We start from the raw sequence: 115,343 nt of genomic DNA, 5'->3' as shown, positions 1-115,343 counted from the left end.
AGCGACAGCGTCTCCGCCTGTACCTTGCCCATGTGAATGCGGTTGACGAACAGTGAAAACGCCAGTTTTCCCGCCAGACCGTGCACGTGTTCCATCCAAGGCGGCAGCCACCTCGGCGGCGCGATCGCACCGGATTCGAAATGTGACTGCAAGCTGATTACGTCATGCAGCGCCAGCTTGCCCGCGAACAGGTGCCGCAGCATATCCATGCGCCGCTGCTTGAGTGCCCAGCGAAAGAACGTGTGCACGGTGAGCAGGCCTGACAGGTACACGTTGTCCTTGGCGAACGCCGCGCCGCCGGTCAGTGGCACGCCACGAAACACGCGCTGCGCGGAATGGAAACTGTCGGCCGGACTCTGCCCGCAATTGCTGAAGAACTGGTAGACCTCGACGAAGTCCGCGCCATTGAGCGCCATGTCGATGGCCAGGATACGCAAGCTGATGCGTTTCAAACGCGAAATGTCGATAGCACCGGACATCAGCTCCGCAAACACGGCCAGGCCTTCCTGCGTGGCTGTAACGCGCGGCGAGGTGCGCCCCAGCGAAGCGAGCAGCGGCTGTGCGCGGCCATTGAGTGCGGTAAGCGAATGCACCAGCGCTTCGTGCGCCAGCAGCTGGTGGCGGTCGTATTCGCTGAAGCTGGTGCCGCCGCGCAGGCGGATGCGTGTGGCGCCGGCGGCAGCCTTGGCGGTCAGTTCCGGATCCACTTCTACCGAGATGAGCTCTTCGCCAAAGAAGGCGTGCAGCGTCTTGCTCAGATCAGCGCGCAAGTCGTCGGCGGAAATGTTCACGCTGATGTCATCGGCGATAAGGTCCGAGCCCAGCTCGTCGGAAAGCTCCACGAAATAGCGCGCTGCGTCGAGATTGCTGCGGTCGCTACCGGGAATTACGTCGCCAGGCCGACCGTAGAGCACGATCGACGGAGCGGTGACGTTTTTGGTACCCACCGCTTCCAGCATTTCGGCCGCGATACGCCAGGACTCCGCCGTGCGGCACAAATACTCACCCAGCGGATCGTCGTAACCGGCTTCCCGTTCAATCGCCGCAAGTTCCGCCCGCTCGTCGGAAAAGTCCGGCGTCTGATAGCTCACCTCCGGCAGCGTGAACTGCCCCTTGGCGTAGGCGGTGATCATGCGATCTTCCAGCGACGCCGGCCACGCCACCGTGGAAAGAATTCGAATGCCCCTCACCGCCGCCAGCAGGCGCTGGTCGAGATCTGCGTAACGCTGCAGTTCGGGACTGAGGCTGGCGCTGACGACGCTCATGCCGGCCTCCGGCGCAGCGTATCGATGCGCTCAATCAGGTCGGTAGCGATGGGATTGGGCTTGAACGCGCTAAGAAAGCCCCGCGGACGGGCTGGCATGAAGCTTATGGTCTTGCCCAGGCGAGAGGATTCGGTACGCAGCATCAAAGTGATGCGCGGCGGGTTGGTCATGGTGGAAGCGTTGACGTTGATGACGTTGGCCAGATCAATGCGCGACTGCTCGCCGCGGTTCTTCACCACAAGCTGGTCGCCGTCCAGCCAGACCTCGTCGACCAGGTCGAAGAGCAGGCGCTTGAACAGCACGAAGCCGATCACGGCCATGAGCACCGGCGTCACCATGGAAGGCCACAGCGCCGGCCGATGTGCGGTGGTCGCGCCAATGCCGATCCACATGACGAGGAAGATCGCCAGGAGGCCAAACCAGAACACGGGAAAAACCCGCTTGTAGATAAACGTGGAAGGCGACGAAAGCCGCTGCATGCCTGCACCCCGGGCCATGGTGCCCCGATAGTAGTGCTTTCCGGCCGCTCCGCCGCAAAACTGCGGCGGTCAATTATTCGCGATCGCGCGAATTGCGATGTCCATGCGGCCGGACCACGGGGCGGCCGCCGCGCTGCCGGCGCAATTTCGCCTCAAGCGTGGTGGCCTGCTCCTCGCGCTCGTCGCGCAGCTTCAAGTAATTGCGCCAGCGCTCGGCGGACAAATCACCGCTATCGAGTGCAGCCTGCACCGCGCAACCCGGCTCGCTGCCATGGCCGCAGTCAGCGAAGCGACATTGCGCGGCAAGCTCGTCGATATCGGCGAACAGGTCGAGGTTCTCTTCCCCGGTGAGCTTGAGCTCACGCATACCCGGCGTGTCGATCAGGCAGCCGCCGCTGGGCAACTGCAACAGGGCGCGGTGTGTCGTGGTGTGGCGGCCGCGACTATCGTGGTCGCGCACCTCCCTGGTAGCCATTCTCTCAGTGCCCAGCAGCGTGTTGGTGAGCGTGGACTTGCCCGCACCGGACGAACCCACCAGCACCGCGCTGTCGCCGAGCTGCAGGTAGGGCAGCAGCATCGCGATGCTGCCTGGATCCTTGCCGTTGATCGCATGAATCGGGGTGCCCTGTGGCAATCGCTCGCGCAACGCAGCCAGCAGTTCTTGCGCATCCTGGCGAGTGTCGAGCTTGCTCAGCAACACCACCGGCTGCGCGCCAGAGCCTTCGGTCAGCGAGAGATAGCGCTCGATGCGGGCCGGATTGAAGTCACCGTCCAGGCCGGTGAGCACCAGCACATAGTCGATGTTGGTGGCGATGATCTGACGCTCGTAGCGCTCGCCGGCCGCCGCACGCGACAGCACCGTGCGGCGCGACTGCACCGCCACGATATGCGGCGGCTTGCCGTCCTCGATCTCCACGAAATCGCCCACTGAGGGCCGGTCCGCGGGATCCAGGCTGCGCTTGAGGAAATGGCCCGCCGGCTGGGCACCGAACAGGTGTTCGCCATCGTGCAGTTCATAGCCCGCACGATGCTGCGCCACCACGCGGGCCAGCTGCCGGCCTTCTGGGGGTAACGTGTCGCCGCGCCAACCGATTCTGCGCAGTCGTTCGATGATCTGGGCATTCGTCATGCGCGGATTATGCCCTGCCCGCAAGAAGGCCGTCAGAGCGCCCTTTTTCAGCCCTTTTTTGGGCCCCACTGGCATCCCTACGCTGTTAGCATGCAGTCACACCCCGGCGGCATACGCCGGCGACAACGAAGAATCAAAGGACGCTCGCGTTGGCCTCGATCAAACCCAGTGCGCACCTGGCGGATGTGCGCTACGAAATTCGTGGCGCACTCACTCGGCGATCGCGCGAGCTGGAGGCTGCTGGCCTGCCGATCATCAAGCTCAACATCGGCAACCCGGGCCGCTACGGCTTCGAAACCCCGGCGCACCTGCGCGAGGCCATTGGGCGACACTTGCAGGACAGCGAAGCCTACGGTCACGAGCAGGGTCTGGAAGAAGCTCGCGAGGCCATCGTCGCGCAACAGCGTCATCGTGACGCGAAGGGCGTGGAAGTTGAGCGCATCTTTGTCGGCAATGGCGTCAGCGAACTGATCGATCTCAGCCTGCGCGCCTTGCTGCAGCCGGGCGACGAGGTGCTGCTGCCTAGCCCCGACTACCCGCTCTGGAGCGCGGCCACCATCCTCAACGACGGCAAGCCTCGCTACTACCGCTGCCTGGCCGAACATGGCCATCTGCCCGATCCGGACGAAATCGAGTCGCTGGTGACGGCGCGCACGCGTGCGCTGGTGCTGATCAACCCGAACAATCCGACAGGCGCCGTGTATCCGCGCGAGTTGCTGGAGCGCATCGTCGCCATTGCGGCGAAGCATCGCCTGCTGCTTCTCAGCGACGAGATCTACGACGAGATTCTCTACGACGACACGCCGTTCCAGCCGCTGGCCGCGGTGGCCGGCGACCTGCCTTGCGTGACCTTCGGCGGCCTGAGCAAGGTGCATCGTGCCTGCGGCTACCGCGTGGGCTGGATGAGCCTTTCCGGCGACCCGTCGCGCACCGCCGACTACCGCGATGCGCTGCAATTGCTGGCTGCGTTGCGACTGTGCGCGAATGTCACCGCACAGTGGGCGGTGCGCCCCGCGCTGCAGAGTGCGCCGACCATCAGCGCACTGACCGCGCCCGGCGGCCGCCTGCACGAAGCCCGTCGCGCCGTGCTGGAAGGCGTTGCCGCCAGCCAGTTCCTTGACATCGTGTCGCCTTCCGGCGCGCTGTACGCGTTTCCGCGCGTGCGCGCCGACCGCGTGGCCGAATTCGACGACAACGCCTTCGCCTTGCGGCTGCTGGAAGAAGAGTCGGTGCTGGTGGTGCCGGGCAGCAGCTTCAACGTGCCGCATAGTCGCCACCTGCGCCTGACCTTGCTGCCGCAGCCGGATCAGATCCGCGAGGTGTTCGAGCGTATCGAGCGCGTGCTGGCTGGCATGGCTGCGGCGCAGAAACCTCGCGTCGCCGTCGCCTGAGTGCGGCGCGTGCGTTATCTCGCACTGGGCGATTCGTATTCGATCGGTGAGGGCGTGCCCGAAGCCGGGCGCTGGCCCATGCAGCTGGCTGATCGGTTGCGCCGCGAAGGCGTGGCGCTGGACGATCCGACCATCGTCGCCACCACCGGCTGGACGACCGACGAGCTATCCGCCGCCATGGATAGTACGGTGTTCGATCCACCCTACGACCTGGTCAGCCTGTTGATTGGCGTGAACAACCAGTATCGCGGACGCGGTGCCGAGGACTATCGCGATGAGTTCCGGCGCATGCTGGAACGCTCCGTCGCGCTGGCTGGACAACGCTCCGCGCACGTCGTGGTGCTGTCGATACCCGACTGGAGCACCACCCCGTTCGCGCTGAACAGTGGCCGCGACAGGACGCACATCGCCAACGAGTTGGACATCTATAACGCCATCGCCAGTGACGAATCCCGGCGGGTTGGTGCGTACTGGGTGGATATCACCGGCATCTCGCGCCAGCACCCTGAGCTGCTGGCCGATGACGGCCTGCATCCATCGGCAGCGCAATACGCGATGTGGATGCAAGCAACCCTGCCCGCCGCACGGGCCGCCCTTTTGTAGGAGCGCACCCAGTGCGCGACCATCCGGCAGGATGGCCGGTTTGCACAGCGCCAGCTGCTCGAAGGGCGAGGGCCAAGGATGGACCGCGAGACAGCCAGCGGAGCGGTGACGACGAAACACTGCGGTCGCGCACTGGGTGCGCTCCTACAAGGGATTCGCCGGCCCACGGACCGCAACCGCATTGCAACCATTCCGCCATCGTGCGGTGACGTAGCGCGGGCATTCTGGCATCCCGGTGACCACCGGGAGAGACTGCTCATGGCGACCTTTCACTGCCGCAGTGCCTTTATTTCCGACGTGCATCTGGGTACGCCGGATTGCAAGGCCAGCTATCTGCTCGACTTCCTGCGCAAACTGCGTTGCGAGAAGTTGTACCTGGTTGGCGACATCATCGACATGGAGGCGCTCGCGCGTCGCACCTGGTGGCATGCCGACCACGGTGCGGTGATCGCCGAGGTGCTGGATATGGCACGTCGTGGCGTGGAGGTTACCTACATCCCCGGCAACCACGACGCCCCAGTGCGCGGGTTGTCCGGTCAGAGTTTTGGTGGCGTGAAGATCGCGCTGGACGCCGTGCACGAAGGCGCGGACGGGCGTCGCTACCGCGTCAGCCATGGCGACGAATTTGATCCGGAGCACGTCGGGCGCACATGGATGGTGCACCTGGGGGAAGTGATGCATCGCTTCATCTGCTGGACCAACCGCCGGGTCCACGCGATGCGCCGCCGCCTGGAACTGCCCTACCTGCCGCTGTCGATCATCGTGAAATCGCATATCGGCAAGGCGCTGGCCTATATCCGTGCCTACGAAGAGCGCGTGGCCAACGACGCCCGCGAACGCGGCTTCGATGGCCACATTTGCGGCCATATCCATTTCGGCCACGTGCGCGAGATGGGCGGCGTGCTCTATCTCAATGACGGCGACTGGGTGGAGCACTGCACGGCGCTGGTGGAGGACCACACCGGCGCGATGGAGCTGGTCCACTGGAGCGAACAACACGCCCCGCTGGGTCGCGCCAGCCGCGAGCTGGTGCTGCCCTCACCGGCCGCCGCCCTGGCGCTGGCACCGCTCACGCGCAGTCGGCTGGATCTGGGCGAGCTACGGCCGGCCGCGTGATCCGCCTGGCACCCACCGCCGCACCTTGAAGCTTCGGCGGGCGGCGGCATATCAAGGGGGCTACAATTTGCCCTCTTTGCCGGAGTTTTCCATGTCCCTCGACAGCCCCACCCGCGAACGTATCGAATCCCTGCTGCAGAGCCACCGCGTGGTGCTGTTCATGAAGGGCACCCGGAACCAGCCGATGTGCGGCTTCTCCGCTGCCGCCACCAACACGCTGAACGAGCTGCTGCCGGACTACCACACGGTGAACGTGCTGGAAGATCCGGAAATTCGCGAGGGCATCAAGGCCTACGGCGACTGGCCGACCATTCCGCAGCTTTATGTGGGCGGTGAGCTGGTTGGCGGTGCCGACATCATTCGCCAGATGTACGCCAGCGGTGAGTTGCACCAGCTGTTTGGCGCGGCAGCGCCGGATCGCACGCCGCCTGAGATCACCATCACCGACAGGGCCGCCGAGGCAATCCGCCAGGGCATCACGAATACGCAGGGTCTGGCGTTGCATCTGGAAATCGGCCCGGACCATAGCGCCGGTTTCCAGCTGGCGCAGCCAAGCGACCACGACATCGTGGTGACCGCCAACGGCATCGAAGTGCATTTCGACCCGGGCAGCGCCCAGCGCGCCAAGGGCATCGTGATCGACTGGGTTTCCACCGTGCAGGGCGAAGGCCTGAGCCTGAAGTTTCCGGGCGCGCAGGAGATCGGCTCGCTCACCGTGCACGAACTGAAGGCCCGCCTGGCCGCCGGCGACATCACCTTGGTGGACGTGCGCCCAGCACACGGTCGTGCCCAGGCTGCCCCGCTGCCACAGGCTCGTATACTGGAAGAAGAGGGATACGACACCCTCGCCGCCTTGCCCAAGGACGCGCCAATCGCCTTCATCTGCCACCACGGCGTCTCCAGCCGCGGCGTGGCAGAGCGCTTCGCCGCGCACGGCTTCACCAAGGTCTACAACGTCGAGGGCGGCATGGATGCATGGGCCAGCGAGATCGATACGTCCGTGCCGCGTTACTGAAAAAAAAGCATTCGTTTTTTTAATCGATCTCAAGAGCGCCCACCCTGTGGGCGCTTTTTCGTTTACGTCAACGCCGCGTGAAATTCAGCATTCATTCATAAAAATGATCGTCATGACGATATATGCCGCGTATTCATGACGGATGCGTCGCATGTTCATGCGAATAAGACGACAAGATGCCGTAAGCATTCTTTTGCGATGGCTCAATTCTCTGTAACGGCTAGGATTTTTTCCTAGCAATAACCGTACTGAATGCGAAGCCGTAGTTCGCATGGAACTGCAAGTTTTTACGAGTCCAAAAGACCGTTTCATCACCGTTGTGTAACGTTTCCGCTACACGTAACGTCGATGACGCGACGCGATACGACGCCTTGAGCGCGATCTCGTGACGCTGGGGAGCAATACGAAGGCTGACATCACCACTACCTGCGCGAAAGCGCGGTGGTGCGGGATTTTTTGGCCAAAAAAACGCTTGCAGCCTTTCACGCTGCACTTTCAGGGGAGCCGCGGCGATCAGCCGTGCTTGCCGCTCAACGGAGGGTGGGTAATGCAGTTGAAGAAACATATGCGAGTCCCGAATCACCGCAAGATCGCGTTCGCGATCGGACTGGCGCTCAGCGTCGGCAGCGGCGCCGCACTGGCCCAGAGCAACGCCACCGGCGTGATCTTCGGTAGTGCGGAACCGGGCAGCACGGTACAGATCGAAAACACCGGCACTGGCCTCAAGCGCGAAATGACCGTCGATGCCAGCGGCCGCTATCGCGCCAGCTCGCTGCCCATCGGCGAGTACAAGGTGTCGCTGCAGAAGAACGGTGCGACGGTCAGCTCGCGCGATCACGTGCAGACGCAGATCAGCCAGGGCACCGAGGTGTCCTTCGCTGCCGCAGCCGCACAGAACGCGCAGAACCTCGCCGCGGTGCAGGTGGTAGGCAATGCCCTGCCCGCCATCGACGTGTCCTCCGTCGACTCGCGCACGGTGATCAACGCCGACCAGCTGTCCAAGCTGCCGATCGATCGCACGTCGATCAGTTCGGTTGCACTGCTTGCGCCGGGCACGATTCAGGCCGCTCGCGGCTACGGCAACGCGCTTTCCTTCGGTGGCTCGTCGGCATCGGAGAACGCGTACTACATCAACGGTTTCTCGGTTACCAATCCGCTCACCGGCGTGAGCTCGCGCCAGCTGCCGTATGACGCTATCGACCAGGAGCAGGTGCTGATCGGCGGCTATGGCGCCGAGTACGGCCGCTCCACCGGTGGCGTGATCAACGTGGTGACCAAGCACGGCACCAACGAATGGAAGGGTGACGTGCAGGTGCTGTACACGCCCAGCGACCTCGCTCAGGACCCGCGCAACGTCTATCGCACGAACGGCTCGCTCTACCAGATCGGTAACGCCTACAGCCTGCGTGACAGCCAGGGCATCCAGTACTCCGGCTCGATCGGCGGCGCGCTGGTGAAGGACAAAGTGTTCTTCTTTGCTGCAGCCGATGCCATCTTCCACAACGGCTACTACACCGGCCCGATCGGCAGCAACGACGACGAGCACGATCACAACAAGACCACCCGCTGGCTGACCAAGGTCGACTGGAACATCACCGACAACCACATCCTTGAGTTCACCGGTATCGGCGACACCGAGCAGACCAACTCGACGATCTACGGTTACACCTACGGCGTGGGCCGCACCGACTTCCTCGGCACGCAGTACACGAAAAATTACAACGGCACCCAGACCAACGGCACGCCGGGCGGCAACGTCTACATCGGCCATTACACCGGCTATATCACCGACAATTTCACCGTGAACGCCATGTACGGCAGGAGCGATTCGCCGCACGTGCAGACGGTGAACGGTGCGGGCGGCGTGGCCTGCCCGCCGATCACCGACAACCGCACCGAGTTCGCCAACAACCCGCAGTCGGGCTGCACGGTGGGCTCCACCACGGTGCTCGCACCCGGCTCCAAGGACAGCACCACCGGCTGGAGCCTCAATCTCGAATATCGCCTGGGCGACCACGACATTCGCGCCGGCATGGACAACTACCAGCTGCGCGCCACCTGGGGTAGCGCGCCCGTGGGTGGGGCTTCCTACTTTTATAACGACGTGGGCAATGGCCAGGTGATTCAGCAGCGCCTGATCAACCTCGGCCTCGACCCGGCGCAGTTCAACCCGGCGCAGTACCCGAACGGCTATTACGTCGAACAAACGGGCCTGAGCACCGGCACGTCCGCTCGCACCGCCCAGCGTTCGGAGTTCGTCGAAGACAACTGGCAGATCAGCGATCGGTGGCACGCCTCCATCGGCCTGCGCAACGAGCAGTTCACCAACTACAACGGTATCGGCGTGTCTTACGCCAAGTCGCGCCATCAGCTTGATCCACGCCTCGGCGCCACCTGGGACGTGTATGGCGACAGCACGCTGAAGGTCTATGCCAACGCCGGCCGCTATCACCTGGGCCTGCCCACCTCGGTCGCCGTGCGCGGTGCGGGTCCGTCCACCTATCCGTCGCAGTACTTTGCCTTCTCCGGCATCGACCCGACCACCGGCCTGCCGACGGGCCTCACCAACACCCCGGCCTCGGGCGTGTACTACCTCAACGGTGCCAATGGCGTCCCGCCGGATGGCAAGACCGTATCCGCCCAGCAGCTGCACTCGTACTACCAGGACGAATACATCCTGGGCTTCGACAAGCAGCTGACCGAAGACTGGACCGTGGGCGCCAAGGCGATGTATCGCAGCCTGCGCAGCCTGATCGACGACGATTGCGATTCACGGCCGCTGCAAGCATGGGGTGATGCCAATGGCCTGAGCGATCAGGTCGCCGCAGGTATCGCGCACAGTACGGGTTGCTGGCTGTTCAACCCGGGCCGCGCCAACACTTTCCTGTTGTCGCCGACGTCGGGCCAGTACCTGAGCGTGCCCCTTACGGCCGCGGAAATGGGCTTCCAGAAGCCCAAGCGCGACTACTACATGTTTGATATGTACGCCGAACACCAGTTCAACGAGAAGTGGTACGGCCGCGTCGAGTACACCTTCTCGCGCAGCTACGGCAACTCGGAGGGGCAGCTGGATTCGGACATCGTGCAGGCGGACGTGTCCACCACCGAGAGCTGGGACTTCCCGGAAATCATGGAGAACACCAACGGTCCGCTGGCAAACGACCAGACGCACCAGCTGCGCCTGCTCGGTACGTACAAGCCGACGGAGGAATGGAGCTTCTCCACGGTGACCCGCATCGCCTCCGGCACGCCGATCAGCTGCCTCGGCACGCGTCCGCTGTCGGCCGGTGGCGATCCGTATGGCTATGGCGCCAACTACTTCTGGTGCAACGGCCAGCCGGCGCCGCGCGGTTCGGAGGGTCGCACACCGTGGACCTACACGATTAACGTCAGCACCGCCTGGCGCCCGGCACTCTTCAATCACCAGGTCACGCTGACGGCAGACATCTTCAACCTGCTCGGTTCTCAGCATGTAACGCAGTACTACGAAACCGGCGAGACGTCCGCGGGCGCCCCCAACGTGAACTTCCTGCGGGCCCGTTCGTTCCAGGATCCGCGCTACGTTCGCCTCGGCGCGCGCTACGACTTCTCGCTGTAACTGAGACAAAGCTCCAGGTGGCTGCCCGACGAGTCTGGGCAGAATGCTTGGGGTGTCTTCCCGAACTTTGGCCGCCGGTGCTCCCGGCGGCCCTCTTTTTTGGGGCAATAGGTCGCTGGAAAGGTTGGCGACGGCAAACGGGCATGGCCCCCTGTTAGCATGTCGGGATCGTCCAAACCGTGTCTCCTATGCGTATCCTGCTTGTCGAAGACGATTCCCTCGTATCGGACGCCATCAGCCGTGGGCTGGTCGGTTCAGGCTATGTCGTGGACGCGGTGCCCGACGCCGAATCGGTGTCGGCACGGCTGGGCGATAGTCATTACGACCTGGCGATCGTCGATCTCGGCCTGCCTGGCGAGGACGGGCTCTCCCTGGTGCGCCGCCTGCGCCGCAGTGGCAGCTCGCTGCCCTTGCTGATCGTCACCGCACGGGACGGGTTGGACGACCGCATCAACGCGCTCGACCTCGGCGCGGACGATTACCTGGTGAAACCGTTCGCGCTGCCAGAACTGGCTGCACGATGCCGCGCACTGATCCGCCGCGCCACGGCAGCCGCAGCCAACGAGATTGTGATCGGCGGGTTGCGCATCGACCTGGCCGGCCGCCGTGCACTCAACGCGGCCGGCGAGGTGCTGGAACTGACTCGTCGCGAATGGTCCATCCTGGAGTGCCTGGCGCACCACAGCGGACGCGTGGTGAGCAAGGAACGTCTCACGCAGGCCATTACCGGCTGGAGCGAAGACATTTCGGGCAATGCCATCGAAGTTCATGTCTCGCGCCTGCGCAGCAAGCTGGGTGGCTCGGCTACCGTGCGCGGCATCCGCGGCCTGGGCTACCGCCTCGAAGATGGCTAGGAGCATGGGATGCACTGACCCATTCAATAGGGGTCGCATGATGTCCAGAAAGCTCGCAGATTGTGGGGCGTGGCGCAGCGCAGGCTGGCTGCCTGGGCAAGCCGCGCACCGCGGCATGCGGGCTTTCTGGACATCACCCGGAGGGCCGATTCTGTCTGCTCGCAGCTGCGCGCCGCGCCGCCTTGACAGGCAGCCAGCCTGCCTTCGCCGTCGCAACACACAGCTGCGGGCAGACAGGATCGGTGACACCCCTATTGAATAGGTCAGCGCGTCCCAAGCGCCCCGGCAGCGTCCATGGACGACTGCTGAGCTACCTGCTGGTGCCGCTGTTGCTTCTGTTGATTGCGGGCGTCGCGGTCGACCATCACGTCATCGTCAGCCCGATCCATAACGCGTTCGACCATTCGCTATCGCGTTCGACGCTGGCGATCGTGGCGCGCATCCACCCCGGACCGGATGGCCTGCCGCAAGTGGCGTTGCCGCAACATCCGCCGCCGCCCTTGCGCGCGATGGCCGACGAGCACTTCTACTATCGCGTCAGCCTGCCTGATGGACGCACCGTGGCCGGCACGCCCGACTTGCCGCTGGCTCCCGACAGCCAATCAGACGACGGCTTCAGCTACACCAACGTCACCTATCGCGACGAGGCCTTCCGCCTCGCCAGCTACCGCACGACCGAAACGGGCGAGCCCATCATCGTCACCGTGGCAGAGACACCAGTGCGGCGTGACCGGGCGGTGCATCGCCTGGACGTGGCCTTTCTCATCAACGACACGATTCAGATGCTGGCGGTGTTCATCATTGCCCTCGTCGGCATCCGCGTCGCCCTGCGCCCGTTGCAGCGTCTGAGCCGGCAGATCGCGCGTCGACCACCGCAGGCGCTGGCGAAGCTTCCCACCGAGCAGGTGCCCACCGAAGTGTTGCCACTGGTGGAATCGCTCAACACCTTGCTCGGCCGGGTGCGCGACTCGGTACTTTCACAGCAACATTTCATGGCCAACGCCGCCCACCAGCTGCGCACGCCGCTGACCGGCCTCAAGGCGCAGCTCGAAGTGCTCAGCCGCGAAACCACTGGCGGACCGCTACAGGAACGCATTGCCCTGCTGCACGGCGGCGTGGATCGGCTGGCTCACACTGCCAACCAGCTGTTGACGCTGGCCCGCGCCGAACCTTCCGCCCATCGCGCCAGCCATTTCGCCTCGATCGAATTGCCCAGGCTGATTGGCGAAGTGATCGACAGTTCGCTGGATCGCGCCATCGCCCGCGGCATCGATCTCGGTGCGGACAGCCAACCCGCGCAGGTCACTGGCGTGTACTGGCTGCTGCACGAACTGCTCGTCAACCTGATCGACAATGCCATCCGCCATACGCCAGCCGGTGGCAACGTCACCATCCGTTGCGGCGTCGAAGGCGGACATACCTACCTCGAAGTGGACGACAGCGGCAGCGGCATTCCGCCCGAGGAGCGCAGCAAGGTGCGCGAACGCTTCTACCGTGGCACCGGTGGCAAGGTGGATGGTTGCGGCCTGGGGCTGGCGATCGTCGATGAGGTGGCACGGGTCCATAATGCCCAACTGAGCATTCTCGACGGGAGTACCGGCCGGGGTACCCGCATGCGCATCGACTTCCCCCCATCTGCCTGAAATCACAAGTGCCACTGGACGGCACTTTGAATTTGCCCCCTCCACCCCCAATGTGGAGGCAGCCTATGTCAGGAGTCCCCCGTGTCCATACCCAGTGCCGTCAAGAGCACGCCGATCGGCAGCCGCCAGCAGCTCACCGATTACCTTGCGGCTGGGGAGAAGCCGCGCGATGCCTGGCGCATCGGCACCGAGCACGAGAAATTCGGCTTCCTCACCGACACCCTGCGCCCACCCACCTTCGAGGGTGAGCGCGGCATCCGCGTGTTGTTGGAAAGCCTGGCCACGCGCTACGGCTGGGAGGTCGCGCGCGAAGGCGACAACCCGGTGGCACTGTCGCGCGACAAGGCCTCCATCACGCTGGAGCCGGCCGGCCAGCTGGAGCTGTCGGGTGCGCCACTGGAGTCGATCCACCAGACCTGCGGCGAGGTCAATGAGCACCTGACCGAGGTGCGCTCGATCGCAGACGATATGGGCATCGGCTTCCTCGGCATGGGCTTCCAGCCCAAGTGGCGCCGGGACGAAATGCCCTGGATGCCCAAGGGCCGCTACAAGATCATGCGCGAGTACATGCCCAAGGTCGGCAACCTCGGCCTGGACATGATGACGCGCACCTGCACCGTGCAGGTGAATCTCGACTTCGCCAGCGAAGCGGACATGGTGCGCAAGTTCCGTACCAGCCTCGCGCTGCAGCCGATCGCCACTGCGCTATTCGCCGATTCGCCGTTTACGGATGGCCGTCCAAACGGCTATCTGTCGTATCGCTCGCACGTATGGGAAGACACCGACCCCAACCGCACCGGCATGCTCGACTTCGTGTTTGAAGACGGCTTCAGTTACGAGCGCTATGTCGACTACATGCTCGACGTGCCGATGTACTTCAGCTACCAGAACGGCCATTACGTCGACCTGTCTGGCCAGGACTTCAAGCGCTTCATGGCCGGCGAACTGCCGGCAGTGCCTGGTGTGCGGGCCACCATGAAGGATTGGGCCGACCACCTCACCACGGCCTTCCCGGAAGTACGCCTCAAGCAATACCTGGAAATGCGCGGCGCCGACGGCGGCCCGTGGAACCGCCTGTGTGCCCTGCCGGCCCTATGGGTGGGGTTGCTCTACGACGACGATGCGCTGCAGGCGGCCTGGGATCTGGTGAAGGACTTCACCCGCACCGAGCGCCACGCCCTGCGTGACGGCGTACCGCGGCAGGCGCTGAAGCTCCCCTTCCGCAAGCACAGCGTGCGCGAACTGGCCGCCGAAACCTTGAAGATCGCCGCGCACGGCCTCAAGCGCCGTGCCCGGCTCAATCACAACGGCGCAGATGAAAGCATCTTCCTCGAACCGATGATCGAAATCGTCGAGAGCAACCAGACACCGGCCGAGCGAAAGCTGGAGTTGTTCAACGGACCGTGGAACGGCAGCGTCGATCCGGTGTTCCGCGAGTTTGCTTATTGAGCCGCGACCGGATGCGCAACTAAAAAACAAACCCCGCCTTTGTGCGGGGTTTGTTTTTACGTACTGGCGAAACCACATTCATCCGCAGTCGCCAAAAAAAACCGGAGCCCCTTGCGGAGCCCCGGCAACGTGTTGCAGGGAGGGTGTTGCTCGTTGACGTGTTGCTTAGAACTGCTGGTTGTACTGCACGTAGAAGTAACGGCCGAGGTCTAGCGTGGGATCGATCGAGCCCGACGAGTTGTAGCCCAGCACGTAGGCATTGATCGTGTTCGGCGGGTGCTTGTCGAACATGTTGCGCATGCCCACCGCGATCTGGCCCTTCCACGGCAGCTGGTAACGCACTTGTGCATCGTTGAACACGGTGGCGCCCATGCGATTGGCACCCGTGCCGTAGCCCCAGTTCGCGCTGCTGTAGTTGGGCATGTTGCAGTGGGTGGTCGCATCCCAGCACTGGTCGAGGAACGCGCCGTAGTAGCGCATGCTCCAAGTAGCGCCCCAGTTGCCCAGGTTCCAGTCCACGCCCAGGTTGGCGCGCCAGTGGTTGTAACCGTACTGACCGGCGTAGTTGATGGCCGGGGCATCGTTGGTGCTCGCCTGATTCCAGTCGTCGAGGTAGTTCACGTTCATGTTGAACACGAACTTGCCGAACGAGAACTGCGGCAGGCGGTAGTTCACACCGAGGTTGTAGCCGCTGGTTTCGATCCAGCCCAGGTTGGCGTTGCCGCGGTGCAGATTGATCACCTGGCCATTGGCGTCACGCTGGAACGCCGAGCAGAACTCCTGTACCGAGTACTGGTAGCACTGGTCCAGCACATAGTTGGCATCGATCGCCGTAATGACGTTGGTGATCTTGATGTCGTAGTAGTCCAGCGTCATGTCCAGACCGTCCACGTAGTGGGGGCTGTACACGAGGCCGAGCGTACGGGTCGTGCTGTGCTCCGGCTGAAGGAACGAATTACCGGCGCCGGTGACGAACGGCGTGGTGCCCTGCTGGTTCGGGCCCTTGACCGCGTTGCCGGCGGTATCCAACTGGTGGAAGTTGGTCGGAGACAGGCCGGCTGCCGCGCAGTTCTTGGCCACGGCCCCGTTGCTGAGAGAGCCGTACGAGACGTCGCAGGGATCGGTGTACTGATCGAAGGTCTGCGAACCGCCGCCGAACAGGTCACCCAGCGTCGGCGCACGGAAGCCCTTGGCGAACGTACCGCGTACCAGCAGGTCGTCGAACGGCGACCACGTGAAGCTGTATTTGTTGTTGGTGGTGCTGCCGAAGTTGCTGTAGTGCGAATAGCGGCTGGCCACGTCCACCGCCAGCGACTTGGCGCCCGGCAGATCCTTCAGCAGCGGCGCGTTGAGCTCGATGTAGGCTTCGTTGGTGGTGTACGAACCCGAGGTCGGGCCGGCGGCGAGGTCGGTGGTGTAGCCGGCGCTGGCCAGCTCATCCGGCGTTTCATAGCCGTTGTTGTTGCGATGCTCGATACCCGCGGCGAAGCTGAAGGTACCGCCCGGCAATTCGAACAGGCCGCCGGTGATGTTGGCGGTGAAGTCCTTGCTGATGCTCTGCGCCGTGGACTGCTCGCGCGCCATGATGTAGTTGAGCACTTCCTTGTTCGACGCGCTCGGGCCGCCAAGGATGTTGAACGGCGTGCACTGGTTCAGCGCGATCGGGGTGGCGGCGGTACCGCACTGCACGACACCCGATGCGTTGAGGAACGACGGACCCAGTGCCTGCTGCAGGTTGAGCAGGTTGATGTTGCCCGTGCCCGTGGTGTCCACGTCGTACTTGTTGTAGCCGAAGCCAGCGTCCCAGTTCCACGGATGGTCGAGGAACTCGAAGCTGCCTTCAAAGCCAGCGTCGAAGTGCAGCGACTTGGCGCTTTCGCTGGTCACGCGCGGTATTTCGACGGTGCGGCGCGCGAAGGACAGGTCTTGGCCCGGGATCGGGTTGTAATAGCTGTCGCCGCTCAGATAGACGGGGAAATTCGGCTGGCTGGTGCTGGTGAGCGGATAACCGGCAACCTGCGTCGACGAGTTGCGCTCGGCGTACATGCCGTTGGCTTTGAACGTCACGTTGTCGGTGAAGTTGTAGCTGCCTTCGGTGAAGATGGATTTCAGCTCGGTCGGGAGCTGCTCCATCATCTGGTTCGTGGCGTTGAAGTAGTCGTTGTCCTGGACGCCGACGTGATAGTTGTTGATGTCGCGCGAGTCCGCGCCGACGCCGATGTGGTTCGGATCGCCGGTGTGGTTGAGCACATAGCTGTCGCCGTTGTACGTGAAGCGGCCCCACGGACCCGTGCCGCTGTAACCGGCAGTCCGATCAAAGTCACCGTAGGTGTACTTGGTGAAATCACGATCCTTCGCCCACACCGGGTCGGTCTTGTTGTAGGTGGCGGCGAATACGATGGAAGACTTCGGACCTGTGCTGCCCAAGGTGAACGAGTACGCCTGCTGGGTACCGTCGCCACCCTGGTTCTGGCCGATCGAACCGCTCACGGCGGCGCCGTTGAAGCGATCCTTGAGGATGATGTTCACCACGCCGGCAATGGCGTCCGAACCGTAGATCGACGAGGCACCGTCCTTCAGGATTTCGATGCGATCGATCAGGGTTGCCGGGATGGTGGAAACGTCGGTGTAGCCGTTGAGGCTGGTCATCCAGCGCTTGCCGTTCACCAGCACCAGCGTGCGGTTCTCGCCGAGGTTGTACAGGTTGACGTATTGGCCGCCTTCCTCGGTGTTGCTGGTCAGCACCGCCGCCTTGCTGAAGGTCGGTTGGCCGGTGATGGTGAGGTTCTGCAGGATGTCACCGACGTTGGTCAGGCCGGTCTTCTGGATGTCGGCCTGCGACAGGGTGATGACGGGCTGGGCCGTTTCCACGTCCACGCTGCGGATGCGCGAACCGGTGACGGTGATGGTTTCGAGCTTCTTGGCCGAATCCGGATTGGCGCCGCTGTTACCGGCATCCTGCGCAAAAGCCATACCTGTGGCGGCCAGGGCGCCCACAGCAAGGCCGAAGCGGACAGCCGTCGCCAGCTTGCTATTTCTAAAGTGCTTCACGTTTTACTCCCCTAAAACGACATAGACGTCATCGACTGAGTGGCAAGCCAGGCGTCGTGCTGGCTTTCCTTAGGCGCACAGGTCCCCGCGGCGCTGTCTCGCTAGACAGCTCCGTAACCCTTTGAAATGAGCAGGAAATTACGCTTCCCCCCTGCCGCCGTCACCGAACTTAGAAGGCGTCGTCACAAAAAGTCAACGATTTTTGTCAGCTACGCGTAAGTTTCAAAAGAAACAGGCGCTTAGACATCCGCTGCCCTGTCCAGCAAAAGGTTTTGTGAACGGGATCTGGTTTTATGACGGTATCGACGCGTCCGTCAGGGCGGAAGAATTTGCGGCACGCCGTGTCCGGTGGCACTCAGGAACTGCTGCTCCGCCGGCCAGCCGCTGTCGGGCCGTTCGCACTCGATCCGAATAGGTTCGACCACCCGGGAAGGAATCGCGGCAGGCGCTATCCGGTAGATTGGATGTCTGGACGGCCATATATGCGCGAAAGCACATGCTGCGTTCGCGCTCGACGTTGCGTACCGTCAATGGCATACCGCTGACCGGTCTATGCGTCAGCCGCCGCTGGATCAGCCACTCGTCTTGCGGCGTCTGGCCGACGGACTCGAAACCCACACTGGCAAGCAACTGCTATCCGCCCCGACGCTCAATCTCCCGATGATCGATTGTGGCCACCAGGCGCTATTGGCGAAGAGATGGGCGCCGCCCTGGGCGAAAATGCTGTCGGCACTGGACCACTGGACGTCGTGTTGGCGAACGTGTCCGTCAATGCATTGGCCTGCACCAGCGTGTGTCGCACTGATATAAGCGGCTGGCCATAGATCAGGCTCAGCGTGCCGCTCAGCGTTGCATTGCCATGCACCAGCAACTGCGGTGCTTCCGTCGGCGCCATGTCGATCTGGAGGGTGGCATCAAGCGTCGATTTGTGATTGTCACGCGAGGTCATCTTGCGTCCCCGACTGACACGATGCATCGGAACGCATATCGCAACGTCCTGCCCTAGTCAGGGTCAACACCAATGCCTCCCTAACCTGCAATATCGAGCAGGAGGCATTGAAAGGCATGGCAGCGTCCCTCCATGCGATACGGGGACCCGTGTCGCACCCCAATCATGAGCATCACTTTCCTTGGCATTCCATACGCAAAAAAAAGGCCGGCAATGCCGGCCTTTTTTTGTCTTTCATGGCAGAAGCATCACTTCTTCTTCGGCGCTTCCTTCAAGCCACGATTGAGCAGCATCGGCTCGATGCTCGGATCCTTGCCACGCCAATCCTTGTACAGCTTGCCAAGTTCCATCGTATTGCCCTGCGAGAGGATCATCGCGCGGAAGCGGTCGCCGTTTTCACGGGTCATGCCGCCGTGCTCGACGAAGCCCTGGAACGCATCGTCCGCGAGCATCTCGGTCCACAGGTAGGCGTAGTATCCGGCCGCGTAACCGTTGCCCCAGATGTGCTGGAAGTAGCTGGAGCGATAACGCGGCGGCGCGTAGCTCAGGTTGATCTTGGCCTTGGTCAGGGCATCCATCTCGAACTTGTCCGGGTCCTGCTTCGGAGCATCGGCACCGAGGCTGTGCCAGCTCATGTCGAGCAGGGCGGCACCGACCAGCTCGGTCATGTCGTAGCCCTTGTTGAAGGTCTTGGACTTCTTGATCTTTTCGACCAATTCCTGCGGCATCGGCTCGCCAGTCTTATAGTTCTTCGCGTAGTTGGCGAAGATCTTCGGATCGGTCGCCCAGTGCTCGTTGAACTGCGACGGGAACTCCACGAAGTCGCGCGCCGTCGCCGTGCCCGACAGCGTCGGATACTCGGAGTTGGCGAACATGCCGTGCAGGCCATGGCCGAACTCGTGGAACATGGTGATGACGTCATCGAACGACAGCAGCGCCGGCTGGCCCGGTGCGGGCTTGGTGAAGTTGGTGACGTTGAAGATCACCGGCTTGGTACCCAGCAACTTGGACTGGTCGACCAGGTTGCTCATCCACGCGCCGCCGCCCTTGTTGTCGCGCTTGAAGTAATCGCAATAGAACAGCGCCATCGAGGTGCCGTCCTTGTCGAACACTTCGAACACGCGCACGTCTGGCTGCCAGACGGGAATGTCCTTGCGCTCCTTGAAGGTCAGGCCGTAGAGCTGGTTGGCGGCGTAGAACACGCCGTTCTGCAGCACGTTGTCCAGTTCGAAATAAGGCTTGATCTGCGATTCGTCGAGATCGTATTTGGCCTTGCGTACCTGCTCGGAATAGTGGTTCCAGTCCCAGGCCTCGACTTTGAAGCCGCCCTTCTGCTGGTCGATCACCGCCTGGATGTCCTTGGCCTCGGACTCGGCGCGCGCGGTGGCCGCAGGTGCGAGGTTGTCCATGAACTTGAGCGCCGTCTCCGGCGTCTTGGCCATCTGGTCTTCCAGCTTCCATGCCGCGTAGTTCGGGTAGCCCAGCAGCTTGGCCTGCTGCGCGCGGATCTGCGCGATGCGGGCGATCAGGTCACGCGTGTCGTTGGCGTCGCCCTTTTCCGCACGATCCCACGAGGCCTTGAACAGCGTTTCGCGCGTGGCGCGATCGTTGAGGTTCTGCAATGCCGGCTGCTGCGTGGTGTTCTGCAGCGGGATCACCCACTTGCCTTCGAGTTTGCGGCCTGCGGCAGCCTGTGCGGCAGCGGCGATGTCGCCCTCGGACATGCCATCAAGCTTGGCCTTGTCGTCCACTACCAGCGCGCCGCCCTTGGTGTCGGCGAGCAGCTTGTTGGTGAACTGCGCGCTTAGGCCCGACTCTTCCTTGTTGAGATCCTTCAGCTTCGACTTGTCGGCTTCCGACAGCTTGGCGCCGCCGTGCACGAAGTTCTTGTAGACCACTTCGACGAGGCGCTTGGATTCCGGATCGAGCTTGAGCGAGTCACGCTGGTCGTAGATCGTCTCGATGCGCTTGAACAGCTTGTCGTTCAACACGATAGCGTCCTGGTGCGCGGCGAGCTTGGGCGCTTCTTCTTCCTGCACTTTCTGCAACGTGTCGTTGGTGTTTGCGCTGCTGACGGCATTGAACGCCTGCATCACGCGCTTCATCAGCGCACCGGATTTCTCCATCGGGATGAAGGTGTTCTCGAAGGTCGGCGGTTCCGGGTTGTCGGCGACCTTGGCCATCTCGACCAGCTGCTGCTTCATGCCTTCTTCGAAGGCCGGCTGGTAATCGCCGTCCTTGATCTTGTCGAAGGGCGGTGCCTGGAACGGCAGCGTGCTGGGTTCAAGGAATGGATTCACGGCGCTGACCTCGGCGGTTGGCGCGGCGCTGCTGGCCTTGGCCGGCGCGGTGCTGGCGGGCGCCGGCTGCTGGACCTGTTCGTTCGACTGCTGCGAGCAGGCGCCAAGCGCGATGGAGGTGGCAATCACTAGTGTGCGGAGACGGAGCATCGGGGTTCCCCATTTGGACGGTACAAAACCCCGAGCCTAACCACACCCCGGCATGGGTGCCAAGGGCTGGAAGTCAGGCCAGGGCATGCTCATACCGGCCAAACGGCCGCACCGGGAACTGTTTGCGTGCAGGCCAAGGAAGAGCGAGGAAGTGTACGTCGGTACACGACCGAGCGATGACGCAGACATGCGGGCAAGCAGACCCGGTGCGGATCGCTTGGCCGGCATGAACATGCCCTCGTGTTACGCCTTGCGCATATCGCGCAGCTGCCAGCTCGGCCCGACCAACAGGTTCAGGCGATGCCGCACAATGCTCATCGGCAGTTCGGTGACGAGATCCACGTCGATGCGCAGGTCGTACACGTGCGCGCTTACCGTCGCGGCGGGGTCAGTCGACGCCAGCGCCGGGTCGACATCGTCGGGCTCGTCCTGCATCGCGCGCCAGCGTTCGAACAGGGTGGGTGTGCGCAGGGCATCTTGCAGTGCAGCAGCGAGATCATCCGGGCCGGCGCCGTCGTAGCTCAGCGAAGGCACCGGCCCGTGTGCATGCGCAAGGTCGGCGATCGAAAAGTAATAGTGGCTGCGTATCGACATGGAAGGCCTCCGGCTTGACCGGCACATGCAAGCACGCGCGGCGTGAAATTCACTCCAAGATCGAGCCCAGATTCAGCTGGGCCGCCGCGGCCTGCGGTGACACGCCATACGGCAACACACCCAGGCACGGCGCGGGCAGCAGCTGGCGAAGCGTGGCGAGGTTTTCGTCCACGGCGGCCATATCCGGATCGATGCGGTTGCCGATCCAGCCGACCAACCTGCAACCGTCCGTGGCGATGGCACGCGCGCTGAGCAGCGCGTGGTTAAGGCAGCCAAGCCGCATGCCAACCACCAGGATCACCGGCAATTGCCATTGCCGCGCGATGTCCGAAGCCAGCAGTCCACGTGACAGCGGCACCAGCCAGCCACCAACGCCTTCCACCAGCAGCATGTCGTGCATGTCACGCAATCGCAGGAATGCTTCATGAAGCGGCGCGAGGCGGATCTCCACGCCTTCGTGTGCGGCCGCCAGATGCGGTGACAGTGGTTCACGCAGCGCGATGGGATTGATCCACTCATACGGCATCGGCGCGCTGCTCGCCGCCTGCAGCGCCAGCGCGTCGTCGTTACGCAGGCCTTCGGCCGTCTGCGTGCAGCCGCTGGCCACCGGTTTCATGCCACAGACATCGTGACCGGCAGCGCGCAACGCGTAGAGCAGTGCACAGGTGGCGTGGGTCTTGCCTACGCCGGTATCGGTACCGGCGATGAAGAACGTCGACATACGCCTGTCCCCTGATGGCGGCAAAAGAGCGGCGCGTGGCCCCGCTGTGCCGGTACGCGCCGTGCCGGCGCATAATACGTTCTTTGCCTCCGAGGCTGATGCCCATGTTCGAAGTATCCACGCAGGCGTATGCCAGCAAGCGCGAGCACTACGAAGATCTGTGCAGTCAGGCGCGCGGCCTGCTCGAGGGTGAACCGGATGTCATCGCCAATGCGGCGAATTTTTCTGCACTCATCTTCAACAGCCTGCCCGACCTCAACTGGAGCGGCTTTTACCTGTACGACGGCACCGAGCTCGTGGTCGGCCCGTTCCAGGGCAAACCGGCCTGCATTCGCATCGCGCTGGGGCGCGGCGTATGCGGCACGGCCGCGCAGACGCGCCAGACGCAAGTGGTGCGTGACGTGAACGACTTCGACGGCCACATCGCCTGCGACGCGGCGTCACAATCGGAAATCGTGGTGCCGCTGGTTCGCGCCGATGGTCGCCTGTTCGGCGTGTGGGACGTGGACAGCCCGTCTGTCGCACGCTTCGACGACGAAGATCGCGCTGGCATGGAGGCGTTGTGCGCGGTGTTCATGGACAGCGTGAATCGCTGATCGTCTCTGTTCCATACCCCGGGGCCAGCTTGCTCGCCTGTCGCGACGATCAGGTGTGGTCGCCAGCGTGCCGCTTACGCAGCGGGCGTTTCGACTGCCTGCCGGCGGCCGAGCCACCTTTCTTTGCTGGCTCAAAGAAACGTGGCCCAAAGAAAGCGCCTTCTAGAGCTCGTAGCAATGCGTGGGATACGAGCCTGGCAGGCTTGGCCAGTCGGATGGTTTGCGACCCAAGGTTAGACACCGCGGCTACACCGCGGGGCGGCGACGCGGTGAGGTTCCGGCAGCATGCCGAGGGATACAAGCCGGAAGGGCTTCGCACATCGGGCGGCTTGCGGCCTAGGGCGATACACCGCGGCTACACCGCGGGGCGTCGGCGCGGTGAGGGCTAAAAGCGGGTCGCCACGCTAGCGCCTTAAGTCCTCTGCCAATTGACGCCCCGCGGTGTAGCCGCTGGCTGTAGGCAGCGCGACATCGCTCGTGGCTTGCCTCCCGCCTCCAGAGCTTTTATCCAGCGTTTCGCTGCCAGCTCTTGAAGGCCATTTTCTTTGGGTTACTTTTCTTTTGGGCCAGCAAAAGAAAAGTGACTCGGCCGCCGGCAGGTGGTCGAAACGCCCGCTGCGTAAGCGGCACCCTGGCGACCACGCCTGATCATCGCGACAGGCGAGCAAGCTGGCCGCCCGCGACAATCCTCACGACAAACCCTAAACCACGCCACCTACGGCAATCCAAAACAACCCCAGAGACTCATTCACGCGGCGTGTTGAGCAACGTCATCACCGCCGCGCGCGCCTCATCCACGCCGGTAGGCGTTTGCGAAGAGAACATCTGCGCGGTGGCCTGAGTTCCCCCTGCCACCAGTTCCTTGCGCAACGCAGCCAGCGCTTGAGCGGCCTGGTTGCGCGACAGCTTGTCGGCCTTGGTCAGCAACACGTGGCACGGTAGGTGCGTCACGAAGCAGAACTCCAGCATCATCCGGTCGAATTCCTTCATCGGATGACGAATGTCCGTGATCAGCACGATGCCGCGCAGGCTGCGGCGATGATGCAGATAGGCGTCGATCTCCTGCTTCCAGTGGTCGCGTAGTTCCGGCGGCACCTTGGCGTAGCCGTAGCCAGGCAAGTCGATGAGGCGCGTCGGCAACGGCGGCTCGCCATCGCCCTGGATCTGCGTCGGCAGCGAAAACGCCACCATCTGTTGCGTGCGACCGGGCGTCTTGGAGGTGCGCGCAAGGCCGCGATGACCCGTCAGTGCGTTGAGCGCACTGGATTTGCCGGCATTGGATCGACCGGCAAAGGCCACCTCGGCGCCGTGATCGGGCGGAAGTTGTGTGATTCGATGAGCGGCCAGTACGAACTGGGCACCCTGCAGCGGATTGGACATGGTTTGACCGACTAAGGTGACGCGGAGATAATCCGGGAGTTTCTGCCAGTTGCGGGCGCGCAGGCCAGCGCGACCCGTGCAGCCATAGCAGTTTTTCGGGAGACAAGTGTATGAGTTTTCGGCCCGCCGGTTTCCGGCCCGCTGTTGTTGGTTATGCCGTAGCCCTCGTCTTTGCGCTGTCTTCCAGCGTAGTTTTCGCCCAGGAAGCCAAGGCGCCCGCTGCTGCGGCCACCGCCGCCAAGCCTGCCGAGGCCGCCAGTACGGGGCATTCTGCTGCGCCGGCCGCCGAGGCCGCCGCTGCCGTGAAGCCGGGTGATGCCGCTGCCGGTGCCGGCAAGGCCGCCGTTTGCGGCGCCTGCCATGGCATGGATGGCAACTCCAGCGATGCGCAGTACCCGAAGCTGGCTGGCCAGCACGAGTCGTACATCGTCCGCCAGCTGGTCGACTTCAAGTCAGGCAAGCGCCAGAACCCGATCATGCTCGGCATGTCCGCCCCGCTATCTGAGCAGGACATGCGCGACATCGGCGCCTACTTCGCCAGCAAGAGCCCGCTACCGGGCGTGGCCGACCAGGCGTTGGTCGCGCAGGGCGAGAAGCTCTATCGGGAAGGCGACACCGCCAAGGGCGTGCCGGCCTGCATGGCCTGTCATAGCATCGACGGTCGCGGCAATCCGGGCGCCATGTACCCGCAGCTCACCAGCCAGCACGCCCAGTACATCGAGGCCACGCTGAAGGCCTGGCACGACGGCAGCACCTGGGGCGATGATGCGCACGCCCAGATCATGCCGGGCATCGCCAAGAAGCTCGACGCGAAGGACATCGCCGCCATCGCCAGCTACGTGGAAGGCCTGCACGCCTCCGAAGGCGCTTCAGGCGCTTCCGCCGCGAAGTAATCGCCTTCGACACGCCGGCCTCAAGGCCGGCGTGTCCGTTCCAAGCCAGACAAAGTCCGAGGATCATCATGCTGAAGCGTTTGTCGTTCCTGTGTACCGCCCTGCTCGCGCTCGCCGCCTGCAGCAACAACAACGACAACGCCAGCAAGGCGCCGCAGCCGGCACCGGCTCCTGCCGCCACCGCTCCGGCCGCTCAACCGCCGGCCGCCTCCACCGCCGCGGCACCCGCAGCTGCCGGCACGGCCGCACCGGCTGCCGCCAGCACCGCTGCCCAGGCACCTGCACCTGCACCTGCGCCGTCCACCCCATTCGTCGATGACGGCAAGTGGGTGGAAGGCAAGAGCTACACGCGCATCGAGCCGGCCCAGCCCAAGCTCACCAACACCGACAAGGTGGAAGTGGTCGAGGTGTTCTCGTATGGCTGCCCGGCCTGCAACCAGTTCCATCCGGTGATGAACAAGCTGGTGCAGGAGCTGCCTGCCGATGCCGTGGCTGCGTACCTGCCGGCCTCGTTCATGCCGCAGGAGAACTGGCCGATGCTGCAGCGCGCCTACCTCACCGCGCTGGCGCTGGGTGTGGCAGACAAGGGCAATGACGCCATGTACGACGCGGTATGGAAGACCAACGAACTGACCGCACTGTCCCCGGGTGGCCGTGGTCTCAAGCCGACCTCGGCGCTGCCCACGCTGGACGATGCCGCCAAGGTCTACGCCAAGTTCGGCGCTGACCCCAAGGAATTCGTTGCCGTCGCCAACTCCTTCACCATCAACACCAAGGTCAAGCGTGCCGACGAGCTGGTGAAGGCATACGGCGTGGAAGGCACCCCGACCATCATCGTGAACGGAAAATATCGTCTTGACCGCGGCACAGCCGGCGGCGACGAACAGTTGATTGAACTGGTGAAGTGGCTGGTGTCCAAGGAAGCGGCCGGCAAGTAAGCCTCGCCCGCCTGCAACCACCCACCACTGCAACCTGAGAGTACCGCCACATGTTCAAGCGTTTTGCCACCCTGCGTGCAATCAGCCTGCTGGCCGGGCTGTTGCTGACCACTGCATGCACCGCCACCAGCTCCAATGAACCGGCTCCGTACACCGACGGCAAGGAGTACGTGACCGCAACCGGCCCTGCTCATCGCTACAGCAGCGAGGGCAAGGTGGAAGTGGTCGAGGTGTTCTCCTACGGCTGCATTCATTGCGCGCACTTTGCCCCACTTGCCGAGCAGATGCGCAAGCAGCTGCCGCCCGGCGTGGTGTTCAAGCTGATGCCGGCCGCGTTCAACGACGAATGGGTGCCGTATGCCCGTGCGTTCTATGCCGCCAAGCAGCTGGGCGTGCTCGAACAGACGCACCTGGCCTTGTTCCAGGCCAAGTTTGGCGATCACTATCCGATCTCCACGCTGGATGAACTTGCCGACTTCTACGCCAGCCACGGCCTGAAGCGCGAGGATTTCATGCGCGTTGCCACCTCCGAGGAAGTCACCGCCCAGATCCGCAAGGATGCCGCGCTGGTGCAGCAATGGCAGGTAGACGGCACGCCGACCATCGTGGTCAACGGCAAGTACCGCAGCGCCAGTGTGAAGACGCTGGACCAGCTCTCCGCCCTGACCCTGTGGCTGGCCAAACGCGAGCTCGCCGGCAAGTAAGTCCCCCGCGGGGAAGGTTCACAAGGACTTTCCCCGCATTCACACCCGAGCGGGCATGCTTGTTGATCCGACAGCGCGACCCATAGCGACTGTCACTTTTTGCGACTACTCTGCCCGCCCGATGACTCGCGCCGATACCCCCGCCCACGCAGCTCCCGAGCGCCGCCTGCGCCTGCTCAGCTGCAACATCCTGGCTGGCGCCAGCGTGCAGCGCTACAGCGAGTACCTGACCCGCAGCATCAATGCGGTGCTGCCGGGCCGCAGCAAGCTGGACAACCTCGACCGCCTCGCCGAAGTGCTGCCCCAGTTCGATGTGATCGGCCTGCAGGAGGCCGATGCCGGCAGCCTGCGCTCGGGCTTCCTCAACCAGACGCGCTACCTCGCTGAAGCCGCCGGCATGCCGTTCTGGAGCCACCAGCCGAACCGGCCGATGGCGCGACTGGCGCACTCGGCCAACGGCCTGATCAGCCGGCTGGAACCGACCAGCGTGCTGGACTATCCGCTGCCCAGCCGCATTCCCGGTCGTGGCGCGTTACTGGCGCGGTTTGGTGAAGGCACCGATGCACTGGCGGTGATGATCGCCCACCTTTCGTTGAGCGCGCCGGCTCGCGCCAAGCAGCTCGCCTTTATCGCCGAGGTGCTGCAGGACTACCCGCACGCGATACTGATGGGCGACCTCAACACCGACGTGCGCAGCGCCGAGATGAAGCACCTGTTCGCCAGGTGCGGCCTGATACCGCCGCCGCAGCCGCCGCCGACCTTCCCCAGCTGGAAGCCGCGGCGCGCGCTGGACCATATCCTGACCTCCGAGGCGATCCAGCTCGACAAAGTCTGGGCGCTACCGCAGGCTTTCTCCGACCATTTGCCGCTGGCGGCCGAAATCCGCCTGCCGGACCACATCGCACCACACCCCTACCGACTGCGCCGATGAAGCGAACGCTCTACCTCGTACTGCCCTGGCTGTTGGCGCTCGGCGTTGGCGCGATCGCTTTCGCGCTGCGTTACGGCCTGGTCGAATCGGCCGATGTGTCGCGCGTCTGCGACACCGGCAAAACGCTGGCCTGCGATGTGCGGCATGCCACCGTGGTCGGATTCATCACCGGCAACATCGGTGGCCTGCGCATAGGCATCTTCGGATGGGTGGCGCTTGCCGCCGCCGCACTGGCGCTATGGCGGGTTCGCCTGCTCACGGCATGGCTGGCGACAGCGGCGGGCCTGTTCGCCGTCGTGCTGTACTGTTTTGAACCGGGCGCGCTGGCGTTACTGATCGGTTGCCTGCGCATGGTGCGCGTGCAGTCGGGCACCGCGTCCCCAAGCGATAAACACCGCGCCGCCGAACGCGAGATTCGCGCCCAGCCATAGCCAGGTCGCCGGGTTGAGGCCAATGTCCTGCGCCACCGTCACGGCGGCCAGCAGCGGCATCAGGCAGGCGAGGAATCGCTCTTCCACGGTGGGCACCCACGTGTCGACTTTGGTCAGCAACGCGGCGAGGAAATAGCCCATGGCCGGCGGCCAGAACAGGCCCAGCGGAAAATCGCGGTAGCGTCCGTCGAACACCAGCAACAGGCCATACAGCGTCAGCGCGAACATCCAGGCAAAGCGCAGGCGGCGGCCGGGCATGACCTTGGCCGGCTCGCCAGCAAGTCGTGCCGCAATCCAGCGGGCCAGCCCAATCGCGGTGAGCAGCGCAAGCAGGCACAACGCGATGGAGACCGTCCACTCCATCTTGTCGCGACAGGCGTACCAAATTTGCCGGAACTGCCAGGCCAACGCGGTGCCACTGGTGAAACCGGCCAGTGCCAAGGCCACGCGTGCCCGTCGCAAGCGCCACTCGCGACGCCACCACGCCGCCAGCACGAACAGCAGGGAGCCCGCCGCACCAGCCCACCAGCCCAGCATCCAGCGCGGCTCTTCCACGATGGGGCCCTGCATCGAGAACTTGGGTCGCGCATCGACATCGAAGATGCCCCAATAGCCGCCCACCGTGCCTTCCTGCTCACGCTTCCACGGCTGATCGAAGGCTTCGATCACGTTGTAAGGCATATCCACGCTGCCGGCGTAACGCAGGAAATCGCGCATATAACGCGCCTCGTTCACCAGGCTGGCCGCGGCACCACGACGCTGCTTGCCCGCGCTGGGCCAGCCTGTTTCGCCGATCATCACGGTGCGCCCGGGGAACTGCGCCTTCATGTGGGCGTAGACGTCGGCCACATGCTGCAGCGCGTCCTTCGGCTCTACCGGTTCGTCTTCCCAATACGGCAGGATGTGGATGGTGATGTAGTCCACCACGTTCGCCATCTCCGGATAGCGCTGCCAGAACTCCCACACGTCGGCATAAGTGACTGGCACGTGCGTGTCGTGGATGGCGTCGCGTAGCTCGGTCACGTAACGGGCGAGCGCCTTGGGCGATTGCTCGCCGCGCAACAGCACCTCGTTGCCCACGATCACGCCACGCAGCACTTCCGGGTGCGCCTTGATAGTGGCGATACCCGCTTGCAACTCGTGCTCGTTCGCCACCGGATCGCGACCAATCCAGATGCCCATCAACACTTTCATGCCATAGCGCTGGGCAATCGCCGGCACCGCGCTAAGGCCGGCGCCCTGCGAATACGTGCGTACGCAATCGAAGCGTTGCGACAAGGCGCGCAAATCGGCATCGATGCGCTCAGGATTGACGAAGGCATGAATGTTGAGCGGCGTCTCGCCCGGTTTGCGGAACGGTGCGTAAGAGACACAGGCGATGTGCGCCGTCGGTGCGTCAGGCAGCGGCACCGGGCGACCGATCTGCCACCACCATAGCGCGCCCCACAGCGCAGCCACGGCGAGAATCAGCCACGCGAGCGGCGCTACACGGGACGACGGCAAGGGCAACGGCGACATGCGCTTCCTGGGGGTGCGCCGGACGTGGCGCCTCGTGGGCCGCAGATTCTATCAGGCCGCCCCGCGCGACCATGTACGTACCCGTTTCACGCCACGCTCAGCGGCCATTGGCCATGCTGCCCGACCCCGCCCAACGCGCCGCCCCCGCGGAATCCGCGAAGTAAACTGCGCCGGGATCGGCAAAAAGGAGTTGTCATGTCCCTTCACGCAGCACCGCGGCGATTCGCCCGACGTCTGCTCATCGTGATGGCCGGCCTGCTGTTGACCGGCGCCGCCAGCGCGGCCGAGCCCACCAGCGCGCAACGTACCGCGTTCAAGCAAGCCTTCGCGGCGGCCCAGCAAGGCGGTGATGGCTGGCGCAGCCTTGCGAGTGGGCTGCAGGAGTATCCGCTTTATCCCTACCTGGAAGCGGCCGCGCTCACGCATGACATCCGCCAACTCGACCGTGCTCGTGTGGAGGACTACCTCAAGCGCAACCCCGGGCTGATTCCCGCAAGCGATCTACGCCGTGACTTTCTCTCGGAACTGGCGCGCCGTCAGGACTGGGAAAATTTCCTGGTGATGTATCAGCCGGGCCTCGGTGACGCACTTACCTGCAACGCGCTGCAAGCGCAGTTGAGCAAAGGTGCACCACTGGATTTCGATCGCGACCTCGCTTCGCTGTGGACCAAGCCCAAGCTGCCCAGCGCCTGCGACCCGGTGCTGAGCGCAGCGCATGACCAGGGCCTGCTCACCACGCAACGCATTTGGGATCGCATCGACCGCGCCGCTGACGCCGTGCAACCGGGCACCATCAACGCCATCGCCGACTGGCTGCCGGCCGACCAGGCGCAGGCTGCCAAGCGCATCGCCACGGCGCTGAGCGATCCGAGTGGCGCCGTTGTCGCCGCAAACCAGTGGCCGGACACGCCGCGCGATCGCCAGGCGGCCTCGCTTGCACTGGAGCGGCTTGCACGTCGCCAGTCCGCCACCGCCGATGCCGCCTGGCAGAAACTGCAGAGTCACTTCACCTTCTCGCCCGAGCAGCGCGACCGCGTGCTGTATGCACTCGCCCTGTTCCATGCCACCGACTACGACGCGAGCGCGCTGTCTCGCCTCATCGCCTTGCCACCCGCCGTGCAGACCGATGTCAGTCGTGAATGGCGCGTGCGCGCCGCGCTGGCGCAGCAGGACTGGAAGGCCGTGCTTGCCGCCATCGATGCGATGCCACCCACACAGCAGCAGGACGGCGAATGGCGCTGGTTTCGCGCGCGCGCACTCAGCGAGTTGGGTCGTGGCGCCGAGGCTCAACGCGTACTCACATCGCTGGCGCAGGAACCAACCTTCTTCGGCTTTCTTGCCGCCGATCGCCTCGATGCGCCCTACGGCATCTGTCAGACACCACTCAACGGCGATGCGCAGCGCGAGCAGGCACTGCTGGCCAATCGCGGCCTGCAGCGCGCCTTTGAGCTGTACGCCGTGGAGCTGCCGAGACAGGCGCGTCGCGAGTGGACACAAGCATTGGACGGAGCCGACCCGGAAACGCTGAGGCTTGCCGTCGATCTTGCCTACCGACGCGGCTGGTACGACCGTGCGGTGTTCACCTTTAACACCGGCGATGCGCTGCGCTACTACGAGCACCGCTTCCCGCTGGCCAGCCAGGACGGCCTGGTGCCGCAGGCACAGGAAGCTGGCATCGATCCATCGTGGGCCTACGCCATTCTGCGTGCGGAAAGCGCGTGGATGCCCGATGCGCGCTCCGGTGCCGACGCCCGTGGCTTGATGCAACTGCTGCCTTCCACGGCGGCACTGGTTGCCAAACGCAACGGCATCACCTGGGGCGGCGGCGACACGCTGTTCGATCCGGTCACCAACATCATCCTTGGCACACGCTATCTGGCGCAGATGGCCGAGCGTTTCAGTGGTTCGATCTGGCTGGCCAGCGCGGCGTACAACGCCGGCCCCGGCAAGGTCGATCAGTGGCTTGAGGCGCGCGGCTCGCTGCAACCTGACCTGTTCGTCGCCACCATTCCGTACAAGGAAACGCGCGAGTACGTGGCGCGCGTGATGTCCTTCGCGGTGATCTACGACTGGCGCCAGCACGGCAACGCGGTGACGCTGTCCAAACGGCTGACGCCGATCGGCCAGGGCTTTGGCCTGCCTGACGGCCGCAGTCAGCGTAAGCTGGTGGCCTGTCCTGTCGTCACGGCTCCGCCACCGGCGCCAGCGGCCACGGCCACACCCGCCAGCAGCATGGCACCAGCGGCCGCTACGTCCGGCGGCACGCGTTGAAACGGAGACCGTACTTGACCCGAAAAACACAGCAACTGGTGGTGCTTGGCGGCACCGGCTTCGTCGGCACGCATCTGCTGCCGCGACTGGCGGCAGATGGCCATCGCATTCTTCTGCTCTCGCGCAACCGCGAGCGTCGCCGCGAGATGGGCGTGCTGCCTGAGGTGCGCATCCGCAGCGTGGACGTCTACGACGGCAATGCACTGCGGCGACAGTTTGAAGGCGCCGATGCTGTGATCAATCTGGTCGGCATCCTCAATTCCTTCGGCAAGCAGACGTTCCATCACGCCCATGTGGAATTGATCCAGCGCGTGACCGCCGCCTGCCTGGCCGCCGGCGTGTCGCGCCTGCACCAGATGAGCGCGCTCAAGGCCGGTCAAGGCTTGTCGCAGTACCTCAAGACCAAGGGCGAGGCCGAGGCGCATGTGCGCAACTCCTCGCTCGACTGGACCATCTACGAGCCCAGCGTGATGTTTGGCGATGGCGGTGGCCTGATCGATCGCTTCGCCAAGTTGCTTCAACAGATGCCGGCATTGCCGTTGGCGCGCGCGTCGTCCCGCCTCGCACCGACGTGGGTGGGCGATGTGGTTGATGCGATCACACGCTGCGTGGGCGACGACAAGCTCGGCGTCGATCGGACCCTGGAACTGTACGGACCGGAAGTGCTCACGCTGGGCGAGATCGTGCACAAGGTCCGCGACACCATGGGACTGCGCACGCCGATCATTCCCCTGCCCGATAGTCTCGGACAGCTGCAGGCACAGTTCGCCGAGCTGCTTCCCGGCAAGCCGTTCTCGCTCGACAACTTCCGCACGCTGCGTACGGATTCGGTGGGCAAGGTGGATGGCTATGCCGAGCTCGGCATCGCGCCGCAAGCGCTGTCCCCATGGCTTCCCGTGCTCCTGCAGGCATCGGGGCGGCAACGGCGGATTGCCGCGGCGCGGCAGCAGACACTCTGACCTTCCGCGGGACCCGTCTGCCGGAGCGTACCGGCGTGACGGCGCTCCCATGGCAGAATCCCTCCATGCGCATCTACCTCGTCGGCGGCGCCGTCCGCGACAAACTGCTGGGCCGGCCAGTGGCCGATCACGACCATGTCGTGGTGGGCGCGCGGCCCGACGACCTGCTCACGCAGGGTTATCGACCCGTGGGCAAGGACTTTCCGGTGTTCCTGCATCCGCAAACCGGCGAGGAGTACGCGCTGGCGCGTACCGAACGAAAGACCGGGCACGGCTACCACGGCTTCGCATTCCATGCCGATCCATCGGTGACGCTGGAAGAGGATCTGGCACGCCGCGACCTCACCATCAATGCGATGGCCCAGGCAGAGGACGGCACGCTGGTCGATCCGTTCGACGGTGCACGCGATATCGAGCGACGTCTGCTGCGTCATGTATCGCCCGCCTTTGTCGAAGACCCCGTGCGCCTGCTGCGTGTGGCGCGATTTGCAGCGCGCTTCGCCCCGCTGGGTTTCTACGTGGCGCCCGAAACGATGAAACTGATGCGCGAGATGGTGCGCGCTGGCGAGGTCGATCATCTGGTGCCCGAACGGGTATGGCAGGAAACCCGCAAGGCGCTCGGGGAAGCCCAGCCTTCCGCATTCCTGCGGGTACTTCGCGAATCGGGCGCACTGGCCGTGCTGTTTCCCGAAGTGGATGCGCTGTACGGCGTACCGCAACGCGTGGAGTTCCACCCGGAAGTCGACACCGGCGTGCATTTGGAGATGGTGTTGGACATGGCTGCGCGCATCGCGCCCGGCAACGATGTGGTGGGCTTTTGCGCGTTGACCCATGACCTCGGCAAGGCGCTGACTTCCGCCGATGTGCTGCCGCGCCACCTCGGCCACGAGCATGCCGGCGTGGCGCCGCTGCAACGCCTGGTCGCGCGGCTGAGGGTTCCGACCGAGCACGCCACGCTGGCCGAGCAGGTCTGTCGCGAACACCTCAATGCCCACCGGGCCTTTGAATTGAAGCCCGCCACGGTGCTGCGGCTGTTGTCGTCGCTGGATGCGCTGCGACGCCCCGAACGCCTGACGTTGTTCCTCGCTGCCTGTGCGGCCGACAAACGCGGTCGTCTCGGTCATGAAGAAGACGCTTATCCCCAAGCCGAATACCTGCGCCAGGCCCGCGCCGTGGCGGCCGCGGTCAGCTCGGAGCCGTTCGTGGCGCAGGGACTCACGGGGCCGGCCATTGGCGATGCCATGACCGCCGCACGTGTGGCAGCCATCGGGGCCTTGCGGCAGTCGATCAGCTGAACGGGCCTGACCGGGAAAGCTGGCAGGAAGACGCCAGGCGTTAAACTAACTCGTTCGACGCCCCTTCCCGTTCGCCCGGACAGGTATCGCCCGTGTATAAAGACGGGTCGCGAGCCGCCGCCCTGGTGAAGCCAGGCGCCTGTCAACTGGTTTTTTCCGGAGCCATCCGTGTCCACTGCGTACCTTCCGACTTCGCCGCTGCGCCAGCGGTTCCGCCCCTTGTTGTGGCTGGCCATCAGCTATGTGCTGATCGGCGCCCTCACCCGCATCGCGCTGCTGTTCATGTCGGGCAGCGGCGTGCCGCACAACCCGCTGTATTGGGCGTATGCGTTTGGCGTGGGCCTGGCCTACGACCTCATCGCCTTCGTCTACCTCGCCTGGCCATTGATGCTCTACCTGTGGCTGGTACCGCAGCGCATCTACGTATCGCGACTTGGGCAATGGCTGCTGTATGGCGGTGCCGCGGTGACGCTGTTCGGACTGATGTTCGTCGGCGCTTCCGAGCTGGTGTTCTGGGCCGAGTTCGGCACGCGCTTCAACTTCATCGCCGTGGATTACCTGGTCTACACCACCGAGGTCATCGGCAATATCCGCGAGTCGTATCCGCTGGGCACCTGGATCAGTCTGCTCGCCCTGGCGACCTTATTGATCGTGTGGTTCAGCCGCCGCGGCTTGCTCGCCAGCGACAACGGCACGCGCTTCCTGCAGCGTAGCAAGGTGGTGCTGGTGTGGCTGCTGATCACGGTGGTGACCGCGGTGGCCTTCAAGGGCACCTACAAGGACCGCACCGACAACGCCTACGTCAACGAGCTTTCCGGCAACGGCGTCTACGAATTCTTCGCCGCGTTCCGCAGCAGCCATCTCGACTACTCGCGCTTCTACCGCACGCTGCCAGACGACGAAGCCTTCAAGCGCGTGCGCGACCTCATCAAGACGCCAGAGGCCACCTTCGTCAGCGACGATCCGCGTGACCTCACGCGTGAGATCCGCCATGCAGGCCCCGAGAAGCACCTCAATGTGGTGCTGATCAGCGTGGAAAGCCTGTCGGCCGATTTCATGAAGGAGTTTGGTGACAAGCGCAACATCACGCCCAACCTCGATGCGCTGATCAATCAGAGCATGTTCTTCGATAACCTGTACGCCAATGGCACGCGAACCGTGCGCGGCCTGGAGGCGCTGTCGCTATCCGTGCCGCCGACGCCGGGCGATTCGATCGTCAAGGCGCACAACAACGAGAACCTGTTCTCGGTGGCGAACGTGTTCAACGATCGCGGCTATCAGTCCGACTTTGTCTATGGCGGCTACGGCTACTTCGACAACATGAATTATTTCTTCGCCCACAACGGCTATCGCGCGGTGGACCGCAACGATATCGCCAAGGGCGAGACGATCCACCACGAGAACGTGTGGGGCGTAGCCGACGAAGATCTCTACACGCTCGCGCTCAAGCAGATGGACGAGGCCAACGCGCAGGGCAAGCCATTCTTCCTGCACGTGATGACCACGTCCAACCATCGCCCCTTCACCGTGCCGGCCAACCGTGTACCGCAGAAGAACGGCACGCGCGAAGCCGCCGTGGCCTACACCGACTGGTCGATCGCCGATTTCATCAAGCGCGCGCGCAGCAGGCCGTACTTCGATAACACCATCTTCGTGATCACCGCCGACCACTGCGCATCGAGCGCCGGCCGCACCAGCGTGCCGATCAACCGCTACCACATCCCGCTGTGGATCTACGCGCCCAAGTACATCCAGCCGCAACGCGTGACGCGACAGATGGCGCAGGTAGATATCGTTCCTACCGTGCTTGGCCTGCTGAACTTCAGCTACCGTAGCCGCTTCTTCGGTGCCGATATCTTCCAGCTTGAACCTGGCCGCGAACGGGCGTTCCCGGCCACCTACGAAAAGCTCGGCTATCTGCGCAACGATGTGCTCACCGTGCTGGAACCCCAGCGCAAACTCGAGCAGGTGCGACCGAACTTCGACAATGGCGATGCCGTGCCCAACACGCCGATCGACCAGCACCAGGTGGACGATGCCACGGCGTACTACCAGGTGGCCGCGTACATGTTCAAGCATGGCGAGCTGGCACGTCGCCAGGCAGACAGCACGCCCGTGCAGCCGAGCCCGACCGACCAGCAACTCGCACCTACAGCGGCCGCGCGCTAATCACCCATGGACATCCGCGCATGCGATCGCATGCGCGGATGTCGCGCGGATGAAACCAGCGCCGCATCACGGCGGCGCCAGTACGTAACTCGTCAGAGTCGGTCGCCCTGATCCGCTTCCAGCAGATCGGCGGGCAACGGCACGACGTCCATGTTGCGAGCGAACATCATGGCCTGGAAGCGTTCGCCCATCTGGTCAGGCAAGGTCAGCTTTTTTACTTCCTGCGCCAGGCGATAGCGAGCGACTTCATCGGGAGCGGCGCCATAAGCTGCTTCGAAGGCCTCTTGCAGGCCGCTGCCGATCAGGAACTGGGCTTGCGACAGGTAGCCGGCCACGCCGAAGCCGGCGCTGTTGCCAGCTTCGGCCATGGCGGTGAAGTCCACCGATGCGGTGAGGTCGTTCAACCCCGGCAAATAGAGCGGATCATTGTGCGCGCGATGACGGTAGTGCGCCATCAGGGTGCCGTCCGTTCGTTCGGGCAGGTAGAACTCGCGCCGCACGTAGCCGTAGTCGATAAACAGCATCAGGCCGGCGGTGAGCGAACCTGCGATCGCCTGCACCCAATAAGGCAGCTGCGGCAGGATTTCCGAGCGATAGCCATCGGCGAACTCGACGCCGATATCGCGTTCCACGTGACGCACCGCTCCCGACACCAGCGCATCGGCAGGGCGGTCCACGCGCATCAGGCGGCCTTCGCCGTCCAGTGCGACGTATTCTTCATAGACTTCGCCCGCGCGCATCGCAAAGCGCGTGGTGGGCAGCGCGTCGATCACTTCGTTGGCGAACAGCACGCCGCGCCAATCCTGCTCGGGCGGCCGGTTCAACCACAGCACTCGGGCAAACAGGTCATCTGGCAAGGCCGCCTGAAGTCGCTCGCGCTGACGTTCGCGAAGGTCTGCACTGGGTTCGAGGATGAGGTAGTGACGCGGCAATGTGCTGTTGGCGGCGAAGGCCTTGATCGCCGCTTCGGCGAACGAGCCGCTGCCGCCGCCGAGTTCGAGGAAGTCAGCGTCCTCGCCAAGCAGGTCCAGCACCGGATACATCGCGTTCACCACGCATCGAGCAAACAACTCGCCCAATTCCGGCGCGGTGATGAAATCACCCGCCTCGCCAAACTTGGTCTTGCCCGCACTGTAGTAGCCCAGCCCGGGCGCATACAGGCAACGCTCCATGTACTGCGAGAACGGCATCGGACCGTGCGAGGCGATATCTTCGCGCAAACGCGTCAGCAGTCGGTCGGAGTGAGCGCGCTCATCAGCGCTCGGGTCGGGAAGTAGGGAAGACATGCGCGTTTGCCTGCAGGGAAACGCGCGAAGGATAACCCATGCCCCGCCGCGGCCTCGTGAGGGGGAGGTGGCCGCGGCGGGGACATCGGCCCAGCTGACTTCAGAAGTCGAAGTCCTTCTGCAGGCTCAGGTACACGCCGCGTCGCGGACCGAACTGCGGCGCGCCCACGCCGATGCCGGTGCCATCGCGCAGTTCGTACGTACGATCCAGCGCGTTGATCACGGCCAGCTGGGTATGCAGTTTGCCAGTGCTGGCGAAGTTGAAGTCGTGCGATACGCTGAGATTGAGCTGGAAATAATCCGGCATCGAGTCACCGTTCGGCACCGCGCCGTCCCTGCGCAAGCCGCTACCGAAGATGTAGTCGGCGCCGACCTTGGTGGCGTCATTGATGGCGTAACTGATGCCGCCTGACGAGGTGTACTCCTGGTCGTGGTCCAGATGGATGTAGTTGTCGGCGATGTAGGCCAGATCATCCACCGCGAAGTTGTACTGGCTGGTGATGACTTTCTTACCCATCGACCGGTTGTAGGCAAAGTTGAAATAGGCAGAGATCGGGCCCGAATCGTAGTTGACCGTGTACTCGATGCCGCCAATGTGGCCGCGGGCGTAATTGAAGGTCGAGTAGACCAGAGCGGCACCGAACTGACCTTCATCCTGCAGTCGCGTCACCTTGCGGTAGTACGCATCCACGCCCATGGTCAGCGACGAACCGAAGTTCTGCGACACGCCGGCGTCGAAATAGCCCGAACGCTCGGCCAGCGGCGTGGCGTTGCCGGGATTGGATACCTGGTTGGTGGTGCCATCGAACTTGGCGATATTGGAGGTGGTGATCATCTCCGTAGCCGGCGGCGTGAAATAGCGCGAGTAGCCGGCATGCACGGTGGTGCTCTCGGTGGCCTGGTACACCACGCCAACACGCGGGCTCAGCTGGCTCTCGGTGCGCGTCAGCGTGTACTGGTCGCCACGCAAGCCGTAGTTCACCGTCCACTTGTCGCTGATGCTCCACTCGTCCTGCACGTAGGCCGACCAGGTCTTCGCAGTCAGGCGGTTGTTGTCGATGATGTTGATTGGCGTGGTGCTGGTCTGGTTGCCATCTGCGTCCGCTGGGAACACCCAGGCGTTGTTGCCACTACCGGCGTGCTCGAAGCTGCCGTAGACGCCGTAGCGCAAAGTGTTGTTATCGCCCAGCGGCGTGGCGAAATCCGCCTGCAGCGTGCTGGCACGATTGGTGCGATTTACTGCTGCGGCGACGCCATTGAACATCAGGTCGCCCACCATGTCGGGCGAGAAGTCGAGACTGCTGTAACGCTGACCCACCGACACCTGGTAGTTCGTACTACCCAACTTACCCTGCAGCGCCAGCACGCCAAAGCGCGTGTTCTCGCGTTGCTGCTCGTTGAGTTTCGCCGAATCGAAATCGACCGTATCAAGGTAGCCGAATTGTGGCGTCTGGCCCGGATTGTTCGGGATCTGGAATCGGTTGTTGCTGACACCGAAGAGGAAGCTGAGGCGGGTGTCGCTGTTGATCAGATAAGAGATATCACCGAAGCCCTTCACCTGATTGGTGTGATCGTGGATCGGCTTGCGGCTCGACGTGGGATTCTCGATACCGACATCGTTTTCCATGTAGTTGCCGGTAATGAACCAGCTCCAGCGGTCGGTGCTCCCCCACAGCGAGGCGTTCGGATTGAGCGTACCGAACGAGCCGCCGGTGATCCCAACACTGCCACCGTTGCCAAGGTCATGTCCGCTCTTGGTGGTGATGTCGACCACCGCCGCGGTGCGCAATCCGTACTGCGCCGGCAGCGCACCGTCGAGCAGCTTCACGTTCTGGATCGTGCGCGCATCGAGCGTCTGGCCAAATCCGGAAATCGATTCCGGGATGATTACGCCATTGACGCGGTATTGCAGGTTGGCGTGATCGCCACGCACATGCAGGCCGCCGTAGGAATCCTGCACCACACCGGGCGCTTGCAGCAGCACCTGACTGACCGGCGTTGAATCGCCAAGCGGCAGCGCCGCGATGGCTTTCTGGTCGATCACGTATTGGCTGCTGCCGGTGTCTGGCGACAGCGCGTTGCGCGCCTGGTCGAGCGCGGCGGTCACGTCCACCGTGCCCAGCTGCTGCACTTTGGCCGGCTTGTTGCGGGTAGCGCCGGCATCGTTGGTATCACCGCCCGCGACGCTGCTGGTGTCCGTATTCGGGCTGGTCTGGGCGAAAACAGCCGGGACGGTGCCCAGCGCGATAGCAAGACTCAAGGCAAGCAGAGAGCGTTTCATCAGGTTTCCGGAAAGGGGCGGTGAAGTCGTTATTTTCGATATGTTATAACATTGCCATTCCAGATCGACCGACGCCTGCCCCAAAAGTCATGCCCGCCAAAGCAACTTCCTGCGTTTGGCGGCCCGCCAGCCAACGAGGTCAGCGGGATTTCACTTCAGCCGCCTAGACTGGCGTCCTTACGCGCAACGAGCGGCCGGACCATGTCCAAATCTTCCTCACAACTCCCCGCCGTCATCACCGACCACAGCCGCGTGACCCAGGCCATCCTCGATTTCGTCAGCCAGATCCCCGACAGCAACATCGAGGGAAGCAGGGACCCGCAAAAGGAGGCGCACCGGCTGGCAACCCGCGCAGCCCAGCGGGCCGCGCTCACGGCGGGTTCGCTGGCATTGCCACCCGGCCCGCTGGGCTGGCTGACGGTGGTGCCGGAGCTGATTGCCATCTGGAAGATCCAGGCGCAGATGGTCAGCGATATCGCCGCCGCCTATGGTCAGCACTCAGTGCTGGGGCGCGAACAGATGCTGTGGTGCCTGTTTCGCCACACGGCGGCGCAGGCATTCCGCGACCTGGTCGTGCGCGTGGGCGACCGTCTGCTGTTTCGACGCGTCACCTATTCTGTCGCCGAGCGCATCGCCAAGACCGTGGGTGTCAAGGTGACCCAGCGCGCCTTGGGCAAGGGCATATCGCGCTGGCTGCCGGTGGTTGGTGCCATGGGAGTGGGCGCGTATGCGTACTACGACACCGGACAGGTAGCGCGCACCGCCATCGCAATGTTCAGTGCAACCATCGAAGTCGAAGACACGCTCGCCGACGGCACTGCGGTGGAGACGAGATGACGACTCCAACGCTTTGCGGCAATCTCCCAATTCCATTGCGCCAAGCAGGAGCCCACGCATGAGTCCACGCCATGAGCGTCCCGTCGTCCTGATTACCGGCGCAAGCAAGCGGGTGGGCGCAGTGATCGCCCGCACGCTGCACGCCGCCGGTTACGACCTGGCCCTGCACTATCGCCATTCGGCGACGGAGGCCGAACTGCTGGCCGCATCGCTCGAGCGCCAGCGCAACGACAGCACCTATACCGTGCAGGCAGAGCTGGCCGACATCGATTCGTTGCCCGACATGGTGCAGCGAGTACTGAACCGGTTTGGACGTCTGGATGGCCTGGTCAATAATGCCTCGACGTTCTACGCCACACCGGTTGGCACAGCAACGCACGCACAATGGAACGAGCTGTTCGCCTCCAACGCACAGGCACCGTTCTTTCTGGCGCAAGCAGCGACTCCGGCGCTACGCGAAACGCACGGCGCGATCGTCAACCTGGTGGATATCTATGCCGAGCGCCCGCTCGCTAACCATCCGCTGTATTCCATGGCGAAAGCCGCATTGGCCGCCATGACGCGCTCGCTGGCGCTGGACCTGGGGCCCGACGTGCGCGTGAACGGCGTAGCGCCGGGCGCCGTGATGTGGCCCAGCGATGGCAAACCCTACGACGAACAGCAGGCCATGCTGGCCCGCACACCGCTGCAACGCGCCGGCTCGCCCGAAGACGTAGCCGGCGCCGTGCTGTGGCTGCTGCGCGACGCCCCATTCGTGACGGGGCAGATCATTCGAGTGGATGGCGGCCGGACATTGTCCGTATAAGCCAACGCGCTTTTCTGTAGGAGCCCACCCTGTGGGCGACCGCCGACCTCCAGCTTCACCATTGCGCAAGCTTGTCGCGCACAGGGTGCGCTCCTACAAAAAGCAGGAGCACACCCCGGGGAAACACTTACTTCTTCGACTTGAACGCCTGTTCCAGCATCGCCTGGTCGAAGCCGTAACCCACCTGCCCCTCTTCGGCATAGCGGTATAGCGCCGCCGCATAAATGCCCTGCAGCGAAGCCTGGATCAGGCCAAGCAAGGTAAGGCCGATCGCGGCAATGGCGATGGCGATGATCACCGCAGCTATCGACTGCATCGCGAAGGCGCCTCCGATCAGGACCGCCGAGATCACGATGGCCAGGAACATCAGCAGGCCGAACACCATGCCGATGCCGGCATTGCCGATGATGTTCTCGCCCCAGGTGCGCTTGAGCAGCTCCACGCTGGTTTTGATTGCCTCGGTCGGACCCACGTCCTGACTGGCCAGCACCGGCACCACCAGAAAGGTCGCCACAGTCCACGCCAGGCCGAGGAAACCTACCACCAGACGGCCGATCAATCCCAACCGCTCCTGCAGTGCGCGCAGCAGCAGCCCGACCGTCGCCGCGATCAATGCATAGCCAAAGATGCTAACCACGCGTTCGCGCGCCAACGCAAAACCCGCCGCAAAACTGGTGGACTCACCACGCAGACGCATTAGCGCCGCGCCTGCGAGCGCGGTATTGAAAAAGATGATCACGAAGTACTGCACGAGATAAAACAGGAACAACGCGACGTATCCGCCAGTGGACAACGCACGCTCGTGTGTCTCGCCCACACCGCCTGCGGCAGCCACTGCAAATCCGATGGGGATGAGGAAACTCGCCGCCACCAGCAGGCAGCAGAGGCTGGACGCCAGCGGGAACATCAGTAGTGATTTATCCGAACGCAACACTGCAGCGCTAGCCTTCATCAGGCTCCAACTGCGCGAAAAGCGACCTGCCATAAAAACCTCCTTGTGGTGGACGGAGGGTTTCTATCATCGGCCGCAACCTGGCGACAGTGCCTACGCCACCCAGGCACATACGTTCGTCGTCCTTCCCCCAGGTCGGAATAGATGCGCCACCTCATCCGCGCTTTCATCCGAAGCACGAAAGCTATCGGCTTCACGCCCCCGGCGAAGGCTGGCCATCCATAAGTTGCGGCGCCGCAAAGCCGAATCCAAGGCACTCGACATGGTCTCGCGATCAAACAAAAAGTCAGGTGCACTGCTTACTTCGATAGCCGGGCATGAAAAAGGAGGCGCGGTTTTGGCCCGCGCCTCCTTCCTGACTTGCAGCTATCAATGTGAAACGTAGTTGGCCAACACCTGCACGTTGGTGAAGTCCTTTACGCCAACTACCCGCACGTACCAGGAACCCGAGGCTACCGTGGTCTGAACGATGCTTTCGTTGTTGCCGGGCTTGACCGATTTGAAATCCGCGTTGCCACCATCCGGAGACGGCGGATTGCCGCGTTTGGCAAAAAGAGATACGTCACCCGTTCCGCCTATCGTGCGCAGCGTGAGGTTGGTAGCTCCTCCCGGAACGTCGATGCGGTAGAGGATCGAGTCGCCTGCTTTGCCACTCACGCCAGTAACAGCTACTCCGTTGGTCAGCAGAATCGACGGGGCCACGGAGTTGAAATTGACAGCGGCGTCAATCGCAGCACTCGCGTCCACAATGCCTGGGCCGATGGGGTGATCCGGCGTATTCGGGAAGTTGCGCGCGGAGTTGACCAGGGCCAAACGAATCTGGTCTGGCGTCAGCGTCGCATGCCCCGCTTCACTCACTGCCTCGATCATCAGCGCGACGATACCCGTCACGTGCGGCGTCGCCTGGGATGTACCCGCCATACCACCGGTAACGGCCGTGCCCTGATCCTCCGTGGTCGGACTATTGCTCACGGTCGACCAGACGAAACCAGCATCGACCAGCGTGCCCGAACTGCCGTCATTGGGATAAATGCCGCCGCCAGGCGCCGCGATGGTGATGCCACTGCCATAGTTGGAGTAGAACGCGCGCTTGCCGGTAATACCCACGGAAGCCACCGCGATCACGCCCGGGCAACTTGCTGGCGTGTGATTGGCCACGTTGTCCGTGTCGTTGCCTGCTGCAACCACGACGGTGGCGCCGCGGGCAATGGCAGCGGTGATCGCCGTGCCGGTGACATCGTCAGCAGCACACGTGCCCGAGCCACCAAGGCTCATGCTGATGACCTGGGCCGGATGCGTATTGTCTGCAATGCTGTCCACGTGGCCACCGGAAGCCCAGGTGATTGCGTCGGCAATATCCGAGGTGTAGCCACCGCAGTGACCAAGCGCGCGAATCGGCACCACCTGCGCGTTGGTGGCGATACCATCCACGCCGCTGCTGTTGTTGTTCTTCGCGGCAATGTTGCCGAACACATGACTACCATGCCAGCTGCTCGCCTCGCCCTGGCTCGCATTGCCGTTCAAGCACTCGGTGATGTACGGCTCCGCATTGGTCCAGTCGCCGAGATCCCAACCGCCGGGAACGCGCCCATCCGTTCCACGTCCGGACACGAAGCCATCATTGATCATGTCGTAGCCCGCACCAGCGAGCGTCTCGTTGAGATCGGCGTGGTGGATCACGCCGGTATCGATCACCGCCACGGTTACGCCGCTGCCGTCGTAGCTGGTCCACGCCGATGAAGCACCGCTGCCACCCCAGTTGGCGAAGGGGGTTGTGTCCCTGCCGATCTTTTCAGCCGTGCCGTTACCGGGGCGCATATGCCACTGCAGCGGGAAATTGGTGTCGTTCGGCGCACTGCCACCCGGGCTTGCGCTGGCCGGTGCCGCAAAATCCTTGACCGCATGCAGCATCACGTCCGGCTCGACATGCGCCACCGCCGGATCGGCCGCGATCTGCTGCATCAATGCCAAGGCTTCGTTGCCGTTGAGCTTGCGGCTGGTGTGCAGCAGGTCCGCACCGATAGCCAACTTGCGCTTCCATGACACGCCGAGTGCTGCACCGGAGGCGGCATTGGCCGAGGCGCGGAGCTGGGCTCGCGAAACGGCCGCGCTCATGTTTTGCGTGGCAGCCTGCGCACTGGTGCGCTCAGTGGTGCCATTGCGATACGTGACGATAAAGCGGTCGTAGTGACCGGTGCTCTGCATGGTGCGCGCGTTGATCTTGCTTGCAATATCCGACGAAACAACCGTGGTTGCAGCGTGCGCCGTACAAAAGCCCATGGCAGCAGCCAAGGCGGTGAGGCGAAGAAAGTTCGAACGATTCATGTGGATCCCCGAGATTGTTGTTCGCAAGAAAGACGGGGCGCATGGCGCGCCCCACCCTCGCCTTACCAGCTGAAGCCGCCGCCGACGCCCACCGAGCTTTCCGACCCGGACACCGAAGCGCCGACCGACACGCTTGCGTGGTTCGCGTTGAACGCGCGCTGATAGCCGACTGACAGTGCCTGCTGGCCGCTGTAGTTGCCCGCACCCACACCCACGCGGTTGTCACCGGCAAGACCCGACGTGTTGGACGTCATCTGCGCCATCGCCGCGCCCATCGCGCCGACGCGATCGAGTCGACGATTGACCTTGGTGAACTGGTCGTTGACCTGATTGCGAAAGCTGTTGAGGTCGGTGTTGCTGATGGCCTGATCGGTATAAGCCTTGGCGGCATCAAGCGTCTTCTGGTCGCCGGCATCGGCATAGGTCTTTGCCGTGGCCAATGCCTCGTTCACCTGGCTGACGTTGGCGGCATCGGTGGCGGCCGTACCCGCAGCGACATTGGTGACGCGACGCTCGCCGCCCACGGTGCCAACCGACACCGTGTTGGCCTGATTGGCCACCGAACCCGCGCCCAGCGCCACCGCGTTGGAAGCGGTGACCTGTGCGCCCTGGCCTATCGCCGTGCCCGAAGCTGCTGTGACGCTGGTATCGGCACCGATGGCCACCGCGTTGGTGGCACTCGCAGCGATGGTCGCGTTATTGCCCAGTGCCGTGCTTCCGTCAGCGCCAACGACCGCGCCATGACCAATCGCGGTGTCGCGGCCATCGGTGGCCACGCTGCCATTGCCGATCGCCAGACCATTACCGATGCCGGCAGGGATCGTCGTGCCCATCGAGGTAATCGTGGTGGTCAGCTGGGTAAGCCCGGTGTCCAGCGCCTGCAATGCACCGCCGACATCGGAGTACGCAGCGCCCTGGATCCTATAGCTCGGGCCCGTGAATCCATTTACCGTCATCGAGGCATTGCCGCCCAGGGCCTTCGCCATTGCATCGCCGTACAACTGCATGTTGGTGGCGGACGTGGCACCCACGCCCGCGATCGCCTGATCCATCTGCCACTTGTTGACCGCATCGGTATCTTCCGTGCCCTTCGCCACGTTTACGATCTGACGCTCGGCACCCGTGCTGCCCACCGACACCGTGCTGTCACGGTCGGCGATAGAGTTAGCACCTAAGGCCACGCTGTTGTTGTGGTCGGCGATGGAGTTAGCACCCAACGCCACGCTGTCGTCGTGGTCGACGAAGGAGTTGGCACCCAACGCCACGGCATTCTTGGCCGTCGCCGTCGCGCCATAACCAATGGCCGTGCCGAAATCATTCTGTGCAACCGCACTGCTACCGAATGCTGCCGAGCCCACGCCCAGGGCGTAGCTACCGGAGCCGGCTGCTATCGAGTAATCGCCTTCGGCATCGGCACCAAAACCGTTCGACACGCTTTGCTCACCCGCCGCGATGGCATTGATGCCCACCGCCATCGATTGATTGCGACTGGCCGACGACAATGCGCCGATGGCAATGGCATCGCTGACGTTCTGCGAAGCATCAGTCGGATCGGCGTTGGGATTGCCCGCGGTCGCGCCATTGCCGATGGCCATGTTGCGCGTACCCAGTCCACCACCGGCCCAAGCGTTGACACCCACGGCCTGATCCTGGACGTAAGCCGCGATGGCGTGATGGCCCAACGCGACACTGTCCTCACCCCATGCCACGCTCTGAACGCCAACTGCCGTGCCATTGTTGACGCCCATGTTGGTGCCATTGGCGATGCTGCCGCGGCCAATGGCAACGCTGCCGTCGCCGCCCGCGTTGGACTGATAGCCGATGGCCACCGAGCCGGCGGTCTGGTCACCACCCAACACCTGACTGCCACTGGCATTAGCCTGCGCACCTAGCGCAACACTGAAATCACCCCAGGCGCGGGCGCCCGCACCAAAGGCGCTGGAGGCCGTGCCAAGCGTCCAGGTCTTTTCGAAGCCCTGCGAGTTGGCGCCGGGTAACTTGCCGTCCTGATTCACGTCATACCAGCCGCCGACCGCCGTCGAACCAGGCCCAACCGCATAGGCGCCTGCACCTAAAGCCACGGCACCATTGCCATAACCGATCGCCTGCCGACCAATGGCGACAGCATTGACTGACGCCTGTGCGGTACCCGCGCCATAGCCGATGGCCACGCCGTACTGCGATCCGTATGCGATGGCACTCGTGCCGATCACGGTGTTGTAAATGGACTTCTGCAGCACACCGCCAGTACCCGTGGTGTCGACCGCTTCCGCGCCCATACCGATCACAAGGGTGCCGGTCGAGTTCACGTCGGCATAGCCGGCGCCGACCACCATGCTGTTGGCACCCTTGGCTTGGCCACCTGCGCCAACCACCAGCGAGTTACTGCCCGTGGCGACTGAGCCGACGCCGAAGGCGGTCGCATTCGCACCTGTCGCCTGCGCACCATTGCCGAAGGCGATCGTGTTGCTGCCGCCGGCTACTGTATTGGCGCCGACAGCCATGGCTGCGCTGCCATTGGCCTGCGCGTTGTAGCCAAGCGCCGTGCTGTTGTCGGTCGCGGCCTTGCTGTTGGTGCCCAGCGCGACGCTATTGCTGCCTGCAGTAGCAGCGCCGGAGCCGATCGCCACGTCGTTGTAGCCACCTACAACGGCATTGGCCGTCGCGCCGGTGTTGTCGCCCGAAAGCTGGAAGAACGGCGTGGTATCGGCCACGGCCGTATTGGTACCGGTAGTGACGGACTGGACGGTGACCATGCCCTGCGTCGCAGCTAATGCTGAGCAAGTCAGCGAATCGGTCGGGTTGGCAAGGCCGCTGCCCGGCCAGGAAAGGCCCGTACAGGCGCTGGCGGCAAGCGGCAACAGAGCCACGCCGCCAACGAATGCTGCGAGGGCGACCTTGCGCACCGTGCGCTGCTTGCCCTTGCCTGCCCCGCTGGCGTGCTCGGAAGCCACCACCACGGCACCCAGCGCGTGGTTCCAGACTTTGCTGTAGATCGTGTTCACCAAGATTCTCCCCAAGAACCGTCCGGCGACGCAGCCGCTCCCCAGCGGCTTCACGGCATTGGGTCGTTGCAGACCTCCCGATGCCGTCGCTTACCTTCCGGTAACTAAAAAATGAAGGGGCGTCATCGCGCCCTGTGATGTAAAGCGCGTCGAGGTTCGGCGAGGCACAACGCGAAGTCACGCACGCTTGCGCACGTTAAGCACGAGACTTTCCGGCCTCACGAACCTCACACTTGCTCACCTGTTCAGGGCGAGGAAGAATGGGCGGGAAAGTCGCAGTTACCGAGGACCATCTGTTGGCCATTCCGGGTTTACGTGCGGTGCGGGAATGGCTGGCGCGGGCTCCAACGGATGACCCGGTCGACCGCCTCAACGCACCCTTCATGCAAGTGCTGCTCATGGCGGCAGGCTTGGCCGTGCCCTTCAGCCAGTTCTACGCGCTGGTCGTGGAACATGAGGGTTGGTCCATTGCGCGCCTGGTGGATCTGGGCACTGACGTGTTCATTACGCTGGCTGCCTGGACCGGCGTTTGGTTGATCCGACGGGGGCGTTTTCACCTTGGCATCGGGCTATTTCTGTGGGTGATGCTGCTTTCGGCGGCGTCGGCCTATGCGCTGACGGGCTACCGCCATGCACCGCCAGATCCGGTCCCACTGCTGATTCTGGCCACGGGCGGCATCGTGCTGGGTCGCCGCACGTTGTGGTCGATCTACGTCGCGGTGATTGGCGTCTTTGTGTTGGGTCAGCTCGCCGATGGCCTTTGGCTGGGCGACACGGCGGGATTGACGTGGAATGTTTTCCACGCCCTGCCGCTTCTGATCGTGGCTTATCTGCTGGTGGCGCTGATTCTCGACCGGACCATCACAGCACTGCGCACGACACTCGACCAATCCATCCAGCGCGGCGTAGCACTCGAATTGGCCAACCAGCGACTGCACGATGAAATCGTGGAACGCGAGCGTACGCAGAACCAGCTGATTCATTCGCGGAAAATGGATGCCATCGGCCGCGCGGCCAGCGGTGTCGCGCATGATTTCGACAATGTTCTCAACGTGGTGCTCGGCTATGCATCGCAACGCGAGCAGCTGGCCGACCTCGGTACGCCAGCGCTGCTAAACGCACTCGAAGGCATCGAACTGGCCGCGCTGCGCGCGCTGGCGATCAGCCGCAAACTGCTTAATTTCAGCCGCCAGGACGTGGGCGAAACGCAAGTCTTCGATGCGGCGACCGCACTAGCCGAGCTCCAACCGATGCTTCGCCAGCTGCTGGGCCGCTATATCCAGCTGGATATCCAGATGCCACCCGGCCACATGCCGCTGCACCTGGATCGTGGGCAATACGAACTGATGATTCTCAATATCGCTGCCAATGCGCGCGATGCGATGCCCGAAGGTGGCCTGTTCACGATCGCCCTGGAAAAACTGGCCGCGGAACCGGCGTTGCAGCTGATCATGTCCGACACCGGAACCGGCATGCCGCCGGACGTACAGGCCAAGGTGTTCGAGCCGTTCTACACCACCAAGCCCTTTGGCCGGGGTACCGGCCTTGGCCTGTCGGTGGTCGCCAGCATGATCGAGACAGCCCAGGGCCAGATCCACGTCACTAGCGCCCCAAATGCAGGCACCCAGTTTCGCGTTCGCCTTCCGCTTGGTGCGGCCGCGTCCCGCTCCTCGCCAATGACACCACAGCTTTCGGATCAGGCCTGAGAGGCGAAGAGATAGCCCTGCCCGCGCGCCGTCAGCAATGGCAACGGTTGCCCGGCTGCATCCTGCGCTTTGCGCCTGAGCCGGTGCACCATCATCTCCAGACGATGCGGATCGAATTCGTACACGTCTGACGTCAACGCAGCGATGAGCGTTTCACGCGACACCGGTTCGCCCTGTGCGGCGATCAACACACGCAGTATGCAGCGCTCCGGCGCGGTCAACGGGAGCGCCTGCCCGGCGGGAGTGACCAGGCACCAATCGTCTGTATCCAGGCGCCAACCACTGGAAGCACCGGTTTCGTAAACCGCCGCGCCACCATCGCGAACCCCCGAGGCGAGCCGCCGCGCCACGCTGTGCAGCGTGGCGGCCAGCACTTCGATGTTCACTGGCTTGGACAGAAAGGCATCCGCGCCGTTGGCAAGTGCCTGGATATGGTCGTCCTGGCCAGTGTTGCCGGTAAGCATGAGTATGCCGAGGCTCGAAATCTCGCGCAGATGCTTTACCACGCTCAGGCCGTCTTCGTCGGGCAGGCCGATATCCAGCACCACCATGTCGAAGCGCTGGCGCAACATGTGTCGATAGAGCTCCGCCGCTGTGCCGGCACCGACCACTTCGAAACCGAAGTAGCGCAATCCCGGAATGATGATGCCTTCGCGCAATTGCGCATCGTCTTCGAGCACACCAATGTGCCAGGCGCGGGCCGGTGAACGGGCGGCCATCTTCGAATGTCGGTCAGTCATGCGGCGCGGGCGTCATGTCAGGTATCAGGGTTGCAAGGCGCACACTCATAGTGCGCCGACACCCACGACGTCAAGCCGCCGACAGAACAGCGCGCTCCGGCGCGGCCTGAAAAACTGGAACATGCGCCAGGCAAAACGGGGCTGTCAGAGCAACTCCACTGCCAATGGTTCGCTCTCCGCCGGAAACGCCGCCCACAGGTCTGCCATCGTTTGCCCGCTCACCGGATGCACCAGTGACGGCGCGATATCGGCGATGGGCTTGAGCACGAACGCGTGGCGCAGCTCCTTGCGCGGAATGTCCAAGTGCCCTTCACCCTGCCGCACCAGGTCGTCATACAGCACGATGTCCACATCCAGCGTGCGGTCGGAAAAACGCGGCACGTCGCGGCGGCGACCATGGCGATCCTCCAGCGCGTGCAGCCAGTCGTTGAGCGCTTCGGGCGAAAGATTCGTATCCATGCCCACGGCGAGATTCACGAATTCGGCGCCATCGAAACCCACCGATTTGCTGAGATAGGCCGGCGACACGGTCAATGCGCCGAACCGATCGCGCAGTTCGTCCAGCGCGGCATTGAGGTAACGCTTGGGATCGAGATTGGAACCCAGGCTCAGATAGACGCGTGCCATCGCTACTGCGGACGCGTGCCGCGCTCGATGCGAACGCCGACAGCCTTTGCACCGCGCACGGCGCCAGGCTTTGACAGCTTCAGGCGCACCCACGACACCCCGAACTCCTCGCGAATGATCGCTGCGCATCGCTCGGCCAGCGTCTCCACCAGGCCGAAACTGGAAGCGCCCACGACATCGATCAGCCGCTTGGATACGTCCTTGTAGTTGAGCGTATGCGCGATGTCGTCGCTGGCGGCAGGCACGGTGTTGTCGAACGCCATCTCGATATCGAACGACAGCGTCTGTCGCACGCGGCGTTCCCAGTCGTAGATGCCGATGACGGCATCGATGCGCAGGTCTTCGATGAAAACGATATCCATGCCGATAGGGTAGCGGATGCGGGTATGGCTCTGCTTTCTTCGACGCAATCAGATCGCTGGCGGCAGGCTTTCCAGGTCCCAGCGCGGGAACACCTGCACCGATGCGTCCTGATGCTGCCCATGTGCGAGGCGGATGGCGCCGGCCAGAGCGATCATCGCGCCGTTGTCGGTGCAGAACTCCAGGCGCGGGAAATACGTGCGGAAGCCATCCTTGTCACCCGCCGCAGCGAGCTCCGCGCGCAGGCGCTTGTTGGCACCCACGCCACCGGCAATCACCAGGCGCTTCGCACCCGTGGCCTGAAGTGCGCGGCGGCACTTGATGATCATGGTGTCCACGATCGCTTCCTCGAATCCGCGGGCGATGTCAGCGCGGGTCTGCTCGGTCTGATCGGACTGCTGCCAGGCCAGCAGCACCTGTGTCTTCAGGCCCGAGAAGCTGAAATCCAGCCCTGGCCGGTCGGTCATCGGGCGCGAGAAACGGAACACGCCTGAATGCCCCTGCTCGGCGAGTTTCGCCAGTGCAGGACCGCCGGGATACGGCAGGCCCATCATCTTGGCGGTCTTGTCGAAGGCCTCGCCGGCGGCATCGTCCAGCGTGTCGCCCAGGATCCGGTACTCGCCGATGCCCTTTACCTCCACCAGCATGGAGTGGCCGCCGGACACCAGCAGGGCCACGAACGGCGGCTCGGGCGGGTCCGCTTCAAGCAAGGGAGCCAGCAGGTGGCCTTCCATGTGGTGCACGCCGATGGCCGGTACGCCCAGCGCCCAGGCCATGGCCCGCGCAGCGGAGGCGCCCACCAGCAGGGCACCAACCAGCCCCGGGCCGGCCGTGTAGGCCACGCCGCCAAGGTCAGCCGGGGTCAGGCCGGCCTCGGCCAGCGCCTCGCGTACCAACGGCAGCAGCTTGCGGACGTGGTCACGGCTGGCCAGCTCCGGCACCACCCCGCCGTACTCGGCGTGGAGCTTGATCTGGCTGTAAAGGGTATGTGAAAGCAGGCCGCTGCCAGGCGCAGACGGCTCCCAGCGCAACAGGGCTACGCCGGTCTCGTCACAGGAGGTTTCGATGCCCAGCACCGGCTTGGCTAACTGGGGCTTTGAAAATGCTGTCGTTTCCACGTTATACTTCGCGGCTCACCGTATTCCACCGGCTCGTAAATGCGGGCCAGTCTAACACTTGGAGTTTCCATGCCCAGCGTAAAAGTCCGCGAGAACGAGCCTTTCGAGCTTGCCCTGCGCCGCTTCAAGCGCACCTGCGAAAAGGCCGGCGTTCTGGCCGAGACCCGCAAGCGCGAGTTCTATGAAAAGCCGACCCAGGAGCGTAAGCGCAAGCGTGCTGCCGCTGTTAAGCGTCACCTGCGCCGTCTTTCGCGCGACGTTTCTCGCAAGACCCGCATGTACTGAGTCTGTCGTCCGCCTGGTGCGGACGGCTGGTCGCCGGCACTTCGGTGCCGTGACCTGAGGCTTGTTGGCAGCTGGCGCGTTCATCCGCCGCCACCGCCTATCGCCCTTACGCTAGCCGGCGTTGCTTGGAGCAACGCCGGCTTTCTGTGTTTCCGAGGAAAACGCCATGCCCCTCAAGCAGCAGCTCACTGAAGACATGAAGACCGCCATGCGTGGCGGCGACAAGCACCGCCTGGGCGTGATCCGCCTGATGCTGGCGGCGATCAAGCAGCGCGAAGTGGACGAGCGCATCGAGCTGGACGACGTGCAGACGCTGTCCGTGCTGGAAAAGATGCTCAAGCAGCGCAAGGATTCGGCAAGCCAGTTCGTGGCCGCCAATCGCGAGGACCTGGCCGAGATCGAGCGCAGCGAAATGGTCGTGATCGAGACCTATCTGCCCGCCAAGCTCAGCGACGAGGAAATGGACAGCCTCATCACGGCCGCCATTGCCGAAACTGGCGCCGCCTCGGCCCGAGACATGGGCAAGGTGGTCGCTGCGGTGAAGGAAAAGGCCGCAGGCCGCGCCGACATGGGCGTGGTATCCGGCCGCATCAAGGCGCGCCTGGCCGGCTAATCACGCCATTTTCACGCCGCTACGCACAGCGGACGAGTGCGGCTGTCCCGCAAGGCAGCAACGGGTCTGTTGATTGGCCCGTTTTCCACGCCGCCTACAGGCCCGGCTGCACACTCTTCGCGCCCTGCCCCTACAACCTGCGCGTAGCCAGCACCAAGACTGGCCGGCGCAGACCGCGGGTAGGGACGCACGCTCAGATCGGCCATCATTCTCGCCATCGTCTCGCTGGTGACCGGCTGGCTGGGCTTCGGCACCCTGTCCGGCGTCACCGGCGCCATCGCCAAGGTGCTTTTTGCGATTTTCGTGGTGCTATTCCTGATGGCCTTGCTGGTCCTGGCAAAGCTGATCAAGGCGGTCTAGCGAAGATCAATCGATCACACGCTCCATGCGCCGATGATCGGGCACCCGTCCCCGTGCATTGGTCAGCTGCGACCGGCGCTCGCCGATCACCTTGAAGCCGGCACGCTGATACAGCGCCTCCGCGCGCGGATTGCTTGCCGCGACATCCAGAACGACCCTGCGCTTGCCTGCTTCGCGTGCCCTGCCCACCAGTTGGTCGATCAGTGCGCGGCCGACGCCGTTGCCGCGTAGCTCCGGCACCACACCGAGATGCGCGAGATATTGCATGTCGCCAGCGGGAGGCCGGATCACCGATTCCACCCGCAAGCCGCGCGCGATCACACCCAAGCCGCGCCGCAAGCCATAGTGGGCAAAAATCTGCCTGGCGGCGGCAAACGTGAATGGCCATTGGGTATCCGCCCCGTAGCCCGCACCCACTGCCACGACACGCTCATCGACGACACCCACCCAATGATTGCGCCAGCCGAATTCGCCGGCACCGTCAACGAAACATCGCTGCAGGAATGCCTGCGCGTCATCGCCGCCGCGGGTCGTGAAGACATAGTCGAAGGCCGATGGCCCTGAGCTGTAGATCAGCGGCACCGCCGCAGCGGCATCCGCCGGCGCTGCAGGGCGAAAGCGCACCTGCAAGCCCGGTCGTGCCATCCCAACAATATTTCCCATTGCCTGCCCCGAAACTTCCCCCTCGGCAGCATAGGGCAAGCCTGACGCCCTGCGCAGAGGCGCCAACGACACGCCTTGGGGGGCGCGCCGGCCAGCAACGCTCTGTCGCACGCCACAGCATCTACACTAGGTAGCTTATGCGCGGACGTATTCCCGACAGCTTCATCGACGAATTGCTTGCCCGCGTCGACATCGTCGATGTGATCGAGCGACGCGTGCCGCTGAAAAAGGCGGGCCGCGAGTGGACGGCCTGCTGCCCGTTCCATAACGAGCGCACACCATCGTTCTATGTGAGCCCCGCCAAGCAGTTCTTCCACTGCTTCGGCTGCGGTGCGCACGGCAGCGCGGTGAAGTTCCTGATGGATTACGAGCGGCTCGAATTCCCCGATGCGGTGGAGGAACTGGCGCAATCGGTAGGCCTCACCGTGCCGCGCGAAGGCGGCGACGATCGCGCTCAGCGCGAGGACAAGACCGATCTCTATTCCCTGCTCGACGCCGCCGCGCGCTGGTACGAGAACGAACTGCCCAAGAGCACCGAGGCTCAGGCCTATTGCCGCAAGCGCGGGCTGGACGAAGAAACCATCAAGCGCTTCCGCATCGGCTGGGCGCCCGCAGGCTTCGACGGCGTGATCAAGGCGTTGGGTGGCAACGATCGGCGCACGCAACTGCTCAATGAAGCGGGCATGGTGGCCAGCAACGAGCGCGGCAACCGCTACGACCGTTTCCGCGAGCGGCTGATGTTTCCCATTCTCGACCGCCGTGGCCGCGTGATTGCCTTCGGTGGCCGGGTGTTGAGTTCGGAGCAAGCGCCCAAGTACCTCAACTCGCCTGAGACACCGCTGTTCCACAAGGGCCGCGAACTGTTCGCGCTGTGGCAGGTGAAGCAGGCCAATCCGAATTTGTCGCGCATCGTGGTGGTCGAGGGCTACATGGACGTGATCGCCATGCACCAGGCCGGATTGCCCATCGCGGTGGCAACGCTGGGCACGGCGACCACTCCAGAGCACACCGAGGTGTTGTTTCGCGCCGCACCCGACGTGGTGTTCTGCTTCGACGGCGACCGCGCCGGCCGTGCGGCGGCGTGGAAGGCGCTGGAGTCGGCACTGCCGCGACTGCGCGACGGGCGCCAGGCGTACTTCCTGTTTCTGCCTGAGGGTGAGGATCCGGACACGCTCATCCGCAAAGAAGGCAAGGGCGGTTTCGAGAAGCGCATGAAAGCCGCCACGCCCCTGTCGGAATATTTCTTCGGGGAACTCTCGCACGAGGTGGACATGGCAAGTCTCGATGGGCGCGCGCGTCTCGCCGAACGATCCCGCCCGCTGATTGCCAAACTGCCTGACGGCGCGTTTCGCGACCTGATGGCACAAGAGCTGGAGAAGCGCACTGGCGCGCGTGCTGTGCTCGAAGCCGACCCGGCGGCGCGACGCACCGTGCAACGACCCACCGTGGTGCAGCGTTCGCTGGTGCGCAGTGCCATTGCCCTTCTGTTGGCACAACCCGGCGTCGCCGATCAGGTGGAACGCCCGTATGGCTTCCTGCGCCTGGACAAGCCTGGCGTGGAACTGCTGGCCGAACTGATCGACCTGGCGCGCTCACGGCCCGGCATCAACCCGGCCATGCTGGTGGAGCACTTTGCTGAACGCCCCGAATATCTCCCGCTGCAAAAACTGATGGCGGCATTGGCCGTAGGCGAGCCCGAGGCGCAGCGCGCGGAATTCTTCGATGCGCTGGCACGCATGGAGCAACAGGCCGTGATTCAACGTCGCGACTGGCTCACCGCCAAGAGCCGCGAAAGCGCACTTGATAGCGCAGAGAAAGCCGAGCTGCGCGAGCTGCTCGCGGCGCGTGCGACGCCTCCGGTGAAAGCGGGGTGAGCCTTAACTTCCGCTCCCTAAGGGGAGAGGACTGAAGTGAGGGGCGGGTGCTCGCCACACCATTCAAAAAACAGGCTTCTAACCATTCTCACCGCAAGATTGCCCCTCACCCCCAACCCTCTCTCTGCGGGGAGAGGGAGCAAAAGGCATCCGTGCGCTGCCGCAAGCGTGCTGACGCCTTCCTATGGGATCATCGACCCTTCTTGTGAGGCATGGGTAGTCCGCCCGGGCATGGATGTAGATGGAACTGCTTGAACGACTGGTGACCCTGTTCGCCGAAAACGGCTACCTCGCGGTGTTCATCGCGTTGTTGCTGTGCGGTGCGGGTGCGCCCTTGCCTGAGGACATCAGCCTGGTCGCGGGTGGCGTCATTACCGGCCTGGGCTACGGCAGCGTCCACGTGATGTTCGGTGTGGGCATGGCCGGCGTGCTTGTCGGCGATGCGGGCATGTTCCTGCTGGGTCACCACTATGGCGCGCGCATCCTGCAGTGGCGGCTGGTAGCGCGCGTGCTTACGCCCGAGCGCTACGCAAAGGTGCAGGAAAAGTTCGAGCGATACGGCAACCGGCTGATGTTCTTCGCCCGCTTCCTGCCCGGTATGCGTACGGCGGTCTACATCACCGCCGGCTCCACCCATCGCGTGTCGTTCATGCGCTTCTTTCTGCTCGATGGACTGGCGGCGCTGATCAGCGTGCCCTTCTGGGTCTACCTCGGTTACTTCGGCGCTGACAACCACGAATGGCTGGCCATGTGGATCCATCGCGGCCAGAACGGCCTATGGGTATTGGCCGGCGTGATCGTGGCGGTGGCAGTGGCGCTGTGGTGGCGCCACAAGCGCAAGCAGCGCTGCGAGAGCGCCGGCAACTGAACGTCCTCTCCCCCATGGAGAGGACGTTCATGCATTACAGCCAGCGTCCGTAGCGACGGATGTAGATCAGCTTCATCAGCTGAGTCAGCACGCAGTACGCGAATACGGTCAGTGCAACCCAGGCGAAGTACACCGCCGGCAGCGGAACCATGCCGAACTTCGCGCCCAGCCCGGTGAAGGGCAGCGCCATGCCGACGAGGATGGCAGCGATGGTCAACGCCAGCACCGGTGCCGACGCACTGCTCTGCAGGAACGGAATCTTGCGCGTCCGGATCATGTGCACGATCAGCGTTTGCGTCAGCAGGCTCTCAACGAACCAGCCCGTCTGGAAGAACGACTGATGCTCGGTCGAGTTCGCGCCGAAGACGTGCCACAACAGCCAGTACGTGGTGATGTCGAAGATCGAACTGACCGGACCGATCCACACCATGAAACGACCGATATCGCTGGCGTCCCACTTGCGCGGCTTGCGCAGGTATTCGTCATCCATGCGGTCGAACGGAATCGACAACTGCGAGGTGTGATAAAGCAGGTCAAGCACCAGCAGCTGCAGCGGCAACATCGGCAGGAACGGCAGGAAGGCACTCGCCACAAGCACCGAGAACATGTTTCCGAAGTTGGAGCTGGCCGTCATCTTGATGTACTTGATGATGTTGCCAAAGGTCACGCGACCTTCAAGCACACCCTCTTCCAGCACCATCAGGTTCTTTTCGAGCAGGATGATGTCGGCCGACTCCTTGGCGATATCGGTGGCGGTATCCACCGAAATGCCCACGTCCGCCTCGCGTAGCGCCGGCGCATCGTTGATGCCATCGCCGAGGAAACCCACGGTGTGGCCCTGACGCTGCAGTGACTTCACCACACGCGCCTTCTGCAACGGCGACATCTTGGCGAACACGGTGGTGCGCTTGACCAGTTCGTCGAGCTCCGCATCATCCAGCGGCTCGATGTGCTTGCCCTGCGCGGAATTCTCCACGTTCAGACCCACCTCGCGGCAGATCTTGCGCGTCACCGCCTCGTTGTCGCCGGTGATCACCTTCACCTCGACGCCATGGTGATGGAGCGCGGCGATCGCCGTTCCGGCGGTGTCTTTCGGCGGATCGAGGAAGGCCAGGCAACCGATAGCGACAAGGTCGTTCTCGTCAGCCACGCCATAGGCGCGGCCCACCGGCGACTGCCGCTTGATCGCGACCACCAGCACGCGCAGACCGTCCTCGTTGAGATGACGCGTCATCGCCTTGATGCTGGCGCGCTGCTCATCGTCCATCGGCAGGATCTCGTCACCTGACTTGGCGTATGCGCAGATCGACAACATCTCCTCGACCGCGCCCTTGCACACCAGCAGCTCGTTGCCGTCGCCGTTCCTCACCACCACGGACATGCGGCGACGCTGGAAGTCGAACGGAATCTCGTCGACGATCAGGTAATGCGCGGCGGTCGGCTCGAGGTCGCGATGTGCCAGCACCGCCTTGTCCATCAGGTTCTTCAGGCCGGTCTGAAAGCGGCTGTTGATGTAGCCGTATTCCAGCGCCTCATCGGACTCCTCGCCGTAAAGATCCAGATGCCGTTCCAGCACGATCTTGTCCAGCGTCAGCGTGCCGGTCTTGTCGGTGCACAGCACGTCCATCGCGCCGAAGTTCTGGATCGCGTTGAGGCGCTTGACCACCACCTTGCGCTTGGACATCGCGATGGCGCCCTTGGCCAGATTCGCGGTCACGATCAGCGGCAGCATCTCCGGGGTGAGGCCCACCGCCACCGACAGCGCAAACAGGAACGCCTGCAGCCAGTCGTGCTTGTCCAGCCCGTTGATGAGGAAAACGATCGGCACCATCACCGCCATGAAGCGGATCAGCAGCCAGCTCACACTCTTCACACCGCGGTCGAAGCTGGTCTGCACGCGTTGACCGACCACGGAACGCGCCAGGGAACCCAGGTAGCTGCGCGAGCCGGTGGTCACGATCACCGCGGTGGCGGTACCGCTCACCACGTTGGTGCCCATGTAGCAAACCGTGGCCAGGTCCAGCGGATTCTCGATGGCGCTCTGCTCCATTTCCTCGAAGGCAGCGTCATGTTGCGGCGCTGACTTCTCCACCGGCAGTGATTCGCCGGTAAGGATGGCCTGGCTGATGAACAAGTCCTTCGCGCTGACCAGACGCAGGTCGGCGGGCACCATGTCGCCGGCAGCCAGATGCACGATGTCGCCGGCGACCAGCTCGGCCACCGGCACTTCGATGCGCTCGCTATGACCGTCCGAGGCGCGGCGCGTCACCGTGGCAGTGTTGCGCACCATCGCCTTGAGTTTCTCGGCGGCCTTGGACGAACGAAATTCCTGCGTAAAGCTGAGGAACACACTGATCGACACCATCGCTGAAATGATGGTCGGGCCGGTCAGGTTCGTGGGATCGGTAGCCAGCTGCACGCCGGCCAGCACCAGCAACACCACAATGAAAGGATTCTTGAACGCATGCAGCAGCTGCAGCGACCAATGCGGTGGCTTCTCATGCGACACCTCGTTCAGACCATCGCGATCCAGCCGCTCGGCGATCTGGTCTTCGTTGAGGCCAGCCGCGCTGGTATCCAGAGCGGCAAACAGGGCTTCGTTGGGGCGGAATGCTTCCTGCGCGACAGCAACGCGGAGAGGCGTCGCTGCGCCCTTGCCGGCCGCCTTGCCGGTGACGGTCTGGGTGGAGTGATTCAACATGACTCGCTTCCGTGAAATCGGTGACATCTGGGCCGGACCAGCGAGTCGGCGGGGTTCATCCCGCGCGTGACGCCAAAACCAGCACTATGGACTTCGTTGCAATCGGTGCCACGGGACTGGCGGAGGCCAGCCCTTGCGCGGCAGCTCATGGCGCAACGAGGCTTTCATCAGTGACTGGATACCAGCTGCAGATGACGATGAGCTTGCGGAGCGGTGTGTTCATGCCAACGGGCGACCGGATGACCACCCGAGGCGTCGTTGTTCCAGTGCATGTCGAGCACTGCCGGTCCCTGCGTCTCATTGAGCGGCGCAGGCACGGTGATCTTCCAGGAATGGCGTGAATCGGTACGACGATCCGACAGCGGGCGAGCTGCGGTGCGCAGACGGAAAAAATCGCGAAGGAGCTTCATGGGCCCATCTCCTCGTAACGGCGCTGACAGCGCCATCAGAGGTGGGCCGGACTTCCCTAGTCTAGGAAAGCACCAGCCGACCGCAGGCGGTCGCCGCAGCAGTTCAGCTTGTGATGCAATGCCGGCACCCGATGCTCGCGGATGTCGACGTTGCGACTAGGGTAAACGTCCATATGCCTTGGTTTGGTAGGACAGAGGCCACGTAAGGCGCGGTGCGCCTGATGGCGCGCGAATTGTCTTGCTGCGGTGCGCAAGTGTCAACCCTGTGACGGTGATTGAGGTGTCGAAAGTTGCTGCGATTTCGTGAATTGGCCTGGGTTGTTTACTGGTTGTATTGGTGAATGTGGGGTGGTGTTTTGCTATTGCTTGGACGCAATCGCTAGCTTGCCGCCTACGCGGCGAGCGTTTCGATCACCTGCCGGCGACCGAGTCACTTTTCTTTTGCTGGCCCAAAAGAAAAGTAACCCAAAGAAAATGGCCTTAAGGGCTTTTAGCGAAATGATGGATACGAGCGCTGGAGGCTTCTGCCAGCCGGATGCGTTGCGTGCGACCTCAGAGGTGGCCGCTACACCGCGAGGCGCCGTGTCGGCGAGGGGGTGCAGCAAACTGCGACATACCCGCTTTGTGGCGCGAAGCAGGCGAATAGCGAACAGCTCTGCCTAGGTGATGCGGCTACACCGCGGGGCGTCAATGTATTGAGGACTTAAAGCAGCGCGACGCTCCGCGCTTGGCTCCCTCTCCCCAGAGGGGAGAGGGTTGGGGTGAGGGGTCAATCTTGCGACACGGTGGTTTGATGCGAACGCCCACCGCCCATCCCATAGACGTTTCAGTCAACAGACATCCCCCACGCCTTAAGCCCTCAATACCCCGCCGCCCCGCGGTGTAGCCGCACGCTGTAGGCAGCGCACAACCAAGCCGCCTGCAGGAACCCCAAAGGCTCGTAGGTCACGCACCGCTGCGCCACGGCGCCTCGCGGTGTAGCGGCCACCCCTGAGGTAACACGTAAAGCATCCGGCTAGCGGAAGCCTGCAGTGCTTGTATCCACCATCTCGCTAAGAGCCCGTCAGGCCATTTTCTTTGGGTTACTTTTCTTTTGGGCCAGCAAAAGAAAAGTGACTCGGCTGCAGGCAGGCAGTCGAAACGCCCGCTGCGTAAGCGGCAAGCTGGCGATATCGCTCGGTTGTAGCGCTATCGCAAGCACCCGCCCCTCATCCCAACCTTCTCCCCAGAGGGGAGAAGGAGCAAAAGCAGACCTCGCAATGGCACCCAACTCAAGCTGAGCGTTCAAACACCACACCCTGATGCTGCACCATCGGCTCCATCACCCAATGATCCACCAGCAAAAATGCAAACAACGCCATCAGATACACGATGGAATAGTTGAACACCTTCATCGCGAAGAACTCATCCGGCGGATTGAGCAGCCGCACGGCGTAATAGAGAAAACCCAGCCCCAGCACCACTGCGCCACCGAGATAGACCAGCCCGCTGTAACCAGTGAGCGCCGGCAACAACGTCACCAGCACCAGCAGGATCGTGTAGAACAGCACGTGCCAGCGCGTGAACACTACGCCGTGCGTCACCGGCAGCATCGGCACCTGGGCACGCGAGTAGTCATCGCGGCGAAAGATCGCCAACGCCCAGAAATGCGGCGGCGTCCAGACGAAAATGATCAGGCACAGCTGCAAGGCGAACGGATGGAGGTGACCGGTCACCGCTGTCCACCCCAACACCGGCGGAATCGCACCGGCCAGGCCGCCGATCACGATGTTCTGCGGCGTGGCGCGCTTGAGGTAGGCGGTGTAGATCACCGCATAGCCGATCAACCCACCGAGCGTGAGAAGCGCAGTAAGCGGGTTCACCAGCAGCACCAGGATCAGCATCGACACGACGCCAAGCGCCAACGCGAAGGTCAGCACCTGATGCGGCTTGAGATGGCCGGTCGCCAACGGACGATGTGCAGTGCGCACCATCACCTTGTCGATGCGCTGGTCAATCAGGTGATTGAACGCGGCAGCCGAGCCTGAGGCCATCCAGATGCCCAGCGTCCCAAATACCAGTGCGCGCCAGGGCGGAATGCCTGGCACGGCCAGGAACATGCCGATGACGGCGCAGAACACCAGCAGCGCGACGACGCGCGGTTTGGTCAGTTCCATGTATTCGTGGAAACGGCTGCTCATCATCAATGCCCAAGGGAGAGAAACATGGCGTCGTCTTGACGCTTCTGCGTGCGCGCCAGCGTCGCCAGCAGGGTGAACAACAACAGCGCCGCTACGCCATTGTGCAGCGTGGCCACCGGCAGCGGGAGACCAAAATGCACGTTGCTGATGCCCAGCAGCACCTGGACCACCAGTACCACGGCAATCGCCAGACCTTGCACGCGCAGGCCACGGCGCGATACGCGGTGCGACAGCCAGGCGAGGTAACAGAACACCACCAGCGCACCGATGCGGTGAGCAATCTGGATGGCGCTGCGCGCGGCCATGTCGAGCACGCCGCCTTCATAGTTCACGCCGATACCACGCCACAACACGAAGCCTTCACGAAAATCGGTGGGCGGCATCCACTGCCCCAGGCACTTGGGAAAATCGGTACCGCACGCCAGCGCCGCATAGTTGGAAGACGTCCAGCCGCCCAAAGCAATTTGCGCCAGCAGCAGCACGATGCCGAGTACCACTAGCTTGCGCAAACCGGCATAGCTGTCATCTCGAGCGCTGACGCCGGCGAAACGCAGCGCCGCATAGGCCAGCAGGGCGAAGGTGGCGATGCCGCCCATCAAATGGCCCATCACCACGATGGGCTTCAGCAGCAAGGTGACCGTCCACATGCCGAGCATGGCCTGGAATACCACCACGGCCAGCGCCAGCACACTGATTCGCCACGCGCCCGGACGCTTGAGCCCGATCGACGCAATCAACGGCAGGCCAATGGCAAGGATCGACAGCACAAGCGACCAGTGATGCTCGCCCTTGATGTAGAGACTGACGCCTACCGACGCGAAGATGGCACCCGCAATCACCGCATAACGCGCCCATGGGCGCCGCCAGCTGGCGATCAGTGCGAGTGCGAACACCAGCGTGCCAAGCGTACCGGCAAGGAAGCGGTGCACCTGTTCGCGCCATGCCTTGTTCGTCTCGTACGGACGATCAGGGAAGGCCTGGTTCGCCTGCGCTATCTCGTGTTGCTGCTCGGGCCAGCTGGCCTTGCCATAGCAGGTCGGCCAGTCCGGGCAGGACAGACCCGCGTTGGACAAGCGGACGAAGGCACCGAACATCACCACGCCGAATGCGAACACCGCAGCCAGCAACGCAAGGCCGCGCAGAACTTTGACCGAGCGGGCTGTCATCAGCGAATCACCTTCTGCAAATCCTTGCGCAGGCCCGAGGGATCGAAGCCGGCAGGATAAAGCGACAGCGCCGTGCCATCGGATTCAACCAGCAACGCGCTCACGCTATCGGGCGTCGAAGGGCGAAACGCCGCGAGCGCGCCGTTGCTGTCCTGACCAAGCTGCCAGTAATCCGTCATGCCGGTGGCTGCTGCATTCACCGGCGTTGTACCCACATAAAGCAGGCGCAGGCGCGGCGCATTGCGATTGAGCGTGATGCGCGCGGCCGCCATCTTGGTGAGCGTGTCCAGGCATTGCGTCGCGCAGTCGGGGCCGGCTAGCGCAACCAGGGTGAGCTGCGGGTCCGCCGCACGCCACGCCCATGTTTTTCCATCGGCCAACGTCACCTGCAGTTGCTCGCTGGCGAAGTTGCGCTGCGGCTCCACAGGCAGGCCATTTGCCTTGCCGCTGGGCTGCCAGCCGGCAAACGTCAGCACGCCTGCAGCAATGATCGGGGCGGCGAACACCAGCATGATCAGCAACAGTTTCAGGCGGCTCGCGCGGAGCGCGGCGGGTTGAGGCTTGTTCATGAGTTGTCCGACGGTTTCGATGGGCGGCGACGATGCAGCACGAGCAGGATCACCACAGCCGCCACGGCGAAGGTGAACCACTGGAAGGCGTAAGCGCGATGCCGTGCGGGTGGCATCGCGGTGAAATCGATCGTGTGTTCGCGCACATAAATCGCGGCAGGGTCCGCGTCCAGTGCCAGCACCTGCGGATAAAGCGCCTGGCCGAGATCAGCCGACACCTGCCCCAGGTCGAGATAGACCGTGGTCTTGGGCCAGTGCGCTTGCTGGGTCAGCGCATTACCGCCCATCTCGAATCCCACGCCCGGCGGTGGCAAGTACAGGCCCTGCAAGGCCTGCTCGCCCTGCGGCAAGGGCGGCAGTTGCGGCGCGTGGTCCGTGCCGTTACCCGGGAGGAAGCCAAGGTCGACCAGCAATAGCCGATCGCCGCCATGTGGACGGAAAGGCGCATAGACTTCCGCACCGCCACGCTGGTCGTGCTTGGGGTTGTCGAGCAGGTACAAGCGATCGGCGAGGTATTCGCCCTGCACGTGCACACGCGCGAAAGCATTCGCGGGTGGCGCCATGGCAATGGCCGCAAAGTCCCGCGGAGCCTCGGTTTCCGCTGCGGCATACCGTCGCAGAATTTCATCCTTCTCGTCCGCACGATGCAGCTGCCACACGCCCAAGCGTATGAACAGCAAGGCGCCGCCCACAGTGAGCAGCAGCGCGAACCAGGATGGCCGGCGCAACCACTTCACGCGGAGGCACCGCGCACGGCCGCTATACTGCGGATGTCTATAACGTTCGGACCAATCACGTGGAAACCATCTACAAATATGCGCTGGTGATCCTGCTGCTGGTGGTGCTGTTCAATCTCGGTCAGGCTTTGTTTTTCATGATGACTGACAAGGACGGCAGCAAGCGCACGGTATGGGCGTTGACCCGCCGCATCGGGCTTTCGGTGCTGCTCATCCTGATGGTGATATTCGGCATCTGGATGGGCTGGCTGCACCCGCACGGCGTGGGCCAGTAATTGTAACGTCACGATGCCGCTGGCGCTTCGCTGCGACATCCGGTTCGATTCGAAGACCCGCCATATGGCGGGTCTTCGTTTTTTAAGAGCCCCACACATCCAAACAAAAAGCCCGCCGAAAGGCGGGCTTTTTGCTGCGGCGCAGGAGCGCCTCAGAGAATGTAGACGAACATGAACAGGCCCAGCCACACCACGTCGACGAAGTGCCAGTACCAGGCCACGGCTTCGAACGCGAAGTGATGATCCTTGGAGAAGTGGCCCTTGGCTACACGCAGCCAGATGATCGCCAGCATGATCGTGCCCAGCGTCACGTGCATGCCGTGGAAGCCAGTGAGCATGAAGAAGGTCGAACCGTAGACGCCGCTCTGCAGGGTCAGGTTGAGCTCCTTGTACGCCTCGATGTACTCGTGCGCCTGGAAGTACAGGAACGTTGCGCCCAGCAGCACGGTCAGGCCCAGGAACAGCAGAATCCTGCCGCGATGACCAACCTTCAGCGCATGGTGCGCAATGGTCACGGTGACGCTGGAGCTAAGCAGGATCAGCGTGTTCAGCAGCGGTAGGCCCCACGGCAGCACCGTCTGGAAATTGCCACCGATGCGAGCTGGACCGCCACCACCACTGGCGCCCCACGTGGCCGCGTAGTCGTTCCACAGGAACTGGTGGGTCAGTACGCCGTGACCTTCGCCGCCAAGCCACGGCACCGCGAACATGCGTGCGTAGAACAGCGCGCCGAAGAACGCAGCGAAGAACATCACCTCGGAGAAGATGAACCACATCATTCCCATGCGGAACGAGCGGTCCACCTGGCTGTTGTAGCTGCCGGCGAGCGATTCGCGGATCACCGAGCGGAACCAGCCGAAGAACATCAGCAGAATGCCGATGAAGCCGACCATCACCACCGTCTTGCCGAAGCTCGCCTCACCCGGAGGGGCATTGAGCCAGTGCGCGGCACCGAACACGGTGACGAACATGACGACGGCGGCCACGATGGGCCAATAACTCTTGGCCGGTACGAAATAAGCGTCTTGCTGATGACCCATGGTGAGACCCCGTGGATTTCTCTTGTTTACTTCCGCCCCCGCCGTACCGCGCGGGGAACTGCAACCCGGAACGCCTCACCGGCGCCACGGAGGAATACTGCCTGCGGACGTGCGTCAGGAGTACTTCAGCCCCTGCAGGAGTGAGAGCAGGAAGATCGCCAGGGCGATGGCGCCAAACACCGTGACAGTGCGTCGCACACCTTTCCGCCGGGCTTCCTCGATCACACTCTTGGACGACTGATTCATCTGACTCACCTTCCGCCCGCTCCGGCTCTACACCGGAGCGGTCATGCTTGCATCAATCTTCGACGTGACCGTGAGCCAACTCGTCGTCGTGGATCACCGGCGGTACTTCGAAGGTGTGGTGCGGTGCCGGCGACGGCACGGTCCACTCCAGACCCTTGGCACCTTCCCACACGCGGTCCGGAGCCTTCTTCTTCGAGAACCACACGGCATGGATGATCACGCCGAGGAAAATCAGCTGCGAGGCACCGAACAGGAAGCCGCCGATCGAGCTGATCATGTTGAAGTTGGCAAACGCGACGTTGTAGTCCGGGATACGGCGCGGCATGCCGGCCAGGCCCAGGAAGTGCTGCGGGAAGAACAGCACGTTCACCCAGATCACGCTGTTCCAGAAATGCATCTTGCCCCAGAACTCGCTGTACATACGGCCGGTCCACTTCGGCAGCCAGTAGTACGCACCGGCGATGATCGCGAAGATCGCACCGGTCACCAGCACGTAGTGGAAGTGCGCCACCACAAAGTACGAGTCGTGATACTGGAAGTCGGCCGGAGCCAGCGCCAGCATCAGGCCGGAGAAGCCACCGATGGTGAACAGGATCACGAAGGCGATCGCAAACAGCATCGGGGTCTCGAAGGTCATCGAGCCGCCCCACATGGTGCTGACCCAGTTGAACACCTTCACGCCCGTTGGCACTGCGATCAGCATCGTGGCGTACATGAAGAAGATCTCGCCACCCAACGGCAGACCCACCGCGAACATGTGGTGCGCCCACACGATGAACGACAGGAACGCGATCGACGCGATGGCGAACACCATCGCCTTGTAGCCAAAGATCGGCTTGCGCGCGAAGGTCGGAATGATCTCGGACACCAGGCCAAAGGCCGGCAGGATCATGATGTAGACCTCGGGGTGACCGAAGAACCAGAAGATGTGCTGGAACAGGATCGGGTCACCGCCACCGGCGGCATTGAAGAAGCTGGTGCCGAAGTACTTGTCGGTCAGCAGCATGGTCACGGCGCCAGCCAGCACCGGCATCACGGCGATCAGCAGGAACGCAGTGATCAGCCAGCTCCACACGAACACCGGCATCTTCAGCAGATCCATGCCCGGCGCGCGCATGTTGAGGATGGTGGCGATGATGTTGATCGCGCCCATGATGGAGCTGATGCCCATCAGGTGGACCGCGAACACCACATAGGCTACAGAGTCACCCTGCAGCGACAGCGGCGGATACATGGTCCAACCACCGGCCGGGCCGCCGCCTGGCAGGAACAGCGTGGACAGCAGCAGCGCGAACGCAAACGGCAGGATCCAGAACGACAGGTTGTTCATGCGCGGCAACGCCATGTCCGGCGCACCGATCATCAGCGGGATCATCCAGTTGCCCAGGCCCACGAAGGCCGGCATCACCGCGCCGAAGATCATGACCAGCGCATGCATCGTGGTCATTTCGTTGAAGAAGTACGGCTGTACCAGCTGCATGCCGGGCTTGAACAGCTCGGCGCGGATCACCATGGCGAAACTGCCGCCGATGAAGAACATCAGCAGGGAGAACACCAGGTACAGCGTGCCGATGTCTTTGTGGTTGGTGGACATGCACCAGCGCACAAAGAAGTTTGACGGCGCGCCGTGATGATCATCGTGGTGATCGTGGGTGGCTGCGTGGGCCATGCCTTGCACCTCTACCTAAATGCGGAAACTGTGGACAGGCTGAGTGATCAGCCCTGGTGGCCCTGCGAAACAGGTGCGTCGGGTGCAGCCTGCGCGGTGACAGGTGCGGCGGCGGTCGAAGCGGCGGCTGGAGCGGGAGCTGCAGGCGTCGGCTGCTTGGCCTCCGCTTGCTGCTGTGCAAGCCACTGTTCAAACTCGGCCTTCGGCAGCGCCTTGATCACGATCGGCATGAAGCCATGATCCTGGCCGCACAGCTCGGCGCACTGGCCGCGGTACACACCCGGTTCGGTAATGTTGGTCCAGGCTGCGTTGACGATGCCCGGTATGGCATCCATCTTCCAGCCCAGCGCCGGCACCCACCACGAATGAATCACGTCACCCGCGGTAATCACGAAGCGGATCTTGGTGCCCACCGGTACGACCAGCGGCTTGTCCACATTGATCAGGTAGGTGTTGTAACCGTCGACCTTCACCGCATTCGGATCAAGGCCCGATTGCAACTGACGGGTTTCGTCGCTCTCGCGGTCGAGCTTGGACACGAAGCCGACCTTTTCGATCGCCTGGCCCTTGTAGTCGACGTAGTCGTAACGCCACTTCCACTGGTAACCGGTGACCTTGACGGTCATCTCCGAACCGGTGGTGTCGGCAAAGGTGCGCAGGCCGCCGGTGGCGAGGTACGCCAGCACGATCAGGATGATCACCGGAATGGTGGTCCAGATGATCTCGAGCGTGGTGTTGTGCGACCACTTCTCCGCCACCGCGCCGCGCGATTTGCGGAAGCGGAACATGGCGATGAACATCGCGCCGAACACCAGGATGCCGATGACGACGCAGACACCAAGGGCGACGTTATTGAGGAAGTACGGCTCCGAGGACCACTCGGACGCACCGCGCGTCATGTTCAGCTGTCCTGGCTGCGGATTGGCAAAAGCCACGCCGCCGAACATTGCGAGAGCGATGAGTGCGAATGCCGCCACTGCTCGCTTGATACCGCCAGGCCTGATGCCGCCAGATGTCATGTCTTGCACCTTTGTTGAACCTACTTGCGTCGCTGTTGGTTGAGATCCGCCAGCAACACCATGAGTTTCCTTGACAGCTCGGCACGTTCCTCCTCGGCGAGGAATGCCCCGATTTCCAGCTCCCGACCGTGCGACGTCAGCAACAGACGACCCCTGTCCCTTCCCGGTTGCAGTAGCACGCGCACCCAATACGTCTGAAAGCGCGCACTACGCCGACCTGGCAGGGATTGCACCTCCAGCGACGATTCGTCGAGGGTGATGCGCTCGCTGCGGTCGCCGGCCCGCCAGGCTACGCCCAAAGCGAAAGCCACAGCGGAGGACTCGACCAGAGCGAACAGCGGAGCGAAGACATTCCCCTGCCACGCCCCTAGCACAGCCGTCGTCAGTGCCAGCGCCGCCAGTACTCCGATCAATCGACGCAAGTCGCGGTGGCTGAGAGCACGATTGGGCTTGAGCCACAACGTCGCGCACGGCAAGCCGGCAGCAGCTGGTCGAAGCACGATCATGAGAACTCGGCGTGCCTGGAACCCCGGCATGATAGGCCGCGACGGTGTCACTGGGCAAGAATGACGCAGTCACTTGATTTGAAGCGGGCATGAACCATTCGATTTGTGCTGCGTCTCGCGCACAGGCCATGCGTTGAGTCCGGTTTGCGCGGTGAACCAAGGGTCTTCGCGGCGAAGCCAGCACACGCAACGTGAGACGACCATAGGGGTGCGACGGTTTGCCGCGGGTCGCGCTACACGACACTTGCGCTCAAAGCGAAACACCACTGCAACGTTGCCGACGGAGCAGCCGCATCGCCACCGAGCTGTCACGCGATGACTACTCGCGCCGGGCAGCCGACCCCGGCCCCTCGCACACACCCGCTTTCGCCCACATCTATAGGCGGCGAACCCGCCTCCCTGCCGCACCGCAGCACCCCATACGGATGCGTGCGCCCTACCCCCCGCGTACAATCCCGCGATTCCCCGTCTCGTAATTCTTTCGGCTAACTCAGTGACCCAGCCCATTCTCAGCCCCGAACTCCCCACCGGTGTCGAGCCGGCCCGCGCGCGCATCACTGCCGCCTGGCTGCGCGACGAGACCGAAGCGGTCAATGATCTGCTGGCCCAGGCCACCTTGCCGCCGGTGGAACGCGAAAAGGTGATCGACCTGGCCGCCGACCTGGTGTCCCGTGTGCGCCTGCGCGCCAAGGACCAGAGCGCCGTCGAATCCTTCATGCGCCAGTACGACCTGTCCTCCGAGGAAGGCGTGCTGCTGATGTGCGTGGCCGAAGCGCTGCTGCGCATCCCCGACAAGGGCACCGCCGACAAGCTGATCCGCGACAAGCTCGGCGATGCGAACTGGAAGAAGCACCTCGGCCAGAGCGAGTCGTTGTTCGTCAACGTGTCCACCTGGGGCCTGATGCTCACCGGCAAGCTGGTGACGCTGTCGGAGGAAACCCGCCACGACTTCACCGGTGCGCTGCGTCGTCTGGTGGGTCGCGCGGGCGAGCCGGCGATTCGACTGGCCGTGCGCCAGGCCATGCGGATCATGGGCCACCAGTTCGTGATGGGTCGCACCATCGGTGAAGCGCTGGATCGTTGCGCGCAGAAGGAATATGCGGTGTATCGCTATTCCTACGACATGCTCGGCGAATCGGCGCTCACCAGCGAAACCGCCGAGCGCTATCAGCAGGATTACCGCAACGCGATCGCCGCCATCGGTTCGCGCGGCCCGTTCGCCAACCACACCGATGCGCCGTCGATCTCGGTGAAGCTCTCGGCGCTGCATCCGCGCTATGAAGTGGCCAAGCGCGAGATTGCTCGCCGCGACCTCACCGCCAAGCTGCTCGAGCTTTCGCAGCTGGCGATGAAAAACGGCATTGCGTTGTCCGTCGACGCGGAAGAGGCCGACCGCCTCGAACTATCGCTGGACATCATCGGCGACGTGTTCGCGCATCCCTCGCTGCAGGGCTGGAATGGCCTCGGCATCGTGGTGCAGGCATATTCGAAGCGCACGCCGTTCGTGATCGACTGGCTGATCGAAACCGCGCGCGCTGCCAACCGTCGCTGGTATGTGCGCCTGGTGAAGGGCGCCTACTGGGATGCCGAGGTCAAGCGCGCGCAGGAAAACGGCCTGGCCGGTTATCCCGTGTATACGCGCAAGCCCAATACCGATGTGTCGTACCTCGCCTGCGCACACAAGCTGTTTGATGCGGGCATCGAGCTGATCTATCCGCAGTTCGCCACGCACAACGGGCACACCATCGCGGCCGTACATCACATCGCGCACGGTCGCCCGTACGAGTACCAGCGCCTGCACGGCATGGGCACGGACCTCTACGCCGAAGTGATCGGCAAGCAGAACCTCAACGTGCCCTGCCGCGTGTACGCGCCGGTCGGTACGCATGAAGACCTGCTGCCCTATCTGGTGCGCCGCCTGCTTGAGAATGGCGCCAACACCAGCTTCGTCAACCGCGTGGTCGACGAGACGCTGCCGGTGCGCGAACTGGTCGCCGATCCGTGCGAGACCGTGCGCGCCTTTGCCTCTATCCCCCACCCGCGCATTCCGCTGCCGGTGAATCTTTACGGTGACAATTCTGCGCTTGCGCAGAATTCAAACTATGCAAGCAGGAAGAATTCCATGGGCGTCAACTTCTCTAACGACAACGAATTGAAGACCCTCGCCGAGGCCATCCAGAACAAGTCCGGTCCGTGGACCGCCGAGCCGCTGGTGCCCGGTGCCAAGAGCGCAGGTGCCACCGTGTCGGTGACCAACCCGGCCGACCGTCGTCAGGTCGTCGGCAGCTACGTCACCGCCGACAGCGCCAGCGTCGACAAGGCGCTGGCCAACGCGGTCGCCGCGCAGCACAACTGGGATCGCCTGCCGGCCGCCAGCCGCGCCGCCATCCTCGAACACGCTGCCGAGCAGTTGGAAGCGCGTCGCGGCGAGTTCATCGCGCTGTGCGTGCGCGAAGCGGGCAAGAGCCTGCCCGACGCGATCGCCGAAATCCGCGAAGCCGCCGACTTCCTGCGCTACTACGCCACCATGGCGCGTCGCCTGTTCGGTCATCCGGAGCAGTTGCCTGGCCCCACCGGCGAGAGCAACCAGCTGTTCTTGAACGGCCGCGGCGTGTTCGTGTGCATCAGCCCGTGGAACTTCCCGCTGGCGATTTTCCTGGGCCAGGTCAGCGCTGCGCTCGCCGCCGGTAACGCGGTTATCGCCAAGCCGGCCGAGCAGACCAGCCTGATCGGCTATGCCGCAGTGAAGCTGCTGCACGAAGCCGGCGTGCCGGCTGACGTGCTGCAATACCTGCCGGGCGACGGCGCCACCGTCGGCGCTGCACTCACGCGCGATCCGCGTGTCGCTGGCGTGGCCTTCACCGGCTCCACCGAAACCGCCTGGGCGATCAACCGCGCACTGGCTGCACGCAACGCGCCGATCGCCGCATTGATCGCCGAGACCGGTGGCCAGAACGCGATGATCGCCGACTCCTCGGCGCTGCCCGAGCAGATCGTCAAGGATGTGATCGCCTCTGCCTTCCAGTCCGCCGGCCAGCGTTGCTCGGCCGCACGCGTGCTGTTCGTGCAGGAAGACATCGCCGACAAGGTGAGCGATATGCTCGCCGGTGCGATGGCCGAGCTGAAGGTCGGTGATCCGGGCCAGCTCAGCACCGACGTGGGCCCGGTGATCGACGAGGACGCCAAGAAGATTCTGGTCGATCACGCCGCGCGCATGGACAAGGAAGCGAAAAAGATCGGCGAAGTGAAGCTCGACCCTGCCCTTACCGGCAACGGCACCTTCTTTGCACCGCGTGCGTACGAGATTCCCTCGCTATCCACGCTCACCCGCGAAGTGTTCGGCCCGGTGCTGCACGTGATCCGCTGGAAGGGTGACGAGCTCAACAAGGTGGTCGACGAGATCAACGCCACCGGTTACGGCCTGACGCTGGGCATCCACAGCCGCATCAATGACACCGTGGACTACATCCAGAGCCACGCGCGCGTCGGCAACTGCTACGTCAACCGCAACCAGATCGGTGCAGTGGTCGGCGTGCAGCCGTTCGGCGGCGAAGGCCTCTCCGGCACCGGCCCGAAGGCCGGCGGCCCGCATTACCTGCTGCGTTTTGCCGGCGAGCGCACGCTCACCATCAACACCACCGCCGCCGGCGGCAACGCCTCGCTGCTGACCATCGGCGAGTAATCGCACCACGGGCCGACGCGCGAGCGTCGGCCCCTTCGATGGTCGGGAGATTTCATGCGGCATCCTCAGCTGCTTGCATTCATGCTGGCCATCGCGCTCACCGCGCCACTGCATGCGATGCCATCAGACGATAGCGAGCAACGCTTCGTCGCCACATTGCAGCTGGGTTCCACACCCGACGTACGCTACCTCGACGCGGCCGGCAAGCCGCTGGACTACGCGAACTTCGCGCAGCAAATCGGCGAAGGCCGCAACTACAGCATCACGAGCGATCGGCAGGCCGGCATGGCCGTACTGCGCCTTCGCCCACCACGCTCGATGGCTGGCCAGCCTGGTCGATTCGCTTTCGGTCGCGGCGATGCGTTTCCGCCGTTCGAATTGCCATCGCTACAGGGTGGCACGCAGCGTCTGGGCGACTTCCGGGGCCGCTACACCCTGGTCAGCTTCTTCTTCGCCGAATGCGCGCCATGCATCGCCGAGGTGCCAACGCTCAATGCCTTTGCACGCGACCACGCCGACATGAACGTGGTGGCCATCACTTATGAGAGTGAGGGCACCGCGCGCCAGTTCGTGAAGGAGCGCGACTTGGCGCCGCCCGTGTTGTATGACGCCCAGGCGTTGGCCGACACGCTTGGCGTGGGCGTCTATCCCACCCTGATGCTGATCGATCCATCGGGCCACGTCGCCGGTGCCGCCGTCGGCATGTCGATGCACGACGACGACGCCAAACGATTGGCCGATCTCTCCGGCTGGATCGAACAGTGGAAGCGCCAGGACGCGCGCTCTTCTGCGGGAGCGCCGCCGGTGCGCGACAAGCCTCCGGAACAGTAATGACCAGCCTTTGCGGTCGCGCCCCGAGTGAGGCCCTGCAGCGGCGGCGTTGTCAGTAGGGCGTCGGTTCGATCAATGCCCGTTCGGCGCTGCATTGCGGCCCCGCATTCGACGCTGCGGTTTTCCGGTATTCCCTCAACTCCGAACGCGCGGCTGCCAGCTCTGCCTGGAATGCATCGGTCGCGTGCAAGGTCGCCACGACCGCCGCGCCGTTCATGGTGCCCGCTTCGGTCGCGCTGAGATTGTGCACGCCACACACGACGCGACTGTCACCGAAGGCACGCGCGCGCAGCAGCAGTTCACTGGCGCGATCCGGCGCCAGTTCGGTGAGCACCAGCCCAACTGCCCAGCCACGCGTGGCGTGGCCTGACGGGTAGTCGAAGCTGTTGGCGAGCTGCGCGGTGGACTGGCAAGTGGCTCCCGCATCGATCAGGAACGGACGCTGGCGCTGATTGGCCTGCTTGGCGGGACGCGTGGAAGCGTCGGCGGCGTTGCTGGTCTGGTCCACCAGCGCCGACAGTCGCGGCAGGCGCGTGGTGTCCAGCGATACGCCCATGGCGCAACTGAAGTCGGCCATCAGTTTTGGGGTGGCGTAGTCCACGTCCTGCTGCGCCAGAGTCCAGCGCGCGGTGCCTTCCAGCTTGCGGGTGACTCGGAAAATCTGCCGGTCGGCGTCGTAGCGTGGCGTTCCCGCCTTGGGCGCCGCCGGTAGCAGCACCGCGGTCTGCAAGGCAGGGACCGGCGTTGCCTCAGGAGGCGTCCGCACAGGCGCGCAACCGGCGGCAGCGATCATCGCCATCAGCCATCCGGCGAGAGCCGCCGATACCAGAATCTTGTTCATCAGCGTTCTTCCCCGGTTGGGTCCGCGCGGACCGTGGTGCGTTGCATGAGGCAGCTGGCTGGCCGCCATGATATAGATCAAAGGTCGCGTCGGGCTTGTCCGACTCCGAGGAAGGGAGCTATCACGATGACGTCCGCTGCCGCCTCGGCCGGCCATCCCATCGACGATTTCGCAACGCTGCTTGGCGCCGATCCGCGCTATACGGCGGCCGAGACACCGCCGAACGTCCTCGTGCACCTGACCCAGCTGGCGCTGGCCCGCGGCATTCGCAGCGATGGCTGGTTCGCGGGCTCCGGCCTGACTCGCGAGCAGCTCAACGATCCCACCTTGCGGGTGTCCTACCGACAGGCCCGCTCGGTGATCCGCCGCGCCCTGCATGCCACCGGCGAAACCGGCCTGGGGCTGGAAGTTGGCCGGGTGGAAACCTTGGGCAGCTTCGGCCTGCTGGGCCTGGCCATGATGACTTCGGCCACTTTCGGAAAAGCGATGGAAGTGGGCATCACGCACCATCGCGTCAGCGGCAGCTTGCTGGACGTGAGCTTCGAAGTGACAGGCCAACGTGAGGTGGCGCTGGCCGCATGGCCGCGTTTCAACGACCCGCCCCTGCTGCCGTTCCTGTGCGAGGAACTGTTCGCCAGCGCGTTGGCCATCGCGCGCGAACTAGTGGGTCAGGACTTCCGCCCGTCGCGACTGGAAGTGACCTATGCACGGCCGGCGCACGCGCAAACCTATGCCGATTATTTCCAGTGCGAGCTGGTGTTCGGTGCGCGCTACAACCGCGTCGTGCTGGACGCGCAGTGGCTAGATCAACCGCTGCCCACCCACAACCCGCTCACCGCCCGGCAGGCATTGGCACTGTGCATGCAGCAGTACGACGCCAGCGGTGTGCAGCAGGAAATCGTCGCCTCGGTGGAGCGCCTGCTTCGCAGTCACCTTCGCCAACAGCCGCGTTTGCCCGACGTGGCGCGCATGCTCAACATGAGCGAACGCTCGTTGCGTCGGCGGCTCGCCGAAAGCGGGCGCATCTTTCGTGAAATTCATGACCGCGTGCGCGCCGAGCGGGCACTGGAACTGCTGCACGGCGGTGCCCTGAGCGTGGCCGAGATCGGGCTGGAAATCGGCTTCAGCGATCCGCGCGAGTTCCGTCGCGCCTTCAAGCGCTGGACCGGCATGCCGCCGCGAAGCGCCCGGCATCACGCCGCCTGACAGCCTTGCCAAGGCCGTTTTGGCCATTCCGGGAACGACTTCCGTTCGACTCCCTTGAAGAACAAACGCCAGTAGCGGCCTCTATCACGCCTGCCCGACCCGGCACCTCGACGCAAAAACTTGAAGTTAAAATAAGAATCACTATCATTTAGCCATCTGCCGTTGGCGAGGGTGGCGATTGCACGAGCCACGGCACATTTCTTTCCACACAGGCTCCCCTGCATGTCTGCCCCATTTTCCAGAAGCGCACTTCTGGTAGCGATCTCGCTTGCTCTGGCTGACCCCGCATTTGCCGCCGACCAGGCCGATACAACCGCTTCCCAGCAAAAAACCACGCACGAAAAAGACAGCAAAGACAGCATTGCCCTGGAAGCGGTGAACGTCGTGTACTCGACCACCAAGACCGAGACGCCTGCGGTGGAGATCCCCCAGTCGGTCAGCACCATCACGCCTGACCGCATGCATGCCTACGGCGTGCAGGGCCTGGATGAGGCAGTGCGCTATCTGGCCGGCGCGGTGGGCGGCAGCTATGGCGCCGATCCGCGCAGCGACTGGATTCTTGTCCGCGGTTACGACCCGGCGAAGTTCCTCGACGGCCTGGCGCTTCCCAATGGTTCCTGGACCGCCGACTCGCGCATCGAGCCCTATGGCCTTGAGCGCGTGGAGGTGAACAAGGGTCCGTCATCGGCGATGTACGGCCAGTTGCCGCCGGGCGGCATGATCGACATGACCAGCAAGCGCCCGAGCCTGGACGCGCCGCACGAAGTGGAAGCGACCGTTGGCAGCTTCGGCCAGCGGCAGCTTGCCGGCGATACCGGCGGACAGCTCGATAGCAACGGCAAATGGCTGTGGCGCCTGGTCGCGCTTGCCCGCAATGGCGATTCGAACATCAAGCACTCGCGGGACGATCGCTACTACTTCGCGCCCAGCCTCACCTGGAAGCCGGACGACAACACCTCGTTGACTGTGCTGGCGCGCTACCAGCGCAGCCTGTCGAACGGCGTGGGCGGCTTCCTGCCTTCGCAGGGCACGCTCTATCCAAACCCGAACGGCCAGATTCCGCGCGACGTCAATCCGGGCGAACCGGGTTATGACCACTACTACAAGACCGACGAGTCCATCGGCTACGAATTCACGCACCGCTTCAACGACGTGTGGTCGGTGCGGCAGGACTTGCGCGTGCAAAACGAAACGGTAGACCACCGCTCGATCGGCAGCCTGGGCCTGCAGGACGACCTGCGCACGCTCAACCGCTACAACTACCCGCTGGTCGATCAGGCGCATGTCTTCGCCGTGGATAACCAGGCCGAGGCGAAGTTCGCGCAGGGCGACGTGCAGCACACGGTGTTGATGGGCGTGGACTATCTGCACAGCCGCAACGACTACAAATCCGGATTCGGCACGGCAGCGCCCATCGACATTTTCGATCCGGTATACGGCGCACCGATCACTCCTACGCCATACACGTTCCACACCAATAGCCTGCTCGAACAACTGGGCGCCTATGTGCAGGACCAGATCAGCTGGGGTCGCTGGGGCATCGTGGCCAGCGGTCGCGAGGACTGGGTAACCAACCACGTCGACGACCTCATCGCCAATACCAAGCAGAAGCAGAACGACACCGCGTTCTCTGGTCGTCTCGGCATCAACTACACCACCGACATCGGCCTGGTGCCGTACATCGCCTACTCCCACTCGTTCAAGACGACGGTGGGCCAGACGTTTGACGGCAGCGCGTTCAAGCCGATCACCGGCGACCAGTACGAAGGCGGCCTGAAATACCAGACGCCAAACGGGCGCACACTGATCACTGCGGCGGTCTACCAGCTCACGCAGAAGAACGCGCTCACGGTGGATCCGGATCATCTGTTCTTCTCGTTGCAGCAGGGCCAGACCCGCACCCGCGGCGGGGAACTGGAAGCCAACGTCGCGGTGACCGATCACTTGAGCATGACCGCTGCGTACGCCTACACGGACGCCAAGGTCACGCACGCCAACGACGCCACGCTGGGCAAGGAAGTTGCGCTGGTGCCCAAGCAGCAGGCCTCGCTGTCGGCCGACTACGGCATGCATGAAGGCATGCTCGCGGGCCTGGGCTTTGGCGGTGGTGTGCGCTACATCGGCGCGCACTACGGCGATGCGAACAACCAGTTCCACACCGGCGGCTATGTGCTCTACGACGCCAACGCGCATTACGACATTGAGAACTGGCGCTTTCAGGTCACCGCCGCCAATCTGTTCGACCGCGAATACGTGAGCGCCTGCAACAGCAGCATCTGGTGCTACTACGGCTATCCGCGCGAAATCACCGTATCGGCGCGCTACCGCTGGTAATCGGTCACGGCCGGCATGCGCCGGAGCATCGCCACCCCGGACTGACCACACCGGTCGTCCGGGGTTAGGTGCGGCCGGCCACCATCGCAGGGGCGAACAGGCCACACTGGCCGATTTACCCCCCATACCCGCTGCTACGCCCCTCCCCGTCGCGACTACATTCCATGACAGTGGGATATCTAGCTGACAGCCGCTACTGGGGAGTACGCGACATGCGCAAGACCACTCTGGCTCTTTTCATCCCGTTGTTGCTGGCCGCCTGTGGCCATGAAGCGCCGCCGGCGCAGAGCAACGCCGATGTCTCGTTCGAGTCCAAGCTCCAGCAGCAGTTGCTCGATGCCAAGCCGGGCAGCGTCATCGACATTCCCGCCGGCCACTACCACCTTCAGCGCGGCATGAGCCTGCGCACCGATGGCGTGACCATCAAGGGCGCTGGCATGGACAAGACCGTGCTGTCGTTCAAGGGACAGGTGGTCGGCCCCGAAGGCCTGCTGGTGAACGCCAACGACTTCACCATCGAGAACCTCGCGCTGGAAGACACCAAGGGCGATGCCCTGAAGATCAACCAGGGCAAGAACATCACCATCCGCGGCGTGCGCGTGGAATGGACCGGCGGCCCCAAGACCAACAACGGTGCGTACGGCCTGTATCCGGTGAAGACGCAGAACGTGCTGGTGGAAGATTCCGTGGTGATCGGCGCATCGGATGCCGGCATCTACGTGGGCCAGTCCAACAACATCATCGTTCGCCGCAACCGCGCCGAGTACAACGTGGCCGGCATCGAGATCGAAAACTCGGTCAACGCCGACGTCTACGAGAACACCGCCACCCACAACACCGGCGGTATCCTGGTGTTCAACATGCCGAACCTGTCGCAGGCAGGCCACAGCACGCGCTTGTTCAAGAACAAGGTGTTCAACAACGATACCGACAACTTTGCTGCCAAGGGCGCGGCGGTAGCCAGCGTGCCGCGTGGTGCTGGCGTGGTGGTGAACTCCAACGACAAGGTGGAGATCTTCGATAACGACATCGCCGACAACTCCACCGCCAACGTCATCATCTCCAGCTACTACTCCACCAACTACTACAACACCAAGGGCGTGGCGTCCGACTACAACCCGTATCCCAAGGGCATCTACATCTACGACAACCGCTTCAAGGGCGGTGGCGACTCGCCTGACGGCATCAAGCTGAAGACGCTCAAGACCGCCGTGTACGGCCTCAGCGGCAAGTTCCCGGACATCCTCTGGGACGGCTATGTAAACGAGAAGACGCTGGTGAACGGCATGCCACCTGCAGGCGACCGCTTCTGCATCCAGAACGGCGACGTGGGTGTGATCAACGCCGACGGTCCGCACGACTACAAGAATCCGAGTACGGACACCAAGGCCTACCAGTGCACGCTGCCGAAGCTGCCGCCGGTGGTACTTGATCCGGAACCGAAGGCCTGAGGAAAGCAGTTGATGTCGATGAATGCATGTTTGCGCGCTTGTCTGTTGCTGGCGTTGTTGCTCCTAAGCGCCTGCCATCGCGACCTGGATCCCGTGGCGTTCCAGGCGGATGGACGTCCGCAGCGGCTTAGCGACTGGCATGTAGTGGAAGTGCGCGACGGCAAGCTGGTGCTGAACTACGGCGTGGTGCCCTTCGACCTCAACACGCCGCTGTTCACCGACTACGCGCACAAGCTGCGCACGATCTGGATGCCCAAGGGTGTGTCGGCCAAGTACGACCCGAACGACACCTTCGACTTCCCCGTCGGCACCATCATCAGCAAGACCTTCTATTACCCGAAGTCGGTAACTGGGAAGTTCAGCGATGTCGCGCGCACCTATGACAGCTCGCGCGACTTCGCCGGCCAGGGATTGGACCTGGCGAACGTGCACCTGATCGAAACGCGCATTCTCGTGCGTCGCGAATCGGGGTGGGCGGCGATGCCCTATGTGTGGAAGGAGGACCAGAGCGACGCCGAGCTGGCACGCACCGGCGCGGTGATTCCGCTTACGTTGGTCACCGACAACGACGCACGCGAAGACTTCAACTACGTGGTGCCTGACGAAAGCCAGTGCGCCAGCTGCCACGCGCAGGACTGGGTATCGCGCAAGATCCATCCGATCGGACCGAAGGCACGCCATCTCAACCGCGACTACCACTACGCCGACGGCGACGAGAACGAACTCGCGCACTTGATGAAGGTGGGCTATCTCACCGGCGCGCCGTCAGCAGAGCAGGCTCCGCGCAACGCCAACTGGATGGACGATCGCGCCTCGCTCGACGCGCGCGCACGCGCCTACCTCGACATCAACTGCGGTCATTGCCACAACCCCAAGGGTGCGGCCAACACCACCGCGTTGACGCTGGATGTGACCGCCGCCGAAGACCGCCACCTGGGCATTTGCAAACCGCCCGTCGCGGCCGGACGTGGCACCGGCGACCATCTGTTCGATATCGTGCCGGGCGCACCGGCCGACTCCATCCTGCCGTATCGCATGGATTCGGCCGAGCCGGGCGTGATGATGCCGGAGCTGGGCCGAAGTACGGTGCACCGCGAGGGCGTGGCACTGATAAAGGCATGGATAGCGGCGCAGTCGGGGGGCTGCGTCGCCATTCACTAACGATAAGCAACAAGCCGCGACTTCGAAGGTTGCGGCCTTTTCATTTCAAGGGGAGAAACTGGTGATGATCATCCGTCCGCGTCCGCTGTCTGTCTGTCTGCGCCGCTTGTTGCTTGGCAGCTCCGTGCTGCTCGCCGGTGTGCCGCTTGGCGCTTTCGCCGCCGACCAGACGCCGGATTCCACGCAAGACAACACGGGCAGCGGCAGTACGCAGGCGGATCCTGAGAAGGCCAAGCTGCTCGGCAACATCACCGTGACGGCGCAGAGCCGCAGCCAGGAAGTGCAGTCGGTGCCGATTCCGCTGCAGATCGTGACCGCCAAACAGATCGACACGCTGGCCGCCACCGACCTCAGCAAGATGGACATCTTCGTGCCGGGCCTGTCCATCGGTGCCGACCAGCCCACGCAGCCCACCTACGAATTGCGCGGCATCGCCACCAGCAACTTCGGCATCGGCACGGAATCGGCCGTGGGCGTCTATGTCAACGGCGTGTACGCCGCCCGTTCGGGTGGCTCGCTGCTCGCCTTCAATGACATCGCGCGCATCGAGGTGCTGAAGGGTCCGCAAGGCACGCTGTTTGGCCGCAATGCAGCGGCGGGTGCCATCTCCATCGTCACCAACGAACCCACCGACAAGTTCGAAGGCAAGGCGCGTGTGCGCATCGGCAATGACGGCCGGCGCTACGCCGACGCACTGGTGAACATTCCGCTCAACAACGACATGGCGCTGCGCCTGAGCGTGCTGGACAACCAGAGCGACGGCTGGATCAAGGACGCCGCCACCGGCAAGCATTACGGCAAGGACGACGACTGGGGCACGCGCGCGGTCTACCGCTGGAACATCACCGACAACACCCGCGTGCTGCTGTCATGGGACCATGAAGAGCTCAAGCAGCCACCGGAGCAGGCGATCGGCCTGATTCCGCTGTCCACTGACACCAACCAGCGGGCGCCCTTCCCGGCCGATCCGACGACCTATCTCAACCCGCTGCACGCGCCGCTCTACAACGATACGATCGGCGGCAAGGAATCACGCCGATTCGACGGCGTCACGCTGTCTGTCGACCACTCGTTCAGCTGGGCCAGCTTCACGTCCACCACCGCATGGCGCGGCTTCGACACGTTCAACAAGGGCGACTACGACGGCACCAACCACGTTGTCACCTATCTCGACACGGCCAATATCGAGCACAACAACAGCTGGTACCAGGAGTTCAAGCTCCAGGGCAATACGGACCTGATGGACTGGGTGGCGGGCGTCAGCTACTACCAGGAGCAGGCGCGCCAGACCAGCCAGACCAACATCAACACCAACAGCCTCGATACGCTGGCTCAAAACATCTACGGCGTGGGCACGCCGCTCACGGACATCAGCAACGTGTTTGCTCAGATCGGCTTGCCCTACACGCTGCTGGGCGACCCGTGGCACGAGGGCATCAGCAACGATGGCAACTTCAAGGCCTATGCTGCGTTCGGCGACGTGATCTGGCACGTCAGCGACCGCTTCGACCTCACCACCGGACTGCGCTACACCCGCGACGAGAAGGATTTCAGCTGGTACACCATGCCGCGCAGCGCCCCGGAGTTCGACGCCACCATTGCGCAGCTGAAGCAGACTGGCATCTATGGCTTCCTCCCGCCGGACGCGCAGGCGCTGCTGTCCGCCTTTGGCGGCAACGTGATTTTCCCCGTAGCGGTGGGCATGAACGTGTCCGAAAGCAGCTCCTGGAACAACCTGAGCCCGCGCGTGGTGGCCAGCTACAAATTCACGCCCGACGTGATGGGTTATGCGTCGATCACCAAAGGCTACAAGGCCGGCGGCTACAACAGCGTGCAGGTCGGTTCGCGATTCGAGCCGGAAAAAGTGATCAACTACGAGGCCGGCATCAAGTCGGTGCTCCCCGACCAGAACCTGCTGCTCAACGGCTCGGTGTACTACTACCGCTACGACAACAAGCAGTCGCTGCAGCTGGATCCGAACAGCCCCTCCTCGGGCGTGCCGATCTACATCGTCAACAGTACCGACCAGGAGGCAACGGGCCTGGAGTTCGAGGCGCAGTGGCAGCCGATCGAAAGCTTCCGCGTGGGCTTGATGGGTGCCTATATCGATTCCACCTACCGTTCGGCAGTGGCACCGGATGGCATCGACCTCACCGGCCAGCCCACCGGTGCGCCGAAGTTCTCCGCCGCCGCGTCGCTGTCCTACACTTGGCACCAGGTAGCCAACGGTGACCTGGTGTTCGACCTTTCGCAGGCCTATCGGGGCAAGGCTCGCTGCAACGCCGATTCGCAGTTGCAGGGCTCGTGCAACATCAGCCCGAACTTCACGATCGGCGCCAGCGAGCAGCGCACCGATGCGCGCCTCGACTGGCACGCGCCGGGTGACCGCTGGGGTGTGGCACTGTATGGCACCAATGTCTTCAACAAGCGTTACCTGACGGGCGTGAACAACATCAGCACCAGCGTGTTTGGCACCCCGTTCGCCTCCATCACGCCGCCCCGCATGTGGGGCCTCGAACTGCGCGCGAAGTTCTAAAGGCCGATCCCATGAAAGAACCCAGCCCTTCTCTACATGCCACGCTATTGCGACTGCGCGAAGCACAGGCTCGCGACCCGCTGCCCACCTGGGACGTGCGTGCCGCCCGCCTGCGCACGCTGGAGAAGCTGCTGACCGAGCAGCGAGGCGCCTTCGCCGAGGCCATCAGCGCGGACTTCGGCCACCGGCCGACGGAAGAGACGGAATTGCTGGAGTTGTATCCCAGCGTGTCCAACCTGCGTCACTCGCTGAAGCGCGGCAAACGATGGATGCGACCCCGTCGCGGGCTGGCCAATCTGGTGTTTCTGCCGGCGCGCACGACGATGTTGCCGCAGCCGCGCGGCGTGGTGGGCATTATCGTGCCGTGGAACTATCCGCTTTATCTGGCGGTGGGGCCGCTGGTCGACGCGCTCACCGCGGGCAACCGCGTGATGCTGAAGATGAGCGAGTACACGCCACGCTTCTCGGCGCTGTTCGCCGAGCAGGTGGCGCGCTACTTCCAGCCTGATGAAGTCGTCGTGGTGACCGGTGATGCCGAGGTGGCGCAGGTATTTTCCGCGCTGCCGTTCGACCACTTGCTGTTTACCGGCTCTACCGCCGTGGGCCATCACGTGATGCGCGCCGCCGCCGCCAACCTCACACCGGTGACGCTGGAACTGGGCGGCAAGTCACCCGCCATCGTCGGTCCCGGTGCGCGGCTGGACAACGCAGTCGAACGCATCGTGTTCGGCAAGCTGGTCAACGCCGGGCAGACCTGTATTGCACCGGACTATGTGCTGGTGCCGCGCGAACGCATGGGTGAATTCGTCAGCGCCGCACGCGCGGCGGTGTCACGGCTTTACCCCAATCTTGGCTCGCACGGGCAATACGCCTCGATCGTTTCCGACCGCCAGTACCAGCGACTGGCAAAGCTGCGTGACGACGCCGTAGCGGCCGGTGCGCGTATCGAACCGTTGAGCGACGCGCAGGATGTACCGGCCAAACGTCTGCTGCCGCCGGTGATGCTGACCGACGTCAACGACAGCATGGCGGTGATGCAGGACGAGATCTTCGGCCCGCTGCTGCCGGTGTTGCCATATGACACGCTGGACGAAGCGCTGTCGTACGTGAACGCGCATCCACAACCGCTCGCGTTGTATCTGTTCGAGCAAGATGGCGCGACCGTCGAACGCGTGCTGAGCCGCACGCAGGCCGGCGGCGTCACCGTCAACGACACGCTCTATCACATCGCCCAGCATGGTCTGCCATTCGGCGGCGTGGGTCCCTCGGGCATTGGCGGCTACCACGGCGAAGCGGGCTTTCGAACCTTCTCGCACATGAAGCCGGTGTTCCATCAGGCGCGCCTCAACGGTGCCGGCATGCTCAATCCGCCGTATGGCTCGCGCTTCAAGCGCATGCTTGGGTTGTTGATGCGACTGGGCTAAGCCCATCGCTCGCTGTCATCCCGGCAAACGCCGGGATGACCAACCACCTGAATCATTTCGTCGCCCATAAAAAAACCTCCCCGCTTGCGCGGGGAGGTTTTTGACTTTCTGGCGTTCCTGTTCGCGGCGTACCGCGAGTTAGAACTTGTACTGTGCCGATACGCTCAGCAGATTGCCGTAGTCGTCCGAGCTGCCGGTGATGACATCGCCGGTCGAGCTGGCCGAGCTCATGTGCGCCTGGTTGACGAAGATGTGCGCGTACGACGCATTGATCAGGAAGTGCTCGGTGGCCTTGTAGCCAACGCCGAACGTCACGAGCTGACGGGTCGAATCGGGCACGCGCGGGTCGCGGGTCGCCGAGTAGGTCGGCGTGGTGTCGATGGCGAAGCCACCGCGCAGCGTCAGCTTGTCGTTGAGGTAGTAGTCGCCACCGATTGCGGCATACCAGGTGTTGCGCCAGTCGAACACCTCCGTCGTCGCCGGCTGCACCGGGTTGGCATAGTTCACCGTCAGGTTCTTGAACACGTCCCACTTGGTCCAGGACACATCCATGCCCCAGCCGAACTTCTCGGCCTGGTGCCAGTAGCTGGCAGTAGCCACGGCGGGCGTGGTGAACGGCGCGGTGCCACCGGTATGCGTGAACGGGGTACCGCCAAGCAGCGCGCTGGCGGCCGGCAGCAGGGCCTGCATGTTGGCCGGCACGGTGAAGTTGGCGGTGCCTTCGAGCGTATGCGAGATCTTCGCGCGATAGTCGAGGGCCAGCTTGTCATTCGGGGTCAGCTTCCAGAGCGCACCGACCTGCCAGCCGTAGCCCCAGTCGTCGCCCTTGATGCGGGCGATACCGTCCGAACCCGCAGGCACCAGGATGTTGCCCAGTGCGGGACCGACCAGCTGCGACACAACAGCGTTGTAGTTGACGGCACTCGTGAGCTCGGCCGAGGTCTTCTGAGCGATGCCGCTCAGACCCAGCGCGAAGTTGTCGCTCACGTCATAGGACACCGAAAGGGTGCCGTCCAGCGAGGTGAACTTGGACTTGATCGCGTTGTAGCGGCCCTTCCAGTTCGAGTCGTACTCGGTCTGGAAGCCGAACGGCACCGTGAAGGCTCCGCCGACGTGCCACTTGTCACCCAGCTGGGTGGCGAAGAAGAAGGCCGGGACCGGCATGGTGGTACCGGCGTCGCCGCCATTGCCGCCGCTGATCGTGCGGCCCTGTGCGTCAACGGCGGAGCCGCTGAACTTGGTGCCGAAATTGATGGCGGTGACGTCCGCCTGGAAATACGTGCCCTTCAGGTCGGTCATGGCGGCCGGGTTGTTGGCTACCACCGACACGTCGCCACCTGCGGTGGCGGAACCGGCATAGGCGCGGCCCATCGCGGCGGCGCTGTCTTCATGCAGCTGGAACGCGCTGGCATGGGCGCGCTGCGGGGCAGCAAGCGTCCCCAGGATCGCCAGGCTCAACGCGGCAAGCGCGAGCGGACGGCCCGCACGTGAAAATTGACGGAAAGACATCTGCATCAGAAGTGCTCCTGCTTATCGTTGATCTGGCTCGGGTCGTAGCGAGGGCCTGACGTCCGCCCTATTTTCATACGCGCGTTTGACACCCCCGGCCGGCACTTTGCCGGCTCACCGCAGGCCTTGCAAGTGCTGCCGCAGCAAAGCTTTCCGCCCCAATGAGCACCGATCCGCGCCGATCGTTGCCGAATGACGGAGATCAACGCAATCCATGCCGGCCGGGACGCACGCCTGGCGGGCTGCTACCCTTGCCTCTTGCCGCGCCGCTTCCAGTGGGCCCACATCCTCCGAACTCTCGCCGACAGGGTGTCGCCATGCACTGTTTCGTCTATGCCAGCCTGCGCAAGCCCGACACCTATCTGTGGCTGAGTCGCCGCGACGACTTCAGGTGCATTCCCGAATCGCTGGCCCTGATGCTGGGCGAACTGCGCTTTGCGCTCGAGGTGGAGCTCAGCAGCCAGCGCAAGCTGCCCATCGACGACGCAGTGCAAGTGATGAAGCATCTGGAAGAAGAGGGTTGGCACCTGCAGCTGCCTCCGAAGGAAACGCTGGCCGCTGCCAATCACCCTGCCTACAAAAGTGCGCCGCAGGATCGCCGTGGCGATCACTGAATCGCTGAGCTCACTCCATTGTCGCCGTTAACACGGGATTACCGTCTGACGTCGTAACGATTCCTATACTCCCAGACCATGGCCTATTCAAAAACGCGTCGCCCGCCCCCGTTTCTGCAAGCACTCGCCTGGTTCGTGCCAGGACTGATCGCTACCGCGATCGCCGCCTTCGGTGCTCACCCGCTTGCCCTGATCCCATTGCTGGTCGCCAACGCGCTGACCATGGCGGCGGTGTGCCACGCGATCGGCTTCGATCCCGAGCCGCGTTTCGGACGAACCGTGCTGCGCCGCGGTGCCGCGTATCTGGTGATGTTCACCGGCTATGTGGTGCTGGTGTTCCTGCTGGTGGCCTGGCCCATGCTCAAGCTCAACCAGGCGCCCAGCCTGGGCGCTGCGCTGATGCTGGCCGGCGCACTGGTGGTGGCGCTGGCCGCGTTATGGCGCATGTGGCCGGCGTTCGGCCTGGTTTATGTGTGGGACGACGCGTATCCGGCACAGAGTGACGGCTCGTGGATCTTCACCGCCACGGCACGCAGCCTCGCCTTCGGTCGCCACCTGTCACGCGAGGAGCGCTTCTTCACCCATTTCCTTCCCTCCGCGTTCTCGCTGTTGGTGCTGGCCTTTGTCGGCATCGCGCTGACCGGGCTCTATGGCGTGCTGCCCTCCGAGCTTCGCACCGCCGCCCTGGTGGTCTACGGCGTGCTGCTGATGCCGCTGGGCTGCCTGGTGATTGCCAACCGCACGTTGCGTGCCTTGCTGTGCGAAAGCCGCCGGCCGCTGCGCCAGCCCGCCGCCGGCGTGGTCGCGCCGCCCGCCGCGCCGAAGCCCAAGCCCGCGCCGCAATTGAGCGAACAGGAACGCACCGCCGGCACGCCCGAGCAGGCGCAGGCCCTGTTGGCTGCCACGCGGGACGGTGACATCGAACGCGCGTTGGCGCTGGTCGAGGCTGGCGCCGATCCGAATACCGCACCTGCCAACGGTGAGCGCGATCAGCGCCCGGTGCTGATGCTGGCCGCACTGCTGCCCGACACGCGCCTGCTGCGCGCGTTGATCGCCAAGGGCGCCGACGTGAACCGCGCCAACGGCGGCTTCACCTCGCTGCTCGCCGCCACCCGCGATAGCTGGCACGGTCGTGCCGAAGCCGTGATGACCCTGCTCGCAAACGGCGCCAGCGCGCTGGTCGCGGATGCCGAGGGCAACACGCCGCTGCACGGCGCCGTGCTTAGCGGCGAACCGATCGTGGCGGCCATGCTGCTGGACGCCGGCGCGTCGATCAACGCACTCAACAAGGCAGGCCTCAGTCCGCTCGCCATCGCCTGCCGCGCAGCCAACTGGCCCGTGGCGAAATTCCTGCTGGAACGCAGCGCCAAGCCCACGCCGGCCGACGGCGAGCCCGCATTGGTCGCCGCCGCTGGCGTGGCCGATGACGACGTGGAAGGCGTCAAGCTGCTGCTCAAGCACCGCGCTGCGGTGAATGCGGTCAATGCCCGCCATCGCAGCGCGTTGATGATCGCTGCGGCAGAGGGCCACGAGCAGATCGCCCGCGCCCTGCGCGCCGCCGGCGCAGATGTGAACCTGGCCGATCGCCACGGCAGCACCGCGTTGATGGAAGCGGCTCGCGCCGGTGCCGTGGGCATCGTGACATTGCTGGCGGAAGCACAGCCCAATGCCCGTGCTCGCGACAGCCACGGCCGTGACGCACTCACCCTCGCCTGCCAATCGCCGCGTGCGCACGCCGAGATGGTGCGTGCTCTGCTGGCGCTCGGCGCGGAGCCCAAGAGTATCGGCAGCGACAGCCGCAGCGCACTGGATCATGCCGCCGCCGCCGGGCGCTGGGACCTGGTGGCTCTGCTGGATCCTGAAACTCCGCTACCCGCCAGTTTGAGCCTGGATGCACTGCCCGAAGGTGCGGATACGCCAGGCCATCTGCTCGACGCGCTGCGCTTTGGCCACTGGGCCATCGTCTCCACCTTCACCGCCCGCGTGCGCGAATGGCCTCAGGCACAGCTGGCGCAGTTGTATCTGGACCTTGCGGCGCCGGGTCAGAGTGCGGCGCGACGCTGGCTGCTCGATCACGCGCTGACTCCCGAAGCCCGCCTGCAACCGCAGCTGGTGGATGACGCCGACGTCGAGGAGCATCGCGAACCGCAGCTGCCGCCGCTCGGCCGTCGCTTGTTCGACGCACTGCTGCAACAGCTGCCGGCCGCCACCGAAGCGGTGGAAGATTTGCTGCAAGCCGGCGCCACGCCGGCCGGCGCGGGCCTGATGGCACAGGCCCTGCTGCGGCTGGAAGACAGCGCACAGGGCGCCGCGCTACCGCTGGCCATGCTTGAGCGCGGCGCCGATCCGTTCGGCGTGGATGCGCGTGAACGTACACCGGTGCACCTGGCCGCCACCTTCGGACATCAGGTGCTGCTGCAAGCCTTGCTGACGCGCGGCTGCGATCCCAACACGCGCGACAGCAACGGCCGCACGCCGCTGTTCGCTGCGCTGGAACACGGCGAGCGGGCACTTCCGCTGGTGCGCGCACTGGTCGCGCACGGTGCCAATCCCGAGGCCATCGACGCCAATGGCGAAACGCCGCTTGGCCTGTCGCTGGAACACGAGGCCATCGAGCGTTGGCTGAATTGGGGCGACTGGTCGCGCCCGGCTCGTCCGTTGCGCGCCGACGACCTGCCACCGGCCGCCGCCGGTGGTGCGCTCACCGCGGTGGAACGCCTGCTCGAACTGGGTTTTGCGGCGGACACGCGCGACCATCAAGGCGCCACTGCGCTGCTGCATGCCTGCGGCGCCGGTCAACGTGAGGTTGCCGCTCTGCTGTTGGACAAGGGCGCTGACGCCACGCTTGCCGCCACCAACGGCATGACGCCACTGGCTGCAGCCGTCAGCGCGCGGCGCGAAGCGTTGGTTGCACTGTTGTTGCAGCATGGCGTCCCGGTGGACCAACGTCTGCCGGGCGACGCTACCGCATTGATGATTGCCGCCGCGATGGGTTATCCCGAGATCGCCGAACAGCTGCTCGATGGCGGCGCGGACGTGAACGCGGTGGACACGCGAGGCCACACCGCGCTGCATGCCGCTGCGCAATACGGCTTCGACCACAACGACAGCCTGCGTGCGCGCCGCCTGTTCGACGCACTACTCAAGCGCGACGCCAACGTGGGCCTGGCCGACAAGGAAGGCAAGACGCCGCTGCTGCTGTTGCTGGGTGCGCACCTGCGCCCTGGCAGCGAGTGCGACCCCACGCATATCGGCGCCCTGGTGCCCGTGCTGCTCGATGCCGGCGCCGTGCTGGAACACGCCGACCAGCGCGGCGTCACCGCGCTGCACGCCTGTGCCATGCACGCACTGCTCGCACCGGCGCGCGTGCTGCTGGCGCGCGGCGCCGACCGCCAGGCCGCCGATGCGTTCGGTCGTACCGCGGCCGACGTGGCACGCACCATCGGCTATGTGGATATCGCTCACGAACTGGCCGCGCGCAGCGGCTCGGCGATTCCCAGCGTGCGGCAAATGTTGAGGCAGCCGTCTCAGCCGACGGACTGAAGCACGCCCGCCTCCAGTCGGCGGGCTAGCTGTTCGGTGCGTGGCGGCAACTGCTGCCACGCCCGCACCACCGGCTCCAGCTCGATCCGATCCACCCGCGTCACATCCGGCAGGCCACCGATCACTTTCACCGCGCTGCCGCTGGCACTGCGCGGCGTCCACATCGATGGCCAGCGATTGCCGAACAACACCACCAGCGGACAACCCACCGCGGCAGCGAGATGCGCCGGCCCGGTGTCGACCGACACCATGCTGTGTGCGATGTGCAGCAGCGCACGAAGATGACCCAACGGCAATCCTTCGCGCGGCACGATCACTTGCGGATGATCAGCTGCAGCGCCGATCGAAGCCAGGTAGGTGGTTTCGGCGGGCGAACCGCATAGCAGGACATGCGCGCCCGGCATAGTCGCGAGTATGACTCTGCACAACGCGGCCCAGCGCGCTGCCGGCCACGACTTGTCGTCGTCATCTGCCTTGCGCACGCCGTTCCAGCGCACGGTGCGTTTGTTCGCCGGCTGCAACAGTACCAATTGCTTCCCATGCAACCCGCGCCGAACAAGCCATCGCCGTGCCTCATTCAACTCCGCCGCGGTCGGCTTCAAGCCGGGCGCCGAAGGCAAGGTCGGAGGCGCACTTGCCATGCCGAGAAATGCTGCCGGTGTCTCGTCGGCGAATCGCATCAGCCAGTCAGCCCAGTGCTCGTCAGGCAACAGCGGCGTGTTCTCGATAAACACACAGTGCTCGGGCGCGATGCCCGCCAACGACAGCATGGGGCGCACCTTGGTACGTGTGCGCACCTCCGGCTCGCAGATGTAGAACGGCGCGCGGCGCAGGGCACGTAGCGACAGTGCGGTGCGCAGGCGCTGCGGATTGAGCCACAGCGAACCGGACTGGCTATCGAAATGCTTCACTTCGACAACGTCTTCGCTGCCTTCGTACAACACGCGGGAACACTCGCCCAACGACACCAGACGACAGGCGCCGCCATAGCGCCGACGCAACTTGTGCAGCAGGGGTTGCAACAGGATGGTGTCGCCAAGCCGCCCAAAGCGGATGACGACAGGATGGAGCAGCGCGCGCTGGCTCATGCGAGGTCAGGGTGGCGTCGGGACAAACCCGATCCCACAGGCGGCCCGCCCCTCGGCGGCACGACCTGCAAGCGCCTGCATCTTTCACTATTCGCGGCGAAATGAGTTGCGCCGTAGGCGCAAGTTACAGCGTGTCGATCTTGCGAAGGACCAGATGCATCACGCCACGTCGGAGCGCGCGGTTCAGCGCGTCACATCCTCATCGTCCGGCGTCGCGTCGGTGGGTTTCTTGAGCGCACGCTCGACCTCGGGCGAGGCATCGGCCTGGAACAGCCGCTCCAGATCGACCAACGCTTCGCGCGTGGTCTGCACGATGCGTGCATCGTCGTCGTAGACCAGGTACTGGCGCTTGAGCAGCTCGACGTCCTGGCGCCGGAAGCGCTCCACATGGTCCGCCGCCATTTCCGGGGACAAGCCCAACGCCTCCAGCGTCTGCCGCGTCATCTTCAGGCTGGAATACAGCGTCTCGCGCACCGGCATTTCCACACCCAGATCCATCAGGCGCCACACGTGCTGGCGATTGCGTGCACGGGCGATGATCTTCAGGTTCGGATACATGCGGCGCACCACGCTGGCTGTGCGCAGGCTGGCTTCCGGATCGTCCACGGCCAGCACGAACACTTCCGCCTGATGGGTCTGCGCAGCGCGCAGCAATTCCGGGCGGGCGGGGTCGCCGTAGAAGATGTCGGTCCAGTTGCCAAAACGCTGCACCAGGTCGATTTGTTCTACCGAGTGATCCAGCGCCACGAACGGAATGCCCTGCGCACGCAGCATGCGCGCCACGATCTGACCCATGCGTCCGTAGCCGGCAATGATCACGCGCGGCGAGTCGGCCACGATGGTGTCGAACTCGCGCGCCTTCGTCGGCTTGGCAGCGAACACGCGGCCAGTCAGCGTCACCAGCAACGGCGTCAACGCCATTGACAGCGTGATGGCCAGCACCTGCAAGCTGTGCAGCTCATCCGTGATCAGGTTTTGCTCGCGCGCCAGTTTCAATACCACGAAGGCAAATTCGCCACCGCACGCCAGCAGCACAGCCAGGCGCAATGCATCCCCGCGATCCAGTCCACCCACGGTGCGGCCCAGCGGCCACAGCAGCACACCCTTGATCAGCAGCAGGCACACCACCAGCAGCGCCACACGCAGCGGTTGGTTAAACAGTAGCGTCACGTCCATCGACATGCCGACGCTGATGAAGAACAGGCCAAGCAAGAGGCCCTTGAACGGCTCCAGATGCGATTCCAGTTCGTGGCGGTATTCGGAGTCGGCCAGCAACACACCGGCTAGGAATGCGCCCAGCGTGGATGACACACCGACCATCTCCATCAGCCACGCCGTACCCATCACCACCAGCAATGCGGTGGCCGTGGATACTTCCACGTTGTCGACCTTGGCTACGAAACGGAACACCGGGCGCAACAGATAGCGGCCACCGATCATCACCGCCAGGATGACACCGACGGTGCGTAGTACGGCATAGGGATCGAAGCCATGCTTGCTCGACGCGCTGGCGAGCAGCGGCACGGCGGCGATCAGCGGAATGGCCGCCAGATCCTGGAACAACAAGATGGCGAATGCCTGGCGCCCGTAGGACGAACCGGCCTCCTTGCGCTCGGCAAGAATCTGCAGGCCGAACGCCGTGGACGACAGCGCCAGGCTGCCGCCGACGATGGTCGCCGCGTTCACCGGTAGACCAAACAGGTAATAGGCCGCAGCGCCGATCACCATGCTGGTGGCGAGCACCTGCAGCAGGCCGGTGCCGAACACCTGGCGGCGCATCACCCACAGTCGCTGCGGCGAGAGCTCCAGGCCGATCACGAACAGCATCAACACCACGCCGAGTTCGGAGACAGTGGCCACTCCGCTGGTGTCGTGGACGAGGCCCAACTCCTGCGGGCCGATGACGATGCCTGCGAGCATATAACCCAGCACCGAGCCGAGCTTGAAGCGCTTGGTCAGGGGCACCGCGATGACCGTCGCCACCAGGAATACCAGCGCTGTCTCCAGAAAATGGTGGCTATCCACTCGCACGCTCCATTTGGGGAATAGGCATTATTCCACGCGCTTATGGCGATGGCCCGACCCGATTGGGTACGGGGCTCGATGCACGTCACACCAACGGCACGTCACGCCGCCAGCGGCAGGCCCTTCCATTGCTGCGCGAGTATGGCCGCGAGCCTTTGCACGGACGCCGATGGTTCGGCCTCGGCGTGATGCAGACACAATCCCAGCGCTCCGAGCGCCGGCAACGACGTTTCATGAGGCGCGAGCGCGTGAACGGTGGGTGGCAGCCCCAGTGGCGTACGCAGCGATACGCCAAGCCCGGCCGCCACGGCGGCCCAGGTGCCGGCGAGGCTGGCGCTGGTGAACGCGATGCGCCATGGGATGTTTGCGCGGTCGAGCGCGGCGGTGGCGGCGCTGCGCATGATGCAGGGCGCCTCGAGCATCACCAGCGGTAGCGGTTCACCGTTCGGTAGCAGCGGGGTGTCTGTGCCGGCGGCGCTGATCCACCGCAACGGCACTTCGCCCAGACGCTCAGCGTGCGCCGTGACCACGCCGGCATCCCAGGCCAGCGCCAGATCGAGACGTCCCGACGTTATGCGATCGAGCAATTCCGCATTGCGGGCGATGCGCACCTCCACACGCACCCTCGGATGCGCGCGCGCAAAGCGGCCCAGCACGTCAGTGAGCAGGCTTTCGCCGAAATCCTCCTGCAGGCCAAGCCGAACCCAGCCTTCCAGCTCGGCACCGTGCAGGGCGGCGGCGGCTTCGTCGTTGAGCTCTAGCAGGCGCCGCGCGTAGGCCAGCATGGTCTCGCCCGCCTCGGTCAGCACCATGCCGCGACCGGATTTGCGTAAAACCGGCGTGCCGGCCTGCTCCTCCAGCTTCTTCAACTGCGCGCTGACTGCCGACGTGGAACGACTCAGGCGGTCGGCGGCACGAGCAAAGCTGCCCAGCTCTACGCCGGTAACGAAACTGCGCAGGACATCAAGATCGAAGGTGACGCGCCCCATGGCGATCATCCTGTTTTAGTGGACTATTAATTCAATATTTTCCGATTTTCAGAACGATACTCTCCGCCTTAGCCTACTCAGCGTCAAGATCCGACCCGAGGTAAGGGCAAGCCATGATCGCCATGCAATACAGCTTTGTGCTGCCCGCCGATTACGACATGGCGGTCATCCGCCAGCGCATCGCCGACAAGGGCCATCTGCTGGACGATTTTGAAGGACTGCTCTTCAAGGCCTATCTGCACGCGCAGCGCGGGGCCGATTCGGCGGAAAACCTCTATGCCCCGTTTTATCTGTGGAAGGACAGCGCCGCGATGCAACGCTTTCTCGGCAGCGCAGGTTTCGCCGCCGTCACACAGGCATTCGGCTGGCCGGCCATCCGCTGCTGGCCGGTGTGGGATGCGTATCTCTCACCGGAAGCGCGCAACGCCCGCTTCGCCACGCGCGAGCTGGATACCATCGCGCCCTACAGCCCACTCGATGCGTTGCGCGAACAGGAACGTACAGCCATGCACGACGACATCGAGCGTGGTGCAGTGGCCGCGGTCAACGCGTTCGAACCCACCACCTGGACACACGTTCGCCTACGCCTGTGGAACGAGCCGCGCCCGCATACCGCGCATGCACATCGTCAACGCTATGTGGTGGGCCACGTTTCCCAGCCACGCAGCTGAACTCTACCCCCACTACCCGGAACCACCGCCATGCCACTCGTACAGATCAGCCTCCGTCGCGGCAAGTCACCGCAACACATCGCCGCCATCCGCAACAGCGTCTATCGCGCCATGATCGAGGCGTTCAACGTGCCGCAAAATGATCGCTTCATCCTCGTGCACCAGAAAGATGCGGAAGAGTTCGACTATGACCCGAGCTACCTGGATATCGCGCGCACCGATGACCTGGTGATCATCCAGATCGCCTGCAACAACACGCGCACAGTCGAACAGAAGAAGGCGTTCTACCAGCGCACTGCCGAGTTGCTCAGCGCCGAGCCTGGCCTGCGTCCGCAGGATGTTTTCATCAACTTGCTGGAGACGGCCAAGGAGAACTGGTCGTTCGGCAATGGCGTCGCGCAGTACGCCTAGAGATCAGACGGCTGATCGTTGCGCAGGGCGATCAGGCGATCATGCCTTGGCTTTCACCAGCAGTCGCTGCGGCCCTGCTCCTTGCGTGGCGAGCTTGTCGTATGGATTGCGCAACCGACAGCGATCGATGGAAAGACAGCCACAGCCGATGCAGTCGTCGAGCGTGTCGCGCAGCTTCTTGAGCTGCGCCATGCGCTCGTCAAGTTCCTCGCGCCATGCAGCAGAGAGTTGCGCCCAATCCTCTCTGCTCGGCGCTGCCGTCGCCGGCAAGGCCGCCAGTGCCGCCGCGATATCCGCCAGCGAAATGCCGACCCGCTGCGCCACTCGGATGAACGACACCCGGCGCAGCACCGCACGCGCATATCGGCGCTGGTTGCCCACCGAGCGCTCGCTGCTGATCAACCCTTTCGCCTCATAGAAATGCAACGTGGATACGGCTACGCCACTGCGGCGCGCCACTTCACCCACCGTAAGAGTCGTCGGCAGGCCACCTGGACCTAAAAGTTTGCTCATGGGTCACCTCTTGACCTCAAGTTTACTTGAGGTCTTAAAGTGCCGCGCACTGCCCCCAGAGGATGTCGCCCATGTCAGACGCATACGCTTCAAACCGCTCCAAGCCGGTGTTTCGCATCGACCGCTTCAATGTGCCAGCCCACGCGCTGCCCACTTTCATGGAGCGGGTGCGGCTCACACAGCGCTCACTCGATGGCCAGCCCGGATGCCGCCAGAACCTTGTGCTGTCTCAGCCTGACATCGCAGGGGAATACAACGTGATGACCGTGGTCGAATGGATCGACGAAGAATCGTTCTCGACGGCGAAGGCGATGATGCAGCAGCGCTATACGAATGAGCGCTTTGACCCGGCCGCATTCATGCAGAGCCTGGGTGTGAAGGCGGATCTGGGAATTTATCGAAGCGCTTGATACGCGATGTACTTACTTCCTCTCCCCTGGGGCGACCCGAAGGTAGTCCCTGTGGGAGAGAGGATTGCGGTGAGGACCGGATGCTTGCGATGGAAGGCAATAAAGTCGGCTTCGACTTTTACCTTGCCGCAAGATTGGCCCCTCACCCCGGCCCTCTCCCCAAAGGGGGGAGGGAGCAACTTCATTTACTCCCCGCGCAACCAGCGCGCGGCGTCGATCGCGAAGTACGTGAGGATGGCATCCGCCCCCGCACGCTTGAACGCGGTGAGCGATTCGAGCACAACCGCCTTCTCGTCCAGCCAGCCGTTCTGCGCCGCCGCTTTCAGCATGGCGTACTCGCCACTCACCTGATAGACGAAGGTAGGCATGCCGAACGTGTCCTTCACGCGGCGCAACACATCGAGGTACGGCATGCCGGGTTTCACCATCACGGCGTCGGCGCCTTCGTGGATGTCCAGCTCGATCTCGCGCAGCGCTTCGTCGCTGTTACCCACGTCCATCTGGTAGGTGTGCTTGTTGCCTTTGCCGAGATTGCCGGCCGAACCCACCGCGTCGCGGAACGGGCCGTAGAACGCCGAAGCGTACTTTGCCGAATAGGCAAGGATGCGTGTGTGGATGTAGCCATTCGCTTCGAGCGCATCACGGATGGCACCGATGCGGCCGTCCATCATGTCCGAAGGCGCCACGAAATCCATGCCGGCTTCGGCTTGCGCCAGCGACATCTTGATCAACGCCTCGATGGTCGGCTCGTTCATCACGTAGCCGTTCTCGTCGATCAGGCCGTCCTGGCCATGCGTGGTATATGGGTCGAGCGCGACGTCGCCGATCAGGCCCAGCTCCGGGTACTTCGCCTTTAGAGCACGCGTGGCACGCTGCATCAGGCCTTGTGGATTCCACGCTTCGCGCGCGTCCTCGGTTTTCACCGTCGCACCCGGCGAAGGAAACAATGCCAGCGCGGGAATGCCCAGGCGCACGCACTCGCCCGCCAGTTTGAGCAATTCATCAATGGACAGGCGCGCCACGCCAGGCATCGACGGCACTGGCTCGCGTTGTCCTTCGCCTTCGATCACGAAGGCCACCATGATCAGATCGCTGGGCAGCAAGGTGTGCTCACGCATCAACGCGCGGGAGAAAGCATCGCGGCGCATACGACGCATGCGGACAGCGGGGAAGCTCATGGGCGGGCTCTCGGGCAAGACATTGGGCTATTTTAGCGCCTTGCGCAGCCCCTGCTATCCCGACGCCCTGATTCCGCAGATGAGACGGCCAAAACGAAATCATCCGTGGCACCCCTGTGGGCAGTGGGGCAAGCGCGCCCATCTGACACAAGATCGCCCCCGCGACGGCTCAAGGTCGCTCAAAGCGGCCTTCGAGCACGCCACGCCCTAGAACCTTGCCGTTCATGGCGGCGACCAGTTCGCCGCGCTGAGCACCAGCGACGAGACCTGACGGTCGATCGAGCGCAAACAACTGGAAGACGTAGCGATGCGGCCCGTGCCCTGGCAGCGCACGCGGACCGCTGTAACCGGCGCGACGAGACGTCGTAAGACCGAGCACGCGCGAGACCGCGCCACCCACGCCCAGCGCGCCTTCATCGAACCCGGCGACCAGCGGTGGAATACCTGCCGCGATCAGGTGAACGAACGGACGGCGCAGTGGCGCATCGGGGTCTTCCATCACCAATACCAGCTCGACCGTATGTGTCGGCGGCGCCAACCAACGCAGCGGTGGCGAAACGTTGTCGCCTACGCCTTCGCCGGCGTAGTGCGAAGGAATGTCACCACCAGATACGAAGGCCCTGCTGGTGAGCTGCAAGGCATGCTCGCCTGGTGCGACCGGCAATTCACGGTTGAGCAGATGACCATCGCCAGCGCGACGGCCGCGCAAGAGCATGCCAAGGAAGCGCGCGATCATGACGATGAACCTGACCGATCAGCGCGAATGAACAAGCACCACACAATCGCCACCCCCACTCCGGTGCTGCAAGCCACTCAGGTTTCGTCGATCACCCGGTTGCGCAGCAAGCCGATACGCTCGATCTCCACCTCGCAGACATCGCCCGCCTTCATGTATACCGGCGGTTGTCGCGCATAACCCACGCCGGAAGGCGTGCCCATCACGATCACGTCGCCGGCATCGAGCGTCATCGCCTCGCTGAGCAGCGCGATGGTCTGCGCCACGCCGAAGATCATGTCGCTGGTGGAAGCGCGCTGCATGACCACGCCGTTGAGTCGCGTCTCCAGCATCAATCCGGTCGCGCCGGGTGGAAGTTCGTCTGCCGTCACCACGTAGGGGCCAAAGGCACCCGTGCCATCGAAATTCTTGCCGACGGTCCATTGCGGTGTGCGCAGCTGGTAGTCGCGGATCGAGCCGTCGTTGAACACGGTGTAGCCGAACACATGATCGAGCGCGCCGTCCTGCGCAATGTGGCGTCCGCCGCGCCCAAGAATCACCGCCATTTCGCCTTCGTAGTCGAACTGGTCGGAAACGCTTGGCCGTACCAGCCACTGCTCATGGCCGATCAGGCTGGATGCAAAGCGCGCGAACAGCGTGGGATAGCTCGGCGGTTTGAAATCGAATTCCTTCGCGTGGTCGCGATAGTTCAAGCCGAGGCAAATGATCTTGCCCGGATGCGCGCAGGGCGGCAGGAAGGCGACGGAAGCAGGATCGACCGCAGTACCCGCATGCAAGGCATCCACTGCGCGTGCACGCTGTTGCACATCCATGCGCGCGAGCGCCGAGACATCGCCCGGATATGGGACGTCACTTTCGAAGCGTGCCCGGAACCCGTCTCCGCCGTCCACCGCAACACCCACGCGCCCGCCCTGCTGGAAACGCAAGAATCGCATATCGACTCTCCGTGGGCTTCGAATGCTTTGGACGTCCGAAGCCACTCAATACGTCACGCGAGCTTACTACGTCGCTATGACACGGTTTGGTGATATGTCGATCGAGGTGCGGGCGCACGGGTGAAGCGTCGCGCATCCGCAACCGCCACGGGCACCTATGCGCTCAATGCCCCACACATATCGTGGGCGTCACAATTGCGCCATTGGGCTGGCAGCCTATCGCGGCAACGGCAGGCTCGGGCAACGGCAGTCCTGGCGCATAGGCCTGGTAGGGCTGATAGGAAGAAAGTGGCACCGAAGTGATCGTACCGGTGCGTGCGGCGGCCATGGCGAACGCCACTTTCCCCACAAAGCCCAGTGCCTGACTCGACACCCGCTGCAACGACGTCGGGCCGGTGGGGAAAACAGGTAGCTGAGACTTACCATCATCGCCTGGCAACAGGACGGCACTTCGCTCGGCACGACCGTCCAGCGGCTCCCGATAGGTCTGGTCGACGCGCGTGGGCACCTGCAAGGCGGCCGGATCGATCAGTAGCGCGGGCGCCGGCGCTTGCTGCGCACTCGCGTTCGAGGCCGACAAACCGGCAACGATGACCCCCATCCCCAGTAGCGTGGACATCTTCATGCGCGATGACTCCTGTTCCATGGGTGACTGCGGTCGCGCCCAGACATCACACGCGACCGTGGCAGACGCTTTCCACTGCTCCCGAACCACGGCGCGATCATAATCACTTTCATGCGCGGATATCCCGTGCCAACGGCCAAACCATGGTCTCTGGCGACTGGCGAAGCTTTGCCCTTATGCTGGAAATACGCCGGCAAGGAATCGCCCGCATCCGTTGCCCTTTCCGACCATGGAGCACAAGGCATTGAGCACGCCCTCTTCGACCGGCAGCCTGGCCTGCGTGGGTATCGGCATCACCCTGGGCTCGCACATCAGCCCTCTGGCACGAAGTCATATAGAAAGCGCGGAGGTGGTGTTCACCGCCGTTTCCGACGGCATCGTGGAGTTATGGCTCAAGGAGATGCACGCGGACGTGCGCAGCCTCCAGCCGCTCTACGGCGAGGGCAAGCCTCGGCCTCAGACCTATCGTGAAATGGTGGACACCATCCTTGCCGAGGTTCGTGCGGGCAAGCGCGTTTGCGCCGTGTTCTACGGGCACCCCGGCGTATTCGCCTGGGCACCGCATCGAGCCATCAAGGTGGCGCGGGCGGAAGGCTACCGGGCGCACATGGAGCCAGGCATCTCCTCCGAGGATTGCCTGTATGCCGACCTCGGTATCGACCCGGGCAGCGTCGGCTGCCAGCATTTCGATACTACTCAGTACATGCTTTATCGACGCAACGTCGACCCGAGCGCATGGCTGATCCTGTGGCAAGTCGGCTTGGCCGGCGAGCAGACCGGCCGCCGCTTTGCCACCGGGCCTGCCTATAGGCAGGTGCTGGTGGACGTGCTGATGCGGGACTACCCCGCGGATCACGAGGTCATCATCTACAGGGCCGCGACCCTGCCTTTGCAGGCGCCGCGCATGGAACGCCTGTCGCTATCGCAGCTGCCTCAGGCCGATCTCAGCATGTCCGATACTCTCGCGGTACCACCTTCTCGCAAGCTCCAGATCGATCCAGATATCCAGGAACGACTGTCGGCGCTGGATCTTGGCTCGACCGAAGGCAGCCCTGCGGCATCTACGAGTTTTGCCTAGACATCTTTGGCGGAAAACGGAGATATGATCGCCTTCTCCCAGAACTCCCCGGGGAGAGGGGAACGGCAGTCAGGGGGGTGTGTCGCCTTTTACGACCATCAGGGGGAATCAAGCCATGTCGAGCGTCATCGAGTTTCTGGAACGATTGGGCGCGGACGCGCAGCTGCGCCACGCCTCGCAGGAGGACATTGCGCAGGCGCTTGCGGAATCGCAGATCGACTCCGCCGTAGGCGCGGCGATCATTGCCCGGAGCACCTCTGAACTGTATGCGCTGCTGGACCAGCAGCCCATGTTTCACGTCCAGAACAATCCCGGCAAGGAAGAAGAGGAAGAAGAAGAGGAAGGCGAGGAGGAGCCGGAAGCACCCGCGCCGAAGAACGGTGCGCAGACGGTGCCTGCTCGCGTAAACCACGCCACAGTCGCGCTGGCTTAAGTCGCCCCATGCCTCGGCAAGATAAAGCTCGCCGCAGGTATGTGACAGGAGCCTTCGTGCTCCTGTGGATCTGCATGGGTGCGGCCGCCTACGCCGCACCCATGTCCGACACGCCACAGCAGATGCTCCAGCGTGCGAACGACATCAAGACGTCCAATCACACCGAGTTCCTGAAAATTCTCGAGCGGCTCGATCAGGACGCCACGGATTTGCCCATCGACGAGCAGTGGCAACTGCGCTATCTCGATGCGTGGCAGGCCGCTTTTGACGGCAATTACAACCGGGCAAGTGCCTCGCTGAGAGCGATCGCCGAGCAGGCGCCCAACGTGGCGCTGCGACTGCGCGCGACATCCACGCTGGTCAATATCCTGAGCTTCGGGCATCGCTACGAAGAGGCGTTCATCCAGTTGAACCAGCTGGCCGAACTGTTGCCGAAGGTTTCCGACAGGGACGCCCGTTACGGCGCCATGGGCGACGCGGCCCAGTTTCTCATCATCGCCCGCCAGTTCGAGCAGGCCGGCGAATATGCCGACCAGATGTTCCAGAGCATTCCGCCAGGCAGGAACGGCTGTCGCGCGAGCTATTTCAAGCTTCATGCCCTATTCCATGGAGGCAAGGCCCAGCTGACGCGGGCGCAATTCCAGCAGGGCGCAGACCTTTGCATGCAGGACGGTGAATCACTGCTCGCCAATGCGGCACGCACCGATATGGCCACACTTGACATCCAGCAGGGCCGTGCCACCGAGGCCGTCCACCTGATGGAGGATCACTACGCCGAAGTGCAGGGGTATCAGTACCCTGCGCTGATGCAGTATTTCAACGTCTTGCTGGCCAGGGGTTACTTCAACCTGGGCGAGCTGACGAAGGCGCGCAGGTTCGCGCTCGCCACCATCGATGGCGCCGTCGAGAACGAATTCAGTGAGCCACTGAGTCAGGCCTACCAGCTGTTGTATCGGATCGAGAACCAGCAGGGCCACGCAGCCGAAGCACTGGCCTATCACGAGAAGTACATGGCGGCCGACAAGGGCTACCTCAGCGATGTCAGTGCAGGCGCGCTGGCCTATGAGACCGTCAAGCAACAACTGCAGGCCAGGAAAACGCAAGTCGATGCACTGAACCGTCAGAACCAGATACTGCAGCTGCAGCGCAAGCTCGACCACAAGGCCATGGAAACCAGCCGGCTCTATATCGCCCTGCTGCTTACCGTGCTCGCCTCCATTGCGTTCTGGCTGCTGCGCACCAAGCGCTCGCAATTGCGCTTCAAGCGGCTGGCCACGCAGGACAGCCTCACACATATCTGCAGCAGGCAGCATTTCGTCGATGAGGCGGAGCAGACGCTACGCCACGCGGCGCGATCCACGCGCAGCGTCTGTCTGCTCCTCATGGACCTGGACCACTTCAAGCAGGTCAACGATACGCATGGCCATGTGGTCGGCGATCTGGTGCTCAAGCGCGCCGTCGCTGCCTGCCAGCAGCATCTGAGTCGCCAGGACATCTTCGGTCGACTGGGTGGTGAGGAGTTCGCTGTGTTGTTGCCCGATTGCGGCGCCATGCAGGCACAGGAGCGCGCCGACCGTATCCGCCAGGCCATCGCCGCCACGCCGCTATGGGGCGAGACGCGCCATGTAGTGATCTCCGCCAGCTTCGGCGTGGCATCGACCGACCGCAGCGGCTACGAGTGGCGCCAGCTGATGATCGACGCCGACAACGCGCTCTATCAGGCCAAGCGCGATGGCCGCAATCGCGTTGTGTACGGCGATGGTGACGATGTCGCTGCATCCGTCATGGCCGGCACGCCGCCGCGCGCGGACAGTCAGCGGCTGGCAGACATGCACCGCTAGGCCGAACCCGCCCGCTAGTCGCCTGTGGGCGGGGCGGAGCGATCCAGCAGTCTGGGGTTGGCCAGCACCGTCGAGGACGACATCAGCCCAGCCCAACCGTCGGGATGAAGCGTGACCCAGCTGCTCGTCTCGGGCATCTTCCACGCGATGCCCGGGTGCCGCGTTTCGTCGATGGGGACCGGAGGTAGCACGAGCAGCAGTGGCAACAGCAGCCAGAGAGCCGGCGGATTCTGAAGCTGGCCGTCACGACGAACCCGAAAGTCCATACCGCCATCTTGCGTTGGATGGCTTATGAAATTCCTAGCATTGTGGCGGGCTGCATGAGACCCACCGGCGCGCCGTCAGCCTTTTGTCACAGGCAGATGATCTAGGTGTTGTGCACGCCCCAGCGTGAACCCGATCAAGGTAGGCATCACCAGCAATACCAGCGGGTACTGCAGCGCCAGCCCCGCGATGATCGCAATGGCCAACGGCTGCTGGATACCCGCGCCCGCACCGAGTGCCAGCGCGAGCGGCAGCAGGGTCAGGATGGCCGCGAGCGTGGTCATGGTGATTGGGCGCAGACGGTCGCGACTGGCTATGCGCAGCGCCTCTCGCGGCGCCATTTCGTGGGCGAGCATCACGTATTCGGACACGTAGAAGATGGCCATCTCCGTGCCCATGCCGATGATCATGGTCATGCCCATCATCGCAGTGATGTTGAGGTCGACGCCGCACAACCACAGCGCGATGAACACGGCGGTGGTCGAGAACAGCGAACAAGCCATTACGATCACCGCCAGTCCCGGACGTCCATACAAAAACAGCAGCAGCACGAACTCTGCCACCAGCGCCATCAGGAACACCTTGCTGAGCCCCACGAAGGCGAGCTGCTGTTGCTGGTACAGGCCACCCAATTCATAGCGCATATCCGCATCGAGCATGCCCGGCTGCGCCAGCAGCTTTTTTACGTCAGCCACCGCGGCGCCCATGCCGCGGCCGTCAATGCGCGCCGTGACCGCCACCATCTGCTGCAGGTTTTCGCGCGAAATCTGTGGCTGCCCGTTCTCCGTGACGATCGTCGCCACGCGACTGAGCGGAAACACATGTCCGTCTGGCGCGCGAATGGGCAATGCGAGCAATTGAGGTATGCGCCACTGCGTGGCATCGGGCATGCGCACGCGCACGCCCACACTTTTGGTCGTCTGCGGTAGCTGCGTGGCCACGTTGCCCGTGAGCGCATGGTTCACCGCCAGGGTGATGGCCTCCACCGTCATGCCTTCGACGGTGGCCTTGTCGGCGTCGACTTGCACGTTCAGTGCATCACCGGCCAGCTGCACGCCATCCTTGATCTCGACCACGCCGGGAATGTCGGCGATGGCCTTGGCGACCTTCTCGGCCTGCGGCACCAGCTGCCGCGGATCAGCGGCATACAGCTTGATCTCGATCGGCTGCGGCACCGCGGTGAGGTCGCCGATAAGGTCTTCCATCAGTTGCGCCAGCTCCACGTCCACGCCAGGCACCTCGCTCTCCACGTGCTGGCGTACATCGCTCATCACCTCTTCTGTGGCGCGCGCATGGTCGGGCTTCAGGCGCACAAAGAAGTCGCCGTGATACGACTGCCCCAGATCGCCGCCAAGGCCGGTGCCCAGGCGGCGCGAGAAGGTGTCCACTTCAGGCATCGTGCGAAGAATGGCTTCGAGCTGGCTCACCTGCCGCTCGGTTTCGGGTAGCGAGGTGCCGGGCTTGGTGTAGTAGTCCATCACGAAGCCGCCCTCATCCACCGAAGGCATGAAGCCGGTGGCGACATGCGTGAACGCCACGCCGCCAAGCACCAGCAGCGGAATGATCGCTGCCAGCAACCATGCGGGTCGCCGCGACAGGCCGTCGTAGAGACGGGCATGGGTGCGGGCCAGCCATTTTTCATGCTCAAAGCCCGGATCGTGCCATTGCTGGAAATCGACTAGCCAACGCAGCAGCGGAGGTACTACCCAGGCGGCGGCCAGCCAGGACACCACGAGCGCGCTGGCCATGGTGATCGACAAGGCTTTGGAGAACGTGCCGGTGACGCCACTCAGCAGACCCAATGGAATGAACACGATCAGAGTGGCCAGGCTCGAACCGGTGAGCGGCTTGAGAAATTCGCGCGCCGCAGGCAGCACCGCATGCTTGCCGCCGGTGTCGGCGGCGCCGGTGCGACGCGCCACGTGCTCCACCATCACGATCACGTCGTCGATCACCAGACCCACCGCAGCAGCGATTCCGCCGAGGGTCATGATGTTGAAGCTCATGCCAAACACCTGCAGCAGCAGAACCGTGACCGCCAGGGTTATCGGCACTACCAGCATGGCGATCAGCGTCACCCGCAGGTTACGCAGGAAGAGCAGCAACACGGCGGCGGCAAGCAGCAGGCCGATCAGCACCGCGTCGCGCACGCTGTGGGCGGACTCCACCACCAGTTCACTCTGGTCGTACCAGTTCTTCAGTTTGACGCCGGCGGGAAGGCGAAAGCTGGCCAGTTTTTCGCGCACCTGACTGGCGACCTGCACCGCATTGCCATCGGGCTGCTCGTAGACGTTGAGCAGCACGGCGGGTTTACCGTCCTCGCTCACCTTGATCCACTGCGGCACGTAGCCTTCGCGCACGGTCGCCACGTCGGACAGACGCACCCAGCCGTGGGCGTCGCTCTTCACCACGATCCGCCGAACCGCGTCGATCTGCTTGAGCGAATGATCAGCCACTACCAGATAGAGTTGGTTGCGATCCTGCAGTCGTCCGACAGCTTCCAGTTGGTTGGCACCTGCCAGCGCCGCAGACAGATCGTCCAGGCTCAGCCCGTACTGCGCCAATTTGAGCGGATCGGCTTCCACCTGCAGCTCCGCCGTTTCGCCGCCCTGCACGCCCACGCGTGCAAGCCCTTCCACCGAGGCAAGCAACGGCACGATCTGGTATTGCGCCAGGTCGCGCAGCGCCACCGGTGACATCGTGTCCGACTGCAGCGCGTAGGAGATGATCGGGAAAACCGTGGGATCCATGCGCCGCACGTCATACGTGGCGCCAGGCGGCAAGCTGGGCAACACGCGTGCGATGGCCGTATCCACCTGCAGCGTGGAAGCCACCATGTCGCGACCCCAGCCGAAGTCGATGGAGATCTGCGCCGAGCCACGCGTCGTGTCCGAGCGCAGGCCTGCTACGCCGGGGATGGTGCGGATCGCCTCTTCCACCGGGCGCGTCACCAGCAATGCGGTCTGATCGGCCGGGCGGTCTCCGGCGTCCAGATCCACCACCACGCGCGGGAACGACACTTGCGGAAACAGGCCCACCGGCAAGGTCAATGAGCTCGCCAACCCTGCCAGCGCCAGCGCAAAGGCCACGATGACGATGGCACGGCCGTGCCTGGCTAGAAACGACGGAGCACTCATGGCTTGGCGACCGCCGCCGCCACGCGCACGACCATGCCGTCATCGAGTTGAGTGGCGCCCGCGGTCACCAAGGGGCGATGCACATCCAGCGCGCCGCTGGCCACGCTCACGCTGTCGGACTCGCCCAGCACCTTTACCGGTACGCGCACAGCCTTGCCGTCGGCCACCTGGAACACATAGCGGTCTGCTTCGTCGCCCTGCAACGCATCGCGCGGCAGCAACCAACCCTGCCACTGCCCCACCACAATGTCGGCGCGGAAACTCTCTCCCGCCACGAGTGCGCCATCCGGCACCACTTCCACGTCCAGCTGATGGGTATGCGGGTTCAAACTGCGCGCGATGCGACGCACTGTGCCGTGCATCGGCGTGGCGGCATCCAGCGGAGTCAACGTCACGGTCGCGCCTGGCTGCACGCGTGACATGGCGTCGCGTTCGATGCCAGCGGTCACCACTAGCCCGTCGCCACGCTGCACCGTGAGCAGTGGCGCCCCGGGTTGCAGCACGTCGCCCTGTGCGGCATCCACACTCACCACGGTGCCGTCGAACGGCGCGGTCACGTCCACCGTGGCGGCGCGGCCCTGCTGCTGGATCAGGGCGTCGAGACTGCTTTGCGCATCCTGCAGCGCCTTGTCGGCCTGCTCCATCTGGTCTCGCGTGGCGAGCTGTTGTGCGAGCAAATCAGCCGTGTGTGTGCGCGCCGTTGCAGCAACTTTCTGCGCGGACAGCGCCTGCTGATAAGTGGCCACGGCCGAAGGCGCCAACGCAAATGTGAGCAACCGCTGTCCGCGCTTCACTGGCGATCCAGCCGTGACGTCCCAGTGCGCAACGTGTCCTGCCGCTTGCACGTTCATGACATGCGCGGCGTCAGCGGAAGGTCCGGCTGTGCCGTACGCCACCACCAGTTCGGGCACGCTGCCCTGATGCACCGGCACCGTCACCACCGCCGCGGTGACGGTGGCATTCTCCGGCGCCTCGCCGCCGGAACACGCCGCAAGCAACAGTGCGGCGATCGCGGGCATAAGCCTTGGCAGTCGGGACATCATGGTGCGATCACATCCTGGTCAAGTGAAGTTGGCATGCCACGGCCTACCAGCAATGTCAGCCCAGCCTGTTGCTCAAGCATGGCCTGCTCGACAGCGATCAAAGCGATTTGCCGGTTGAGGGCGGCCACTTCGAGATCGACGTAGTTGCGCATATCCAGTAGACCAGCCTGCCAGGCGCGCTTTGCCTGCGATGAGGCGCGCGCAGCCTCGTCGAAGGCAGGCGTCAGTGCTTGCAGTTGCTGCTGCAGCTGCGCGTACTGCGCCAGCAACGCATCGACGTCATCGCGCGAAGTGGCCAGTCGCGTGGTGTATTCGACATGAAGCTGGTCGCGCGTCGCATGCGCAATGGCCACGTTGCCCTGGTTGTGATCAAAGATGGGCAGCGCAAACGACACGGCAGGGCCACCGTTGCGCACACGGCTGTTGTCCTGCGAAGCGTCGTACCCGATGGACAGCGGCGGAAACTGCGCAAGCACCGCGGCGCGCAGCGTGGCGTCCTGCGCCTTGTAACCCAGTCGCAGCGCCACGAGGTCGGGCCGACGGCGGCTGATGCTGTCTGCTTCCTGCCGGATCGACGCAGCGTCGAGATTCGCGGGCGCCAACGGCGAAGCGAGCGGTACGGTGACGTCGGGCTTCAGGCCCAGCAACGTGGCCAGTTGCTGCTGCTGATCAAGATGGCGGCGTTGCAGGTCGTCCAGCGTGGCGCGTGCATCGGCGGCAGCAGCCAGATCCGATGCCACGGCCACGCGGTCGAGATTGCCCGCGCCAATGGCATGCGTGATGCGCGACTCGCGCTGAGCCAGCAGATCCAGCGCCTGTTGCTGCAGGGCGATAAGGCGCTTGCCCTCGACCAGATCGATCACCAGCAGGCGCGCCTTGCCCACGGTTTGCCATTGCTCCCAGAGCAGCCCCGCGTCGATTTCATCGGCGCTTGCCCTGGCGGCCTCGCGGCGGGGCTTGAGCGTAATCAGCGAGGTAATGTCCTGGCTGATGGAAGCGGTCCATGCGGTGGCGTTACCCACGCCCGACAGCAGATAGCCCACGCTGCCGCCGACGATGGGATTGGGCAGCACACTGTCCTGCTGGCGCTGAGCCTGCGCCACCTGGTGACGTGCATGGGCGGTCTTGAGGTCGGGGTTGTTGAGCAGCACCAGCCGTTCGACAGCCGCTGCGTCGAGCGGCTGAGCGGAAGCGTCATAGCCGCGCAACTGCGACAGCGCGGAGGCCGAGGCCGCCTGCTCAGGCAACGGCTTGGGCTGGTAGGTGGCGCAACCGGCAAGGCAGGCGCCGATCAGGACGATGGCAACCCTGCCCGCCCGTGCGGACACCTTCGGAAAACGCTGCGTGGACGAAGATGGCACAGGTCATCCATACACGATGGGATGTGCATACCCTAACCGAGCCGCCTTAGCTTTGACTTTGCGGCGCCTGCCCTGCCTGACACAGGCGGGACAACCGGGAAGATTCCGGACCTCCGAATCAGGCGCCACCCCAGCAAAAACCGGCATGGCGAACAGAAAGCTACCCGGACCTTCCTCAATGCCCGCCAGGGGACAAAGGCATGCACACCCGCACCAGCAACCCCCGGCCAAACGGCGAGTCGAGCAATTCAATGGAGGCATCGTGGAGCTGCGCGGCACGCTGCACGATGGAAAGACCCAACCCGTAACCATCGCCACGGCTGCCCGCCTCGCGATGGAAACGTGTGAACACCGCGGCACGACGCTCGGGTGGAATGCCCTCGCCGTTGTCGATCACATCGATCACCGCTTGCCCATTCTCCCGGTCCACCACGAACTGCACGCGCCCGCCGTCAGGCACATGGCGCAGCGCGTTCTCCAGCAGGTTGCGCATCAACGCCGCCAGCGCGACCTCATGGCCCCGCACCATCATCTGCCCGGTGGCGAGGGCCACATCCAGTTCCACATCACTTTCGGCAATCAGCGGCGACAGTTCCTCGATCACTGATTTGGCCACGGTCAGCAGATCGATCGTGCTGCGCTGGTCGTTGCGGAAACTGGCCTCCAGCCGGGCCAGCGACAACAGCTGCTCCACGCGACGTGCCAGCGCGGCGAGGCTTAGCCTGGCGCCGGCCAGCGCGACATCCGCCTCCAGCGTATCGCGGCTCGCTTCGGCGTTTTCGAGATTGATCATGGTGGAGGCCAGCGGCGTACGCAGCTCGTGTGCCACATCCGCACTGAAGCGACGCTCGCGCTCCAACGCTTCCTCCAGCCGCCCGAACTGTTCGTTGAGCGCCGCCAGCACAGGCTCAAGCTCGCGCGGGGAGCCGGCAACCTCCAACGTGTCATGACTGCCAGGTTTGCGCGAGGACAGCTGCGCCGCCAACGCATCCAGCGGCTTGAGCCCGCGCCGCACCGCCCAGCCCACCAGCAAAGCCAGCACGGGCAGCGCGATCAGCGGCGGCAAGGCGTATTCCAGCCATAGCGCCCGCGATATGTCGCGCCGACTGTCATACCTTTCGGCCGCCCGAATGACCACGCCGTCAGGCGTGGGCGGCAGGGTGAACAGGCGCCAGCGATACTTGCCAAGGCGCAGATCCTCAAAGCCGACACGGCTCGCCGTCGGTGGCGGGAAGTCAGCGATGTTGCCAGTGATCATCAGGGGGCGGCCTGTGCGGTCGAATACCTGAAAGCCGACTTCGGATTCATAGGTATGCCCATGCAACACCAGTTCCTGCGTCGCCTCGTTGGTGATCGGTACGACCTCACCGCCTTCCTCGCCGCGATGCTCGAAGGCCAATGGGCCGATGTTGCCGATCATCACCTGTAGCGTTCGCGCCGACTGCGCGAGCCGTCCATCGGACAGTTCGTCCACCTCGTGGATGGTGCGCCGCAGGCTGTAGACGCCCAGCGGCAACAACACCACGGCGATCACGCCAAGGATCAGCCAGCGCAGGCGGGAGCGCAGACTGGCCGCGGTCACCTCGGATCCCGCGGGATCATGTAACCGAAGCCACGCACATTGCGGATCGCTTCGAAACTCAGCTTGCGGCGCAGCGCATGCACCAGCACTTCGAGCGCGTTGTTGCCGACCACGTGATCCAGCCCGTAGAGCGAATTTTCCAGGCTTTCGCGCCGCACCAGGCGGCCGGCGCTCTCCATCAGCGCCTGCAGCAAGGCGAACTCCCGGCGCGTGAGCTCCACGGGTTCACCACGAAACGTCACTTCGGATGTGCCGAGGTCGAGACTCAACGCACCCACATCGATGCGATTGACCACCAGCCCGCGCATGCGCCGACTCAGCGAGCGGATACGCGCGGCCAGTTCTTCCACGTGAAAAGGCTTGATCAGGTAATCGTCCGCACCGGCGTCGAGCCCGTCGACGCGCGCGGACAAACCGTCGCGCGCGGTCATCACCAGCACAGGCGTCTCGACATGCGCACGCCGCGCCTCCACCAGCACCTCGATACCGTCGCGACCTGGCAGGCCAAGGTCGAGCAGGATGAGGTCGGCGGTGCGATCACGGATCGCATTGAGCGCCGAACGCCCGTCGCGCAGCCACGACACCGTGTAGCTCAGTCGCTCCAGGGCGCGCTGAATGGCGGCCCCGAGCTGTGCGTCGTCTTCGACCAGGAGGATATGCACGAACCTGTGGCTCCCGTCGCCATGGCGTGGCGAGTGGTGGGGAGATTATCCGTCAGGCGGCTTATGAAACACTTAAATTGTCCCTTGCTCCCTCTCCCTGAGGGGAGAGGGCTGGGGTGAGGGGTCAATCTCGCGACAGCGCTTCTTCAAGCGCGTTTCGAATGCCGCCCTGTCGCGAGCACACGCCCTTCACCCTGATCCTCTCTCCAAAGGAGAGAGGGAACAGGCAGCGGAACCATCATTCCTTGTCGTAGGAAAACTGGATACCCGCCGTGCCACCGGTCTCGATGAACAAATTGACGAAGGCCGGGACAGTGGCCGCACGCTGCCAGTCGCGCTGCAGTTCGCAGAACAGCTGGGCCACGCTGATCATCTTGCCGCCTGCCTGCTCGATGCGACGCAAGGCCATCTCGTGCGCCGTAACCGACGTACCGCCCACGGCATCGGCAACCACGTAGACCTCATAGCCTTCCCTGAGCGCGTCGAGCGCAGGAAAAGTGAGGCACGCCTCGGTCCAAAGAGCGGTCATGATGAGCTTCTTGCGGCCGGTAGCCTCCACCGCTTTGCGAAACTCCACGTCTTCCCATGAGTTGATCGTGGTGCGGTCGTAGGTCGGCAGCTTGTCGAGCACTTTGCGCAGTTGCGGAATCGGCGGCTTGTTGAGGCCGGTCTTGACGTTGACGGTGGAATGCACGATCGGCAAGCCATAAGCCACAGCCGCCTTGGACGCGCCGACGATGTTGTTGATCAACAGTTGTCGATCCATCGATGCGATGGAGTTCACCTGCACCGGCTGATAGTCGATGACGATGAAGGCGGCGTTCTGCGGCGTGAGCAGCTGATCCTTGACGGGATCGCGGATGGGTTCGCTAGCCATGATGTGTTCCTCTGGATGAATGGGGGTGTCGGCGATGCATCAGCACTCGGGACAGTGCCTGATCACTTGCGTTCGGAATCCAGCACTTCCTGCCTGGTCACCACTTCCTGCGCCTTGAGGTAGCTCTCGATCAGCAACTGGTACGGCGGAAACACCATGGTGTACGCCTCGGCCCACTGCTGTGCGTCGTCGCGATGCCAGGTCTGCTGCAACTCCGAGAGCACTGCGGCCGTGTCGATCGGCACCACGCCGGCCTGCACGACACGAGCGAGGGAAATCTCCTGCGCCATCTTCGAATACGTGCCGGAGGCATCCACCACGGCGAACACGCGATAGCCGGCATGCACCGCACTGATGCTGGGGAAAGCCATGCACACGCTGGTGATGGTGCCGGCGATGATGAGCGTCTTCTTGCCGGTGGCTTTCACCGCATCGACGAAATCGGGGTTGTCCCACGCATTGATCTGGCCTTTTCGCGCTACGTATTGCGCATGTGGCGCGACCTGGTGGATCTCGGGAATCAGCGGGCCATTCGGACCCTGCGGCACGGAAGCGGTGGTGATTACCGGCATCTTCGACAGCGTGGCGGCCTTGGCCAGCGCGGTGACGTTGGCGCGAAGGGTAGTCATCGGCATGTCGGCCACGGTCTGGAACAGGCCGCTCTGGTGGTCGATCAGCAACATCGCCGTATCGTTGACGTCGATGGTTGGGATCTTGCCGTTGAAATTGGCGGGGGTGCTCATGATGTCTCCTGCAGGGAAGTGAAAGGAACAAAGCTCGCCTTGAGGCGATGACGCCGGTGGCAACACCGGCGCCAGGGGTCAGCCAGGCATCTGGCCGAAGCGGCCATGGCTGAAATCGGCGATGGCCTGATGGATTTCCTTCATGGTGTTCATCACGAACGGACCTTGTCCCACGATCGGTTCGTTCAGTGGCTCGCCACTGAGCAACAGCAGCGTGGCATCGGTATTGGCTTCGATCAGCACGTCAGTACCCGCGCGGTCGAGCATCACCATCTGCGCGTCACGCGCGACCTGGCTGCCGTTGACCTGCACGGTGCCGCGCAATACCACCAGCGCCAGCGTGTGGCCTTCCGGCAGCAAGAACCGCGCGTCATGACCGGCATTGAGGCGCACATCCCACACGTTGACGGGGCTGAAGGTCTTCGCCGGGCCGCGATGGTCCTGGTACTCGCCGGCAATCACGCGCAACTTGCCGGCGTCGTGCGGCAGATCCACCGCCGGGATATCGCGGTTCAACAGCGTCTGGTAATGCGGTGCGCCCATCTTGTCTTTCGCGGGCAGGTTCACCCACAGCTGCACCATGTCCAGCACGCCGCCGGTGCGGGTGAAGTCGCGCGAGTGGAACTCCTCGTGCAGGATGCCCGAGGCCGCCGTCATCCACTGCACGTCGCCAGGGCCGATCTTGCCGCCCGCGCCGGTGGAATCGCGATGCTCCACCTCGCCTTCGTACACGATCGTGACCGTCTCGAAACCGCGATGCGGATGCTGGCCCACACCACGCGGCTTCGCAGCCGGCGGGAAGTTCGCGGGGCCGGCGTAATCCAGCAGCAGGAACGGGCTCATGTGTTCGCCGTGGCTGTCGTATGAGAACAGCGAGCGAACCGGGAAGCCGTCGCCGACCCAGTGGCCGTGGGGCGAGCTGTAAAGGCCAAGCACCTTCTTCATGGAAGTCTCCTGTCACGGCAGCACGGATGGGCTGCCTGATTGACGGGGGACGATACGCTTGGAACGATAACCCCAATAGATGGCATTATTTGCATCATGCGTTCCACATATAGAACGATGAGGACAGTCCATGCGCGATCTCAACGACCTGTATTACTTCGCCCAGGTGGTCGAGCATCAGGGCTTCGCGCCAGCCAGCCGGGCGCTGCATGTTCCCAAGTCCAAACTCAGCCGGCGCGTCGCCTTGCTGGAGGAACAGCTCGGCGTTCGACTGATCCAGCGATCGTCGCGCCATTTCTCGGTGACCGATATCGGCCAGGAGTTTTATCGGCATTGCCAGGCGATGCTGGTTGAGGCCAATGCGGCGGACGAGGCCATTGCGCTGCGTCGCGCCGAACCGCAGGGCGTGGTGCGCGTGAGCTGCCCTATCGCACTGCTGCAGGCGCGCGTGGGCGACATCCTCGCGGACTTCATGCTGGCCTGCCCCAAGGTCAGCGTGATGCTGGAGAGCACCAACCGGCGCGTGGACGTGATCGCCGAAGGTTTCGACGTCGCCATACGCGCACGGCCGCCGCCGCTCGAAGACAGCGACCTGGTGCTACGCGTGTTCGCCGAGCGCAGCTGGCGACTGGTGGCGAGTCCATCGTTGATGGAGCGCCTTGGTCACCCACGCGTCCCCGCCGACCTCAACGCGTTTCCCACCGTGGACATGCTGCCGCCGAATGGCGTGCATACATGGGATCTGGCAGGGCCCGATCAAGCGCACGCCTCGTTGCACCACACACCCCGGCTCATCACCGACGACATGATCGCCCTGCGCTCCGCCGCATTGCGCGGCGTCGGCATCACCCAGCTGCCGAGCATGGTGGTCGCCGACCAGCTCAAGGCCGGCACGCTGGTGGAATTGCTACCCGGCTGGTCGCCCAAGCTGGGCATCGTGCACGCGGTGTTTCCGTCGCGACGCGGGTTGCTGCCGGCGGTGCGGGCGTTGATCGACTTTCTGGCGGAACGGCTTGGCGAGGTGGATGACTAGGCGCCGGAGAAGCAAA

95 protein-coding genes (1 of these 95 only partly in view) are annotated in these 115,343 nt (G+C 63.8%); 44 read left to right on the top strand and 51 right to left on the bottom strand.

Features of this window, described 5'->3' with window-relative positions:
* The 3 genes from AC3CBN_RS07385 to rsgA form a co-directional block, all read right to left on the bottom strand.
* A protein-coding gene (locus AC3CBN_RS07385; protein ID WP_488636164.1) for a peptidase MATCAP family protein crosses the window boundary here: on the bottom strand, positions 1 to 1,265 show its 5' portion. Its footprint begins 10 nt before the window's first position; only the first 1,265 of its 1,275 coding nucleotides appear in the window; it begins with the start codon at positions 1,263 to 1,265; its stop codon lies off the left edge, out of view.
* Entirely contained in the window at positions 1,262 to 1,744 is a 483-nt protein-coding gene (locus AC3CBN_RS07380) for a hypothetical protein (protein WP_488636163.1), read from the bottom strand. The genes AC3CBN_RS07385 and AC3CBN_RS07380 overlap by 4 nt, the downstream gene beginning before the upstream one ends.
* A gap of 73 nt (positions 1,745 to 1,817) precedes the next feature.
* The gene (rsgA, locus tag AC3CBN_RS07375; RefSeq protein ID WP_488636162.1) at positions 1,818 to 2,873 is read right to left on the bottom strand and encodes a ribosome small subunit-dependent GTPase A; all 1,056 of its coding nucleotides are present in this window, start codon (positions 2,871 to 2,873) and stop codon (positions 1,818 to 1,820) included.
* A 149-nt stretch (positions 2,874 to 3,022) separates the two neighbouring features.
* Between rsgA and AC3CBN_RS07370 the strand changes: the two genes are divergently transcribed.
* From AC3CBN_RS07370 to grxD, 4 genes are all read left to right on the top strand, one after another.
* Entirely contained in the window at positions 3,023 to 4,264 is a 1,242-nt protein-coding gene (locus AC3CBN_RS07370; protein WP_488636161.1) for an aminotransferase class I/II-fold pyridoxal phosphate-dependent enzyme, read from the top strand.
* A gap of 9 nt (positions 4,265 to 4,273) precedes the next feature.
* Complete coding sequence (locus AC3CBN_RS07365) at positions 4,274 to 4,867, top strand: SGNH/GDSL hydrolase family protein (protein WP_488636160.1); 594 nt, start codon at positions 4,274 to 4,276, stop codon at positions 4,865 to 4,867.
* Between the two features lie 258 nt (positions 4,868 to 5,125).
* Positions 5,126 to 5,983, top strand: a complete 858-nt coding sequence (locus AC3CBN_RS07360; protein WP_488636159.1) for a UDP-2,3-diacylglucosamine diphosphatase — start codon at positions 5,126 to 5,128, stop codon at positions 5,981 to 5,983.
* 91 nt (positions 5,984 to 6,074) lie between these two features.
* Positions 6,075 to 6,998, top strand: a complete 924-nt coding sequence (gene grxD / locus AC3CBN_RS07355) for a Grx4 family monothiol glutaredoxin (RefSeq protein ID WP_488636158.1) — start codon at positions 6,075 to 6,077, stop codon at positions 6,996 to 6,998.
* Positions 6,999 to 7,218: 220 nt separating this feature from the next.
* Here the strand turns inward: grxD and AC3CBN_RS07350 are convergent, their stop codons facing one another.
* Positions 7,219 to 7,563 carry a hypothetical protein gene (locus AC3CBN_RS07350; RefSeq protein WP_488636157.1) on the bottom strand — a complete coding sequence of 115 codons (345 nt, stop codon included), beginning with the start codon at positions 7,561 to 7,563 and terminating at the stop codon, positions 7,219 to 7,221.
* Between AC3CBN_RS07350 and AC3CBN_RS07345 the strand changes: the two genes are divergently transcribed.
* The 4 genes from AC3CBN_RS07345 (at position 7,564) to AC3CBN_RS07330 (ending at position 14,542) form a co-directional block, all read left to right on the top strand.
* Positions 7,564 to 10,596 carry a TonB-dependent receptor gene (locus AC3CBN_RS07345; RefSeq protein ID WP_488636156.1) on the top strand — a complete coding sequence of 1,011 codons (3,033 nt, stop codon included), beginning with the start codon at positions 7,564 to 7,566 and terminating at the stop codon, positions 10,594 to 10,596.
* 188 nt (positions 10,597 to 10,784) lie between these two features.
* A complete protein-coding gene (locus tag AC3CBN_RS07340; RefSeq protein WP_488636155.1) occupies positions 10,785 to 11,450 on the top strand; it encodes a response regulator in 666 nt (221 codons plus the stop codon).
* 254 nt (positions 11,451 to 11,704) lie between these two features.
* Complete coding sequence (locus tag AC3CBN_RS07335; protein ID WP_488636154.1) at positions 11,705 to 13,093, top strand: sensor histidine kinase; 1,389 nt, start codon at positions 11,705 to 11,707, stop codon at positions 13,091 to 13,093.
* 81 nt (positions 13,094 to 13,174) lie between these two features.
* On the top strand, positions 13,175 to 14,542 hold the full coding sequence (locus AC3CBN_RS07330; protein WP_488636153.1) for a glutamate--cysteine ligase: 1,368 nt from the start codon (positions 13,175 to 13,177) through the stop codon (positions 14,540 to 14,542).
* 165 nt (positions 14,543 to 14,707) lie between these two features.
* Here AC3CBN_RS07330 and AC3CBN_RS07325 read toward each other — a convergent pair whose 3' ends face one another.
* From AC3CBN_RS07325 to bioD, 5 genes are all read right to left on the bottom strand, one after another.
* On the bottom strand, positions 14,708 to 17,515 hold the full coding sequence (locus tag AC3CBN_RS07325) for a TonB-dependent receptor plug domain-containing protein (RefSeq protein WP_488636679.1): 2,808 nt from the start codon (positions 17,513 to 17,515) through the stop codon (positions 14,708 to 14,710).
* Between the two features lie 727 nt (positions 17,516 to 18,242).
* Positions 18,243 to 18,542, bottom strand: coding sequence for a hypothetical protein (locus AC3CBN_RS07320; RefSeq protein ID WP_488636152.1), 300 nt, complete (start codon positions 18,540 to 18,542; stop codon positions 18,243 to 18,245).
* 248 nt (positions 18,543 to 18,790) lie between these two features.
* The gene (gene dcp / locus AC3CBN_RS07315; RefSeq protein ID WP_488636151.1) at positions 18,791 to 20,992 is read right to left on the bottom strand and encodes a peptidyl-dipeptidase Dcp; all 2,202 of its coding nucleotides are present in this window, start codon (positions 20,990 to 20,992) and stop codon (positions 18,791 to 18,793) included.
* A gap of 243 nt (positions 20,993 to 21,235) precedes the next feature.
* Complete coding sequence (locus AC3CBN_RS07310) at positions 21,236 to 21,586, bottom strand: hypothetical protein (protein ID WP_488636150.1); 351 nt, start codon at positions 21,584 to 21,586, stop codon at positions 21,236 to 21,238.
* Between the two features lie 49 nt (positions 21,587 to 21,635).
* The gene (gene bioD, locus AC3CBN_RS07305) at positions 21,636 to 22,307 is read right to left on the bottom strand and encodes a dethiobiotin synthase (protein WP_488636149.1); all 672 of its coding nucleotides are present in this window, start codon (positions 22,305 to 22,307) and stop codon (positions 21,636 to 21,638) included.
* 104 nt (positions 22,308 to 22,411) lie between these two features.
* Here bioD and AC3CBN_RS07300 point away from each other — a divergent pair, with 104 nt between their 5' ends.
* Positions 22,412 to 22,903, top strand: a complete 492-nt coding sequence (locus AC3CBN_RS07300) for a GAF domain-containing protein (protein ID WP_488636148.1) — start codon at positions 22,412 to 22,414, stop codon at positions 22,901 to 22,903.
* A gap of 744 nt (positions 22,904 to 23,647) precedes the next feature.
* Here AC3CBN_RS07300 and yihA read toward each other — a convergent pair.
* Positions 23,648 to 24,283: a ribosome biogenesis GTP-binding protein YihA/YsxC gene (gene yihA / locus AC3CBN_RS07295; protein ID WP_488636147.1), complete on the bottom strand. Its 636-nt coding sequence runs from the start codon at positions 24,281 to 24,283 to the stop codon at positions 23,648 to 23,650.
* Positions 24,284 to 24,393: 110 nt separating this feature from the next.
* Between yihA and AC3CBN_RS07290 the strand changes: the two genes are divergently transcribed.
* The 5 genes from AC3CBN_RS07290 (at position 24,394) to AC3CBN_RS07270 (ending at position 28,180) form a co-directional block, all read left to right on the top strand.
* The gene (locus tag AC3CBN_RS07290) at positions 24,394 to 25,176 is read left to right on the top strand and encodes a c-type cytochrome (protein ID WP_488636146.1); all 783 of its coding nucleotides are present in this window, start codon (positions 24,394 to 24,396) and stop codon (positions 25,174 to 25,176) included.
* Positions 25,177 to 25,244: 68 nt separating this feature from the next.
* Entirely contained in the window at positions 25,245 to 26,114 is an 870-nt protein-coding gene (locus tag AC3CBN_RS07285) for a thiol:disulfide interchange protein DsbA/DsbL (protein ID WP_488636145.1), read from the top strand.
* Positions 26,115 to 26,164: 50 nt separating this feature from the next.
* On the top strand, positions 26,165 to 26,818 hold the full coding sequence (locus AC3CBN_RS07280; protein ID WP_488636144.1) for a thiol:disulfide interchange protein DsbA/DsbL: 654 nt from the start codon (positions 26,165 to 26,167) through the stop codon (positions 26,816 to 26,818).
* Positions 26,819 to 26,939: 121 nt separating this feature from the next.
* The gene (locus AC3CBN_RS07275; RefSeq protein ID WP_488636143.1) at positions 26,940 to 27,749 is read left to right on the top strand and encodes an endonuclease/exonuclease/phosphatase family protein; all 810 of its coding nucleotides are present in this window, start codon (positions 26,940 to 26,942) and stop codon (positions 27,747 to 27,749) included.
* Positions 27,746 to 28,180 (top strand): hypothetical protein, encoded by a 435-nt coding sequence (locus tag AC3CBN_RS07270; RefSeq protein ID WP_488636142.1) that lies wholly within the window; start codon positions 27,746 to 27,748, stop codon positions 28,178 to 28,180. Before AC3CBN_RS07275 ends, AC3CBN_RS07270 begins: the two co-directional genes overlap by 4 nt.
* Here the strand turns inward: AC3CBN_RS07270 and AC3CBN_RS07265 are convergent.
* Complete coding sequence (locus tag AC3CBN_RS07265) at positions 28,079 to 29,698, bottom strand: glycoside hydrolase family 17 protein (RefSeq protein WP_488636141.1); 1,620 nt, start codon at positions 29,696 to 29,698, stop codon at positions 28,079 to 28,081. The genes AC3CBN_RS07270 and AC3CBN_RS07265 overlap by 102 nt on opposite strands.
* 195 nt (positions 29,699 to 29,893) lie before the next feature.
* On the opposite strand from AC3CBN_RS07265, the gene AC3CBN_RS07260 reads away from it, so the two are divergent.
* The 4 genes from AC3CBN_RS07260 (at position 29,894) to AC3CBN_RS07245 (ending at position 36,392) form a co-directional block, all read left to right on the top strand.
* Entirely contained in the window at positions 29,894 to 31,969 is a 2,076-nt protein-coding gene (locus AC3CBN_RS07260; protein ID WP_488636140.1) for a transglycosylase SLT domain-containing protein, read from the top strand.
* A 14-nt stretch (positions 31,970 to 31,983) separates the two neighbouring features.
* Positions 31,984 to 32,928 (top strand): complex I NDUFA9 subunit family protein, encoded by a 945-nt coding sequence (locus tag AC3CBN_RS07255; RefSeq protein WP_488636139.1) that lies wholly within the window; start codon positions 31,984 to 31,986, stop codon positions 32,926 to 32,928.
* Positions 32,929 to 32,993: 65 nt separating this feature from the next.
* A complete protein-coding gene (locus tag AC3CBN_RS07250; RefSeq protein ID WP_488636138.1) occupies positions 32,994 to 34,223 on the top strand; it encodes a multifunctional CCA addition/repair protein in 1,230 nt (409 codons plus the stop codon).
* 168 nt (positions 34,224 to 34,391) lie between these two features.
* The gene (locus tag AC3CBN_RS07245; protein WP_488636137.1) at positions 34,392 to 36,392 is read left to right on the top strand and encodes an LTA synthase family protein; all 2,001 of its coding nucleotides are present in this window, start codon (positions 34,392 to 34,394) and stop codon (positions 36,390 to 36,392) included.
* Positions 36,393 to 36,484: 92 nt separating this feature from the next.
* Here the strand turns inward: AC3CBN_RS07245 and AC3CBN_RS07240 are convergent, their stop codons facing one another.
* Together AC3CBN_RS07240 and AC3CBN_RS07235 are read right to left on the bottom strand one after the other, a co-directional pair.
* On the bottom strand, positions 36,485 to 37,678 hold the full coding sequence (locus tag AC3CBN_RS07240) for a class I SAM-dependent methyltransferase (protein WP_488636136.1): 1,194 nt from the start codon (positions 37,676 to 37,678) through the stop codon (positions 36,485 to 36,487).
* Positions 37,679 to 37,778: 100 nt separating this feature from the next.
* Positions 37,779 to 39,959 (bottom strand): TonB-dependent receptor, encoded by a 2,181-nt coding sequence (locus AC3CBN_RS07235; RefSeq protein ID WP_488636135.1) that lies wholly within the window; start codon positions 39,957 to 39,959, stop codon positions 37,779 to 37,781.
* Between the two features lie 201 nt (positions 39,960 to 40,160).
* Here AC3CBN_RS07235 and AC3CBN_RS07230 point away from each other — a divergent pair, with 201 nt between their 5' ends.
* Both AC3CBN_RS07230 and AC3CBN_RS07225 read left to right on the top strand, forming a co-directional pair.
* Positions 40,161 to 40,796, top strand: coding sequence for a hypothetical protein (locus AC3CBN_RS07230; protein ID WP_488636134.1), 636 nt, complete (start codon positions 40,161 to 40,163; stop codon positions 40,794 to 40,796).
* 58 nt (positions 40,797 to 40,854) lie between these two features.
* Positions 40,855 to 41,601, top strand: a complete 747-nt coding sequence (locus tag AC3CBN_RS07225) for a pteridine reductase (RefSeq protein WP_488636133.1) — start codon at positions 40,855 to 40,857, stop codon at positions 41,599 to 41,601.
* A 127-nt stretch (positions 41,602 to 41,728) separates the two neighbouring features.
* On the opposite strand, the gene AC3CBN_RS07220 is transcribed toward AC3CBN_RS07225, so the two are convergent.
* The 3 genes from AC3CBN_RS07220 to AC3CBN_RS07210 form a co-directional block, all read right to left on the bottom strand.
* The gene (locus tag AC3CBN_RS07220; protein WP_488636132.1) at positions 41,729 to 42,586 is read right to left on the bottom strand and encodes a DUF6159 family protein; all 858 of its coding nucleotides are present in this window, start codon (positions 42,584 to 42,586) and stop codon (positions 41,729 to 41,731) included.
* 336 nt (positions 42,587 to 42,922) lie between these two features.
* Complete coding sequence (locus tag AC3CBN_RS07215) at positions 42,923 to 44,878, bottom strand: S8 family serine peptidase (RefSeq protein WP_488636131.1); 1,956 nt, start codon at positions 44,876 to 44,878, stop codon at positions 42,923 to 42,925.
* Between the two features lie 62 nt (positions 44,879 to 44,940).
* Positions 44,941 to 47,883: an ESPR-type extended signal peptide-containing protein gene (locus AC3CBN_RS07210; protein ID WP_488636130.1), complete on the bottom strand. Its 2,943-nt coding sequence runs from the start codon at positions 47,881 to 47,883 to the stop codon at positions 44,941 to 44,943.
* A gap of 260 nt (positions 47,884 to 48,143) precedes the next feature.
* Between AC3CBN_RS07210 and AC3CBN_RS07205 the strand changes: the two genes are divergently transcribed.
* Positions 48,144 to 49,589 carry a sensor histidine kinase gene (locus tag AC3CBN_RS07205; protein ID WP_488636129.1) on the top strand — a complete coding sequence of 482 codons (1,446 nt, stop codon included), beginning with the start codon at positions 48,144 to 48,146 and terminating at the stop codon, positions 49,587 to 49,589.
* On the opposite strand, the gene AC3CBN_RS07200 is transcribed toward AC3CBN_RS07205, so the two are convergent.
* The 4 genes from AC3CBN_RS07200 to tsaD form a co-directional block, all read right to left on the bottom strand.
* Positions 49,580 to 50,329, bottom strand: coding sequence for a response regulator transcription factor (locus tag AC3CBN_RS07200; RefSeq protein ID WP_488636128.1), 750 nt, complete (start codon positions 50,327 to 50,329; stop codon positions 49,580 to 49,582). The genes AC3CBN_RS07205 and AC3CBN_RS07200 overlap by 10 nt on opposite strands.
* A 144-nt stretch (positions 50,330 to 50,473) precedes the next feature.
* Positions 50,474 to 50,956 (bottom strand): 2-amino-4-hydroxy-6-hydroxymethyldihydropteridine diphosphokinase, encoded by a 483-nt coding sequence (gene folK / locus AC3CBN_RS07195; protein ID WP_488636127.1) that lies wholly within the window; start codon positions 50,954 to 50,956, stop codon positions 50,474 to 50,476.
* Positions 50,957 to 50,958: 2 nt separating this feature from the next.
* On the bottom strand, positions 50,959 to 51,318 hold the full coding sequence (folB, locus tag AC3CBN_RS07190) for a dihydroneopterin aldolase (RefSeq protein WP_488636126.1): 360 nt from the start codon (positions 51,316 to 51,318) through the stop codon (positions 50,959 to 50,961).
* 48 nt (positions 51,319 to 51,366) lie between these two features.
* Positions 51,367 to 52,434, bottom strand: coding sequence for a tRNA (adenosine(37)-N6)-threonylcarbamoyltransferase complex transferase subunit TsaD (gene tsaD / locus AC3CBN_RS07185; RefSeq protein WP_488636125.1), 1,068 nt, complete (start codon positions 52,432 to 52,434; stop codon positions 51,367 to 51,369).
* 69 nt (positions 52,435 to 52,503) lie between these two features.
* On the opposite strand from tsaD, the gene rpsU reads away from it, so the two are divergent.
* From rpsU to AC3CBN_RS07170, 3 genes are all read left to right on the top strand, one after another.
* Complete coding sequence (rpsU, locus tag AC3CBN_RS07180) at positions 52,504 to 52,719, top strand: 30S ribosomal protein S21 (protein WP_055999514.1); 216 nt, start codon at positions 52,504 to 52,506, stop codon at positions 52,717 to 52,719.
* 166 nt (positions 52,720 to 52,885) lie between these two features.
* Positions 52,886 to 53,332 (top strand): GatB/YqeY domain-containing protein, encoded by a 447-nt coding sequence (locus tag AC3CBN_RS07175; RefSeq protein ID WP_488636124.1) that lies wholly within the window; start codon positions 52,886 to 52,888, stop codon positions 53,330 to 53,332.
* Positions 53,333 to 53,560: 228 nt separating this feature from the next.
* Positions 53,561 to 53,692 (top strand): DUF1328 family protein, encoded by a 132-nt coding sequence (locus tag AC3CBN_RS07170; RefSeq protein ID WP_488636123.1) that lies wholly within the window; start codon positions 53,561 to 53,563, stop codon positions 53,690 to 53,692.
* Between the two features lie 6 nt (positions 53,693 to 53,698).
* Here AC3CBN_RS07170 and AC3CBN_RS07165 read toward each other — a convergent pair whose 3' ends face one another.
* Positions 53,699 to 54,337: a GNAT family N-acetyltransferase gene (locus AC3CBN_RS07165; protein WP_488636122.1), complete on the bottom strand. Its 639-nt coding sequence runs from the start codon at positions 54,335 to 54,337 to the stop codon at positions 53,699 to 53,701.
* A gap of 155 nt (positions 54,338 to 54,492) precedes the next feature.
* Here AC3CBN_RS07165 and dnaG point away from each other — a divergent pair, with 155 nt between their 5' ends.
* Both dnaG and AC3CBN_RS07155 read left to right on the top strand, forming a co-directional pair.
* The gene (gene dnaG, locus AC3CBN_RS07160; RefSeq protein WP_488636121.1) at positions 54,493 to 56,229 is read left to right on the top strand and encodes a DNA primase; all 1,737 of its coding nucleotides are present in this window, start codon (positions 54,493 to 54,495) and stop codon (positions 56,227 to 56,229) included.
* Between the two features lie 241 nt (positions 56,230 to 56,470).
* Positions 56,471 to 57,097: a DedA family protein gene (locus tag AC3CBN_RS07155; protein WP_488636120.1), complete on the top strand. Its 627-nt coding sequence runs from the start codon at positions 56,471 to 56,473 to the stop codon at positions 57,095 to 57,097.
* Between the two features lie 34 nt (positions 57,098 to 57,131).
* Here the strand turns inward: AC3CBN_RS07155 and mgtA are convergent, their stop codons facing one another.
* The 6 genes from mgtA to AC3CBN_RS07125 form a co-directional block, all read right to left on the bottom strand.
* On the bottom strand, positions 57,132 to 59,798 hold the full coding sequence (gene mgtA, locus AC3CBN_RS07150; protein ID WP_488636119.1) for a magnesium-translocating P-type ATPase: 2,667 nt from the start codon (positions 59,796 to 59,798) through the stop codon (positions 57,132 to 57,134).
* A gap of 167 nt (positions 59,799 to 59,965) precedes the next feature.
* Positions 59,966 to 60,208, bottom strand: a complete 243-nt coding sequence (locus tag AC3CBN_RS07145; protein WP_488636118.1) for a hypothetical protein — start codon at positions 60,206 to 60,208, stop codon at positions 59,966 to 59,968.
* A 1,271-nt stretch (positions 60,209 to 61,479) separates the two neighbouring features.
* Positions 61,480 to 62,388, bottom strand: coding sequence for a heme o synthase (gene cyoE / locus AC3CBN_RS07140; protein ID WP_488636117.1), 909 nt, complete (start codon positions 62,386 to 62,388; stop codon positions 61,480 to 61,482).
* Between the two features lie 2 nt (positions 62,389 to 62,390).
* A complete protein-coding gene (locus tag AC3CBN_RS07135; RefSeq protein WP_488636116.1) occupies positions 62,391 to 63,554 on the bottom strand; it encodes a COX15/CtaA family protein in 1,164 nt (387 codons plus the stop codon).
* On the bottom strand, positions 63,554 to 64,123 hold the full coding sequence (locus AC3CBN_RS07130; protein WP_488636115.1) for a hypothetical protein: 570 nt from the start codon (positions 64,121 to 64,123) through the stop codon (positions 63,554 to 63,556). Before AC3CBN_RS07130 ends, AC3CBN_RS07135 begins: the two co-directional genes overlap by 1 nt.
* Positions 64,120 to 64,860, bottom strand: coding sequence for an SURF1 family protein (locus AC3CBN_RS07125; protein ID WP_488636114.1), 741 nt, complete (start codon positions 64,858 to 64,860; stop codon positions 64,120 to 64,122). Before AC3CBN_RS07125 ends, AC3CBN_RS07130 begins: the two co-directional genes overlap by 4 nt.
* 59 nt (positions 64,861 to 64,919) lie before the next feature.
* On the opposite strand from AC3CBN_RS07125, the gene AC3CBN_RS07120 reads away from it, so the two are divergent.
* On the top strand, positions 64,920 to 65,135 hold the full coding sequence (locus AC3CBN_RS07120; RefSeq protein WP_488636113.1) for a twin transmembrane helix small protein: 216 nt from the start codon (positions 64,920 to 64,922) through the stop codon (positions 65,133 to 65,135).
* Positions 65,136 to 65,287: 152 nt separating this feature from the next.
* Here AC3CBN_RS07120 and AC3CBN_RS07115 read toward each other — a convergent pair whose 3' ends face one another.
* From AC3CBN_RS07115 to AC3CBN_RS07095, 5 genes are all read right to left on the bottom strand, one after another.
* Entirely contained in the window at positions 65,288 to 66,175 is an 888-nt protein-coding gene (locus AC3CBN_RS07115; RefSeq protein ID WP_488636112.1) for a cytochrome c oxidase subunit 3, read from the bottom strand.
* Between the two features lie 114 nt (positions 66,176 to 66,289).
* Positions 66,290 to 66,421: a hypothetical protein gene (locus tag AC3CBN_RS07110; protein WP_488636111.1), complete on the bottom strand. Its 132-nt coding sequence runs from the start codon at positions 66,419 to 66,421 to the stop codon at positions 66,290 to 66,292.
* 52 nt (positions 66,422 to 66,473) lie between these two features.
* Positions 66,474 to 68,090, bottom strand: coding sequence for a cytochrome c oxidase subunit I (gene ctaD, locus AC3CBN_RS07105; RefSeq protein WP_488636110.1), 1,617 nt, complete (start codon positions 68,088 to 68,090; stop codon positions 66,474 to 66,476).
* Between the two features lie 47 nt (positions 68,091 to 68,137).
* Entirely contained in the window at positions 68,138 to 69,109 is a 972-nt protein-coding gene (gene coxB / locus AC3CBN_RS07100) for a cytochrome c oxidase subunit II (RefSeq protein ID WP_488636109.1), read from the bottom strand.
* Between the two features lie 20 nt (positions 69,110 to 69,129).
* A complete protein-coding gene (locus AC3CBN_RS07095) occupies positions 69,130 to 69,615 on the bottom strand; it encodes a DUF2244 domain-containing protein (protein ID WP_488636108.1) in 486 nt (161 codons plus the stop codon).
* A 493-nt stretch (positions 69,616 to 70,108) separates the two neighbouring features.
* Here AC3CBN_RS07095 and putA point away from each other — a divergent pair, with 493 nt between their 5' ends.
* Both putA and AC3CBN_RS07085 read left to right on the top strand, forming a co-directional pair.
* Positions 70,109 to 73,297 carry a bifunctional proline dehydrogenase/L-glutamate gamma-semialdehyde dehydrogenase PutA gene (putA, locus tag AC3CBN_RS07090; protein ID WP_488636107.1) on the top strand — a complete coding sequence of 1,063 codons (3,189 nt, stop codon included), beginning with the start codon at positions 70,109 to 70,111 and terminating at the stop codon, positions 73,295 to 73,297.
* A 54-nt stretch (positions 73,298 to 73,351) separates the two neighbouring features.
* Positions 73,352 to 74,128, top strand: coding sequence for a TlpA family protein disulfide reductase (locus tag AC3CBN_RS07085; RefSeq protein ID WP_488636106.1), 777 nt, complete (start codon positions 73,352 to 73,354; stop codon positions 74,126 to 74,128).
* A gap of 52 nt (positions 74,129 to 74,180) precedes the next feature.
* Here AC3CBN_RS07085 and AC3CBN_RS07080 read toward each other — a convergent pair whose 3' ends face one another.
* Positions 74,181 to 74,969: an acid phosphatase gene (locus AC3CBN_RS07080; RefSeq protein ID WP_488636105.1), complete on the bottom strand. Its 789-nt coding sequence runs from the start codon at positions 74,967 to 74,969 to the stop codon at positions 74,181 to 74,183.
* 126 nt (positions 74,970 to 75,095) lie between these two features.
* Here AC3CBN_RS07080 and AC3CBN_RS07075 point away from each other — a divergent pair, with 126 nt between their 5' ends.
* The 6 genes from AC3CBN_RS07075 (at position 75,096) to AC3CBN_RS07050 (ending at position 85,081) form a co-directional block, all read left to right on the top strand.
* On the top strand, positions 75,096 to 76,175 hold the full coding sequence (locus AC3CBN_RS07075; RefSeq protein WP_488636104.1) for an AraC family transcriptional regulator: 1,080 nt from the start codon (positions 75,096 to 75,098) through the stop codon (positions 76,173 to 76,175).
* A gap of 222 nt (positions 76,176 to 76,397) precedes the next feature.
* Positions 76,398 to 78,509, top strand: a complete 2,112-nt coding sequence (locus AC3CBN_RS07070) for a TonB-dependent siderophore receptor (RefSeq protein WP_488636103.1) — start codon at positions 76,398 to 76,400, stop codon at positions 78,507 to 78,509.
* 212 nt (positions 78,510 to 78,721) lie between these two features.
* Positions 78,722 to 79,960: a parallel beta-helix domain-containing protein gene (locus tag AC3CBN_RS07065; RefSeq protein WP_488636102.1), complete on the top strand. Its 1,239-nt coding sequence runs from the start codon at positions 78,722 to 78,724 to the stop codon at positions 79,958 to 79,960.
* 12 nt (positions 79,961 to 79,972) lie between these two features.
* Entirely contained in the window at positions 79,973 to 81,121 is a 1,149-nt protein-coding gene (locus tag AC3CBN_RS07060) for an SO2930 family diheme c-type cytochrome (protein ID WP_488636101.1), read from the top strand.
* Positions 81,122 to 81,185: 64 nt separating this feature from the next.
* Complete coding sequence (locus tag AC3CBN_RS07055; RefSeq protein WP_488636100.1) at positions 81,186 to 83,657, top strand: TonB-dependent receptor; 2,472 nt, start codon at positions 81,186 to 81,188, stop codon at positions 83,655 to 83,657.
* 11 nt (positions 83,658 to 83,668) lie between these two features.
* On the top strand, positions 83,669 to 85,081 hold the full coding sequence (locus tag AC3CBN_RS07050) for a coniferyl aldehyde dehydrogenase (protein WP_488636099.1): 1,413 nt from the start codon (positions 83,669 to 83,671) through the stop codon (positions 85,079 to 85,081).
* A 138-nt stretch (positions 85,082 to 85,219) separates the two neighbouring features.
* Here AC3CBN_RS07050 and AC3CBN_RS07045 read toward each other — a convergent pair whose 3' ends face one another.
* Complete coding sequence (locus AC3CBN_RS07045; protein WP_488636098.1) at positions 85,220 to 86,596, bottom strand: OmpP1/FadL family transporter; 1,377 nt, start codon at positions 86,594 to 86,596, stop codon at positions 85,220 to 85,222.
* A 311-nt stretch (positions 86,597 to 86,907) separates the two neighbouring features.
* Here AC3CBN_RS07045 and AC3CBN_RS07040 point away from each other — a divergent pair, with 311 nt between their 5' ends.
* Together AC3CBN_RS07040 and AC3CBN_RS07035 are read left to right on the top strand one after the other, a co-directional pair.
* Positions 86,908 to 87,204 carry a YcgL domain-containing protein gene (locus AC3CBN_RS07040; protein ID WP_488636097.1) on the top strand — a complete coding sequence of 99 codons (297 nt, stop codon included), beginning with the start codon at positions 86,908 to 86,910 and terminating at the stop codon, positions 87,202 to 87,204.
* A 1,005-nt stretch (positions 87,205 to 88,209) separates the two neighbouring features.
* Complete coding sequence (locus tag AC3CBN_RS07035; protein ID WP_488636678.1) at positions 88,210 to 90,747, top strand: ankyrin repeat domain-containing protein; 2,538 nt, start codon at positions 88,210 to 88,212, stop codon at positions 90,745 to 90,747.
* Here the strand turns inward: AC3CBN_RS07035 and AC3CBN_RS07030 are convergent.
* The 3 genes from AC3CBN_RS07030 to AC3CBN_RS07020 all read right to left on the bottom strand — a co-directional run bounded on the left by AC3CBN_RS07030 (position 90,732) and on the right by AC3CBN_RS07020 (position 94,849).
* Positions 90,732 to 91,835 (bottom strand): glycosyltransferase family 9 protein, encoded by a 1,104-nt coding sequence (locus AC3CBN_RS07030; RefSeq protein ID WP_488636096.1) that lies wholly within the window; start codon positions 91,833 to 91,835, stop codon positions 90,732 to 90,734. The genes AC3CBN_RS07035 and AC3CBN_RS07030 overlap by 16 nt on opposite strands.
* A gap of 183 nt (positions 91,836 to 92,018) precedes the next feature.
* Positions 92,019 to 93,860 (bottom strand): monovalent cation:proton antiporter-2 (CPA2) family protein, encoded by a 1,842-nt coding sequence (locus tag AC3CBN_RS07025; protein WP_488636095.1) that lies wholly within the window; start codon positions 93,858 to 93,860, stop codon positions 92,019 to 92,021.
* 101 nt (positions 93,861 to 93,961) lie between these two features.
* On the bottom strand, positions 93,962 to 94,849 hold the full coding sequence (locus tag AC3CBN_RS07020) for a LysR substrate-binding domain-containing protein (RefSeq protein WP_488636094.1): 888 nt from the start codon (positions 94,847 to 94,849) through the stop codon (positions 93,962 to 93,964).
* A 113-nt stretch (positions 94,850 to 94,962) separates the two neighbouring features.
* Here AC3CBN_RS07020 and AC3CBN_RS07015 point away from each other — a divergent pair, with 113 nt between their 5' ends.
* Positions 94,963 to 95,520, top strand: coding sequence for a DUF4865 family protein (locus AC3CBN_RS07015; protein WP_488636093.1), 558 nt, complete (start codon positions 94,963 to 94,965; stop codon positions 95,518 to 95,520).
* A 30-nt stretch (positions 95,521 to 95,550) separates the two neighbouring features.
* A complete protein-coding gene (locus tag AC3CBN_RS07010) occupies positions 95,551 to 95,931 on the top strand; it encodes a tautomerase family protein (protein WP_488636092.1) in 381 nt (126 codons plus the stop codon).
* 39 nt (positions 95,932 to 95,970) lie between these two features.
* Here AC3CBN_RS07010 and soxR read toward each other — a convergent pair whose 3' ends face one another.
* Positions 95,971 to 96,444 carry a redox-sensitive transcriptional activator SoxR gene (soxR, locus tag AC3CBN_RS07005; RefSeq protein WP_488636091.1) on the bottom strand — a complete coding sequence of 158 codons (474 nt, stop codon included), beginning with the start codon at positions 96,442 to 96,444 and terminating at the stop codon, positions 95,971 to 95,973.
* Positions 96,445 to 96,515: 71 nt separating this feature from the next.
* On the opposite strand from soxR, the gene AC3CBN_RS07000 reads away from it, so the two are divergent.
* Positions 96,516 to 96,854, top strand: coding sequence for a hypothetical protein (locus AC3CBN_RS07000; protein ID WP_488636090.1), 339 nt, complete (start codon positions 96,516 to 96,518; stop codon positions 96,852 to 96,854).
* 185 nt (positions 96,855 to 97,039) lie between these two features.
* Here AC3CBN_RS07000 and hemB read toward each other — a convergent pair whose 3' ends face one another.
* The 4 genes from hemB to AC3CBN_RS06980 form a co-directional block, all read right to left on the bottom strand.
* A complete protein-coding gene (gene hemB / locus AC3CBN_RS06995) occupies positions 97,040 to 98,032 on the bottom strand; it encodes a porphobilinogen synthase (RefSeq protein ID WP_488636089.1) in 993 nt (330 codons plus the stop codon).
* 169 nt (positions 98,033 to 98,201) lie between these two features.
* On the bottom strand, positions 98,202 to 98,768 hold the full coding sequence (locus tag AC3CBN_RS06990) for a YbhB/YbcL family Raf kinase inhibitor-like protein (RefSeq protein ID WP_488636088.1): 567 nt from the start codon (positions 98,766 to 98,768) through the stop codon (positions 98,202 to 98,204).
* Positions 98,769 to 98,845: 77 nt separating this feature from the next.
* A complete protein-coding gene (locus AC3CBN_RS06985) occupies positions 98,846 to 99,703 on the bottom strand; it encodes a fumarylacetoacetate hydrolase family protein (RefSeq protein WP_488636087.1) in 858 nt (285 codons plus the stop codon).
* A 163-nt stretch (positions 99,704 to 99,866) separates the two neighbouring features.
* The gene (locus AC3CBN_RS06980) at positions 99,867 to 100,328 is read right to left on the bottom strand and encodes a hypothetical protein (protein ID WP_488636086.1); all 462 of its coding nucleotides are present in this window, start codon (positions 100,326 to 100,328) and stop codon (positions 99,867 to 99,869) included.
* 214 nt (positions 100,329 to 100,542) lie between these two features.
* Between AC3CBN_RS06980 and AC3CBN_RS06975 the strand changes: the two genes are divergently transcribed.
* From AC3CBN_RS06975 to AC3CBN_RS06965, 3 genes are all read left to right on the top strand, one after another.
* Positions 100,543 to 101,406, top strand: coding sequence for an SAM-dependent methyltransferase (locus tag AC3CBN_RS06975; protein ID WP_488636085.1), 864 nt, complete (start codon positions 100,543 to 100,545; stop codon positions 101,404 to 101,406).
* Between the two features lie 115 nt (positions 101,407 to 101,521).
* Positions 101,522 to 101,839: a hypothetical protein gene (locus tag AC3CBN_RS06970; protein ID WP_488636084.1), complete on the top strand. Its 318-nt coding sequence runs from the start codon at positions 101,522 to 101,524 to the stop codon at positions 101,837 to 101,839.
* Between the two features lie 56 nt (positions 101,840 to 101,895).
* Positions 101,896 to 103,680 carry a GGDEF domain-containing protein gene (locus AC3CBN_RS06965; RefSeq protein WP_488636083.1) on the top strand — a complete coding sequence of 595 codons (1,785 nt, stop codon included), beginning with the start codon at positions 101,896 to 101,898 and terminating at the stop codon, positions 103,678 to 103,680.
* Between the two features lie 14 nt (positions 103,681 to 103,694).
* Here AC3CBN_RS06965 and AC3CBN_RS06960 read toward each other — a convergent pair whose 3' ends face one another.
* The 9 genes from AC3CBN_RS06960 to AC3CBN_RS06920 all read right to left on the bottom strand — a co-directional run bounded on the left by AC3CBN_RS06960 (position 103,695) and on the right by AC3CBN_RS06920 (position 114,294).
* Entirely contained in the window at positions 103,695 to 103,946 is a 252-nt protein-coding gene (locus tag AC3CBN_RS06960) for a hypothetical protein (protein WP_488636082.1), read from the bottom strand.
* A 75-nt stretch (positions 103,947 to 104,021) separates the two neighbouring features.
* A complete protein-coding gene (locus tag AC3CBN_RS06955) occupies positions 104,022 to 107,081 on the bottom strand; it encodes an efflux RND transporter permease subunit (protein WP_488636081.1) in 3,060 nt (1,019 codons plus the stop codon).
* Positions 107,078 to 108,124 (bottom strand): efflux RND transporter periplasmic adaptor subunit, encoded by a 1,047-nt coding sequence (locus AC3CBN_RS06950; RefSeq protein ID WP_488636080.1) that lies wholly within the window; start codon positions 108,122 to 108,124, stop codon positions 107,078 to 107,080. Before AC3CBN_RS06950 ends, AC3CBN_RS06955 begins: the two co-directional genes overlap by 4 nt.
* Positions 108,121 to 109,485, bottom strand: coding sequence for a TolC family protein (locus AC3CBN_RS06945; protein WP_488636079.1), 1,365 nt, complete (start codon positions 109,483 to 109,485; stop codon positions 108,121 to 108,123). Before AC3CBN_RS06945 ends, AC3CBN_RS06950 begins: the two co-directional genes overlap by 4 nt.
* 175 nt (positions 109,486 to 109,660) lie before the next feature.
* The gene (locus tag AC3CBN_RS06940; RefSeq protein WP_488636078.1) at positions 109,661 to 111,067 is read right to left on the bottom strand and encodes an ATP-binding protein; all 1,407 of its coding nucleotides are present in this window, start codon (positions 111,065 to 111,067) and stop codon (positions 109,661 to 109,663) included.
* Positions 111,064 to 111,729 carry a response regulator gene (locus AC3CBN_RS06935; protein WP_488636077.1) on the bottom strand — a complete coding sequence of 222 codons (666 nt, stop codon included), beginning with the start codon at positions 111,727 to 111,729 and terminating at the stop codon, positions 111,064 to 111,066. Before AC3CBN_RS06935 ends, AC3CBN_RS06940 begins: the two co-directional genes overlap by 4 nt.
* Before the next feature lie 238 nt (positions 111,730 to 111,967).
* Positions 111,968 to 112,606, bottom strand: coding sequence for a hydrolase (locus AC3CBN_RS06930; protein ID WP_488636076.1), 639 nt, complete (start codon positions 112,604 to 112,606; stop codon positions 111,968 to 111,970).
* A gap of 62 nt (positions 112,607 to 112,668) precedes the next feature.
* Positions 112,669 to 113,349 (bottom strand): hydrolase, encoded by a 681-nt coding sequence (locus AC3CBN_RS06925; RefSeq protein ID WP_488636075.1) that lies wholly within the window; start codon positions 113,347 to 113,349, stop codon positions 112,669 to 112,671.
* A 78-nt stretch (positions 113,350 to 113,427) separates the two neighbouring features.
* A complete protein-coding gene (locus AC3CBN_RS06920) occupies positions 113,428 to 114,294 on the bottom strand; it encodes a pirin family protein (RefSeq protein WP_488636074.1) in 867 nt (288 codons plus the stop codon).
* Between the two features lie 130 nt (positions 114,295 to 114,424).
* Here AC3CBN_RS06920 and AC3CBN_RS06915 point away from each other — a divergent pair, with 130 nt between their 5' ends.
* Positions 114,425 to 115,327 (top strand): LysR family transcriptional regulator, encoded by a 903-nt coding sequence (locus tag AC3CBN_RS06915; protein ID WP_488636073.1) that lies wholly within the window; start codon positions 114,425 to 114,427, stop codon positions 115,325 to 115,327.
* Positions 115,328 to 115,343 lie beyond the last annotated feature (16 nt).

The organism is Dyella sp. OK584, from assembly GCF_057787755.1.
This window is presented reverse-complemented; position numbering and strand designations above follow the sequence as displayed.

Bases quoted from the DNA above. Each gene is read 5' to 3' on its own strand.
- AC3CBN_RS07380 (WP_488636163.1), bottom strand. From the start codon at position 1,744: ATGCAGCGGCTTTCGTCGCCTTCCACGTTTATCTACAAGCGGGTTTTT.
- rsgA (WP_488636162.1), bottom strand. From the start codon at position 2,873: ATGACGAATGCCCAGATCATCGAACGACTGCGCAGAATCGGTTGGCGC.
- AC3CBN_RS07360 (WP_488636159.1), top strand. From the start codon at position 5,126: ATGGCGACCTTTCACTGCCGCAGTGCCTTTATTTCCGACGTGCATCTG.
- grxD (WP_488636158.1), top strand. From the start codon at position 6,075: ATGTCCCTCGACAGCCCCACCCGCGAACGTATCGAATCCCTGCTGCAG.
- AC3CBN_RS07350 (WP_488636157.1), bottom strand. From the start codon at position 7,563: ATGTTTCTTCAACTGCATTACCCACCCTCCGTTGAGCGGCAAGCACGG.
- AC3CBN_RS07345 (WP_488636156.1), top strand. From the start codon at position 7,564: ATGCGAGTCCCGAATCACCGCAAGATCGCGTTCGCGATCGGACTGGCG.
- AC3CBN_RS07340 (WP_488636155.1), top strand. From the start codon at position 10,785: ATGCGTATCCTGCTTGTCGAAGACGATTCCCTCGTATCGGACGCCATC.
- AC3CBN_RS07325 (WP_488636679.1), bottom strand. From the start codon at position 17,515: ATGGCTTTTGCGCAGGATGCCGGTAACAGCGGCGCCAATCCGGATTCG.
- AC3CBN_RS07320 (WP_488636152.1), bottom strand. From the start codon at position 18,542: ATGACCTCGCGTGACAATCACAAATCGACGCTTGATGCCACCCTCCAG.
- dcp (WP_488636151.1), bottom strand. From the start codon at position 20,992: ATGCTCCGTCTCCGCACACTAGTGATTGCCACCTCCATCGCGCTTGGC.
- AC3CBN_RS07310 (WP_488636150.1), bottom strand. From the start codon at position 21,586: ATGTCGATACGCAGCCACTATTACTTTTCGATCGCCGACCTTGCGCAT.
- bioD (WP_488636149.1), bottom strand. From the start codon at position 22,307: ATGTCGACGTTCTTCATCGCCGGTACCGATACCGGCGTAGGCAAGACC.
- AC3CBN_RS07300 (WP_488636148.1), top strand. From the start codon at position 22,412: ATGTTCGAAGTATCCACGCAGGCGTATGCCAGCAAGCGCGAGCACTAC.
- yihA (WP_488636147.1), bottom strand. From the start codon at position 24,283: ATGTCCAATCCGCTGCAGGGTGCCCAGTTCGTACTGGCCGCTCATCGA.
- AC3CBN_RS07290 (WP_488636146.1), top strand. From the start codon at position 24,394: ATGAGTTTTCGGCCCGCCGGTTTCCGGCCCGCTGTTGTTGGTTATGCC.
- AC3CBN_RS07285 (WP_488636145.1), top strand. From the start codon at position 25,245: ATGCTGAAGCGTTTGTCGTTCCTGTGTACCGCCCTGCTCGCGCTCGCC.
- AC3CBN_RS07280 (WP_488636144.1), top strand. From the start codon at position 26,165: ATGTTCAAGCGTTTTGCCACCCTGCGTGCAATCAGCCTGCTGGCCGGG.
- AC3CBN_RS07275 (WP_488636143.1), top strand. From the start codon at position 26,940: ATGACTCGCGCCGATACCCCCGCCCACGCAGCTCCCGAGCGCCGCCTG.
- AC3CBN_RS07270 (WP_488636142.1), top strand. From the start codon at position 27,746: ATGAAGCGAACGCTCTACCTCGTACTGCCCTGGCTGTTGGCGCTCGGC.
- AC3CBN_RS07265 (WP_488636141.1), bottom strand. From the start codon at position 29,698: ATGTCGCCGTTGCCCTTGCCGTCGTCCCGTGTAGCGCCGCTCGCGTGG.
- AC3CBN_RS07260 (WP_488636140.1), top strand. From the start codon at position 29,894: ATGTCCCTTCACGCAGCACCGCGGCGATTCGCCCGACGTCTGCTCATC.
- AC3CBN_RS07250 (WP_488636138.1), top strand. From the start codon at position 32,994: ATGCGCATCTACCTCGTCGGCGGCGCCGTCCGCGACAAACTGCTGGGC.
- AC3CBN_RS07240 (WP_488636136.1), bottom strand. From the start codon at position 37,678: ATGTCTTCCCTACTTCCCGACCCGAGCGCTGATGAGCGCGCTCACTCC.
- AC3CBN_RS07235 (WP_488636135.1), bottom strand. From the start codon at position 39,959: ATGAAACGCTCTCTGCTTGCCTTGAGTCTTGCTATCGCGCTGGGCACC.
- AC3CBN_RS07230 (WP_488636134.1), top strand. From the start codon at position 40,161: ATGTCCAAATCTTCCTCACAACTCCCCGCCGTCATCACCGACCACAGC.
- AC3CBN_RS07225 (WP_488636133.1), top strand. From the start codon at position 40,855: ATGAGTCCACGCCATGAGCGTCCCGTCGTCCTGATTACCGGCGCAAGC.
- AC3CBN_RS07220 (WP_488636132.1), bottom strand. From the start codon at position 42,586: ATGGCAGGTCGCTTTTCGCGCAGTTGGAGCCTGATGAAGGCTAGCGCT.
- AC3CBN_RS07215 (WP_488636131.1), bottom strand. From the start codon at position 44,878: ATGAATCGTTCGAACTTTCTTCGCCTCACCGCCTTGGCTGCTGCCATG.
- AC3CBN_RS07205 (WP_488636129.1), top strand. From the start codon at position 48,144: ATGGGCGGGAAAGTCGCAGTTACCGAGGACCATCTGTTGGCCATTCCG.
- AC3CBN_RS07200 (WP_488636128.1), bottom strand. From the start codon at position 50,329: ATGACTGACCGACATTCGAAGATGGCCGCCCGTTCACCGGCCCGCGCC.
- folK (WP_488636127.1), bottom strand. From the start codon at position 50,956: ATGGCACGCGTCTATCTGAGCCTGGGTTCCAATCTCGATCCCAAGCGT.
- folB (WP_488636126.1), bottom strand. From the start codon at position 51,318: ATGGATATCGTTTTCATCGAAGACCTGCGCATCGATGCCGTCATCGGC.
- rpsU (WP_055999514.1), top strand. From the start codon at position 52,504: ATGCCCAGCGTAAAAGTCCGCGAGAACGAGCCTTTCGAGCTTGCCCTG.
- AC3CBN_RS07175 (WP_488636124.1), top strand. From the start codon at position 52,886: ATGCCCCTCAAGCAGCAGCTCACTGAAGACATGAAGACCGCCATGCGT.
- AC3CBN_RS07165 (WP_488636122.1), bottom strand. From the start codon at position 54,337: ATGGCACGACCGGGCTTGCAGGTGCGCTTTCGCCCTGCAGCGCCGGCG.
- dnaG (WP_488636121.1), top strand. From the start codon at position 54,493: ATGCGCGGACGTATTCCCGACAGCTTCATCGACGAATTGCTTGCCCGC.
- AC3CBN_RS07155 (WP_488636120.1), top strand. From the start codon at position 56,471: ATGGAACTGCTTGAACGACTGGTGACCCTGTTCGCCGAAAACGGCTAC.
- mgtA (WP_488636119.1), bottom strand. From the start codon at position 59,798: ATGTTGAATCACTCCACCCAGACCGTCACCGGCAAGGCGGCCGGCAAG.
- AC3CBN_RS07145 (WP_488636118.1), bottom strand. From the start codon at position 60,208: ATGAAGCTCCTTCGCGATTTTTTCCGTCTGCGCACCGCAGCTCGCCCG.
- cyoE (WP_488636117.1), bottom strand. From the start codon at position 62,388: ATGAGCAGCCGTTTCCACGAATACATGGAACTGACCAAACCGCGCGTC.
- AC3CBN_RS07135 (WP_488636116.1), bottom strand. From the start codon at position 63,554: ATGACAGCCCGCTCGGTCAAAGTTCTGCGCGGCCTTGCGTTGCTGGCT.
- AC3CBN_RS07130 (WP_488636115.1), bottom strand. From the start codon at position 64,123: ATGAACAAGCCTCAACCCGCCGCGCTCCGCGCGAGCCGCCTGAAACTG.
- AC3CBN_RS07115 (WP_488636112.1), bottom strand. From the start codon at position 66,175: ATGGGTCATCAGCAAGACGCTTATTTCGTACCGGCCAAGAGTTATTGG.
- AC3CBN_RS07110 (WP_488636111.1), bottom strand. From the start codon at position 66,421: ATGAATCAGTCGTCCAAGAGTGTGATCGAGGAAGCCCGGCGGAAAGGT.
- ctaD (WP_488636110.1), bottom strand. From the start codon at position 68,090: ATGGCCCACGCAGCCACCCACGATCACCACGATGATCATCACGGCGCG.
- coxB (WP_488636109.1), bottom strand. From the start codon at position 69,109: ATGACATCTGGCGGCATCAGGCCTGGCGGTATCAAGCGAGCAGTGGCG.
- AC3CBN_RS07095 (WP_488636108.1), bottom strand. From the start codon at position 69,615: ATGATCGTGCTTCGACCAGCTGCTGCCGGCTTGCCGTGCGCGACGTTG.
- AC3CBN_RS07085 (WP_488636106.1), top strand. From the start codon at position 73,352: ATGCGGCATCCTCAGCTGCTTGCATTCATGCTGGCCATCGCGCTCACC.
- AC3CBN_RS07080 (WP_488636105.1), bottom strand. From the start codon at position 74,969: ATGAACAAGATTCTGGTATCGGCGGCTCTCGCCGGATGGCTGATGGCG.
- AC3CBN_RS07075 (WP_488636104.1), top strand. From the start codon at position 75,096: ATGACGTCCGCTGCCGCCTCGGCCGGCCATCCCATCGACGATTTCGCA.
- AC3CBN_RS07070 (WP_488636103.1), top strand. From the start codon at position 76,398: ATGTCTGCCCCATTTTCCAGAAGCGCACTTCTGGTAGCGATCTCGCTT.
- AC3CBN_RS07065 (WP_488636102.1), top strand. From the start codon at position 78,722: ATGCGCAAGACCACTCTGGCTCTTTTCATCCCGTTGTTGCTGGCCGCC.
- AC3CBN_RS07060 (WP_488636101.1), top strand. From the start codon at position 79,973: ATGTCGATGAATGCATGTTTGCGCGCTTGTCTGTTGCTGGCGTTGTTG.
- AC3CBN_RS07055 (WP_488636100.1), top strand. From the start codon at position 81,186: ATGATCATCCGTCCGCGTCCGCTGTCTGTCTGTCTGCGCCGCTTGTTG.
- AC3CBN_RS07050 (WP_488636099.1), top strand. From the start codon at position 83,669: ATGAAAGAACCCAGCCCTTCTCTACATGCCACGCTATTGCGACTGCGC.
- AC3CBN_RS07045 (WP_488636098.1), bottom strand. From the start codon at position 86,596: ATGCAGATGTCTTTCCGTCAATTTTCACGTGCGGGCCGTCCGCTCGCG.
- AC3CBN_RS07040 (WP_488636097.1), top strand. From the start codon at position 86,908: ATGCACTGTTTCGTCTATGCCAGCCTGCGCAAGCCCGACACCTATCTG.
- AC3CBN_RS07035 (WP_488636678.1), top strand. From the start codon at position 88,210: ATGCTGGCCGCACTGCTGCCCGACACGCGCCTGCTGCGCGCGTTGATC.
- AC3CBN_RS07030 (WP_488636096.1), bottom strand. From the start codon at position 91,835: ATGAGCCAGCGCGCGCTGCTCCATCCTGTCGTCATCCGCTTTGGGCGG.
- AC3CBN_RS07020 (WP_488636094.1), bottom strand. From the start codon at position 94,849: ATGGGGCGCGTCACCTTCGATCTTGATGTCCTGCGCAGTTTCGTTACC.
- AC3CBN_RS07015 (WP_488636093.1), top strand. From the start codon at position 94,963: ATGATCGCCATGCAATACAGCTTTGTGCTGCCCGCCGATTACGACATG.
- AC3CBN_RS07010 (WP_488636092.1), top strand. From the start codon at position 95,551: ATGCCACTCGTACAGATCAGCCTCCGTCGCGGCAAGTCACCGCAACAC.
- soxR (WP_488636091.1), bottom strand. From the start codon at position 96,444: ATGAGCAAACTTTTAGGTCCAGGTGGCCTGCCGACGACTCTTACGGTG.
- AC3CBN_RS07000 (WP_488636090.1), top strand. From the start codon at position 96,516: ATGTCAGACGCATACGCTTCAAACCGCTCCAAGCCGGTGTTTCGCATC.
- hemB (WP_488636089.1), bottom strand. From the start codon at position 98,032: ATGAGCTTCCCCGCTGTCCGCATGCGTCGTATGCGCCGCGATGCTTTC.
- AC3CBN_RS06990 (WP_488636088.1), bottom strand. From the start codon at position 98,768: ATGATCGCGCGCTTCCTTGGCATGCTCTTGCGCGGCCGTCGCGCTGGC.
- AC3CBN_RS06985 (WP_488636087.1), bottom strand. From the start codon at position 99,703: ATGCGATTCTTGCGTTTCCAGCAGGGCGGGCGCGTGGGTGTTGCGGTG.
- AC3CBN_RS06980 (WP_488636086.1), bottom strand. From the start codon at position 100,328: ATGAAGATGTCCACGCTACTGGGGATGGGGGTCATCGTTGCCGGTTTG.
- AC3CBN_RS06970 (WP_488636084.1), top strand. From the start codon at position 101,522: ATGTCGAGCGTCATCGAGTTTCTGGAACGATTGGGCGCGGACGCGCAG.
- AC3CBN_RS06960 (WP_488636082.1), bottom strand. From the start codon at position 103,946: ATGGACTTTCGGGTTCGTCGTGACGGCCAGCTTCAGAATCCGCCGGCT.
- AC3CBN_RS06955 (WP_488636081.1), bottom strand. From the start codon at position 107,081: ATGAGTGCTCCGTCGTTTCTAGCCAGGCACGGCCGTGCCATCGTCATC.
- AC3CBN_RS06950 (WP_488636080.1), bottom strand. From the start codon at position 108,124: ATGATGTCCCGACTGCCAAGGCTTATGCCCGCGATCGCCGCACTGTTG.
- AC3CBN_RS06930 (WP_488636076.1), bottom strand. From the start codon at position 112,606: ATGGCTAGCGAACCCATCCGCGATCCCGTCAAGGATCAGCTGCTCACG.
- AC3CBN_RS06925 (WP_488636075.1), bottom strand. From the start codon at position 113,349: ATGAGCACCCCCGCCAATTTCAACGGCAAGATCCCAACCATCGACGTC.
- AC3CBN_RS06920 (WP_488636074.1), bottom strand. From the start codon at position 114,294: ATGAAGAAGGTGCTTGGCCTTTACAGCTCGCCCCACGGCCACTGGGTC.
- AC3CBN_RS06915 (WP_488636073.1), top strand. From the start codon at position 114,425: ATGCGCGATCTCAACGACCTGTATTACTTCGCCCAGGTGGTCGAGCAT.